At 68.3% G+C, this 113,736-nt stretch carries 104 protein-coding genes and 2 rRNA genes (1 of these 106 only partly in view); 48 read left to right on the top strand and 58 right to left on the bottom strand.

Annotated elements, in window-relative coordinates:
• A protein-coding gene (locus ACIA49_RS24760; RefSeq protein ID WP_396379691.1) for a papain-like cysteine protease family protein crosses the window boundary here: on the bottom strand, positions 1-198 show its 5' end (the start). It extends 384 nt beyond the left edge of the window; 198 of the gene's 582 nt are visible here — the first part of the coding sequence; the start codon lies at positions 196-198; its stop codon lies beyond the left edge, outside the window.
• A gap of 179 nt (positions 199-377) precedes the next feature.
• Here ACIA49_RS24760 and ACIA49_RS24755 point away from each other — a divergent pair, with 179 nt between their 5' ends.
• Positions 378-1,277 (top strand): hypothetical protein, encoded by a 900-nt coding sequence (locus ACIA49_RS24755; protein WP_396379690.1) that lies wholly within the window; start codon positions 378-380, stop codon positions 1,275-1,277.
• Here the strand turns inward: ACIA49_RS24755 and ACIA49_RS24750 are convergent.
• The 14 genes from ACIA49_RS24750 to ACIA49_RS24685 form a co-directional block, all read right to left on the bottom strand.
• Entirely contained in the window at positions 1,274-1,939 is a 666-nt protein-coding gene (locus ACIA49_RS24750; RefSeq protein WP_396379689.1) for a hypothetical protein, read from the bottom strand. The genes ACIA49_RS24755 and ACIA49_RS24750 overlap by 4 nt on opposite strands.
• Entirely contained in the window at positions 1,908-2,114 is a 207-nt protein-coding gene (locus tag ACIA49_RS24745) for a hypothetical protein (RefSeq protein WP_396379688.1), read from the bottom strand. The genes ACIA49_RS24750 and ACIA49_RS24745 overlap by 32 nt, the downstream gene beginning before the upstream one ends.
• 85 nt (positions 2,115-2,199) lie before the next feature.
• Entirely contained in the window at positions 2,200-2,658 is a 459-nt protein-coding gene (locus ACIA49_RS24740) for a hypothetical protein (RefSeq protein WP_396379687.1), read from the bottom strand.
• 3 nt (positions 2,659-2,661) lie between these two features.
• Positions 2,662-5,031, bottom strand: a complete 2,370-nt coding sequence (locus ACIA49_RS24735; protein WP_396379686.1) for a RelA/SpoT family protein — start codon at positions 5,029-5,031, stop codon at positions 2,662-2,664.
• A gap of 132 nt (positions 5,032-5,163) precedes the next feature.
• Positions 5,164-5,706, bottom strand: a complete 543-nt coding sequence (locus ACIA49_RS24730) for an adenine phosphoribosyltransferase (protein WP_396379685.1) — start codon at positions 5,704-5,706, stop codon at positions 5,164-5,166.
• Positions 5,706-6,875, bottom strand: a complete 1,170-nt coding sequence (gene secF / locus ACIA49_RS24725) for a protein translocase subunit SecF (RefSeq protein WP_396379684.1) — start codon at positions 6,873-6,875, stop codon at positions 5,706-5,708. Before secF ends, ACIA49_RS24730 begins: the two co-directional genes overlap by 1 nt.
• Positions 6,875-8,620, bottom strand: a complete 1,746-nt coding sequence (gene secD / locus ACIA49_RS24720; RefSeq protein WP_396379683.1) for a protein translocase subunit SecD — start codon at positions 8,618-8,620, stop codon at positions 6,875-6,877. The genes secF and secD overlap by 1 nt, the downstream gene beginning before the upstream one ends.
• Positions 8,621-8,700: 80 nt before the next feature.
• Complete coding sequence (yajC, locus tag ACIA49_RS24715) at positions 8,701-9,165, bottom strand: preprotein translocase subunit YajC (RefSeq protein ID WP_396379682.1); 465 nt, start codon at positions 9,163-9,165, stop codon at positions 8,701-8,703.
• A gap of 194 nt (positions 9,166-9,359) precedes the next feature.
• Complete coding sequence (locus ACIA49_RS24710) at positions 9,360-9,821, bottom strand: hypothetical protein (RefSeq protein WP_396379681.1); 462 nt, start codon at positions 9,819-9,821, stop codon at positions 9,360-9,362.
• A gap of 116 nt (positions 9,822-9,937) precedes the next feature.
• Positions 9,938-10,996 carry a Holliday junction branch migration DNA helicase RuvB gene (gene ruvB, locus ACIA49_RS24705; protein WP_396379680.1) on the bottom strand — a complete coding sequence of 353 codons (1,059 nt, stop codon included), beginning with the start codon at positions 10,994-10,996 and terminating at the stop codon, positions 9,938-9,940.
• A gap of 3 nt (positions 10,997-10,999) precedes the next feature.
• The gene (gene ruvA, locus ACIA49_RS24700; RefSeq protein ID WP_396379679.1) at positions 11,000-11,602 is read right to left on the bottom strand and encodes a Holliday junction branch migration protein RuvA; all 603 of its coding nucleotides are present in this window, start codon (positions 11,600-11,602) and stop codon (positions 11,000-11,002) included.
• A 13-nt stretch (positions 11,603-11,615) separates the two neighbouring features.
• A complete protein-coding gene (gene ruvC / locus ACIA49_RS24695; RefSeq protein ID WP_396379678.1) occupies positions 11,616-12,212 on the bottom strand; it encodes a crossover junction endodeoxyribonuclease RuvC in 597 nt (198 codons plus the stop codon).
• Between the two features lie 74 nt (positions 12,213-12,286).
• The gene (gene eis, locus ACIA49_RS24690; RefSeq protein ID WP_396379677.1) at positions 12,287-13,450 is read right to left on the bottom strand and encodes an enhanced intracellular survival protein Eis; all 1,164 of its coding nucleotides are present in this window, start codon (positions 13,448-13,450) and stop codon (positions 12,287-12,289) included.
• Between the two features lie 107 nt (positions 13,451-13,557).
• Entirely contained in the window at positions 13,558-14,019 is a 462-nt protein-coding gene (locus ACIA49_RS24685) for a hotdog fold domain-containing protein (RefSeq protein ID WP_396379676.1), read from the bottom strand.
• Between the two features lie 129 nt (positions 14,020-14,148).
• Here ACIA49_RS24685 and ACIA49_RS24680 point away from each other — a divergent pair, with 129 nt between their 5' ends.
• Positions 14,149-14,919 carry an RNA ligase family protein gene (locus tag ACIA49_RS24680; RefSeq protein WP_396380002.1) on the top strand — a complete coding sequence of 257 codons (771 nt, stop codon included), beginning with the start codon at positions 14,149-14,151 and terminating at the stop codon, positions 14,917-14,919.
• Between the two features lie 16 nt (positions 14,920-14,935).
• Here ACIA49_RS24680 and ACIA49_RS24675 read toward each other — a convergent pair whose 3' ends face one another.
• The 10 genes from ACIA49_RS24675 to ACIA49_RS24630 form a co-directional block, all read right to left on the bottom strand.
• Entirely contained in the window at positions 14,936-15,517 is a 582-nt protein-coding gene (locus ACIA49_RS24675; protein ID WP_396379675.1) for a macro domain-containing protein, read from the bottom strand.
• Positions 15,510-16,322, bottom strand: a complete 813-nt coding sequence (locus tag ACIA49_RS24670) for a LacI family DNA-binding transcriptional regulator (protein WP_396380001.1) — start codon at positions 16,320-16,322, stop codon at positions 15,510-15,512. The genes ACIA49_RS24675 and ACIA49_RS24670 overlap by 8 nt, the downstream gene beginning before the upstream one ends.
• Positions 16,322-16,591, bottom strand: coding sequence for a LacI family DNA-binding transcriptional regulator (locus tag ACIA49_RS24665; RefSeq protein WP_396379674.1), 270 nt, complete (start codon positions 16,589-16,591; stop codon positions 16,322-16,324). Before ACIA49_RS24665 ends, ACIA49_RS24670 begins: the two co-directional genes overlap by 1 nt.
• A complete protein-coding gene (locus ACIA49_RS24660) occupies positions 16,591-18,399 on the bottom strand; it encodes an arabinofuranosidase catalytic domain-containing protein (protein WP_396379673.1) in 1,809 nt (602 codons plus the stop codon). The genes ACIA49_RS24665 and ACIA49_RS24660 overlap by 1 nt, the downstream gene beginning before the upstream one ends.
• Before the next feature lie 104 nt (positions 18,400-18,503).
• A complete protein-coding gene (locus ACIA49_RS24655; protein ID WP_396380000.1) occupies positions 18,504-19,550 on the bottom strand; it encodes a chitinase in 1,047 nt (348 codons plus the stop codon).
• A gap of 133 nt (positions 19,551-19,683) precedes the next feature.
• The gene (locus tag ACIA49_RS24650; RefSeq protein ID WP_396379672.1) at positions 19,684-20,445 is read right to left on the bottom strand and encodes a YebC/PmpR family DNA-binding transcriptional regulator; all 762 of its coding nucleotides are present in this window, start codon (positions 20,443-20,445) and stop codon (positions 19,684-19,686) included.
• 34 nt (positions 20,446-20,479) lie between these two features.
• Positions 20,480-21,079, bottom strand: a complete 600-nt coding sequence (gene pdxT / locus ACIA49_RS24645) for a pyridoxal 5'-phosphate synthase glutaminase subunit PdxT (protein WP_396379671.1) — start codon at positions 21,077-21,079, stop codon at positions 20,480-20,482.
• Positions 21,076-21,648 (bottom strand): DUF6891 domain-containing protein, encoded by a 573-nt coding sequence (locus tag ACIA49_RS24640; RefSeq protein ID WP_396379670.1) that lies wholly within the window; start codon positions 21,646-21,648, stop codon positions 21,076-21,078. Before ACIA49_RS24640 ends, pdxT begins: the two co-directional genes overlap by 4 nt.
• Before the next feature lie 19 nt (positions 21,649-21,667).
• Positions 21,668-24,160, bottom strand: coding sequence for an ATP-dependent helicase HrpB (gene hrpB, locus ACIA49_RS24635; RefSeq protein ID WP_396379669.1), 2,493 nt, complete (start codon positions 24,158-24,160; stop codon positions 21,668-21,670).
• A complete protein-coding gene (locus ACIA49_RS24630) occupies positions 24,147-25,403 on the bottom strand; it encodes an MFS transporter (protein ID WP_396379668.1) in 1,257 nt (418 codons plus the stop codon). The genes hrpB and ACIA49_RS24630 overlap by 14 nt, the downstream gene beginning before the upstream one ends.
• A gap of 209 nt (positions 25,404-25,612) precedes the next feature.
• Here ACIA49_RS24630 and ACIA49_RS24625 point away from each other — a divergent pair, with 209 nt between their 5' ends.
• Genes ACIA49_RS24625 through ACIA49_RS24595 form a run of 7 tightly spaced genes read left to right on the top strand, consistent with a single transcriptional unit; the run spans position 25,613 to position 32,322 of the window.
• Entirely contained in the window at positions 25,613-26,404 is a 792-nt protein-coding gene (locus tag ACIA49_RS24625; protein WP_396379667.1) for a class II aldolase/adducin family protein, read from the top strand.
• On the top strand, positions 26,401-27,939 hold the full coding sequence (locus ACIA49_RS24620; RefSeq protein ID WP_396379666.1) for a condensation domain-containing protein: 1,539 nt from the start codon (positions 26,401-26,403) through the stop codon (positions 27,937-27,939). The genes ACIA49_RS24625 and ACIA49_RS24620 overlap by 4 nt, the downstream gene beginning before the upstream one ends.
• Entirely contained in the window at positions 27,936-29,018 is a 1,083-nt protein-coding gene (locus tag ACIA49_RS24615) for a GDSL-type esterase/lipase family protein (RefSeq protein WP_396379665.1), read from the top strand. Before ACIA49_RS24620 ends, ACIA49_RS24615 begins: the two co-directional genes overlap by 4 nt.
• On the top strand, positions 29,008-29,304 hold the full coding sequence (locus ACIA49_RS24610) for a lipoyl domain-containing protein (protein ID WP_396379664.1): 297 nt from the start codon (positions 29,008-29,010) through the stop codon (positions 29,302-29,304). The genes ACIA49_RS24615 and ACIA49_RS24610 overlap by 11 nt, the downstream gene beginning before the upstream one ends.
• On the top strand, positions 29,301-30,182 hold the full coding sequence (locus ACIA49_RS24605; protein WP_396379663.1) for an alpha/beta fold hydrolase: 882 nt from the start codon (positions 29,301-29,303) through the stop codon (positions 30,180-30,182). Before ACIA49_RS24610 ends, ACIA49_RS24605 begins: the two co-directional genes overlap by 4 nt.
• Complete coding sequence (locus ACIA49_RS24600) at positions 30,179-31,441, top strand: MFS transporter (protein ID WP_396379662.1); 1,263 nt, start codon at positions 30,179-30,181, stop codon at positions 31,439-31,441. The genes ACIA49_RS24605 and ACIA49_RS24600 overlap by 4 nt, the downstream gene beginning before the upstream one ends.
• A complete protein-coding gene (locus ACIA49_RS24595) occupies positions 31,438-32,322 on the top strand; it encodes an alpha/beta fold hydrolase (RefSeq protein WP_396379661.1) in 885 nt (294 codons plus the stop codon). Before ACIA49_RS24600 ends, ACIA49_RS24595 begins: the two co-directional genes overlap by 4 nt.
• Positions 32,323-32,329: 7 nt before the next feature.
• Here the strand turns inward: ACIA49_RS24595 and ACIA49_RS24590 are convergent, their stop codons facing one another.
• Positions 32,330-33,061, bottom strand: a complete 732-nt coding sequence (locus ACIA49_RS24590) for a hypothetical protein (protein ID WP_396379660.1) — start codon at positions 33,059-33,061, stop codon at positions 32,330-32,332.
• Between the two features lie 72 nt (positions 33,062-33,133).
• Here ACIA49_RS24590 and ACIA49_RS24585 point away from each other — a divergent pair, with 72 nt between their 5' ends.
• Genes ACIA49_RS24585 through ACIA49_RS24560 form a run of 6 tightly spaced genes read left to right on the top strand, consistent with a single transcriptional unit; the run spans position 33,134 to position 44,521 of the window.
• Entirely contained in the window at positions 33,134-34,444 is a 1,311-nt protein-coding gene (locus ACIA49_RS24585) for a phosphomethylpyrimidine synthase ThiC (protein WP_396379659.1), read from the top strand.
• Positions 34,441-35,253 carry a class I SAM-dependent methyltransferase gene (locus ACIA49_RS24580; RefSeq protein WP_396379658.1) on the top strand — a complete coding sequence of 271 codons (813 nt, stop codon included), beginning with the start codon at positions 34,441-34,443 and terminating at the stop codon, positions 35,251-35,253. Before ACIA49_RS24585 ends, ACIA49_RS24580 begins: the two co-directional genes overlap by 4 nt.
• Positions 35,237-36,322, top strand: a complete 1,086-nt coding sequence (locus ACIA49_RS24575; RefSeq protein ID WP_396379657.1) for a hypothetical protein — start codon at positions 35,237-35,239, stop codon at positions 36,320-36,322. Before ACIA49_RS24580 ends, ACIA49_RS24575 begins: the two co-directional genes overlap by 17 nt.
• Positions 36,319-39,657 carry an AMP-binding protein gene (locus ACIA49_RS24570; protein ID WP_396379656.1) on the top strand — a complete coding sequence of 1,113 codons (3,339 nt, stop codon included), beginning with the start codon at positions 36,319-36,321 and terminating at the stop codon, positions 39,655-39,657. The genes ACIA49_RS24575 and ACIA49_RS24570 overlap by 4 nt, the downstream gene beginning before the upstream one ends.
• Positions 39,654-42,542, top strand: coding sequence for a type I polyketide synthase (locus tag ACIA49_RS24565; RefSeq protein ID WP_396379655.1), 2,889 nt, complete (start codon positions 39,654-39,656; stop codon positions 42,540-42,542). Before ACIA49_RS24570 ends, ACIA49_RS24565 begins: the two co-directional genes overlap by 4 nt.
• Positions 42,542-44,521 (top strand): amino acid adenylation domain-containing protein, encoded by a 1,980-nt coding sequence (locus tag ACIA49_RS24560; RefSeq protein ID WP_396379654.1) that lies wholly within the window; start codon positions 42,542-42,544, stop codon positions 44,519-44,521. The genes ACIA49_RS24565 and ACIA49_RS24560 overlap by 1 nt, the downstream gene beginning before the upstream one ends.
• Before the next feature lie 3 nt (positions 44,522-44,524).
• Here the strand turns inward: ACIA49_RS24560 and pdxS are convergent, their stop codons facing one another.
• Complete coding sequence (gene pdxS / locus ACIA49_RS24555) at positions 44,525-45,415, bottom strand: pyridoxal 5'-phosphate synthase lyase subunit PdxS (RefSeq protein ID WP_391545340.1); 891 nt, start codon at positions 45,413-45,415, stop codon at positions 44,525-44,527.
• Between the two features lie 73 nt (positions 45,416-45,488).
• Positions 45,489-46,844: a PLP-dependent aminotransferase family protein gene (locus tag ACIA49_RS24550; RefSeq protein ID WP_396379653.1), complete on the bottom strand. Its 1,356-nt coding sequence runs from the start codon at positions 46,842-46,844 to the stop codon at positions 45,489-45,491.
• Positions 46,845-47,042: 198 nt separating this feature from the next.
• Here ACIA49_RS24550 and ACIA49_RS24545 point away from each other — a divergent pair, with 198 nt between their 5' ends.
• The gene (locus tag ACIA49_RS24545; protein ID WP_396379652.1) at positions 47,043-48,698 is read left to right on the top strand and encodes a bifunctional 3'-5' exonuclease/DNA polymerase; all 1,656 of its coding nucleotides are present in this window, start codon (positions 47,043-47,045) and stop codon (positions 48,696-48,698) included.
• Here the strand turns inward: ACIA49_RS24545 and ACIA49_RS24540 are convergent.
• Both ACIA49_RS24540 and ACIA49_RS24535 read right to left on the bottom strand, forming a co-directional pair.
• Positions 48,680-49,630 carry an RNA polymerase subunit sigma-70 gene (locus ACIA49_RS24540; RefSeq protein ID WP_396379651.1) on the bottom strand — a complete coding sequence of 317 codons (951 nt, stop codon included), beginning with the start codon at positions 49,628-49,630 and terminating at the stop codon, positions 48,680-48,682. The two genes, ACIA49_RS24545 and ACIA49_RS24540, sit on opposite strands and share 19 nt — an antisense overlap.
• Positions 49,627-50,112 carry a hypothetical protein gene (locus ACIA49_RS24535; protein WP_396379650.1) on the bottom strand — a complete coding sequence of 162 codons (486 nt, stop codon included), beginning with the start codon at positions 50,110-50,112 and terminating at the stop codon, positions 49,627-49,629. Before ACIA49_RS24535 ends, ACIA49_RS24540 begins: the two co-directional genes overlap by 4 nt.
• Before the next feature lie 86 nt (positions 50,113-50,198).
• Between ACIA49_RS24535 and ACIA49_RS24530 the strand changes: the two genes are divergently transcribed.
• On the top strand, positions 50,199-51,026 hold the full coding sequence (locus ACIA49_RS24530) for an S-methyl-5'-thioadenosine phosphorylase (RefSeq protein ID WP_396379649.1): 828 nt from the start codon (positions 50,199-50,201) through the stop codon (positions 51,024-51,026).
• Positions 51,023-52,054, top strand: coding sequence for an NAD-dependent epimerase/dehydratase family protein (locus tag ACIA49_RS24525; RefSeq protein WP_396379648.1), 1,032 nt, complete (start codon positions 51,023-51,025; stop codon positions 52,052-52,054). Before ACIA49_RS24530 ends, ACIA49_RS24525 begins: the two co-directional genes overlap by 4 nt.
• Before the next feature lie 127 nt (positions 52,055-52,181).
• Here the strand turns inward: ACIA49_RS24525 and dapA are convergent, their stop codons facing one another.
• Positions 52,182-53,084 carry a 4-hydroxy-tetrahydrodipicolinate synthase gene (gene dapA / locus ACIA49_RS24520; protein WP_396379647.1) on the bottom strand — a complete coding sequence of 301 codons (903 nt, stop codon included), beginning with the start codon at positions 53,082-53,084 and terminating at the stop codon, positions 52,182-52,184.
• Positions 53,085-53,155: 71 nt separating this feature from the next.
• Here dapA and ACIA49_RS24515 point away from each other — a divergent pair, with 71 nt between their 5' ends.
• Positions 53,156-54,022 carry a LysR family transcriptional regulator gene (locus ACIA49_RS24515; RefSeq protein ID WP_396379646.1) on the top strand — a complete coding sequence of 289 codons (867 nt, stop codon included), beginning with the start codon at positions 53,156-53,158 and terminating at the stop codon, positions 54,020-54,022.
• A gap of 165 nt (positions 54,023-54,187) precedes the next feature.
• On the opposite strand, the gene ACIA49_RS24510 is transcribed toward ACIA49_RS24515, so the two are convergent.
• Positions 54,188-55,363, bottom strand: coding sequence for a sensor histidine kinase (locus tag ACIA49_RS24510; protein WP_396379645.1), 1,176 nt, complete (start codon positions 55,361-55,363; stop codon positions 54,188-54,190).
• Complete coding sequence (locus ACIA49_RS24505; protein WP_396379644.1) at positions 55,360-56,058, bottom strand: response regulator transcription factor; 699 nt, start codon at positions 56,056-56,058, stop codon at positions 55,360-55,362. The genes ACIA49_RS24510 and ACIA49_RS24505 overlap by 4 nt, the downstream gene beginning before the upstream one ends.
• A 124-nt stretch (positions 56,059-56,182) precedes the next feature.
• Here ACIA49_RS24505 and ACIA49_RS24500 point away from each other — a divergent pair, with 124 nt between their 5' ends.
• From ACIA49_RS24500 to ACIA49_RS24485, 4 genes are read left to right on the top strand one after another with little or no spacing between them, the layout of a single operon-like run.
• Positions 56,183-56,833, top strand: a complete 651-nt coding sequence (locus ACIA49_RS24500) for a glycosyltransferase family 2 protein (RefSeq protein ID WP_396379643.1) — start codon at positions 56,183-56,185, stop codon at positions 56,831-56,833.
• Complete coding sequence (locus ACIA49_RS24495) at positions 56,830-58,101, top strand: DUF2064 domain-containing protein (protein WP_396379642.1); 1,272 nt, start codon at positions 56,830-56,832, stop codon at positions 58,099-58,101. Before ACIA49_RS24500 ends, ACIA49_RS24495 begins: the two co-directional genes overlap by 4 nt.
• The gene (locus ACIA49_RS24490; protein WP_396379641.1) at positions 58,098-59,459 is read left to right on the top strand and encodes a glycosyltransferase 87 family protein; all 1,362 of its coding nucleotides are present in this window, start codon (positions 58,098-58,100) and stop codon (positions 59,457-59,459) included. The genes ACIA49_RS24495 and ACIA49_RS24490 overlap by 4 nt, the downstream gene beginning before the upstream one ends.
• 5 nt (positions 59,460-59,464) lie before the next feature.
• A complete protein-coding gene (locus tag ACIA49_RS24485) occupies positions 59,465-60,313 on the top strand; it encodes a RimK family alpha-L-glutamate ligase (protein ID WP_396379640.1) in 849 nt (282 codons plus the stop codon).
• Between the two features lie 3 nt (positions 60,314-60,316).
• On the opposite strand, the gene ACIA49_RS24480 is transcribed toward ACIA49_RS24485, so the two are convergent.
• Positions 60,317-60,577, bottom strand: a complete 261-nt coding sequence (locus tag ACIA49_RS24480) for a WhiB family transcriptional regulator (RefSeq protein WP_396379639.1) — start codon at positions 60,575-60,577, stop codon at positions 60,317-60,319.
• Positions 60,578-60,694: 117 nt separating this feature from the next.
• On the opposite strand from ACIA49_RS24480, the gene ACIA49_RS24475 reads away from it, so the two are divergent.
• Entirely contained in the window at positions 60,695-61,624 is a 930-nt protein-coding gene (locus ACIA49_RS24475; RefSeq protein WP_396379638.1) for a threonine/serine dehydratase, read from the top strand.
• A 17-nt stretch (positions 61,625-61,641) separates the two neighbouring features.
• Here ACIA49_RS24475 and ACIA49_RS24470 read toward each other — a convergent pair whose 3' ends face one another.
• On the bottom strand, positions 61,642-63,087 hold the full coding sequence (locus ACIA49_RS24470) for a glycosyltransferase family 87 protein (RefSeq protein WP_396379637.1): 1,446 nt from the start codon (positions 63,085-63,087) through the stop codon (positions 61,642-61,644).
• Positions 63,088-63,202: 115 nt separating this feature from the next.
• Positions 63,203-65,704, bottom strand: coding sequence for a YfhO family protein (locus ACIA49_RS24465; RefSeq protein WP_396379636.1), 2,502 nt, complete (start codon positions 65,702-65,704; stop codon positions 63,203-63,205).
• A 151-nt stretch (positions 65,705-65,855) separates the two neighbouring features.
• Here ACIA49_RS24465 and ACIA49_RS24460 point away from each other — a divergent pair, with 151 nt between their 5' ends.
• Together ACIA49_RS24460 and ACIA49_RS24455 are read left to right on the top strand one after the other, a co-directional pair.
• Entirely contained in the window at positions 65,856-66,500 is a 645-nt protein-coding gene (locus ACIA49_RS24460) for a class I SAM-dependent methyltransferase (protein ID WP_396379635.1), read from the top strand.
• Positions 66,501-67,121 carry a hypothetical protein gene (locus ACIA49_RS24455; RefSeq protein WP_396379634.1) on the top strand — a complete coding sequence of 207 codons (621 nt, stop codon included), beginning with the start codon at positions 66,501-66,503 and terminating at the stop codon, positions 67,119-67,121.
• On the opposite strand, the gene ACIA49_RS24450 is transcribed toward ACIA49_RS24455, so the two are convergent.
• Positions 67,104-68,117 (bottom strand): glycosyltransferase, encoded by a 1,014-nt coding sequence (locus ACIA49_RS24450; protein WP_391545369.1) that lies wholly within the window; start codon positions 68,115-68,117, stop codon positions 67,104-67,106. The genes ACIA49_RS24455 and ACIA49_RS24450 overlap by 18 nt on opposite strands.
• A gap of 15 nt (positions 68,118-68,132) precedes the next feature.
• Positions 68,133-69,272, bottom strand: coding sequence for a hypothetical protein (locus ACIA49_RS24445; RefSeq protein ID WP_396379633.1), 1,140 nt, complete (start codon positions 69,270-69,272; stop codon positions 68,133-68,135).
• 456 nt (positions 69,273-69,728) lie between these two features.
• On the opposite strand from ACIA49_RS24445, the gene ACIA49_RS24440 reads away from it, so the two are divergent.
• Together ACIA49_RS24440 and ACIA49_RS24435 are read left to right on the top strand one after the other, a co-directional pair.
• The gene (locus tag ACIA49_RS24440) at positions 69,729-70,553 is read left to right on the top strand and encodes a hypothetical protein (protein WP_396379632.1); all 825 of its coding nucleotides are present in this window, start codon (positions 69,729-69,731) and stop codon (positions 70,551-70,553) included.
• Between the two features lie 104 nt (positions 70,554-70,657).
• Positions 70,658-70,903, top strand: coding sequence for a GlsB/YeaQ/YmgE family stress response membrane protein (locus ACIA49_RS24435; RefSeq protein ID WP_396379631.1), 246 nt, complete (start codon positions 70,658-70,660; stop codon positions 70,901-70,903).
• Between the two features lie 11 nt (positions 70,904-70,914).
• Here ACIA49_RS24435 and ACIA49_RS24430 read toward each other — a convergent pair whose 3' ends face one another.
• A complete protein-coding gene (locus ACIA49_RS24430; protein ID WP_396379630.1) occupies positions 70,915-73,281 on the bottom strand; it encodes a glycoside hydrolase family 65 protein in 2,367 nt (788 codons plus the stop codon).
• Positions 73,278-74,027 carry a beta-phosphoglucomutase family hydrolase gene (locus tag ACIA49_RS24425; RefSeq protein ID WP_396379629.1) on the bottom strand — a complete coding sequence of 250 codons (750 nt, stop codon included), beginning with the start codon at positions 74,025-74,027 and terminating at the stop codon, positions 73,278-73,280. Before ACIA49_RS24425 ends, ACIA49_RS24430 begins: the two co-directional genes overlap by 4 nt.
• A gap of 157 nt (positions 74,028-74,184) precedes the next feature.
• On the opposite strand from ACIA49_RS24425, the gene ACIA49_RS24420 reads away from it, so the two are divergent.
• Complete coding sequence (locus ACIA49_RS24420; protein WP_396379628.1) at positions 74,185-75,021, top strand: LuxR C-terminal-related transcriptional regulator; 837 nt, start codon at positions 74,185-74,187, stop codon at positions 75,019-75,021.
• A gap of 38 nt (positions 75,022-75,059) precedes the next feature.
• Here ACIA49_RS24420 and ACIA49_RS24415 read toward each other — a convergent pair whose 3' ends face one another.
• Positions 75,060-77,732, bottom strand: a complete 2,673-nt coding sequence (locus ACIA49_RS24415; RefSeq protein WP_396379627.1) for an AAA family ATPase — start codon at positions 77,730-77,732, stop codon at positions 75,060-75,062.
• A 146-nt stretch (positions 77,733-77,878) separates the two neighbouring features.
• Here ACIA49_RS24415 and ACIA49_RS24410 point away from each other — a divergent pair, with 146 nt between their 5' ends.
• From ACIA49_RS24410 to ACIA49_RS24395, 4 genes are read left to right on the top strand one after another with little or no spacing between them, the layout of a single operon-like run.
• Positions 77,879-78,580, top strand: coding sequence for an SDR family oxidoreductase (locus ACIA49_RS24410; protein ID WP_396379626.1), 702 nt, complete (start codon positions 77,879-77,881; stop codon positions 78,578-78,580).
• Between the two features lie 13 nt (positions 78,581-78,593).
• Positions 78,594-79,451 (top strand): DUF427 domain-containing protein, encoded by an 858-nt coding sequence (locus tag ACIA49_RS24405; RefSeq protein WP_396379625.1) that lies wholly within the window; start codon positions 78,594-78,596, stop codon positions 79,449-79,451.
• Entirely contained in the window at positions 79,448-81,112 is a 1,665-nt protein-coding gene (locus ACIA49_RS24400; RefSeq protein WP_396379624.1) for an MOSC domain-containing protein, read from the top strand. The genes ACIA49_RS24405 and ACIA49_RS24400 overlap by 4 nt, the downstream gene beginning before the upstream one ends.
• 20 nt (positions 81,113-81,132) lie before the next feature.
• On the top strand, positions 81,133-81,531 hold the full coding sequence (locus ACIA49_RS24395) for a VOC family protein (protein ID WP_396379623.1): 399 nt from the start codon (positions 81,133-81,135) through the stop codon (positions 81,529-81,531).
• Between the two features lie 46 nt (positions 81,532-81,577).
• Here ACIA49_RS24395 and ACIA49_RS24390 read toward each other — a convergent pair whose 3' ends face one another.
• The 3 genes from ACIA49_RS24390 to ACIA49_RS24380 all read right to left on the bottom strand — a co-directional run bounded on the left by ACIA49_RS24390 (position 81,578) and on the right by ACIA49_RS24380 (position 87,244).
• Positions 81,578-83,818: a discoidin domain-containing protein gene (locus tag ACIA49_RS24390; RefSeq protein WP_396379622.1), complete on the bottom strand. Its 2,241-nt coding sequence runs from the start codon at positions 83,816-83,818 to the stop codon at positions 81,578-81,580.
• A 146-nt stretch (positions 83,819-83,964) separates the two neighbouring features.
• A complete protein-coding gene (locus tag ACIA49_RS24385; RefSeq protein ID WP_396379621.1) occupies positions 83,965-84,981 on the bottom strand; it encodes a LacI family DNA-binding transcriptional regulator in 1,017 nt (338 codons plus the stop codon).
• Between the two features lie 100 nt (positions 84,982-85,081).
• Positions 85,082-87,244: a discoidin domain-containing protein gene (locus tag ACIA49_RS24380; protein WP_396379620.1), complete on the bottom strand. Its 2,163-nt coding sequence runs from the start codon at positions 87,242-87,244 to the stop codon at positions 85,082-85,084.
• A gap of 291 nt (positions 87,245-87,535) precedes the next feature.
• On the opposite strand from ACIA49_RS24380, the gene ACIA49_RS24375 reads away from it, so the two are divergent.
• Complete coding sequence (locus tag ACIA49_RS24375; protein ID WP_396379619.1) at positions 87,536-88,468, top strand: DUF1996 domain-containing protein; 933 nt, start codon at positions 87,536-87,538, stop codon at positions 88,466-88,468.
• 58 nt (positions 88,469-88,526) lie between these two features.
• On the opposite strand, the gene ACIA49_RS24370 is transcribed toward ACIA49_RS24375, so the two are convergent.
• The 5 genes from ACIA49_RS24370 to ACIA49_RS24350 form a co-directional block, all read right to left on the bottom strand.
• A complete protein-coding gene (locus tag ACIA49_RS24370) occupies positions 88,527-89,261 on the bottom strand; it encodes an SDR family NAD(P)-dependent oxidoreductase (protein ID WP_396379618.1) in 735 nt (244 codons plus the stop codon).
• Positions 89,262-89,263: 2 nt separating this feature from the next.
• Positions 89,264-90,520 (bottom strand): class I SAM-dependent methyltransferase, encoded by a 1,257-nt coding sequence (locus ACIA49_RS24365; protein WP_396379617.1) that lies wholly within the window; start codon positions 90,518-90,520, stop codon positions 89,264-89,266.
• Entirely contained in the window at positions 90,520-91,206 is a 687-nt protein-coding gene (locus tag ACIA49_RS24360; protein ID WP_396379616.1) for a DUF1365 domain-containing protein, read from the bottom strand. Before ACIA49_RS24360 ends, ACIA49_RS24365 begins: the two co-directional genes overlap by 1 nt.
• A 50-nt stretch (positions 91,207-91,256) precedes the next feature.
• On the bottom strand, positions 91,257-92,525 hold the full coding sequence (locus tag ACIA49_RS24355; protein WP_396379615.1) for an NAD(P)/FAD-dependent oxidoreductase: 1,269 nt from the start codon (positions 92,523-92,525) through the stop codon (positions 91,257-91,259).
• A gap of 69 nt (positions 92,526-92,594) precedes the next feature.
• Positions 92,595-93,029 carry an SRPBCC family protein gene (locus ACIA49_RS24350; protein ID WP_396379614.1) on the bottom strand — a complete coding sequence of 145 codons (435 nt, stop codon included), beginning with the start codon at positions 93,027-93,029 and terminating at the stop codon, positions 92,595-92,597.
• Between the two features lie 160 nt (positions 93,030-93,189).
• Between ACIA49_RS24350 and ACIA49_RS24345 the strand changes: the two genes are divergently transcribed.
• From ACIA49_RS24345 to ACIA49_RS24335, 3 genes are all read left to right on the top strand, one after another.
• Complete coding sequence (locus ACIA49_RS24345) at positions 93,190-93,333, top strand: hypothetical protein (RefSeq protein WP_396379613.1); 144 nt, start codon at positions 93,190-93,192, stop codon at positions 93,331-93,333.
• Between the two features lie 70 nt (positions 93,334-93,403).
• On the top strand, positions 93,404-94,429 hold the full coding sequence (locus ACIA49_RS24340) for a dipeptidase (RefSeq protein WP_396379612.1): 1,026 nt from the start codon (positions 93,404-93,406) through the stop codon (positions 94,427-94,429).
• 56 nt (positions 94,430-94,485) lie between these two features.
• The gene (locus tag ACIA49_RS24335) at positions 94,486-95,292 is read left to right on the top strand and encodes a class I SAM-dependent methyltransferase (RefSeq protein ID WP_396379611.1); all 807 of its coding nucleotides are present in this window, start codon (positions 94,486-94,488) and stop codon (positions 95,290-95,292) included.
• 349 nt (positions 95,293-95,641) lie between these two features.
• Here ACIA49_RS24335 and ACIA49_RS24330 read toward each other — a convergent pair whose 3' ends face one another.
• The 4 genes from ACIA49_RS24330 to ACIA49_RS24315 are packed head-to-tail and all read right to left on the bottom strand — an operon-like array spanning position 95,642 to position 99,354.
• Positions 95,642-96,331: an NADPH-dependent F420 reductase gene (locus ACIA49_RS24330; RefSeq protein WP_396379610.1), complete on the bottom strand. Its 690-nt coding sequence runs from the start codon at positions 96,329-96,331 to the stop codon at positions 95,642-95,644.
• A complete protein-coding gene (locus ACIA49_RS24325) occupies positions 96,328-97,383 on the bottom strand; it encodes an LLM class flavin-dependent oxidoreductase (RefSeq protein ID WP_396379609.1) in 1,056 nt (351 codons plus the stop codon). Before ACIA49_RS24325 ends, ACIA49_RS24330 begins: the two co-directional genes overlap by 4 nt.
• Positions 97,384-97,439: 56 nt before the next feature.
• On the bottom strand, positions 97,440-98,069 hold the full coding sequence (locus tag ACIA49_RS24320) for a nitroreductase family protein (RefSeq protein ID WP_396379608.1): 630 nt from the start codon (positions 98,067-98,069) through the stop codon (positions 97,440-97,442).
• Between the two features lie 43 nt (positions 98,070-98,112).
• A complete protein-coding gene (locus tag ACIA49_RS24315; protein WP_396379607.1) occupies positions 98,113-99,354 on the bottom strand; it encodes an MFS transporter in 1,242 nt (413 codons plus the stop codon).
• A gap of 152 nt (positions 99,355-99,506) precedes the next feature.
• Between ACIA49_RS24315 and ACIA49_RS24310 the strand changes: the two genes are divergently transcribed.
• Complete coding sequence (locus ACIA49_RS24310) at positions 99,507-99,890, top strand: cysteine/serine endopeptidase inhibitor (RefSeq protein WP_391545393.1); 384 nt, start codon at positions 99,507-99,509, stop codon at positions 99,888-99,890.
• A 39-nt stretch (positions 99,891-99,929) separates the two neighbouring features.
• Here ACIA49_RS24310 and ACIA49_RS24305 read toward each other — a convergent pair whose 3' ends face one another.
• On the bottom strand, positions 99,930-101,657 hold the full coding sequence (locus ACIA49_RS24305) for a cation:proton antiporter (protein ID WP_396379606.1): 1,728 nt from the start codon (positions 101,655-101,657) through the stop codon (positions 99,930-99,932).
• A 29-nt stretch (positions 101,658-101,686) separates the two neighbouring features.
• A complete protein-coding gene (locus tag ACIA49_RS24300; RefSeq protein WP_396379605.1) occupies positions 101,687-102,148 on the bottom strand; it encodes an Lrp/AsnC family transcriptional regulator in 462 nt (153 codons plus the stop codon).
• Positions 102,149-102,252: 104 nt separating this feature from the next.
• Between ACIA49_RS24300 and ACIA49_RS24295 the strand changes: the two genes are divergently transcribed.
• The 10 genes from ACIA49_RS24295 to ACIA49_RS24250 all read left to right on the top strand — a co-directional run bounded on the left by ACIA49_RS24295 (position 102,253) and on the right by ACIA49_RS24250 (position 111,488).
• The gene (locus ACIA49_RS24295; RefSeq protein ID WP_396379604.1) at positions 102,253-102,714 is read left to right on the top strand and encodes a DUF2000 domain-containing protein; all 462 of its coding nucleotides are present in this window, start codon (positions 102,253-102,255) and stop codon (positions 102,712-102,714) included.
• 237 nt (positions 102,715-102,951) lie between these two features.
• On the top strand, positions 102,952-103,989 hold the full coding sequence (locus ACIA49_RS24290; RefSeq protein ID WP_396379603.1) for a phytanoyl-CoA dioxygenase family protein: 1,038 nt from the start codon (positions 102,952-102,954) through the stop codon (positions 103,987-103,989).
• Positions 103,986-105,290 (top strand): DUF6271 family protein, encoded by a 1,305-nt coding sequence (locus tag ACIA49_RS24285; RefSeq protein ID WP_396379602.1) that lies wholly within the window; start codon positions 103,986-103,988, stop codon positions 105,288-105,290. Before ACIA49_RS24290 ends, ACIA49_RS24285 begins: the two co-directional genes overlap by 4 nt.
• Positions 105,287-106,486 carry an ornithine decarboxylase gene (locus ACIA49_RS24280; RefSeq protein WP_396379601.1) on the top strand — a complete coding sequence of 400 codons (1,200 nt, stop codon included), beginning with the start codon at positions 105,287-105,289 and terminating at the stop codon, positions 106,484-106,486. The genes ACIA49_RS24285 and ACIA49_RS24280 overlap by 4 nt, the downstream gene beginning before the upstream one ends.
• Positions 106,479-106,973, top strand: a complete 495-nt coding sequence (locus ACIA49_RS24275; protein WP_396379600.1) for a GNAT family N-acetyltransferase — start codon at positions 106,479-106,481, stop codon at positions 106,971-106,973. Before ACIA49_RS24280 ends, ACIA49_RS24275 begins: the two co-directional genes overlap by 8 nt.
• Complete coding sequence (locus tag ACIA49_RS24270; RefSeq protein ID WP_396379999.1) at positions 106,883-108,151, top strand: MFS transporter; 1,269 nt, start codon at positions 106,883-106,885, stop codon at positions 108,149-108,151. The genes ACIA49_RS24275 and ACIA49_RS24270 overlap by 91 nt, the downstream gene beginning before the upstream one ends.
• A 36-nt stretch (positions 108,152-108,187) precedes the next feature.
• On the top strand, positions 108,188-108,655 hold the full coding sequence (locus ACIA49_RS24265; RefSeq protein ID WP_396379599.1) for a hypothetical protein: 468 nt from the start codon (positions 108,188-108,190) through the stop codon (positions 108,653-108,655).
• 96 nt (positions 108,656-108,751) lie between these two features.
• A complete protein-coding gene (locus ACIA49_RS24260; protein ID WP_396379598.1) occupies positions 108,752-109,714 on the top strand; it encodes a hypothetical protein in 963 nt (320 codons plus the stop codon).
• 92 nt (positions 109,715-109,806) lie between these two features.
• The gene (locus ACIA49_RS24255) at positions 109,807-110,322 is read left to right on the top strand and encodes a SigE family RNA polymerase sigma factor (RefSeq protein ID WP_396379597.1); all 516 of its coding nucleotides are present in this window, start codon (positions 109,807-109,809) and stop codon (positions 110,320-110,322) included.
• Positions 110,319-111,488, top strand: coding sequence for a hypothetical protein (locus tag ACIA49_RS24250; RefSeq protein ID WP_396379596.1), 1,170 nt, complete (start codon positions 110,319-110,321; stop codon positions 111,486-111,488). Before ACIA49_RS24255 ends, ACIA49_RS24250 begins: the two co-directional genes overlap by 4 nt.
• Before the next feature lie 15 nt (positions 111,489-111,503).
• Here the strand turns inward: ACIA49_RS24250 and ACIA49_RS24245 are convergent, their stop codons facing one another.
• The 3 genes from ACIA49_RS24245 to ACIA49_RS24235 form a co-directional block, all read right to left on the bottom strand.
• Positions 111,504-113,258 carry a hypothetical protein gene (locus ACIA49_RS24245; protein ID WP_396379595.1) on the bottom strand — a complete coding sequence of 585 codons (1,755 nt, stop codon included), beginning with the start codon at positions 113,256-113,258 and terminating at the stop codon, positions 111,504-111,506.
• Positions 113,259-113,362: 104 nt separating this feature from the next.
• Positions 113,363-113,480 (bottom strand): 5S ribosomal RNA (rrf, locus tag ACIA49_RS24240).
• A gap of 162 nt (positions 113,481-113,642) precedes the next feature.
• Positions 113,643-113,736, bottom strand: a 23S ribosomal RNA gene (locus ACIA49_RS24235); the annotation flags it as partial.

Raw genomic sequence — 113,736 nt, 5'->3', positions numbered from 1 at the left:
CTTGCCGTAGTAGGCCGCGATGCTGTTACCGGTCGCGGCCCAGCACCAGTTCGTCTTCTGCTGGGACTGGCCGGTGACGTTCAAGTAGTAGCTACCGGGAGCGGCGGAAGCGACCGGTGCCAGCGGGGCCAAGGTGGCCAGGCCGAGCACGGTTGCCAGCAGCAATGACCAGGAGCGGCGTGGGCGGAGCCTGCTCATGAACCCTCCTTGAATGGGGTGTGGTGCCATCTGTCGACGACAGAGCAATAGTCAGGACGCGCCGCACCCCCGGCAAGAAGTAACTCCGACCCCGAAACCCGCTGTGAATAGCAGCGCGACGTGAACAGCGGGTGACTGAGCAATTTCGCCCGGTGCTGTGAACGTTTACACTGACGCGCATGACCGGATCGTCGGTACCCGACGTCACGCCGGACACGTCGTTCGCCGCGGCACTCCGGCAGGCGATCGCGCATCGCGGTCTGGCCCTCAACCGGATCCGCACTCATTTGGCCGACCGCGGCCTGCACGTCGGCATCGCCACCCTCAGCACCTGGCAGAGCGGCCGCCGCGTCCCCCGCGACGATTCACTTGCCGTGATCACCGCGCTCGAGGAGCTTCTGCACGTCCCGCCCGGCTGGCTGACCGTCCGCATCCCACCGGCGCGCTCGGACCTCGCCGCGACGCACCGCCCGTACGCCGTCGTCGAGTACGCCGAGGCTCTCGGCCGACTGCTCGACCGCCTCCGCCGCGACGCCCACGGCCGGCTCCGCAACGTCTCCGTGTTCGAAGAGGTTGTCCACGGCCCCGACCGCGCTCTCCACCATCGCTACGTCACGCAGTGCGTCGTCGCGGTCCAGCCAGTTGACCGGATCATCATCGCGCACCAGGGTGAGCCCGGCTGCGATGTCGCCCAACTGAACGTTCTCGGCCTCACGGGCTGCCGGACCGGCCGGATCGCCCGCGCCCCCGAGGCCGGCGCGCTGCTAGCTGAGCTCCTGCTCGACCGCGTCCTCGCGACCGGCGAGACCGCCGTTGTCCACTACGAGATCGAGGACCTCACCGGCCTACCCTCCAAGAACTACTACCGCTTCGACGAGTGGGGCGGGACGCATTACGTCCTCGAGGTCCAGTTCGACCGCGCCGCGCTGCCCGTCCGCGTCAACGAGTTCCGTCACCGCCACGCCGACGGCGCCGACGTACTGCGCCAGGACCTGATGCTCACCCCCGACGGCCGCGCCCATCTGATCGAGCCGTCGACCGAACCCGGTCTGATCGGCTTCTCCTGGGAGTGGGACTAGCTCCGGAAGCCCGCGTGCACGTGGTCGTGATGCGTCTGATCCGAGAAGAACGCTGCGCCCGACAGCACGACCGGACCGCCGACGTTGTACGAACCGGCCCGCTCCGCCGCCTTCATGTACGACGAGATCAGGCTGCGCGAGGTGGTCGGTGACACCACCGGATGCCCGTCGATCTCCCAGGTGTCGAAGGCCCGGCCGCGGGGATGATCACTCGGCCGATCGGTCCCGAACACGTTGATCGGATGCCCGGACCGGATCACGCTCACCCCGATCCGGTAGGTCTTCGCGAGCGTGAGCATCGCGGTCAGCACGCTGTCGTGCACCTGCCCGGACTCCACATCCGCGATCGATGCCGGGGGCAACATAATCTGCTTGTTCGCCAGCACCTGCCGGGCCACCGGTGAGAGCATCTTCGCCGCCGTCCCGGGCGTCGCGGGATGCGTCGACGTGACCCGCCATGTCTCTCCGGACCGACTCAGCCGTACGTCGACCGTGGTACCGCCGGTGACCATCCGCCCGCCGCTGATCCTGTACACGCGGCACGGCACCAGCACACTCGCCGTACTGCTCAGAATCCCGCCGTACTGGGCGTCAATCACCTCAACCACCCCACCGCCCCGCTGCAACTGCTCAACCACCGCAGCCACCGCCACCCGCTTCACCTGCGGCGCCACCTCCCCCGCACCCGGCACCCACGGCCGCACCGAAGGCAACACCGGCCCCGGCTGCGTAGTAGAAGGCAACGAACTCGACGGCGTCGGAGGAGTGGGCGTAGACGTGGCAGACGGCGTGCCCGATGGCGTCGGCGTACTGGAAGGAGTCTCCGAGGAGCTGCACCCAACCAGCAGCCCAGCCCCAGCAATCAGCAACCCCCGCCGCCCGATCTCACCCGAGAAACCCATACCAAGCAGTCTCCCCCGCCTCACAAGCAGAGGCGGCAGTCGGCGTAGTCGCCGAGGAAGAGGCCGTGTTTGTCGCAGCGCTCGTACGATGCTGCCGGCCAGGTGGCGCCCGGGGTGCCTGAGGGCTGGTAGTCGAAGACCAGCCGCTCGTACGCCGCCAGGTACTCCTCCGCATGCGGTGGCTCATAACCCAGCGCGTCCCACCGGAAACGGGCGGCCGCCAGCCGGATCGTGCGGATCAGGAACCAGCGCTCGACCGCTGCCTCGTCCGACCACGGCAAATCGTCGAGGTCGAAGTCGTCATTGCCGAGGCCGACTCGCGCGTTGCACAGCATCAGCGCGAAGCCGCGCTCCCAGTCCGACTCCGCGAGCTCGCAAGCCGCCAACGCCAGTACGTCGAGGAAGACCGCCGTACCGCCGTTGGACAAGCTGAGGACGTGGTCGTGGTCGTCACGCCCCCAGCCGAAGGTGCTGCCCATCAGCTACTGCGTCACGCGGTACACGTCGAAGACACCCTCGACCGACCGCACTGCCTTCAGCACGTGGCCCAGGTGGGTCGGGTCGCCCATCTCGAAGGTAAACCGGGACTTCGCGATCCGGTCCCGCGTCGTGGTGAGCGCCGCGGAGAGGATGTTGACGTGGTAGTCCGACAGCACCCGGGTGATGTCCGAGAGCAGCCGGGCCCGGTCGAGCGCCTCGACCTGGATGGCGACCAGGAACAGCGACTGTGCCGTCGGTGCCCACTCGACCTCGACGATGCGCTCCGGCTGGGTCGACAGGTTCTCGACGTTCGCGCAGTCGGAGCGATGCACCGAGACGCCCGCGCCGCGGGTGATCCAACCGATGATCTCGTCACCGGGTACCGGCGTGCAGCACCGGGCCAGCTTGGAGAGCACGTCGGTCGCGCCCTTGACGATGACACCGGCGTCGCCGCGCGCGGTCCGCTTGCGCCGCTCGCGAGACTGCGGCAGCCGCAGACCCTCGGCCAAGTCCTCGGCCGCGCCCTCCTCGCCGCCGTACGTCTCGATCAGACGCCGTACGACGGCCTGCGCACTCACGTGGCTCTCGCCGACCGCGGCGTACAGACCGGTGACGTCCGGGTACCGCAGTGAGTTGGCGACCGCAGTCAGCGTCTCGTGTGAGAGCAGGCGCTGCAGGGGCAGGCCCTCCTTGCGCAACTGCTTGGCGATCGCGTCCTTGCCGTGCTCGATCGCCTCGTCGCGGCGCTCCTTGGAGAACCAGTGCTTGATCTTGTTCCGCGCCCGCGGGCTCTTGACGAAGGCAAGCCAGTCCCTTGAGGGGCCGGCGCCCTGGGCCTTCGAGGTGAAGACCTCGACGACGTCACCGTTCTCCAGGGTGCTCTCCAGGGGCACCAGGCGACCGTTGACGCGAGCCCCGATACAGCGGTGCCCGACCTCGGTGTGAATCGCGTACGCGAAGTCGACCGGCGACGACCCCGTCGGCAGCGACATCACGTCGCCGCGCGGGGTGAAGACATAGACCTCGGAGTTGTTGATCTCGAACCGCAGCGAGTCCAGGAACTCCGACGGGTCGGAGGTCTCGCGCTGCCAGTCGACCAGCTGCCGGACCCACGGCATGTCGTTCGGCGCGCCGATCTCGGTGGTCGGCGGGCCGGCCACCTCCGGGGCGGGAGCGTTCGGGTCTTCCTTGTACTTCCAGTGCGCGGCGATGCCGTACTCCGCGCGGCGGTGCATCGAGAAGGACCGGATCTGCAGCTCCACCGGCTTGCCCTGCGGGCCGATCACCGTGGTGTGCAGCGACTGGTACATGTTGAACTTCGGCATCGCGATGTAGTCCTTGAACCGGCCGGGGACCGGGTTCCAGCGCGCGTGCAGGATGCCCAGCGCCGCGTAACAGTCGCGGACGGACTCGACCAGGACCCGGATACCGACCAGGTCGTAGATGTCGCCGAACTCGCGGCCGCGGACGATCATCTTCTGGTAGATCGAGTAGTAGTGCTTGGGGCGGCCGGTGACGGTCGCCTTCACCTTCGCGGCGCGCAGGTCCTCGTGCACCTGGTCGATCACCGAGGCCAGGTACTCGTCGCGGGACGGAGCTCGCTCGGCCACCAGCCGGACGATCTCGTCGTACACCTTCGGGTGCAGGGTCGAGAACGACAGGTCCTCGAGCTCCCACTTGATCGTGTTCATACCGAGCCGGTGCGCCAGCGGGGCGTAGATCTCCAGCGTCTCGCGGGCGATCCGCTCCTGCTTCTCCTGGCGCAGGAAGCCCAGGGTGCGCATGTTGTGCAGCCGGTCGGCGAGCTTGATCACCAGCACCCGGATGTCCTTGGCCATCGCGACGACCATCTTGCGGATCGTCTCGGCCTGCGCGGACTCGCCGTACTTGACCTTGTCCAGCTTGGTGACACCGTCGACCAGCATGGCGATCTCTTCGCCGAAGTCCTTGGTCAGCTCGGCCACCGTGTACGGCGTGTCCTCGACCGTGTCGTGCAGCAGCGCGGCACAGAGCGTGGGAGCCGTCATACCGAGCTCGGCCAGGATGGTGGCGACGGCGAGCGGGTGCGTGATGTAGGCGTCACCGCTCTTGCGCAGCTGGCCGGTGTGGTACTTCTCCGCGGTCCGGTAGGCGCGCTCGATCATCGCCAGGTCGGCCTTCGGGTGCGTCGCGCGCACCACGCGGAACAGCGGCTCGAGCATCGGCGCCCGGTTCGGGTGCCGGGTCCCACCGAGGCGGGCCAGCCGGGCTCGCACCCGGGCGGGCGCGATCCGCGGCGGCTGGGCGGCAGGCGGTGACACTGGAGCCGGGCGCACCGGTGCCGGGGCGCGCGGAGGCTCCTGCGGTACTACGTTCGGTACCGCTGACGTCATCGCCGGGTCTTCGCCCACGTTGTGTCCCTCCGCCGACAGACCACCAGTCTAGGGGTCACCGGCCAACGGCAGAGAAACACCCTGTGGACAACACGCCGGGTCATTGACCCGTCACAGAGAGTTTGTCCGAATTCAGACCGATAGCAGCGAAGTGACGCGCTCGGACGCCAGCCGCTCCCGCCAGGGCAGGAACGACAGCTCGAGCAGGACCGCCGTACCGACGACCTCTGCGCCACAGCGGCGGATCAGCCGCAGGCAGGCCTCGAGGGTTCCGCCAGTGGCCAGTACGTCGTCGATCACGAGCACGCGGTCACCCGGGCTGAAGGCGTCCTGGTGCACCTCGATGGTCGCCTCGCCGTACTCCAGCGAGTAAGACTCCTCGTACGTCGCCGCCGGCAGCTTGCCCTTCTTCCGGACCGGGACGAACCCGGCGCCGAGGGCGAGCGCGACCGGGGCGGCGAGGATGAACCCGCGCGCCTCGATCCCGACCACCTTGTCGACCACCGGGTTGCCGTCGTCGTCCTGCCCCGCGACCGCCAGCGCCTGAACCACCTGGCCGAAGCCGTCGTGGTCGGCCAGCAGCGGGGTGATGTCCTTGAACACCACCCCCGCTTGCGGGTAGTCCGGGATGTCGCGGATGCCGTCGGCCAGAACCTGCTCCAACGTCCGCGACATCACTTACCGCGCTTCGACCGGGGCTTGCGGCTCGGCTGCGGGCGTCCGGCCCCACCGGCGTTCATCGGCCGCGCGGCCGGGGCCGGCACCGAGCCGGTCGCCCGCGGGGTGTCCTGAACCACCGAGGCACCGGACGCGGCCGGGACCAGGTCGCCGTCGGCAGCCTTGGTCTTGACCGGTACGCCGCCCTGGGCCTTCTTCGCCTGCACACGCCGGTTCAGCGCCTGCATGCCCGGCTCGCGCTCCTTGAAGAGCGCCAGCAGGGCCGGGGCGATGAAGATCGACGAATACGCACCGACGGCGATACCGACGAACAGCGCCAGCGAGAGGTCCTTCAGCGGGCCACTGCCGAGCACCCAGGTACCGACCACGAGGATCGACCCGACCGGCAGCAGCGCGATCAATGTGGTGTTGATCGACCGCACGATGGTCTGGTTGACCGCCAGATTGGTGGCGTCGGAGTAGGTGAGCCGGTTCGACCCGGTGATGCCGCGGGTGTTCTCGCGAATCTTGTCGAAGACCACGACAGTGTCGTACAGCGAGTACCCGAGGATCGTCAGTACGCCGATCACCGTGGCCGGTGTGACGTCGAACCCGATCAGTGCGTAGAGCCCGACCGTGATCAGGACGTCGTGGCCCAGCGCGATGATCGCCGCCAGTGACGCCTTGGGTTCTCGGAAGTACGCCCAGATGACCAGGAAGACCAAGGCGATGAACACGGCGAGCGCGATGATCGCCTTGTTCGCGATCTGCTCACCCCAGGAGGCGCCGATCTGCTGCGAGGTGACCTGGTCGGTCGGGATCCCGGCCGTCTTGGCGACGGCCGCGCGAACGGTCGCGACCTGGTCCTGGGTCAGCGGCTTGGTCTGCACGCGGACCCGCGCGTTGTTGATCGTGGTGATGACCGGGTCGCCGATCTCGGCGATGTTGGTCGCCTTCACGGCGTCACCGAACTTCTGCACGGTGTCGCCGGTGATCTGCGTCTTGGCTTCGTACTCGACACCACCACGGAACTCGATACCGAGCTCCAGGCCGCGGGCGAACAGGCCACCCAGCGAGATCACCACCAGGGCGATCGAGACGGCGAACCAGATCTTGCGGTGCCCGATGAAGTTGTACGAGACATCACCGCGGTGCAGCTTGTTCCCGAGCTGTCCGAGCTTCGACATCAGACCTCCCCTCCGATCGGCTTGCGCGTGGACGGCGTCTTGCGGGCGGGCTTGGTCGCCGCGCCGGCACTGTGGCCGGGCAGCCGCTCCACGCCGAGGTGTTCAGGATCCAGGCCGGACAGCTTGTGCCCGTGCCCGAAGAAGTTCGTCCGGGCCAGCAGCGTGACCAGCGGCTTGGTGAAGATGAACACCACGACCAGGTCGATCAGGGTGGTCAGGCCGAGCGTGAACGCGAAGCCGCGGACGCTGCCGACAGCCAGGATGTAGAGCACCAGCGCGGCCAGCAGCGAGATCGAGTCCGCTGCGATGATCGTGTGCTTGGCCCGCGCCCAGCCGGTCTCCACCGACGACCGCAGACTGCGGCCCTCGCGCACTTCGTCGCGTAGTCGTTCGAAGTAGATGACGAACGAGTCCGCGGTGATACCGATGGCAACGATCAGACCCGCGATGCCGGACAGCGTCAGGGTGAACCCGATCGCCTTGCCGAGCAGGATGACGAGGGTGCCGGTGAGCACCGAGGCGATCGCCAGCGACGCGACCACGACCAGACCCAGGCCGCGGTAGTACAGGAACGAGAAGATCACGACCAGCGCGAGACCGGCCAGACCGGCGTAGATGCCGGCCGAGAGCTGGTTACCGCCGAGCTGCGCCGAGACCGTCTCGACCGACGAGGTGTCGAACGCGACCGGCAGGGCCCCGAACTTGAGGACGTTGGCCAGGTCGCGGGCCTCGGTCTCGGTGAAGGTACCGGTGATCTCCGCGGTGCCGCCTGGGATGGGCTTTTGTACCTGCGGAGTCGAGATGGCGACTCCGTCGAGCACGATCGCGAACAGGTTCGCACCCTCGCCACGCTGGGAGATGTTCGTCGTCGCCTTGAGGAACTTGGTGCCGCCCTCGCCGGTGAAGTTCAGGTTGACCTGCCACTGGAAGCCACCCTGCGGGATGACCGCCGAGGCGTCCGACAGGTCGGTGCCCTTCAGGATCGCCGGCCCGAGCAGGTACTTGTAGACCCGGCCCTTGTCACACGAGAACTGCGGCTTGAGCGGATCGGTCTCCTGCTTGTCGCCACACTTGTACTTCGCGAACGCCGCCTGGGTGGCCTCGTCCGGCTTGTAGGTCAGCGGGTCACCCGTGTTCGCCGGCGGCGCACTCGGCGTCCCGGTCGGGGTGGCCGACGGCGTACCGCTGGGCTTCGGGGTCGGCGTCGGTGTCGCGGCCTTGCCGAGCACACTGCTCCAGGCCCGGCCGTTCGGCTTCGACGGTGTACCGGTGGGCTTGATCGACGTCTTCGGGGTCGGCGTCGTGGACGGCTTGCCCGACGGCTTCCCGCTCGGGGTCGGCGTCGTCGACGGCTGCGGCGCCGGGTTGGCGGCCTGCGCGTCGTACACGATCCGGAAGTAGAGCAAGGCGGTCTGGCCGACCTGGGCCACCAGGCTGTCCTGCGTCGCGCCGGGCACGGCCACGGTGATGTGGTTGCCCGCGGTGACGATGTCGGCCTCAGCGACACCGGCGCCGTTCACACGCTGCGAGATGATGTTCTTCGCCTCGTTCATCTGGTCGGCGGTCACCTGACCGCTGCTCTCCAGATTCCTGGCGGTCAGCGTGATGGTGGTGCCACCGCGGAGGTCCAGACCGAGCTTGGGCTTCCAGGTCTTGGTGAGCGCCATGATCCCGAACAGCAGGACCACGATGACTCCCAGGGCAATCAGGAGCCGACCGGGGCGGGATGTCGTCGTCGTTGCCACGTCAGATTCAACCTTTGTGCTTCCGGGCGCGCCGCACGGTCTGGTGGACCATGGGCGCGCCGCAGGCCGTCAGTGGGAGGTCAGTTCTCGGTGTGCGTCGGCGGAAGCTTCGGCGCGTCCTGCGCCTTGCTGTCGGCCTTCTCACGGCCCGCGTCCGGTACGTCGACCGGGTCCTTCGCGGGCTCCTCGACGGCGTCGGCCGGGGCCTCGGCCGCGTCGGTCGCCACGACGGTCTCGTCGGCGGTCGCGTCCTCTTCCGGGATGACCCGGCCGATGGCGGCCTTGACCACCTGGATCAGGACCCCGTCGGAGATCTCCAGCGTCACGTACTCGTCGTCGGTCTCCTCGACGATGCCGACCATGCCGCTGGTGGTGATCACCTTCGTCCCCGGGGACAGCGCGGCGACGGTCTGTGCCTGCCGTTCGCGCTGCTTACGCTGCGTGCGGCTCATGAACCAGATCATTCCGACAATCAGGATCAGCGGGATCAGCAGCGTGATGCCGCCACCCCCGGAGCCGGCCATCGGTGCGGCAAGGAGTTGCATCGGGTCTCAGAATCCTTCTTCGATCGGAGGTTTGACCTCGGGTCAGGCCAACGGGGAGTCTAACCCTGAGCGTCAACAAGTGCCTCACGACACCGGGTCACGTTTGCGTTACTCACCTGTCGAACACAGCGCCGGGGCCACCGGGCGATGCTGCCCGGTGGCCCTGACGACCTCAGCTCAGTTCACCGCGGAACTCAGTGGAACCACTGAATCGACGCTCCGGTGGTGACCCCCTTGGCACGAACCTTCGGAAGAGCTGCGTAACTGCCCCAGAGAATTCCCTTGCCGCCGCCGCTCTTTCCGCAACCGAGGCTGTACCACGTGCCCTTTTTCGGATCCTTGCCCCACGGAACCCAGCCGTCCACACAGGCCGAGCTAATAGTGCCGGGCGCCACGGACCAACTGTAATAGACGTAGGTATCGTAATTGCCAAGAATTGCCGTGTTGGATTTCGACTCGGCACCATACTTGCCGCCGGGCGGGGCATAGGCCGCGAACGGCCCGGTCGATTGGATGGAGACGGTCCCGGTCACCACCGGCACTGCGGTAGCGCTCTCCACCGACGAAGGAGCCGCCAGCGCACCGGTCGGCGCGGCGGCGAGGCCCGTCAGAGCGATTCCGGTCGCGACAGCGACCGTCCCGGCGAGTTTTCTCATCAATTCTCCCAAGATTCGATCGTTTATTTGAAACAATGGTTCGAACCTAAGCAATCTCCCGGATGGCCACAACCCGTAGCCCGAGAATTGCAGGAAGTGACATCGGCTTACCGGTGTCACTCGTCCGGATCGTCGAAGAGGGGCGTCTCGGCGAAAGTTGCACCTTTTGGCACCTTCAGCCCGATATGCCGCCACGCCGCGGGAGTCGCGACCCGGCCGCGTGGCGTCCGGGCGAGATAACCGGAACGAACGAGGAAGGGCTCGGCCACCTCTTCGACCGTCTCGCGCTCCTCACCGACCGCGACGGCCAGCGTGGACAGCCCGACCGGACCGCCGCCGAAGCGGCGGCACAAGGCGTCCAGCACCGAGCGGTCCAGCCGGTCCAGGCCCATCTTGTCGACCTCGTAGAGCTCGAGGGCGGCCTTGGACAGCGCCAGCGTGATGATCCCGTCGGCCCGGACCTCGGCGAAGTCGCGCACCCGGCGCAACAGCCGGTTCGCGATCCGGGGTGTGCCCCGGGAGCGGGACGCGATCTCGGCCGCCCCCTCCGGGGTGATGTCGACCTCGAGCAGGTCGGCCGACCGGTTGACGATCTTCTCCAGCTCGGAGGCGTCGTAGAACTCCAGGTGCCCGGTGAAACCGAACCGGTCCCGCAGCGGCCCCGGCAGCAGCCCGGCCCGGGTGGTCGCCCCGACCAGCGTGAACGGCGGGATCTCCAACGGGATCGCGGTCGCGCCGGGCCCCTTGCCGACGATCACGTCGACCCGGAAGTCCTCCATCGCCATGTAGAGCAGCTCTTCGGCGGGCCGCGACATCCGGTGGATCTCGTCGAGGAACAGCACTTCGCCCTCGTTCAGCCCGGACAGGATCGCGGCCAGGTCGCCGGCGTGCTGGATCGCCGGGCCGCTGGTCACCCGCAACGGCGCCGACATCTCGCTGGCGATGATCATCGCCAGCGTCGTCTTGCCCAGTCCGGGCGGCCCGGACAGCAGCACGTGGTCAGGCGTCCGGTTCCGGCCGCGGGCCGCGTGCAGCACCAGCTCGAGCTGCTCGCTGACCCGGCGCTGACCGCCGAACTCGGCCAGCGTGCGCGGCCGCAGCGCCGACTCGATCTTGCGCTCCTCGAGATCCACCACGTCTGCGGAGACCAGCGGGCGGACGTTGTTCTCTTCCATCCGCTACGCCTTGGACAGCGCGCGCAGCGCGGCGCGGAGCAGGTCGGGGACCGACGGGTTCGGGCTGTCGGCGGCCAGCGGCGACACAGCGGTGACCGCGTCCTCGGCATCGCGCGGCGACCAGCCGAGACCGACCAGACCAGCATGCACCTGTGCCCGCCAGGCCTCCTGCGCCTGCAGGGGCCGCCCGGTCACCGCCCTGGTCGGCAGTCCGATCTTGTCCTTGAGCTCCAGCACGATCCGCTGCGCGCCCTTCTTCCCGATGCCCGGAACCTTCACCAGTACGGCGAGATCCTCGGTCGCGACGGCATGCCGCAACTGATCGGGTTCCAGTACGGCGAGCGCGGCCTGGGCCAGCTTCGGACCGACACCGGTGGCCGTCAGCAACAGCTCGAACAGGCTCTTCGCGTCGTCGTCGGCGAAGCCGTAGAGCGTGAGCGAGTCTTCCCGCACGATCATCGAGGTCGCGATCCGGGCCTCCTGGCCGGGCCGCAACCCGGCCAGCGTGCCGGGGTCGCACTGGATCTGCAGGCCCACTCCCCCGACCTCGATCACGGCATTGTCCACTCCGATGGCCGCCACCGGGCCACGCACGAACGCGATCACCGCGCACCTCCACTCATCGCTTGCCTTCTTGCGCCGCAACAGCGGCTCGCAGCCGGGCCACCTGCAGGCGGGACTGCGCCTGCGCCGCGGCCTCCAGGTTCGACCGCGAGGCGGCCGCCTGCTGCAGTTTGCTCGCCACACCACCACGCCAGATGTGACAGATCGCCAGCGCCAGCGCGTCCGCGGCGTCGGCGGGTGTCGGCCGCTCGGGCAGCTGCAGGATCCGGGTGACCATCGTGGTCACCTGCTCCTTGCCGGCCCGCCCGGACCCGGTGACCGCGGCCTTGACCTCACTCGGGGTGTGCAGCGCGACCGGCAGCCCGTTGCGCGCCGCGACCACCATCGCCACCCCGGAGGCCTGGGCCGTGCCCATCACCGTCCGCACGTTGTGCTGCGCGAAGACCCGCTCCACCGCGACCGCGTCCGGCCGGTGCTCGGTGATCCACTCGATCAGCTCGGCCTCGATCCGCACCAGGCGTTGCGAGACGTCGAGCTCCGGCGGCGTCCGGATCACGCCGACGGCGACCATCGTGGGCGGTCTGCCCGGTGTGCCCTCGACGACGCCGAGACCGCACCGGGTCAACCCAGGGTCGACGCCGAGCACCCGCATGGACTACCTCCGAACGTTTGTTCGACAACCCTAACGGCCGGTCCGGACAGCCGGGAAATCGACGCGCCGCCCGCTTAGAAGTCGTCGACCATGTACGACGCGGTGCCGCCGAAGGCGTGATCGAGCGCGCCGTCCGCAGCCACCGAGCCGCCGGTCGCCAAGCCGCTCGCGCGGAGCGTGGCCATCGGCGTACCGGCGTAGAGAGCGGCTAGTCCACGTGCGCCCAGGCACAGCGCTTGGTCGTCCGGTTCGGCGGCCGTCAGTTCGCCGGTGCCATCGGCAACCGAGAGACGCCAGTCCCCCGCGTTCGCGGGCAGGTCGGCGTCTTCGAGCCGCAGTGCGACATCCAGTACGGCGCCTGCCGGGTAACCGCGCTGAGCAATCGCTGCCGGCGCATCGATCAGCCGGAGCATCCAGCGGTTGACCTGCGCATCCAGGTCCGCGTGGTGCTCGGCCAGCAGGTGAATGGGGTCGGTCGGCGGGACGACGGCGTACACGGTCCTTGCGGTGGATGCACCCGAACCCACAGTCGCCCACAGCGCCCGAGTGGTCTCCTCGGATCCGGACACCAGTTCGCTGACCTCCAGTCCGCCGTCTGACCAGCTGTAGACGACGAAGCCGTCCTCGGCGACGTACGCGAAGTTGTCGTCGTCGCCGAGCCAGTCCTCGACCTCACTGAGCGGCCAGACCAGCGGGCCGTTGGTGCGCTGCGTCTCGTGCATCTTGGAGGCCAGGTCGATGAAGAGCTGCGCGTCCTCCTTGCCTGCGCTCCGCACTGCGACGCCCTTGCCGCCCAGCACGCGCAAATCTGCTGCGGGGAAGGAGAACCGGTACTTGGCGCCGGCGAACTCGTAGCCGAGGTGCCGATACAGCACAGTCGTCGCCGGGAACAGCGCCGACAGCGGATAGCCCTTCTCGGCACACCGCTGCAGCACACCGCGCATCAACAGGCTGCCGACCCCACGGCCGCGGTACTCCGGTGCGACGACTACGCCGGCCACACCGCCCAGCGGCATCCGGCGTCCGCTCCACCACTGCTGCAGCGGCCAGATCCGCGCGGCCGCGACCAGTTGGTCTCCGTCGACGACGCCCAGGTAGCGGCCGTCGCGCAGGAACTCCAGTGCGGTCTTCCGCCATTCGTCCTTGTCCCCACCAGGACCGAACGACCGCAGTCGCACCGACCAGACCGACTCCAACTGCTCCTCGACAACATCCACCACCCGCAGCGCATCCGTCACACGCCAGACCCTACGACGCCGTACCTCAGGCCAGCGACAGGAATACCGGTACCGCGTTGACTGCACCGTGCACGGTGATCAGCGGCCACATGCGGCGGCTCGGGGGTCTACTTGCGGTCGGTCACCCACAGGTGGATGGTGCCTTCGACGACGACCGTCCCGTCGTCCCGCGTCGCCTTCACCCGGACCGGTACGTCGGGTCCGGCCGTCCAGGCGTCCGGGTCGGTCTCAGCCGAGCACGTCAGGTCAGAGGTGGACTTGGCCAGGTAGGCGACCTCCATGCCCTTCGGCAGCCAGCGCTTCCCCGCGGGGATGGTGGCCTCAGCGAGCGCACCCATGGCCGCCTCCAGGCCGTTGCACACCGCGATCGCATGCACGGTGCCGATGTGGTTCTGCACGGCCCGCCGCTTGGGCAGCACCAGCGACGCGTAGTTCGGACCGACCTGCACGAACCGCGGCCGGATCGACCGGAAGTACGGCGCTTTCCACGTAAAGGCCCGTGAGAACACCCGGTCCCCGCCCGGAACCGCCTTCAGCCGGCTCCACATCTCCACCACCTGAGTCGCCATACCGCTGATGTTACCCACGGGTAAGCGATCTTGTCTGCCCCGAAACCTCGTTGCCGCCGTACAACCGCCTCCCCTAGGGTCACGTCGCCGGGACAGCCCTGGCGACGTACCCAGAAGGTGGTGACCGAGATGCTCGACCTGCGCGACTGCGACCTGGACAACCTGAACTCCGTGACGAAGTACCCCTCGATCCCCACCTACCACTCGCTGGACCCCCGCAACGGAGGACTGCTCGACGAGCGTGTCCCGTTCGCCGGTCCGGTGATCGGTACCGAGAAGGTCGACGGCACCAACGCCCGCATCATCACCCTGCCGGACGGCTCCTACCTGCTCGGCAGCCGCGAGGAGCTGCTCTACGCGAAGGGCGACCTGATCGGCAACCCGGCCCTGGGCATCGTCGCCGAGCTCCGCTCCGTCGCGGACGCCCTGCCGGTCCCGGCCGCGGACCGCATCGAGGTGCGCTTCCTGGAGGTGTACGGCGGCAAGGTCACCGGCGCCAGCAAGAACTACACCGGCGAGAAGCGCGTCGGCCACCGCCTCTTCGACGCAATCCACCTCACCGACTACGAGGCCCTGCTCGCCCAACCGCGCGCAGCCCTGTCGGACTGGCGCGAGTCCGGCCACCAGCCCTTCTTCACCGAGGAAGAGCTCCAGAAGCTGGCCACCACCGACGGCCTCACCCTCACGCCCCGCCTCTTCACCCTCGACGCGGCCGACCTTCCCAACACCCTCACCGAAACCCAAGCCTTCCTCACCACCCACCTCCCCCACACCCTCAGCGGCCTCGACGCCACCGCCACCGGCACCCCCGAAGGCATCGTCCTCCGCACCCCCACCCGCACCACCATCGCCAAAGCCCGCTTCGCCGACTACACCCGAACCCTCCGCCGCAAGCGCTGACAACTGCTCCGCCGGCTCACAACCGGCGGAGCAGCTCTTCGCGGTAGGAGATGCTCGTGGTGGGCGGCAGGCCCCACAGGTCGTAGGCGGCCGCCATCAGTTGAGCGGCGCGCTCAGGACGCACCCGCCCGTAGCCGGTGCCGAACCCAGGCGCGGCAATCCGGTCGACCGGCTCGCCGATCCGACGTACCGCTAGTAGTGCGGCCCAGAACGCGTCGTGCACCGCCATGTCGAGCCCACCATCTAGTGGCATTGGCACGCGCATGGTCGGCGCGTAGATCAGCCACCGGCACCGCTCGTCACCTGTCGGGATCACACTCGCCGAGCCCACAGGTAGATAGCCATGGTGCTCGTCTTCCACTGCTGCCCAGACTGTGCGCTGCAGACCAGGCCAGTGCTCAGCCAGAGCGCGGTCGACCCCACCGTCCATTTGCCCGTAGCTGTTGCCAGCAGTCAGTACGGCGTCCACCTCGCCGACCGCATCGAGCAGCGAGCCCTGCCGCACCTCGACCGTGCCCTCGTCGATCGCCTCGGCGAAGGCTTCACGCCAGGCCGCGACCAGTTCGGCGTCCAGGTCAACGAGCAGCAGGCTAGGCACGACGCGATGCTACGTCGCCGCAGCCGCAGGAGTGGCGGTGGGTGTAGGTGACTGGGAGGTGGGTTTGGGTTGGTGGGGTGTGCTGGCCGTTGATGAGGGTGAAGAGGGTTTCGGTGGCTAGGCGGGCCATCTCTTCGGCGGGGACTGTGACGGTGGTGATGGTCGGGGTGGTGAGGCGGGAGAGGCCGAAGTCGTCGAACCCGACGAGGCGGATCTGGTCGGGTACGGCGATGCCGCGCGCCTGCAGGACGCGGAGGGCGCCTACTGCCATGTCGTCGTTGGCGAAGACGATGCCGTCGACTGATGGTGGTAGGTGGTCGACGGCGGCGGCGCCGGAGGGTTCGCTCAGATCGCCTTCCACCACTGAGGATTCGATGCCGGCGGCGTGGACGGCTTGCAGGAAGCCATGCTGGCGGTCGATGCCGGCCTGGTGGTCGAGGGTGCCGGTGACATGCAGGAGGTGCTGACAGGCGTGTACGTCGATCAGGTGCCGGGTGATCGTCTCGCTCGCGGTGACGTCGTCGATGCCGACGCTGATCGCACCAGAGCTGTTGCCGATCAGTACGGCGGGTAGGCCGGAGGCGATCAGGGCGGCCATGTTCGGGTCGTCGACGGCTGCGCTGGTGACGATCACGCCGTCGGCGGACTGCGACTGCAGCACGCGTTCGTACGCCGTACCGGTGGGGCCGTCGCTGGTGGAGACGATCACCTGGGAGCCATAGCGGCCGGCGACCTTGGCGAGGCCGGTGAGGACGTGCATGAAGTACAGGTGGCCGAAGGTGTGGTCTGAGGTGTTGGGGACGATCAGAGCGACCGCACCGGCTTGCTGGCGGCGGAGGGCGCGGCCGGGGGGGGGGGGGGGGGGGGGCCGCCCCCCCCCCCCCGCGGGGGGGCGGGGGGGGGGGGGGGGGGGCGGCGGGGGGGGGCCCCCCCCCCCCCCCCCCCCGCCGCTTGCTCGACCTTGGCGCGGGTGGCGGCGCTGATTCTGGTGTTGCCGGAGAGGGCCATCGACACCGTGGCCGGCGTGACGCCGACCAGGTGTGCCACCGCGGCGATGGTGATCCGTTTGCTCATCAGTTCAGCTGGAACTTGTCTGTCGCGACCTGACCGCAGCTCAGCAACTGCAGTGCGGTGCCGTTGGCTGTTCCAGCGCCCACGGCACTCACGCACTTCCCGGACTGCGAGTTGCGTACCGTGCCGTCCGGCTGCGGGACCCACTGCTGGCCACCACTACCCGTGCAGTCGTTGAGCAAGAGCCGCGTCCCATCCGCCGTACCGTTTGCTGTCAGACAACGTCCTAGCGTGCGGATGGTGTGGTCCGCAACGTTGTAGCGCCAGTGCTGGTCCTTCGCGAGCGGTCCGGCACCCTTCAGCGTCTGACAGCTCCACAGCTGAACCACAGCGTTGTTGCCACCCTCATCACGCCCAGCCACATCCACACAGCTACCACGGTGGTGGATAAGCACCGGTACGACGAACTGTTGCAGCGCCCCCGCCGTACAGTCCGCCAGCTGCAGAGCCGAGCCATCACTCGTACCAGCGGCCGTCAGACAGCGACCCGACGCTGGGTTACGCACCGTCCCGTCAGCTTGCGGATACCACTGCTGGTTCCCAGCTGACGAGCAGTCGGCCAGCTTGATCGCCGTACCGTCAGCCGCCAGGCAGCGACCGAGTGTCCGCAGCGTTCCGCCGTAGTAGTCCGACGAAACCCAGTGCATGTCAGCTGCCATCGGCCGGCACTCCCACAGGTCCACAGGCGCGCCAGCAACTCCGATGTCGTTGCCATAGACATCAATGCACTTCCCACCAGGAGCGCTGATGAGCTCACCCGGCCCACCGCCGGTACTGGTGCCGTCATAGTGCTGAGCAACCACATTGGCCTGTACGGCGTTGTCGGTCGCGTTGGAGCTGTAACCCGACGTCATCGCACCCTCGAAGAAGGTCCCGGTCGCCCGGTTGCTGTTGTCACCGCCGACACCGAGGACGATCGAGCCCTCCTGCTTCATCGGCGTGTAGTTCCCAGCCGGCAACGCACCCTCGTACCACGTGTTCAACGCACCCGTCTGCGAGTTACCGCCCTTGAGCGAGTAGGTGTTCTGACCGTTGTTCCGCAGTACGGCGGTGACGAACTTGCTCGGATTGCCCCGGTTCGGCGCCCACATGCCCGTACCGCCCTGGAACACCCCGTCCTCGAGATCGGCCTCCACCCACGGCCCCGGGTCCGCAGAGTTGGTCGCATTCAGATACGAGATGTTCAAGGTGTCCATGTGACCCTGACCAGTGTCGCGAACCTCGGTCTCGACGTTGCCGAAGTCGGAGCAGCACTCGTCGCTCGCGTTGGTCCCGCTGGCCACCTCATACATGGACTCCGGTTGACCGCCACGCGCCGTACCGGTAGTGACCGTGCTGGCCCGCCGGTAGCCGACCACCGGCGGCATGTAGAGCCCGTACGCCTTGTGCCCAGCCACTGTGATCGGCAGCGCGGCCGCATCAGCCGGGTTGTTCTGTGGACCACCAGCACCGGGCCCTGCGAGTGTCAGGTCGTTATGGCGGCTGGTGTGGTCGTAGATCACCAGCACCTTGCAGGTGGTACCAGCACAGAACGCATCCTGTACGGCGGCATTCGCGTACCCACCAGCCGTGTCGAGCCCGATGTCCTGGGTGGCGTTGTCAGAGGTCCGCTGCACCTTGTAGAGCGGTCCGCTATACGACGCGAACAGGGCGCGCGTCGTACTGAACGCGGCAACGCACGGAGTGCCGCCGCGGGCGTAGATGTCGCACGGAGCCTCGGTCTGACCAGCTACCGCGGACTGTGGAGTGAGGACGGTCGCCACGAGGAGTCCAGCGGCGGCCACCTGCAGAAGTCTGGGGCGGAATGACATCACACAACCTCTCTGCGGGAGTGAATGCTTAATCGATTAAACATTCCTCCGAAGAGGTTGGGAACGCCTGGGGACAGTCCCGTCCCCAGGCGCCTCCACAGGTGTCAGCAGTACAGGTTGTCGCCCGGCGAGACCCCGAGCAGACCGGTGAACCGCTGGTAGGCGTCGACGCGGGCCTGGACCTGGCCCGGGTTGCCGCCGCCGCACTCGATCGACCCGTTGATGGTGCGGATCGTCTGGCCGAAGCCCTGGTAGTTGACCATCGCGTTGTGCGCGGTCATGGTGCCGGCGCCGGTCTGGGTGTTCCAGAACCAGAGCGAGGCCTTCCAGGAGACGGCCGGGTCCTGCTCGACCAACCACGGATTGGTGAGCAGCGGCAGGCCGAGTGCGTCTCCGGCTGCCTTGTAGTTGAAGTTGTGGCTCAGCTGGAGCGGCCCGCGCCCGTAGTACGCCGACTGACCGGCCGGGCATCCGTACGGCAGCTCCGGGTGGCAGTAGTTCGGGTAGTTCGCCTCGTTGATCTCCTTGATGTAGACCAATCCACCGGTCTCGTGATTGACGTTGGCCAGGAACGCGGCGGCTTCACGCTTCTTGGTCGTGTCGTCACCGGTGTTGGCGAAACCGGGATAGGCGCCGAGCGCGTTGATCAGACCGGCGTACGTGTAGAAGCCGTTCCGGCTCGGGAACATCTGGTTGAACAACGCCTCGCTGACCGGGAATCCACTGGTCGGCGGCGGCGTGCTGCCGCAGGTGTAGGGATCCCAGTACCAGGTGCTCTCGGTCGGCGAATAGCCCGGGTTGTCGTGCTCGGCGATGTAATACGCACCTTGGAATTTCACGATGCTGCCGGTGGTGTACCACTGGCCCTGCACCCAGTCGGGATAGCTGCAGCCGGCCGGCGGCGGGGTGTCACCGCAGTTGTACGGGTCCCAGTACCAGGTGCTCACCGTGGGCGAATAGCCCGGGTTGTCGTGCTCGGCGATGTAATACGCACCTTGGAATTTCACGATGCTGCCCGTGGTGTACCACTGGCCCTGCACCCAGTCGGAATAGGTACAGGCCAGTGGTGCATTCGTCGTGGCGGCGGCCGGTCCGGCGGCAGCAAGGGCCGGAATCACCAGCACGAACAGCGCTACCAATACTGCGAGCATTCTCTTCACGAGCGTCTCCGTTCGGAGGGGCGGTTACCTCGGAGCAAGCTCAGAGTAGGTACCGCCACCGACTAACGAAAAGTCTCAGCGAAAAGACTGTCGGAAACCCGCCACGCAGGGTGGCGGGTTTCCACTACCCGACTTCGGCCATGACCTCGTCGGAGACGTCGAAGTTCGCGTAGACGTTCTGGACGTCGTCGCTGTCCTCGAGGGCGTCGATCAGGCGGAAGATCTTGTTCGCGCCCTCGGCGTCGAGCTCGACCGTCATCGACGGGACGAAGGAGGCGTCGGCCGACTCGTAGTCGATGCCGGCCTCCTGCAGCGCGGTCCGGACCTTGACCAGGTCGCTCGCCTCGCTGATCACCTCGAAGGACTCGCCGAGATCGTTGACCTCGTCGGCGCCGGCCTCCAGGACGGCCTCCATCACGTCGTCCTCGGAGTAGGTCTTACCGTCCTGCTCCTTGCCGACCACGATGACGCCCTTGCGGTTGAACAGGTACGCGACGCTGTTCGGGTCGGCCAGCGAGCCGCCGTTGCGGGTCATCGCGGTCCGGACGTCGGCCGCGGCGCGGTTGCGGTTGTCGGTCAGGCACTCGATCAGCATCGCGACACCGTTCGGGCCGTAGCCCTCGTAGGTGATCGCCTGCCAGTCCGCGCCGCCGGCCTCGGCGCCGGAACCACGCTTGACCGCGCGGTCGATGTTGTCGTTCGGGACCGAGGACTTCTTCGCCTTCTGGACCGCGTCGTACAGGGTCGGGTTGCCCGCGAGGTCACCGCCGCCCGAGCGGGCGGCCACCTCGATGTTCTTGATCAGCTTCGCGAAGAGCTTGGCGCGCCTCGAGTCGATGACCGCTTTCTTGTGCTTCGTGGTGGCCCATTTGGAGTGGCCTGACATCGCGAACCCAACCCTTCTCTACCGCCGAACGAACCTATGCGCTCGCGACCAGCTCGGCGAAGTAGCCGTGCAGCCGGGCGTCCCCGGTCATCTCCGGATGGAAGGACGTGGCCAGCAACCGATCGTGGCGAACCGCCACGATCCTACCCAAGGCGGGGCCCGAGCTCACCGTCGACAGTACCTCCACGTCCGGACCCGCCCGTTCGACCCAGGGTGCCCGGATGAACACGGCGTGGTACGGCGTCGCGAACGCCGCGAACTCCAGGTCCGCCTCGAACGAGTCCACCTGCCGCCCGAACGCGTTCCGTCGCACCGTCACGTCGAGCCCGCCGAGCGTCTCCTGGTCGGCGATCCCGCCGGTGATCTCGTTCGCGAGCATGATCATCCCGGCGCACGTCCCGAACGCCGGCATCCCGTCCGCGATCCGCTTCTGCAGCGGCTCGAACAGCTCGAACGACCGCGCCAGCTTGTCCATGGTGGTCGACTCACCACCCGGCAGCACCATCGCGTCCACCTGCTCCAGCTCGGACGGACGCCGTACCGGCCGCGCCTCGACTCCGACCTGCCGCAGCATCTCCAGGTGCTCGCGCACGTTCCCCTGCAGCGCGAACACCCCGATCACTGGCTTACTCACAACGACACCCGCCGCTGCCAGTCCAGAGTGACCTCGATGCGCCCCTCGTCGAAGGTGGCCGGCAGGTCGCGCTCATTGAGCAGTGTGAGCACGTCCTCGAGCAACGGCTCCCCCGGCGCCACGTTGGCAGTGTCCGGGTGCCAGACCTTCAGCTCGAGCATGCCGAAGTCCACTGCGTGCCAGACGTCGGTGTCGGTGAAGAACACCAGCCCGAGCGGCCCATCCGCCGCTTCCAGTGCCTGCCGAGCCTCATGGTGGTCAGACGTGTAGCGGACGACCACGAGCCCCAGCGACTCCAGCTCAGCCAGTACGGCGTCCAGCCGGTCGGGATCGGTCTCCTCCGGCCAGCTCTTGGCGTCCTCGGTCACGTCGATGAGCGCTTCACCGATCAGCAACGGCACCAGCGCGGACGCGTCCATCGCCGGAGCGTCCTCCTGGACCGCCTCGGTCAGCGCGGCGGTGATCGCCGCATGATCGGCGTACCCGGACCGCACCAGCACACGGGCCAGTCCACGCAGCTCCCGCGCAGTCCGCTCGTCCAACGCCAGAAGCCCCTCAGAAGTGCTCACAAGCTCAGGCTATCTCGCCTCACTGGCGAGGCTTCACTCTCTTGGTCGGTACGGCGGTCAGCGGATCCTCCGGCCACGGGTGGCGGGGGTAGCCAGCTCTTAGGTCGGCCCGGACCTGTGGATAGCCCTGCTTCCAGAACGAAGCCAGGTCACTCGTGATCGCCACCGGGCGCCGGGCAGGCGAGAGCAGGTGCAGTACGACGGGGACACGGCCGTCCGCGACAGCTGGAGTGGCAGTCCAGCCAAACACCTCCTGCAACTTCACAGCGAGGACGGGCGGCTCAACACCGTCGTACGCGAGCCGCACCTCAGAGCCCGACGGGACCTTCAGCCGCTCGGGTGCAAGCTCACTGAACCGGGCGGCTGCGGGCCAGGGCAGTAGCCGCCGGAGCGCCGCAGCCACGTCGATGTGGGCAAGGTCGCGCGCACCGCGCACGGAGGCGAGCTCAGTACCCAGCCAATCGTCGAGACCGGCCAGCAGCGCGTCGTCGTCGACCGCCGGCCATGGGTCTCCCAGGTGCGCGTGGCAGAACGCGAGCCGCTCCCGCAACGCGACAGCAGCCTCCGACCAGCGCAGGACAGATAGACCGCTCCGCCGGATGCCGTCACGAACAGCGGCCTGGACGAGCAGCCGGTCGGGCTTGGCCAGCGGTACGTCGTTCAGCACGATCGCACCGAGCGCTTCGACGCGACGCGTCACCACCCGGCCGTCCTCCCACCGGATCTGGTCAGTGGTCGAGAGCATGTCGCCCGCGATGTCTCGCGCTGTCTGCTCATCGATCGGCGCCGCGGAACGGATCCTGGCGTCAGCGCGCCCGGGTGCCCGATCAGCAACCGCGATCGCCAGCCAGGGCGTGGTCCGCAACGGTGACTGCGGATCCAGCGCGGCGCCGGTACCGCCAGCCATCTGGTACGTCGTCGAGTCGGCCGCCCGGGCCCTCGCGATCCGATCCGGATAGGCCAGCCCCACGACGATCCCCGCCGCAAGATCATCCGGTACGACGCCCGCCGGGCCACCGGCCGTCGTACCGCGGCTGAGGCGTTTTGTCTCCTCTCGCCAACGACTTGTGGCGCCACGGTCGTCGCCACGGCGAAGCGATCGCCAGCGCGCCGGGAGGTCATCGCCGAAGTCGCGACCGGAGTCGTCCGAGAGCATCGCGACGATCTCGCGAGCACGGTCGGCGCCAACCCGCGGCGTCCCGTCCAGCAACGCACGAGCCAACCGGGGATGCGCCCCGATCGCAGCCATCCGCCGTCCCCGCTCAGTGATCCGGCCGGCGTCGTCAATGGCATCGAGGCGACGCAGCAACTCGGTGGCCGCGTTCATCGCCACCACCGGCGGCGCCTCGAGCAACGTCAGCCCGTCACCGGCCGGCGCACCCCACGCCGCGAGGTCGAGGGCGAAGGCGGCCAGATCGGCGATCGCGATCTCGGGCGCGGGATGGTCGTCCAGATGCGCGTGGTCGGTCGCAGACCAGCACCGATAGACCCGGCCCGGCGCCTCCCGCCCGGCCCGACCCGCCCGCTGGTCAGCCGACGACTTCGAAACCCTGCACGTCACCAACGCGCCAAGGCCGCGCGACTGATCGGTCCGCGGCTCGCGCGCCAACCCCGAGTCGACCACCACCCTGACCCCAGGCACCGTCAGCGAACTCTCGGCGACCGACGTCGTGACCACAATCCGCCGAGTCCCGCCCGCTGCCAGCGCACGCTCCTGTTCAGCCCGAGACTGGCGACCGAACAACGGCAGGACGTTCTCCCCGGCCAGCCGGCGAGTGACCCCGTTGATCTCGGCCTCCCCCGGCACGAACACGAGGATGTCGCCCTCGTCGTCAACCAGCGCCCGCCGTACGACGGAAGCGACGTGATCCAGCAGCCGCGGATCAACCCGCCCACCAGGCAGCAGCGGCACCGGAACCGGCGGTGGCGCCCACTCGATCGCCACGTCGAACAGCGCCGCCGACGCGGTGATCACGGGCGCCGCGCCCAACGCCCGACTCAATCTCACGGTGTCCGGCGTGGCCGAGGTCGCCACGATCGTCAGGTCCTCACGGAGGTTCGCCCGGATATCGACGCAGAACGCCAGCAGCAGATCGGCATCGAGGTGCCGCTCATGACACTCGTCGATCACGATCGCGGCGACCCCCGGCAACTCCGGGTTCTGTTGCAAACGCCGTACCAGCAGACCTGTCGTCACCACCTCGACCCGAAGCCCCGGGCCGCCGCTCCGCTCACCGCGCATCGCGTACCCGACCCGCTGCCCCAGCGGCTCGCCCACCAGCATCGCCAGCCGTGTCGCGGCCGCACGCGTCGCCATCCTGCGCGGCTCAGCGACGATGATCGTGCCCCCGAGCGCATCGCCCAACGCCAGCGGCAACAGCGACGTCTTCCCGGACCCCGGCGGCGCCACCAACACCGCCGTACCGTGCGAGCGCACCGCCTCAACGGTGGCAGGCAGCACCGCCCGCACGGGCAGGTCAGCACCCGGTACAGACACCTCAGGCAACAACACGCCCCGACGCTAGCCGATCCCGGTCAGTGGCGACTGAGGTCCGGCGTCCGGCCAGCAGCAGGAAGGGCAGAGCGAGCAACTGGATTGCAGCGCCGAGCAGGTACGACGGGCCGTAGCCCCAGACGTCGGCCGCCTTGCCGAGCGTGGGCTGGATGACCACGCCACCCGTCGAGGACAGCAGGTTGTCCGAGGACAACACGGTGGCTCGCTGCGCTGAGGGGATCAGGTCGTTGAGGTACGCCTGCCGCACCGGTCCGTTCGTGGCAGAGATGACGGCCCAGACAGTCAGCACGAGCAGGACCGACCAGAAGGTGTGGGCGATCCCCATGAGCACTAGGACGACCGTCATGCCGATCGAGGTGGCGACCAGCATCGAGGTACGACGTCCGAACGCCCGGCCAACCGTGGTCGCTGCCACGCCACCGATGATCTGTGCGCCGGCGACCAGGGCCGCTGCCAGGCCGGAGACCACGTAGGACCGGGCGTCGCCGTACAGCTGCAGGAGGTACGGCTGGGCCGCGTAGAAGCCGTAGCCGGTCACCCCTGCGGCGAAGGGCGCGGCCAGCATGACCCAGCGCACGGCCGGTTTGCGCAGTCCGTGATCCAGCGAGGCCCGCAGGATGCCTCCCATCTCCGCTGTGATCGACACTCGCGGCTTGGGCGTGAAGCGGACGTCACGCATCGCCCGCCACGCCACACCGAAGGCGACCACGAGGAGCGCTGCGCGAGCGACGTACGGGGCTCCGAGGTTGGTGCTCTGCGCCAGCACCCCACCGGCGATCGTTCCGCCCATCATCGCGACGCCGTTCGCAATCTGGCCCTTGGCGAACGCGGACTCCAGCGAGCCGGTGTAGCCGGTCGCCTTCAACCCGTCCACGAGCCAGGCCTCGGTAGCTCCGCTGAAGAACGTGAAGCCGAGTCCGAGCAGCATCGAGACCACAGCCCACGCCGCGAACGGTGCATGGTGCTCCCACAGCAGCAGGTAGAGCACTGTGGACGCGAAAAGCGTCACAGTCCCCAGCAGGTACGACGCCCGCCGGCCGACCGTGTCCGCCACCACACCGGTCGGTACCTCGAACAACACCATGCCCACCGTGAAGAACGCGTTCGCTGCGAAGGCCTTGCCGACACTCAGTCCGGCATCGAGCAGGAACAGCGTGTTGACGCCCCAGATCATCGACGACGCACCGGTCGACACCACCGTCAGTACGACGTACGTCCGCAACAACTGATCCGATCGCATCCCGGGCTCCTCCGCCAACCGTCTTTGGCAGTGACGTCGGAGCCCGAGCCGCTTTCTCGACCTCGAGGACCAACGGACCGACGGCGAAATGTCCGGACAACCCGTTGCAGGTTCCTGCAACGTTCGTGCGGTCGGCGGCGGGGCGCCTCTACGGTGGCGGCGCCCTTGCCGCTTCCATGACGCGGGGAGGGCCGTGAGGAGGAGGTTGCATGACTGCACGCCCAACAGGGAACGACGAGGAACTGGCGCGAGCTCGGGTCGAGTTGACGCTGGCACTGCGGATCGCCGCTCGCCACGACCTGCACGAAGGCATCGACAATCACTTCAGCATCGCTCTCGATGCGGAGCGATTCCTGGTCAACAGTTATGGCAAGCACTGGTCAGAGATCTGCCCAGGCGACATTCTCGAGGTCGACCCGGACGGGACAGTGCTGTCGGGCACCGGGCACTGGGACATCGCGGCTTTCACCATTCACCGGGCCGCCCATGCCGCGCGGCCCGATGCGCGCGCTGTGTTCCACACGCACATGACGCAGGCGACCGCGGTGGCCAACACCGCCGAGTCGCTGGACACCAGGCTGACGCAGTCCGCGATGTATTTTCACGGCCGGGTGTCCACCCTGGACTTCGACGGACTCGCGACGGCCGAGGAGGAAGGGCGCCGGCTCGAGCGGGCGTTCGCCGGTGGCACGAGTGCGGTCATGATGCGGAATCACGGCGTACTGGCGATCGGGGCCAACATTCCGGACGCCTGGCACAAGCTCTACATGCTGGAGCGTGCCTGCGCGGTGCAGGTGGCGACCTATGCCCAGGGACGTGAGGTCGTCAGGGTGTCCGAGCAGGTCGCCGCCAAGACCTCTGCCCAGTGGCTGCAGTTCGAGGAAGAGACGGCCGAGTTGCTCTTCGAGGCCGAAGTACGGGTGTTGGCGCGCGACTGTCCCGAGGTCGCCGAGTGGCGGCAGTCTGTCGCTGCCGAGCAGCGAATCGCCGTTCTGCGGTGACCCCGGATCACGAGGTTCCGGCCGTCATCGCCCAGGTCTGGAACGAGATCCTCGGGACGGACTCGACCAGGACCGACTCGTTCTTCGAGCAGGGTGGCACCTCGCTCAGCGCGGCATTGCTGATCAGCAGGCTCAGTCGGCGTCTCGGCCGGCAACTGTCGATGGTCACCTTCATCGCCCGCCCGTACCTGGCCGATCTGATCGAGTCGGCGGCCACGGAAGCCACAGGCTTCACGATCACGACCGCGCCGGCTGAGGGCGGCCGCCATCCCGTGACGGCCAACCAGGCCGCAAGGCTCGCCCGCGTACGACGCGCGCGGCGCAGCGGCGAGACCGACTGGAACAGCCTGTCGCACCTGATCGTGGTCGGTTACACGGTTCGCGGTGAACTCGACCCGGACCGGCTCAGCCGCGCCGTCGACTGGGTGGTCGACCGCCATCAGGGCCTGCGGACCGCCTTCGACTGGGAAACCGACCAGCAGTGGGTCGTGGCGGACAACCGCCCCACCCTCGAGGTCGTCAAGGACGCCCGGGAGCGCGCCTGGGAAGCGCTGCGACTCGATGACGGGCGCTTGGCCCGGTTCCTGTTGACGGCCGTCGAGCCGGGTCATTGGGAGCTGTGGATCTCCCTTGAGCACATCGTGGCCGACCGCCCGTCGGTGCGTGCTGTGCTGGCCGACCTTCGCACCGCCTACGACCAGGGCTGGGGAGTCGAGATGGCTGATCGTCAGCCGGCGCCGACCCAGAACCACACTGCGGCCTCCACCGAGGATGCCTTCTGCCGGTCGGCCGATGGGCTCCAGGCACGCGAGTACTGGACCCGAGCGCTCGACGGCCGGTCGCCTTGGGTGGGCTTGAGCCACCCAGCGGCCCGCGAGGTGCAGGACGCCGAAGGTCGCCGGGCTGTCCGGCACGTCGCCAAGCTCGACACCGATGCCGCGGCCGCCATCACGGCCACCGCGCTGAAGGACGGCACCACGTGGCTGTCGGTCGCTCTGGTGGCCTTGGCAACCGCGGTCGGCTCGGCAAACGAAGAGCCGGAGGTGGGAGTCCTCGTGCCGTTGAGCAACCGGGAGCTGCCCGGCTTCGACGATGTCGTGTCGTTCCTGACCAACATCGTGCCGGTGCTGGTCACGCCGGATCTCTCCGGTGATCCGGCGGACCGGCTGCGCGCGGGACGGAACAGCATCATCGACGCGCTCCGCAACGCGTCGTACCCGATGCACCGGCTGACCCGGGAGACCGTCCCGGACGAATGGGGTCAGTTCCAGCGGCGTCCCTTCCTCTATCTCGACGTCGATCTCGGCTCCGGGGACGAGTTCGGGCTCGACGGATGCCAACTCCTGGAAGTGGTCGACGAACCGGAGTCGGCCCTGTGGGGACTGGCCGCGTGGGTGGAGGTCCGCGACAGCGCGGTCGAGATTTCGATGACGCATCAGGAGGGCTTCCTGAGCCGCGAGGTTGGAGCCGGACTGTTCGAGGCATTCCATCGCCACCTCGTCGAGTACGCCGCGATCATCGGGCAGGCGCGATGACGACGCCGGTACAGATCGCCGCCGGCGACGAGCGACTCAGCTGGCCCGGCGCCGTCTCGTTGGAGACGACCGAGCACTGGACAGCGCCGTGGCGACTGCCCTACCAGGACACCGACCTCTACTTGCCCAACGGCGGGGTCGGCTGTGCAGCGATGCCGTCCGGTGTCCGGATCACCTTCCGCACCGACGCGACGAGCGTTCGCTGCGACTACGTGTCCCGGCCGCCGACGTACGACACGGTCCCGCCCGAGATTCCACGCGTCGATGTGCGGGTGGACGGCCGGCTCCACAGCACCGTAGTACTGGATCGGGAAACCGATACGGGCAGCTTCGAGCTCGACCTCGGATCGGCCGGCACCACCCGGTACGTCGAGTTGTGGTTGCCGCTGTATTCGCAGTTCAGGCTGCGTGGCCTGAGCATTCCGGCCGGCGCGACGCTCACGAGGGCCGAGTCCGAGCCAGCGGGCTGGACACACTACGGATGCTCGATCTCGCAAGGCCGGGGCGCGCCCTCACCCAGCCGCACCTGGCTTGCCCAGACGGCTCGGGACCAGGAGCTGAGCCTGACCTCATTGGCCATGGCCGGCACCTGCCATCTCCAACCCATGTTCGCCAGGCTGATGCGGGACCGGCCGGCCCGGTTGCTGTCGATCCATGCCGGAACGAACATCTACTGGTTCGGGTCCCTGAGCCGCGACACGTTGCAGGCGGCGGCGATCGGCTTCGTCAAGATCCTCCGGGAGAAGCATCCCGAGACACCGATCCTGTTCATCTCACCGACGTACGGCCCGAACTACGAGCGCAAGCCCGGACCGACGAAGCTCACCCACCGGCTGATCAGGGACGAACTGGCGACCGCTTGCGACTGGCTGACCGACCGGGGCGACCGCAATCTGCACTACGTCGACGGGCTCGACCTGTTCGGGCCGGACGACGCCGAGTACCTGCTGGAACCCAGCGACGCGGCGCAGCGGATCCACTTCTCCGCGGCCGGACATGACCTGGTCTCCGACCGGCTCAGCAAGGTGATCCAGTCCATCAGCATCGCTCGGGCACCAGGAGGATCCGATGACCAGTGACGCCGTCGGCACGAGTTCCTCGTGCGTCCCGTTGACCCTGCCTGTCCTGGTGGAGAACGAGGACAACTATCTGATCGCCCAGTGGCTGGTGGCCGAGGGTGAGGAGATCGAGCAGGGCGAGTTGGTCGTCTCGATCGAAACCGCCAAGGCACGTCAGGACCTCGAGGCGCCTGCGACCGGCGTACTGCACGCGCAGGTGCCGGCCGGCGCCGAGGTCGAAGCCGGTACGGCGGTCGCGATGGTGTCGCCGTCCGGCCGATGTGCCGTCTGCTCGGCGGTGCGATGAGCACGATCCACCACACGTCCTGGTTCACGGCGGACCAGGCCCACGTGCACAGCTGGCGACCCGAAGGCGACGACAAACCCGAGCAGATCCTGTATCTCCACGGGCTGGGTCCCTACACCGGCTTTCACGCCCAAGAACTTGCCGAACTCCTTGCGGAGCACGGTTCCTTCGACGTCTACGCACCTGATCTCCCCGGTTTCGGGCAGACCCCGGCGCCCGCCTTCGAGGACCATGCGCCGGACCGGGTCAGCGACTGGCTGGTCCGTCAGTTCGACGACATCATCGACGGGCCGGTCCATGTCGTCGGACACTCGTGGGGCGGTGAGGTCGCGGTTCACCTCGCCGAACGCCATCCAGGCTGGGTCCAGAGCGTCGCGCTCCTCGATGGTGGACATGTCGGCTGGGACCCGGTCAGCCGGGAAGAGGCGCTCGCGGACGCGCACAGCTTCGACCAGCTCCGGCGTTTCTCGCAGCTCGCGGATTATCTCGAGGCCGTTCGCGCCGATCGGCTTCGCTGGACGCCGCAGCTATCGGCGGCCTACGAACGCGGCGCCGTCCTCAAGGACGGCTACTACATCCAGCGGCAGCGGCCGGAAACCTTCGCCGCCATCCGCCACGCCGGTGCGCTCGATCCGGTCACTGATCACTACCCGGCGCTCCAGCATCTGCCGGTGCTGCTGGCGATGGCCGAGGACGCGGCGCAGGTCAAGCCGTTCCGGCCGGAGCAGTTGCTCAGCACGGTCGAGGACTTCACCTGGTTCACGCTTCCGGCCTGCACCCACTTCATGATCGACGACGCAGCACCGCGGCTCGCCCCGACCTTGGCGGCCTGGTGGCACAACGCACTGACCAGATCTCTCGTCCCGGAGACCAGATGACCATCCTGCAACGCGCCCGGGCACTGGTACCGCCTCCCGGCGGCTCCCGCCAACTGGTGATCGCGACCCTCTTCGTCAGCCTCGGCTTCGCGGTGTACTCCGCGGCGAGCGTGCTGTACTTCAACCGGGTCGTCGGTCTGTCGACCACTCAGGTCGGGGTCGCGCTGACCGCCGCCGGTCTGGTCGGTGTGCCGATGCGGATCTACTTCGGCACACTGGCGGACCGCTTCGGTCCTCGCGAGGTCACAGTCGTCTTCGAGCTGCTGCTCGGGTGCGCCTTGGTCGGTTTGTGTTTCGTGCACTCGTATCCGGCCGTGATCGTCGCCCTGTGCCTGATCTCGATCACCGAGAACGGCGCCAACGTCGTGTTCGGCGCGTTGACGGCCGGGGTGGCCGGGCCGGAGCGACGCGTCGAGGTTTCGGCGTACATGCGCAGCTACTTCAACGGCGGGTTCGCGGCCGGCGGCATCCTGGCCGGCGTCCTGCTCAGCCTCGATAGCCGGGCCGCGTACCTGGCCGCGATGGCCGGGTACGGCGTACTGCGGATCGTGATCGGGTTGGGCAGGCTCATGCTGCCCCGCCTGCCGCGGAACGCGAAGCCCCGGGCCGGCGGAACGCTGTCGGTGCTCAAGGACGTCCCGTACTTCGTCCTCGGCCAGGTCGTCAGCGTCTACACCCTGTGCGACAAGATCCTGCTGATCGGCCTGCCGCTGTGGATCGTGAACCAGACCGGCGCACCGACCGCGTTGATGGCGATCCTGCTGACCGGGTCGACGCTGATCATCACGCTCTTCCAAGTTCGATTCACCCGGAACGCGGACAGCATCGACGGCTCGGCGAAGCTGCAGCGCCTGGCCCTGGTCGCCCTCGCGGTCACCTGCGGACTGCTGGCAGTCTCCTGGCACCGCTCCCCCGTCCAGGCAACGATCCTCTTGTCGCTGGCGGTGGTCGCACTGTCGATCGGCGAGATGTGGGGCGCCGGCGCGGCCTGGGGCCTGCGCTTCGAACTGGCCGACCAAGAAGCACAGGGTGCGTACTCCGGCGTCTTCACGCTGGGGTCGGTGCTGCCGAACGTCCTCGGTCCGCTGCTGGTCACGGCCGGGATCGCCTACCTCGCATGGGGTGGCTGGATCGTGATGGCCGGACTGTTCCTGCTGTTCGCGGTGGTCGGTGGTCCGGTCGTGCGATGGACGGTTCGCACCAGGCTGGAACACACCGGCCGGGCCATCGAAACCACCGGACAGGGAGTCGAGGCATGACCGCACAGACGAGCCCGACCTTCATCAGCCGGCAGGTGACCGTCGGCGACACGACCTGGCACCTGAACGAGTGGGGACCGGCCGCTGCACAGGTCGGTGATCCGATCCTCTTCCTGCACGGCATGGGCGCTCACGTTGGATACCACGCGAACGATCTCGCGGTGGAGCTCGCACTGCGCGGACACCAGGTACTCGCGCCCGACCTGCCGGGCTTCGGCGCGACCCCGGGCGGCGGACAAACGCAGTACGAGACCGCGCAGTTGACCGCCGACCTGCTTGCGCTGGCGGACTCGCTGGGATTCGAGCGCATGGTGCTCGCGGGTCATTCCTGGGGTGGCTATCTGGCCGCTCATCTCGCGGCCGCGCACCCGGAGCGGGTCAGCGCGCTGGTCCTGCTGGACGGCGGCCTGGTCGACGTCCCACCGATCGAGTACGCCGAGGCGCTCGAGTTCGCGATCTCGATGGACGACAGCTACGTGTTCGAGACGATCGACGAGCTGTACGCCGAGGACCGGCCGTACTTTCAGCGCTGGTCGACGGCGTTGGAGACTGCCTACGAGCAGTCGATGGCGCCGATCGACGGAAAGCTCAGGATGCGGCAGCGGCCGGAGGACGCCGCGGCGATCAGAACCGCCTGCGGTCAGGCTCCGGTGTCGGCGACGCATCAGCCATTGGCCGAGGCGCAGATCCCCGTCCTGCTCTGTCTACCGGCGCCGGCCGCCTCGGACGTCGTACCGCTTGCTCTGGCTGCTTGGCAGGCCCTCGGGCCGCGGCTGTCGGTCGACTGGTACGACGGCTGCTCGCATTTCCTGCCGCAGGATGCCGGACCCCAGATCGGCGTTCGCTGTGCCGAGTGGCTCGCGCGTGGCGGTGCAGAGTGATCGGAACTCAGCAGGCCGCGATCGCGGTCTCGACCTGCTCGACGAAACCGCTGCAGCCGGTCGCGTCAGCGGGCATCGGCGGCGCCTCGATCGGCGCCCACGGACCTCGCCACCAAGCCGGCCGGTCCACGGGCTCATCGGACACGACGGTTGTCGCCTGCGCGGTCCGCTGCTCGTGCTCGGCCGACCACCGGAGGAAGTCCAGCCAGGCAAGCTGGCGCGGCAACAGCAGCGCGACAGTCTCCTCGGCCTCCTCGGGATCGGCACCGGCCGCTGCCAGCCCGGCCATCAGGTCTGCCGTGAGCAGCTCGGCCATCCGCTGCCTGTCAGGCAACGCCTTCGCGGACTCCGCACTGCCCGAACCCCCGGCCGCCTTTCGCAGGGTCGCGAACTCCTGCTGTACGACGTCCGCCGTCGTCCAGGTCGGATTCACCGCGACACAAGGAACTTCGGCACCCAACTGGAGTGCGATCTCGCCGGCCAGCGTGACGGCGTTGCAGAACCCCACGACGACCTGCGGACGCGCGGCCAGCGAACCGACGTACTGCGCTGCCAGCGTCGGCAGGTCGTGCACCGGCAGACCGCCGGCCAGGTCACTCACCGGATCCACGCTGTTCAGCTCGAACCGGTTCCCTCCGGCCAGCAACCGCGTGAGCGGCGGGCGGGAGTCGAACCGCAGGAAGTCGACGACAAGAACGAGCGGGCGCTCGGAGGCGGTACTGCGCGGCGCTTCGTTCACGGTCCTCTTTCGGTCGCAGGCCTGGCCGGACGACCAACTATATGTCCACCCCAATCAAGGAGAACTCTCATGATGCCGACGTTCAGAGGTGACGCGGACTTCGTCGCGACCTGCGCTGACGAACTGCTCGATCCGGCCGTCGCCGACCAGGCGATCGCGGACGGGACGCTGGTCTACCTGCGCAGCGCGACCAGCCGCCAGCAGGCGGGCTACCGCCCGCTGCTGGTCGGAGCGGGGACCCGACGCAAGATCACCGCGCTGATCGGCCTGGGACCGCGGGACAAGGACCGCGAAGCCATCGTCTCCACGATGAGCGTCATCCTGGCGGCCCGTCCGGACGCCGTGATGGACCTGACCACGAACCCCGAAGGCATCGCGCTGCGCAGCGAACTGAAGGACGTGGTCGGGGTGCCGCTGGGCGCCTGCCTGACCTACGACCTGTTCACCAACCCCCGCAAGCTGATGTCGCGCACCGAGTTCCTGGAGCGCTTCGAGGCCGGCCTGAGCTCGGGGGTCGACTTCACCCTGGTGCACATGGGTGTCTCGCCGCAGCTGATCGAGGCGATGAACAAGTCCAAGCGGATCATGCCGACCACCTCCCGCGGCGGCGGCCTGGTCTCGCGCTACATGCAGACCCACAACTGCGAGAACCCGCTGATCGAGTGGCTCGACGACATCGTGGCGATCTGCCGCCGGCAGGAGGTCGTCCTCGACCTCGGCGACATCTTCCGGCCCGGCTGTGCCGCCGACGCCGGCGACGAGCTGAAGTGGATGGAGGTCCAGCTCCTCGCCGAGCAGCGCTTGCGGATCATGGAAGGCGGCGTCCAGGTGCTCTGCGAGTCCGGCGGCCACATGCCGCTCGACAAGATCACCGAGCTGATCCCGAAGTACAAGGAGGCGCTGGGCGGCGCTCCGCTGTGGCTGGCGGGCCCGATGGTGGTCGACACCGCGGTCACGCTCGACAGCGTCGTGAACACGATCGGGGTCGCGGTCGCGGGTGCCAACGGTGGCGACATGTTCGCGTCGATCACCCAGAACGAGCACTACGCGATGCCGACCGCGCCGGAGACGGCCGAGGCGGTCCGCAACGTCCGGGTGGCGATCTCCGCCCTCGACCTGGCCCGCGGCTTCGAACCCGAGGTCCGCCGCAACACCGAGCTCAGCAAGGCCCGCCGGCTCAACGCCTGGGCCGACCAGGCCGATCTGTCCCTCTACCCGGATCTGTCCAGCCAGGTCTTCCTGCAGAACGACCTGCTGAAGAACGGCAAGCCCTGCACCATCTGCGGGATCTACTGCCCGCACATCGTCGTCAAGAAGGACGAGGAGACGCCCGCGAACGTCGCGGTCGGCCTGGGTCTGCCGTCCGTGCCGGCGAAGGCATGAAGTCAGTCGACGAGGAGTACCTCGACCTCGATCCGCTCCGCGTCCGGGTGCACGCCCACCAGAACTACTCGGAGCGCTCCGAGGATGTCGAGGCGGACGTCATCCGGGAGGCGGCGATCGCCGGAAACGACGACCTGCTGGATGTCGGCAGCGGTACCGGCTCGTTCCTCGGCCGGCTCCGGGCCGGCGGCCACACCGGACGGCTGACGGCTGTCGACACCTCGCCCGCGGCCGTCGAGGCGGCCCGGGCGGCGTGCGGTGAGGCGCACCTGGGCAGCGCGACCGAGCTCCCGTTCGAGGATCGGACGTTCGACGTGGTGGCGGCCCGCCACATGCTCTACCACGTCGACGATCCGGAGCTGGCGATCGCGCAGGCCAGGCGCGTGCTGAAGCCGGGCGCCCGATTCGTCGCGACGGTCAACCACCTCGCGAGTACGCCGTACATCTCCGAGATCGTCCGGGCGGCCGCCGTCAGCTCGGGCGTCGAGCTGCCGGTGCTGCCGAACTCCAGGGTGCACTCGGGCAACCTGCCGGACATGGTGCGGGCAGTGTTCGGTTCGGTCACCGAGTTCCGCCACGACAACGCTCTGGTGTTCACGGAGATCGATCCGCTGATCCGGTTCGGGCACTCCCTGTTCGGCTTCTACGGGGTGGCCGTCGACAGCCCCGAGCGGCCGGAGGTCTCGGCAGCCGTGACCGCCGCAGTCAAGGAACGGTTCAGCGGTCTCGACGGTCCTTGGCGCGAGCCGAAGGGCTACGTCGTCTGTACGGCGACCAGGGGGCAGGACGGCGATGCTGACGGCGAGTGAACTGGCCACCTACATGGTCCGTGAGGCGGGCTACCCGGCGGCGGTACAGCCCGCCTCGGTAGCCCTGGCCGAGCGTCTGCTCGGGCTGGCCGAGCTCGTACCGGCCGAGTCGAACCTGATTCTCGGCGGCTCGCTGGCCCGGGGCGAACCGTCGTTCGTCGAGCTGCCGGACGGGACCTACGAGCTGGACAGCGACATCGACCTGTTGCTGGTCTTCCCCACTCCCCTGGCCCCGTTCACGAACGCCGACTTCGTCGCCCGGGCGAAGCCGGTGCTGCCGACGGTGACGATCATGTTCGCCACCACGGCGGAGTACAGCGCGCTGAAGACCTCGCTGGGGACAGACTTCAAGCAGCCTTTCGGTGTCTCGCTCAATCAGGACAGCCTGCCGATCCACGAGCCGTTCGAGCTCGATGCGCGGGACGCCTACGAGGTGTTCCTGTTCTCCTTGCAGGCCTACCTCTGGCGGGAACTCCCGGAGCGGTGGGCGGCTGACCCGCACGACCGTTCGTTCCAGCTCGAGCTCAGCAGCCTGTGCGTCAAGCTGCTGCGCTCGACGGTCCTGCTCCAAGGCGGCACGCTGTCCCTGGATCGCGACCGCGCGCCGAGCGAGATCCTCGCGCTGATCGATCAGGAGATCGGCTGGCGTCGTACCGCCGGCCGACCCGCCCTGGATCCGGGGCGCTTCTGGGTGTACGTCGCCCGGGTGCTGCCGTACTTCGACGCGGCGTTCGGCGGTCGGCGTCCGGACAGCGTGATCGGCTCCGAGTACGAGGGGCGCTTCGGCGCGGATGCCGTGGCCTGGCAGCAACGCATCGGGCTGGTGCTGGCCACGGCAGTCGTCGAGCAGGTGCAGGCCACCGGAGGACGCGCGCCCGACGTCGCCGAAGTCGTCTCCGCCTTGCGTGCGAGCTGGACCCGGCTGGCTGTCGACGGGTTCGTCGAACCCACCTCCGCGCCGGGCGAGTACTTCGCCGGCCGGCTCGAGTGGTTCCGCGGGAACCTGTACGCGATGAAGGTGCGCCCCGGTCTTCCGGCGGGCCTCGAGGAGCTGGAGAAGTTGCTTTGAGCAATGAAACGACCTCGGTCGCCGGCTGGCTCGAACAGGCCGCCGCCGTCCTCGCGATCGGGTACGACGACCTGCGGGCGGCGGCCGGCGAGCGTACCTTCGTCGAGCTCGGCGGTACGTCGTTGGGCGCGCTCGAGCTGATCTCGCGCGGCGACACGGTCTTGCGGGAGACGGTGGATCTGGCCCTGTTGCTGGGCCAGGATCCGCTGAAACACGTGCTGGACAAGGCGGTGCCGAGCACCTTCAGCTCGGTCATCGCCGTCGAGCCGACGCAGTACCGCCCGTTGCTGCCAGGGCAAGCGAGCATGCTGGCGGCTGAAGACCTGCAGGGCAGTACGGCGTACCACCTGCTCTTCTCGGCCGAGATCAGCGGACCGCTGGACCGCGAGCGGCTGCGCGACGCGATCGGTCAACTGGTGGATCGGCACGAGTCGCTGCGGACCGTGTTCGTCGTCGACCAGGCCGGTCGCCGGTGCCGTCAGGTCCAGGCCGCTGCGGCGCCTCGCATCGTCGAGCAGTACTGGCCTGGCGCACCGACCATCGGGGCGATTCACGCCCCGCTGACGGCCAGTGGGACGCGGCTCATCGACGCTGGGTCGCAGGTTCCGCCGGTCTGCTTCGTGCTCACCACGACGGCGGAGCACGAGCGCTCGGTGTTGTCGCTGATCGTGCATCACGCCCTGGTCGATGGCTGGGCGATCGGCATCCTGTGGCGCGAACTGGCTCTGTTGTACGACGCCGCCGACCTTCCCGCAGCACCGCAGCCGGAAGCCATCCTTGCCCAGGCCGACCTGGCCGCTGCCGACGGACGCGTCGCTCGCCTGGCCGCGCAGCGGTCGGCGCAGCTCGCGCTGTGTTCCGACTCGGTTCGGCTACCGACCGAGCAACCTCGGGCGGACCTCTTCACCCCTGAGTCCGAACGCCTGGTCTTCGAGGTACCGGCCGCCGTCCGCGCCGCGTGTGACCAACTGGCCAAGGATGCCGGGGTCACCCACACCGCCGTACTGATGACCTGTTGGGCACTGTCGGTGGCGCGTCGGTGCGATCTGGACGAACTGCTGGTCGGGCTGCCGGTCGCCTGGCGGGCGACGCCATCGGTCGCGTCCGTGGTCGGCCTCTGCACCCGGATCGTGCCGGTGCATTGTGTCGTGTCCGCAGGTTCGGTCCGCTCGACCATCCGCGCTGTCGCGGCGGCGATCAACGAAGCCCTGACCTACGCCGACGTCCCCTTCGACGAACTCGTCACTGCCGCTGGGGCCGGCCGCGACCTGCACAGCGCGCCCTTGGTGCAGGTCACCTTCGCGTCCCACGAGCAATTCGTGCCGGAGCGCCTTGAGAGCGGACCGACGAGCTGGCAACTGCACGAGGGGCACTGCCGGGGAACGGCCTTCGACGCCACCCTCTTCGTCCAGCGCTGGGACGAGACCGGCCGGCTGGCCCTCGAATACAGCGTGGGCAGCATGACGGCGCAGGAAGCGGCCGCGCTGGCTGAGGGATTTGTCGGAACGTTGACCGAGCTGACCCGCGATCCCGAGTCCGACATTCTCGACGTACGGGGCATGAGCGAACGGCAGCAGGCTTTGCTGACCGACTGGCAACAAGGTCCGGAGCTGGACTCCGAGCAGTTGCCAGGCCTTTGGGAACTGCTGGCCAGGACAGCGGCCGGACAACCGAAGGACAGTGCGGTCCGGACGGCGGATGTGGAGCTGACCTTCGCCGAGCTCTACGCCGAGGCGGAGGACTGCGCGCGCCGGTTGTACACCGCGGGAGTGCGCGAGGGTTCCGCCGTACTGATCGCAGTGCCTCGGGGTGTGCAAGAGATCGTTGCCATCCTGGGAGTCCTCAGACTCGGCGCCTGCTATGTCGGTGTGAGCAGCGACGACCCGGCGCAACGGTTGCTGCAGATCGTCGAGACCGCGCGGCCGGCCGCTGTGATCGGCGAGTTGCCGGCCTCGGTCGCTCCCGGCCTCCCGGTCGTCGACGCCGTACGGCGGGACAGCGGCCCGGTCACCTTGCCGGAGCTGGCCAGAGACCTGGAACGGGTCAGCTGTCTGGCCTTCACCTCGGGCTCGACCGGCACACCGAAATGCACTCCGATCCCCGAGCGTGCCATCGTCCGGCTCATCGTCGGTGGCGACTACCTCCGGCTCGGCCGCGGCGATCGGCTGCTCCGGCTGGCCCCGCTTGCCTTCGATGCCTCGACTCTGGAGATCTTCAGCGCGCTCGGCCACGGAGCCGCGCTGGAGGTATTCCCTGGTACGTCACCACATCCCGGTGCGCTGGCGGATTTTCTCTCGCAGCGGGCTGTCACGCACGCCTGGCTGACCGCAGGCCTGTTCCGGCTGGTGGCCGATCATCGTCCGGCGGCCTTCGCGATGTTGAAGGTCCTCCTCACCGGCGGCGACGTCGTACCGGAGCACCAGGTCCGTCAGGTACTGACCGCGTGCCCGGAGCTGCGCCTGGTGAACGGCTACGGACCGACGGAGAACACGGTCTTCAGCACCGTGAAGGTGATCGACTCCGCGCTGCGGCCGGGACCGATTCCGATCGGCCGGCCGATCGCCGGGACCTCCGTGGTGTTGCTGGACAGCCGAGGCCGGCAGGTTCCTCCCGGCGGCCTCGGCGAGATCGTCTGTGCTGGCCTTGGGGTCGCTCGTGGCTATCTCGACGGCGGGACGGCCTTCAGCACCGACGATTCCGGTGTCACGCGGTACCACTCCGGCGACCTCGCCTTCTGGACCGGTGCGGGTGAGCTCGCGTTCGCCGGCCGCCGTGATCGGCAGCTCAAGCTCACGGGGCACCGGATCGAGCCGACCGGTATCGAGGCAGTACTGCGCGAACATCCCGAGGTCCGCGACATCGTGATCGTGGTGGAGGAGACTCTCACGTCCGGTCCTCGGCTGGTCGCCGCCGTCCTCGCCGACCAGCGGCCGGACCTGGCCGAAGAGCTGGCCGTCGCCGCACGGGCGAAGCTGCCGACGTACGCCGTACCGGCACGGTGGCTGCTGCTGGACGAGTTTCCCCTGACAGGCAACGGAAAGATCGACGTCGCTGCCCTCCTCCAGCCCGGTGAACCTCGGATCGCGGCGGGCCCCGACCTGGACCTGACCGCCGTCGTACTCGAGGTCTGGGCCGAGGTGCTCGGTCACGACGACTTCGACGCTGACGACAGATTCTTCGACGTCGGCGGCAGTTCACTGGCGCTGACCGAGGTCCGGAACCTGCTCCGTCACCGGCTCCCCGGTACGGCGATCTCGGCGCTCGCCCTGTTCCGGCATCCGACCCCGCGCGGGCTGGCCGCCCACCTGACCACGACGGAGGCTGATCACCGATGAGAGGCGACATCGCGGTGGTCGGCCTGACGATCCGTACACCCGGTGCGGGCGACCCGGCCGGATACTGGGCGAACCTGGCGGCCGGTGAGTGCACGGTGAGCACCTTCGATGCTGCGCAACTGCGTGCTGCCGGGGTCGCGGAGGCCGACCTCGCCGACCCGGCCTACGTGCCGGTCCGCGGCGTTCTCGACGGCATCGAGAACTTCGACGCCACCTTGTTCCGGCTCTCCCGGCGGGAGGCCGAGCTGACCGACCCGCAGCACCGGATCGCGCTGGAATGCGCCTGGACCGCCTTGGAGCACGCGACGATCCGCCCGGACACCACGGACCGGATCGGCGTCTTCGCCGGCTGCTCGCCGAACACCTACCTGCTCAACGCCCTCCTCGCCCGGCCCGATCTGACCGGTCCGGTCGGCGACCTCGCGCTGATGATCGCCAACGAGAAGGACCACCTGGCGACCCGGATCGCCTACCGCCTCGGTCTGCGTGGCCCGGCCGTCACCACCCAGACCGCGTGCTCGTCGTCGCTGGTCGCCGTCCATCTGGCCCGGACGAGCATCCTGGCAGGCGATTGCGACGTGGCACTGGCCGGCGGCGTGAGTATCCGGGTCCCGCAACGCGTCGGCTACCTGTACGACCCGGAGGGCATCACGTCGCCGGACGGCGTCTGCCGGGCGTTCGACGTCCGGGCCCAGGGCACCATCGCGGGCGAGGGCTGCGGATTCGTCGTCCTCAAGAAACTCGACCGGGCCCTGGCCGACGGCGATCCGATCCACGCGGTGCTGGCCGGTTCGGCGATCAACAACGACGGCAACCGCAAGGTCGGCTACACGGCGCCGAGCGTCGAGGGACAGACCGACGTACTGCGCGCCGCGCAACTGTCCGCGGGCATCGACCCGTCCATGGTCGACTACATCGAGACCCACGGCACCGGCACCCAACTCGGCGACGCAATTGAGGTCGAGGCGCTGGCCGAGGCGTTCCGGGGACAGCGTGCGCCGGACCGGCCCTGTTTCCTCGGATCGGTGAAGCCGAGCATCGGTCACCTCGACGCCGCCGCGGGTATCGCCGGCCTGATCAAGGCGATCCTTGCCGTCAGCAACGGTGTGTTGCCGGCCAGCCTGGGCTGCGAGACCCCGAATCCCGAGCTGCCGCTGGCCGCAGGCCCCTTCGAGGTGGTGACCGGTTCACGGCCCTGGCCGGAGACCGGACGGCCGCGCGTCGCCGGGGCCAGCTCGTTCGGCATGGGCGGTACCAACGCCCACGTGATCGTCCGGCAGGCGCCGGACGGCCAGCCTGCCATCCCTGGCCGAGGCGCGGCGGCGCTGCCGATCTCTGCCGCGAGCGAGACCTCGCTGCGGTTGCTCCGGGACCGGATGGAGACCTTCCTCACCGACCGCCCCGAGATCTCGCCGGCCACGGTCGCGACCACGCTGGTGGAGGGGCGGATGACGCACCCCTTCCGCCAGGTGCTGTTGGTCGACGAGCGTCGTACCGTCACTTCTTTGCCTGCGGGCCGGGCTCGCCGCCGGCCAGCAGCGGCCTTCCTGTTCTCCGGCCAAGGCAGTCAGTTCCCCGGCATGGCCGCGCACCTTGCCGCGACACAGCCGGTCTTCCGTACGACGCTCGACCGCTGCGCAATGTACTTGCGGGCCGAGCTCGGGTTCGACCTGGCCGAGGTGCTCTGCGATCCGGAGCACCCGGTCAACGGCCAACTCGACTCGACCTGGCTGACCCAGCCTGCGCTGCTGGCCGTGGAGCTGTCCCTCACAGACCTGCTCCGGGACCGGGGAATCGAGCCCAAACTCCTGCTGGGCCACAGCGTCGGGGAGTACGCCGCCCACGTCGCCGCCGGAGCCCTGACGATCAAGGACGCACTGACCCTGGTCACCCTGCGCGGCCGACTGATGCAGTCGACCCCCGCCGGGGCGATGACCAGCGTGCGGGCGACACCGGACGAGCTCCGGGCGATCGCCGACGTGAGCACGATCGACATCGCCGCCGTGAACACCAAGCAGTCGATCACGATCGCCGGTCCGGTCGCCGCGATCGCGGCGGCGGAAGCCCGGCTGACCGCGGCCGGTCATCGCTGCCACCGGTTACCCGGCGATCGCGCCTTCCACTCCCGCCTGATGGACGCGATCCTGACCGAGTTCGCCGCGGCAGCCTCGAAGATCGCCTACCGGCCGAGCAGAATCCCGGTGGTCTCCAACGTCACCGGCGAGATCCTCCCGGTCGGGACGATCGTCGACGCCGGCTACTGGGTGGATCACCTTCGTGGACAGGTGCGCTTCGCGTCCGGCCTGGATGCGGTCGCGGCGGCCAGGTGCGACCTGCTCCTCGAAGTCGGGCCGGGTCATGTCCTCACCTCTTTGGCCGCACAGCAAGGCGGTCTGCCACCCGGATGGCCGACCACACCCGCTCGCGGATCGGATGCCGACAGCGCCGGAGTCCTGCGGACGGCCTTCGGTGCGGCCTGGAGCGCGGGATTCCCGATTCGCTGGCCTGATCCTCCCGCCGGACGCTCGTCCGAGGTCCCGACCTATGCCTTCGACCCGGAGCGGTTCTGGATCGACCCCGTGTCCCAGCCCTCGGCGGACATCGTGATGCCGACGGTCCAGGAGGTCCCCGCGGATCCCGAAGCGGCCGTCGGTACGGCGGTCTCCCAGGCGTGGCAAGGACTCCTCGGCGGGAAGCCGCCCGTTGTCGACCGCAACTTCTTCGACGATGGCGGAGACTCCTTGCTGGCGGTCAGGTTGGTGGCCAGACTCCGGCGTGAACTCGGCATCGAGCTCTCGGTGCTCGATGTGCTGCAAGCACCGCGGTACGGCGAGATCGTCTCGAGGGCGAGTGAACTCGTCGCAACCGCCTCGAGGACCGCATGATGTGGCTACCGATGGACCTGGCTGCTGTCCGGCGAAGGCTCGGCCCGGACACCACATGGCAGGCGGTCGCGCTGGCTCTGACGGCTGTCGTGCTGTGCCATTCGCGAGGCTGTGCCGATCTCGTGCTCGACGTCGAGACCGTCGACGGCGCTTCTGAGCGCTTCGACCTCGACGACGTAGTGGAACGGAGTTTTCCCGGGCTGGTGAAGAGCTGCGAGCTGCCGCCCGGAGAGCACGAGTTCCTCGAGATCCGCTCCGGGGAAACCGTGGTCAGGTGGCGCAGCAACGACGGCGACTTCGCCCTCGCGGTGCCGGCCGGCGAGCAGTTCCTGGCCGAGCGGTTCGTCGTCGCGGCCGAGTGCGTGAGCGCCGGCGAGTTGGAGTGCGCGGCGATCGCCGTCATCGGAACCGCCGAGGCCGCCAGGATCCAGCAGTACGCCGATCAACCCGGTGAGGTCCCGGAGTGGCGGATCCACGAACGTTTCGCCGTACAGGCTGCTCTCACGCCTGATCGGGTGGCGGTCCAGTTCGGCGAGCAGGTCACGACGTACGCCGAACTCTTGGAGCAGGCCGTCGGTGTGGCCGACCGATTGCGGGCGCGCGGTGTCGTGGCCGGCGAGGTCGTCGGCGTGTGTGCCGAACGCGGACTGGCCTTGTTACCCGCCCTGCTGGGCATCTTGTTCGCCGACGCGGCCTACCTGCCGTTAGAACCGGAGCCGGCCCAGCGCTTGGAGTTCATGGCGGGTCAGGCCGGATGCCGGTTCGTACTCAGCGGCTACGACTCGCTGAGCATCCCCGGTGTGACCGTGCTCGATCTGGCAGGCGGTGATGGACCCCGTACGGCGCCCAGTGGGCAGAGTCGGCCGGTGGAGGCCGACGGCGGACCGGCGTACGTGATCTACACGTCCGGATCGACCGGGCGACCCAAGGGCGTGCTGGTTCCGCACCGGGCGATCGCGAACCGGCTCGCTTGGATGCAACGTCAGTTCGAGCTGACCGAAGACGACGTCGTCCTGCAGAAGACGCCGTACGGGTTCGACGTCTCCGTCTGGGAGCTGTTCTGGCCCCTCCTGTACGGCGCTCGCCTGGTCATGGCCGAGCCTGGTGCACATGTCGACCCCGAGCATCTCGCCGTGCTCGTGATTCGGCACGCGGTCACGACCATCCACTTCGTACCGTCGATGCTCGCCCTGTTCACCGCCGAGCCGGACTTCCGGAACTGTCGCAGCCTGCGCCGGATCATCTGCAGCGGCGAGGCGTTGTGGGCCCACCAGGTGGCGGCCGTTCACGACGTTCTCGAGACACCGGTCTACAACCTCTACGGCCCGACCGAGGCCGCAGTCGACGTGACCTGGTGGCACTGCCGAACGCCCGAGCCCAGCCCGGCCGTACCAATCGGCACACCGATCGACAACGCCGTCACCGTGATCCTGGACCGCTCGGGACGCCGCGCGCCGCTCGGCGCCGTGGGCGAACTTCATCTGGGCGGAATCGTCCTCGCCCGCGGGTACATCGGCGAACCGGAACTCACCGCCACGGCGTTCAGCACGGTGGACGGGCAACGCCTCTACCGGACAGGCGATCTGGCCCGGTTCGGACCACAGGGCGAGCTGCACTTCCTGGGCCGGGCCGATCGCCAACTCAAGCTCCGCGGAATCCGGATCGAACCAGGCGAGATCGAATTCGCACTACGCCAGATCGAGGGCATCACCGACGCCGTCGTCTCCCTCAGAACCGTCGCCGGCTCGGCCGCCCTGGTTGCCCACCTCGTGGTCGACTCCCCCGAGAACTTCGACCGCCCTCAGGTAGCAGAGATCCGCCGCCAAGCAGGCCTCCTGCTCCCGTCGCTCACCGTGCCGCAGTACTTCGTCCCGCTGTCCGCCTTCCCCGTCACCGCGAACGGCAAGCTCGACCACGCCGCCCTACCCGACCCAACCATCGGCCGGCCGGGCAGGCGGCACGCAGCGAGCCCGGGGTAACTGCTACCAGCCGCGCTCGGCGAGGCGGTGGGGCTGCGGGATCTCGTCGACGTTGATGCCGACCATGGCCTCGCCGAGGCCACGGGAGACCTTGGCGATCACGTCGGGGTCGTCGTAGAAGGTGGTGGCCTTGACGATCGCCTCGGCGCGCTGGGCCGGGTTGCCGGACTTGAAGATGCCGGAGCCGACGAAGACGCCTTCGGCGCCGAGCTGCATCATCATGGCGGCGTCGGCGGGGGTGGCGATGCCGCCGGCGGTGAACAGGACGACGGGGAGCTTGCCGAGGGCGGCGACCTCCTTGACCAGCTCGTACGGCGCCTGCAGTTCCTTGGCGGCGACGTACAGCTCGTCCTCGGGCAGGTTCTGCAGCTTGCGGAGCTCCTGGCGGATCTGGCGCATGTGGGTGGTGGCGTTGGAGACGTCACCGGTACCGGCCTCGCCCTTGGAGCGGATCATCGCCGCGCCCTCGGTGATCCGGCGCAGCGCCTCGCCCAGGTTGGTCGCGCCACAGACGAAGGGGACGGTGAAGTTCCACTTGTCGATGTGGTTGGCGTAGTCGGCCGGGGTGAGCACCTCGGACTCGTCGATGTAGTCGACGCCGAGGCTCTGCAGCACCTGGGCCTCGACGAAGTGACCGATCCGGGCCTTGGCCATCACCGGGATCGACACGGTGTTGACGATGCTCTCGATCATGTCCGGGTCGCTCATCCGGGAGACGCCGCCCTGGGCGCGGATGTCGGCCGGAACCCGCTCCAGCGCCATCACGGCGACCGCGCCGGCGTCCTCGGCGATCTTGGCCTGCTCGGCGGTGACGACGTCCATGATCACGCCACCCTTGAGCATCTCCGCCATTCCGCGCTTGACCTTCGCGGTACCGGTCACGTTCTCAGTCACTGCATCCTCCTGGTCGTGGGGCTCGCTCACCAGGTTAGGGCGGACCAAGCACCGATCTTCAGTCCACCTTGATTCAAGTGGACTGAGCGAGCGCGTCGCCGAGGCGAGCGACAACCAGCCGGAGCGTGGCCGGCGGCGCGGTGAACGGGATCCGGATGTGCCGCCGATCGGTGCCGTCCGGCGTGAACAGGTCGCCTGAGCCGAGCAGGAGACCGTGTTCCCGCGCTGCGTCCAGCACCCGCCGAGCCCGTACGTCGGTCAGTTCCAGCCAGAGCGTCATCCCACCTGTCGGCGTGGCCCAGGTCACGCCGTCCAGCGTCCGCAGTCCGGTCTCCAGGGCGTGCAGATTGGCGCGGAGGCGAGTACGACGCCTGCTGATCACCTTGTCGAGCTTCTGCACGATCGCCTGGGCCAGCAGGTCGTCCAGTGCACTCGGCGACGCCACACTGAGCTGGGCGGCCGTGTTGATCCGACGCCTGAGTTGTTTGCCGGTCCGGACCCAGCCGACACGCAGCCCGCCCCACACCGTCTTCGACAACGAGCCGACGCTCACCGTGCGTGGGTAGCGGCTCAGCGGGTCGGCCTGCGCCCCACTGGCCAGCCAGAGCGGTCGCATGGTCTCGTCGCTGATCAGAGCGGCGCCATAACGCCGGGCGATCTCGACAACCGTCGTACGGCGGTCTGCCGGGAGGCTGAGGCCAGTTGGGTTGTGGTTATCAGCCTGCAGGTAGATGACCTTCGGCCGGTGCCGTCTGCACAGGTGTGCGAGCTGGTCGGTGTCCCACACTCCAGCGGGCCACCCAGCAACGTCCAGCCGGTGCTTGCGCAGCAGGTCGAAGGCAGCCGGGTACGTCGGGGTCTCGGTGATCGCTACACCCGGTCCGAGGTCCAGTCCGGCTAGGGCGGCGTTCAGACCGGCCGCTGCGCCGACAGTCAGCGTGAGCTGGTCCGGGTCAGTCGGTACACCCTCAGACGTCAGCCGCGCGGCGAGCGCCGTACGGAGCTCAAGAGAACCACCAGACGGTGGACCGTCACCACCCATGGCCTGCGGCAGGCTGTCCTCAACCACCTGTGCCGCGGCCTCGACCACGTCATGTGGCGCCGCCGTCGTAGCGAACCGCAGGTCGAGCAGAGGCTGATCCCCCGCGCTCACAGTCGACGCCGGCGCGATCGGGTCGAGCAGACGGTCCGTCGGCCGCACGTGCGTCCCAGAACCACGCTTCGTCTCCAGTACGCCGTCCGCCCGCAGATGGTCGAGAGCCCGGACCACCGTCACCCGGCTCAGCCCGAGACGCTCCGCCAGCACCCGCTCCGACGGCAACCGCGAACCGATCGACAGGTCCCCCCGCTCGATCCGCCGCAACACCAGCGCCTCGACCTGTTCGGTCTTGGTCCCGTCCGCCGGTTCCAGATCTCCCGCCCGCCACATAAGTCCAGTCTCCCACCACTGGCCTCACCCCCCACTTCGACCACCGCTCAACCACCCACCCCGCCCGCAAACGACTGAACCGTGCCCAAAGCCCCCACCGCGCCCCCGCGCACCACCTTGAGCACGGCTCAGCCGCCGCACACGGTTGTCGGGTGCTCGAGGTCGGAAAGTGTCGGTGGAGGGTGTGAGGATCTAGGCATGGACGAGAGGTGGGCGATTGCGGCGGAGGAGGGTGGCGGGGCGGTGCTCGTCGCTCTGCATCCGGACGGGCAGCCTGCCGGGCCGATCCTGCATGAGCCCGACCTCGCCGCCGCGGTCGGGTCGCGGCCGGAGGTGACGCGGTGGGTCTGGCGGGCGTCGGCCGAGATCTACCCGCGGCTGCTGGCCAGTGGTGTGCGGGTCGAGCGTTGCTACGACATCGAGAACAGTGAGGGCCTGCTGCTCGGTCACGCGGGCCGGCTCGGCGAACCGCGGTCGGCGGCGGCCGCGTGGGCCCGGATGACGGGTGCGCCGGTTCCGCCCGATCCGCCGCTGCGCGCCGTCGTACCGGGTGAGCAGTCGTCGCTGTTCGAGATCCAGGAGGAGCCGATCGCGTTCGAGGCGCTGCTCCGCGTGTACGCCGATCAGCTCCGGCGGCATGGGGAGACCGAGCATCCGGAGCGGATGCGGTTGCTGACCGCGTCGGAGTCGTCCGGGATGCTGGTCGCCGCGGAGATGGACAGGGCCGGGCTGCCGTGGAGCGCTTCGGTGCATCGCGAGATGCTGGCTGAGTTGCTGGGTGAGCGGTTCGGCGGGACGGGTGAGCCGCGCCGGTTGACCGAGTTGGCCGAGCAGGTGTCCGCGGCGTTCGGTCGACGGGTCCGGCCCGACCTGCCGGTCGACGTACTGAAGGCGTTCAAGCAGGCCGGTTTCCAGCTGAAGAGCACACGCCGCTGGGAGCTGGAGACGATCGATCATCCGGCCGTCGAGCCCCTGATCGAGTACAAGAAGCTCTACCGGATCTACACGGCGAACGGGTGGTCCTGGCTCAACGACTGGGTGCACGACGGGCGGTTCCGGCCTGGGTTCGTGCCGGGGGGCACGGTGTCGGGGCGCTGGATCACCAACGGTGGTGGCGGTCTGCAGATCCCGAAGGTGATCCGGCGCGCGGTGGTCGCCGATCCCGGCTGGAGCCTGGTCGTGGCCGATGCGTCGCAGCTCGAGCCGCGGATCCTCGCCGCGATCTCCCGCGACCGGGCGCTGATGGAGGTCGCGAGTGATCCCGGCGACCTCTACAAGGCGGTATCGGACGCGGCCTTCTCCGGTGACCGCGCGACGGCCAAGATCGCCGTACTGGGCGCGATCTACGGGCAGACCTCCGGCGACGGGCTGAAGAACCTCGCCATGCTGCGCAAGCGATTCCCGCAAGCCGTCCAGTACGTCGACGATGCCGCCCGCGCGGGTGAAGAGGGCAAGCTCGTGCGCACGTGGCTCGGTCGCACCTGCCCGCCGAGTGGTGCGCCGCTCGATGCCGCGACGCTCGAAGGTCCGCCCGTCGACGAACCGCAGACCGACTCTCGGCATGCGAGAGCCCGCGGCCGCTTCACCCGGAACTTCGTCGTACAGGGCAGTGCGGCCGACTGGGCGTTGCTGATGCTCGCGGCGCTGCGGCAGGCGCTAGGTCCGTTGAAGGCCGAGCTCGTCTTCTTCCAGCATGACGAGGTCATCGTGCATTGCCCGACCGAGGAGGCCCCGGTCGTGGCTGACGCGATCCAGACCGCGAGTGATCTCGCCGGCACGCTGACCTTTGGCCCGACGCCCACGCGGTTCGCATTCAGCACGGCGACCGTGAAGACCTATGCGGAGGCCAAGTAGGGCGGCAGGTTGTGGGCGGCGAAGTCCGTGAGCTGGAACGCGGTCAGCTCGGCGATGAGCCCGTTCTCGATCCGGAAGACGTCCAGCCCGAACGGGCGGAACGCGGTGTCACCCGGTTCACGCAGGTAGGCGGCCAGGGTGGGCTGCCGGTTGACGGACGTGGGCAGGTAGCGCCACTGCCCCCGGTACGCCGGGTCCAGGTTCGCGACAATCGTGTGGCGCGCCGACTCGCGCCCTTCGAACCAGAACGGGTACGGCGGCATCGTGATCCGCACGTCCTCGTGCATGAGCGCGGTGAGCGCATCCGGGTCGCCCGCCTCCCAGGCGTCGACGTACTTGCGCAGCAACGCGTGCTCCTCGGCCGTGGACGGCGTAGCGGACCACTCGGCCCGGTGCGGTGGCAGTTGCGCCTTCATCACCGGTCTGGCTCGCTGGAGCGCCGAGTTCACCGCGGCGGCGGTCAGGTCCATCATGGCCGCCGTCTCCTTGGCGGACCAGCCGAGTACGTCACGGAAGATCAGTACGGCGCGCTGCCGCGGCGGTAGGTGCTGGATGGCGATCAGGAACGCGAGCTCGATCGTCTCCCGCCGTACCAGCTGGGCGTCCGGCTCCTCGGCTCGGTCCAGCAGCACGTCTGGGTAGGGCTGTACCCACGGGAGGTCGTCTCTGGCCGGCAGGGCCGCGGCCGGGAACGACGCGGGCTCGAGCTGGTAGGGCAGCACGCGACGCGGCCGGCGTACGTCGTCGATGCAGAGGTTGGTCGCGATCCGGTAGAGCCAGGTGCGGAAGCTGGACTGGCCTCTGAACGTGTCGCGGCCCCGCCAGGCGCGGAGGAAGGTCTCCTGGACCATGTCCTCGGCCTCGTCGTAGGAGCCGAGCAGGCGGTAGCAGTGCACGCGCAGCTCATGCCGGTACTGCTCGAAGTCGGTCACCGGCCGTCCTCCAGCTCAATGGTGGACGGCATCGGCGCGTGACCGGCCAGCCGGAACCACTGCACCAACCGCCGCTGGCGGAGGTCGCGGGTCGAGACGACGACGTCGTTGTGGAAGCGGCGGGCCAGCTGCACGCGACGCATCGCGAGCGCCAGTTCACTCGACCATGGCTCGACGGCGGTCCCCGTCGCGTTCACTGCTCGGGTCAGTGCGGACTCGCGCTGCTCGCGGTCCTCGGGCTCCGCCGTACGGGCGCGGTGTGCCGCGTCAAGCAGCAGGAGCGACGACGCTGGGTCGAGGACGCCGGCGCCGGCCAGCTCCGCGACCAGGGCGGCGCGGCGGGCGAGCTCGGTCTCCAGCGCGGCCCGGGCGAGCTCGACGCGGTGGTGGAGCCGGTCCAGGCGGCCCGCGGTCCAGCTCGCGTAGGCGCTGAACAACAGCGCCACGACGGCGAGCGCGAGCAGTGCCGTGGTGACCTTCACTGCAACATTGGACCACCCCTTACGGAGCGCTCACGGTCCGGCCGAATCGCGTCATCAGTGGCTCGGGCGCAATTAGCGTCGGAGTCATGGTTGATATCGGTGTGCTCGGTGGTTCCGGCTTCTACTCGTTCCTGGCGGACGCGCGCCGCGTCGACGTCAGTACGCCGTTCGGTCCGCCCAGCGAACCACCGGTCGTCGGCGAGGTCGCGGGGCGCGAGGTCGCCTTCATCCCGCGGCACGGCGCCGACCACCGCTTCCCGCCGCACCGGGTCAACTACCGCGCCAACCTCTGGGCCCTGCGCGAACTCGGCGTCCGCCAGGTCCTCGCGCCCTGCGCCGTCGGCTCCCTGCGCGCCGAACTGACGCCCGGCGCGTTCCTGGTCCCCGATCAGTACGTCGATCGCACTTGGGGCCGGCCACAGACCGTGTACGACGAGGCCGCCGTGCACACGTCTGCCGCTGACCCGTACTGCCCGGTCGGGCGGTCCACGATCATTGCCACCGGCAACGTCGTACCGGAGGGGACGATGGTGGTGATCAACGGTCCGCGGTTCTCGACCCGCGCCGAGTCGCTGTGGCACGCCGCGCAGGGCTGGTCCGTCGTCGGGATGACCGGCGCGCCTGAGGCCGCGATCGCTCGGGAACTCGCTCTCTGCTACACCTCCCTCGCCGTCGTCACCGACCACGACGCCGGTCTCCAGCAGGGTGACGGCGTGACGGAAGCTGAGGTCTACAAGGTCTTTGCCCACAGCATCGACCGCCTCAAGTCGCTCCTCACCGACGTGATCCCCCGCCTCCCCATCGCCGCGGACTGCACTTGCCACCACTCCCTCGACGGCACCGCCGCCGAGGCGAGAACGCCAGAGAGCGCTCCCTCGCGCTCCGACGTGTTGAGTGGGGTGGCGGAGCGATGAGGGTTCTCCTGACTGGTGGTGCCGGCTTCATCGGGCGGCACGTACACAACCAGCTGATCGCCGAAGGGCACGAGGTACTGGTGTTCGACTCGCTGCGGCCGGACGTTCATCGGACTCGCCCGGAGCCGAGCGACGACCTCATCGTCGGCGACATCCGGAACGCCGAAGATCTCCGGAGAGCGCTCCCCGGCATCGACACCGTGATCCACCTGGCCGCCAAGGTCGGGCTCGGCGTCGACCTGGACGACATCGACGACTACGTCTCCACCAACAGCCTCGGCACCGCCGTCCTGCTCCGCGAACTCGCGCACGCGAACCTGCGCCACCTCGTCTACGCCAGCTCGATGGTCGTCTACGGCGAAGGCCGCTACGACTGCGACCGCCATGGCCAGGTCGCTCCCGGACCGCGCCGACCGGAAGATCTCGACGCCGGCCAGTACGACCCGCCCTGCCCGCTCTGCGACGAGCCGCTTCGCCCCGGGCTGATCGCAGAGAGCGCTCCCCCGGATCCCCGCAACGCCTACGCCGCCAGCAAACTCAACGGCGAACACCTCGCCGCCTCCTGGGCCCGCGAAACCGGCAGCCGCGTCACGGCTCTGCGCTTCCACAACGTCTACGGACCCGGCATGCCTCGCAACACCCCGTACGCCGGCGTCGCCGCCCTCTTCCGCTCAGCCCTCGAACGCGGTGAACCACCGAAGGTCTACGAAGACGGCCAGCAGCGCCGCGACTTCATCCACGTCCACGACATCGCCACCGCCGTCACCACCGCAGCCGGAGCTCTCCCCCACCAACCACCTTTCACGGCGTACAACGTCGGCAGCGGCACCATCAACACCATCGGCGCCCTGGCCGCCGAGCTGGCCCACGCCTACCAAGGCCCAGCCCCCATCACCACCGGCCAGTACCGCCTCGGCGACGTCCGCCACATCACCGCCTCGTCGGCCAAGCTCCGCGACGAACTCGGCTGGAAGCCCACCCTCGACCTCCCCACCGGCCTCGCCGACCTCCTGGCTGCCGACAGCTAACCGCGCGGCAGAGGCAACCGGCGTACCGACGAACGGGTAGTGGTCCGCCCCGGCGCGGCAGCTGAGGCGACCGACTGCTCCCTGAGCACCGCGGCAACCGACCATCACCCGTTGGTCGGTACACCCTTTACTTGCCTGCAGCAACGAGCATGGGTGCAGTGGCAGTTGCGGCGTGGAGAGCGGTTGCGGCTGTCTTCGGGTCGGCAGGGAGCAGCGGGAGCCGGGCGTGACCTGTGGGAATCCGGCCTTGGGCAGCGAGCACCGCCTTGATCACGACCGGGTTCGGTTCGGCGAAGAGCGCTCTCGACAACGGGGTTACTTGGTGAACGAGCTTCCTGGCCCGGACCACATCGCCGGCCTGCCAGGCGGTGAGGAGGTCGGCGTAGGCCCGCGTTGCCACGTTCGCGCTGGCGAGGATTGCGCCGGCAGCACCCAGCGCGAGCATCGGCCCGGCGTACAGATCGTCCCCGGCCAAGACGCTCACGTCGTCGGGCACGCGACTCAGGAACGTCATCGTGTCCTCGTCGATCCCGCCGACCGCGTGCTTGAACCCGGCGACATTCGGCAGTTCCGCCAACCGCACCAGCGTCTCCGCGCTCAACGTCCGCCCGGTCCGATACGGGATGTTGTAGATCACCAGCGGTACCGGGCTCGCCGCGGCAAGCTGCCGGAAGTGCTCGACGACACCTTCCTCGGACGGCCGCGTGTAATACGGCACCACAACCAGCGCTGCACTCACTGGCGAGGTCAGCTCAGCGAGCGCGTCGACGGAAGCGGCCGTCGAGTTCGAACCGGCGCCGACAATCAGTGGCGCATCACGCTCGGCACAGACCGCCGTACAGATGTTGAGCACGCGGCGACGCTCCCCAGGAGTGAGAGTGGCCGGCTCACCGGTGGTGCCGAGCGCGACGATGCCGGTCGCGCCCTCGTCGAGAACGGCGTGAGCGAGCGCTTCCAGCGCATCTTCGGCCAGTACGTCGGTCGCGGTGAACGGGGTGATCAGCGGAACGAAGAGCCCAGTGAATGCCATGCCCTGACGATCACCCGCGTGAACCCATCAGGTCCAGTTCGCATCTCCACTCCAAAGCGTAAGCTCAGCTTATGCTCGACGTCCGCAAACTCCGCCTGCTCCGCGAACTCGCCCGCCGCGGCACGATCGCGGCCGTCGCCGAGGCACTCGCCTACACGCCGTCCGCGGTCTCCCAGCAGCTCACCGCGCTCGAACGCGAGACCGGCGTACCGCTGCTCGAACGCACCGGCCGCCGCGTCATCCTGACCCCAGCCGCCCACGGCCTCGTCGAGCACACCGAATCGATCCTCGCGTTGCTCGAGGAGGCGGCCACTGATCTTGAGAACGCGGCGAGAGCGCTCTCCGGCGTTCTCCGGATCGGGGCGTTCCCGACGGCGATCCCGACCGTCGTCACCCCGGCAATAGTTGCCTTAAGCACCGAAAACCCCGGCCTCGGCATCACGGTCGTCGAACTCGATCCTGCCTCGGTCCCCGACGCCCTGCGGACCGAGGCTGTCGACATCGCACTCGTGCAGGAGTACGACCACGTCCCGGCTGCACCCCACCCAGGCCTGCACACCGAGCCTCTACTGGAAGAAACCGTCTACCTGGCCACCCGCCGTACTCAATCTCTGAGCAGCCTCAATGACGCCCCCTGGATCGCCGGCACACCCGGCACGCTCTGCCACACGCTCACGATCAGAGCCTGCGAGGCTGCCGGGTTCACCCCGCGGATCCGCCATCACGCCGACGACTTCGGCGCCGTCCTAGCGCTGGTCGCCGCCGACCAAGGCGCCGCCTTCGTCCCCGACCTAGCCGTAGCCACCCCACCGCTCGGCGTCGTCCTCACACCACTCCCGATCCAGCGTCGTACCCGTCTCGCCTACCGTCGCGGCACCGCCAACCACCCCGCCCTAGCCGCCGCCCGGAGAGCGCTCCACCAAGCTCTCAGCCAGTAGGCAACTACCGGCCGCAGAACGATCACGAAGAGCACCCGCCGCCGCTGCAACGCGGAGAGCGCTCCACCACACTCACAGCTACTGGGCGGCCACGGCGGAAGCTCGATTTGGTAGGGCACCCGCTGCCGCTGAAACTCGGAGAGCGCTCCATGACGCTCTTAGCAGCTAGTGGGCGGCGACGGGTGGGAGCTCGATCTGGAAGGCGCAGCCGCCGTCGACGTTCGTCACGCCGATCTGGCCGTCGTGGGACTCGACCACGCCTCGGGCGATCGCCAGCCCGAGGCCGCCTCCGCCCGAATTCCCCGTCGCGGACGCCGAACCCGAGGCTGAGGCCGGTACGGGGGTCCGTTGTTCGTCACCACGCCAGCCGATGTCGAAGACCCGTTCCAGATCATCAGCCGGGATCCCGCCACACCCATCGGTCACCGCGAGCCGCACTCGTCCGTCCGGCTCCCGATCGACCATCAGCGTGACCGTCCCACCGGGCTCCGTGTGCCGGATCGCGTTGCCCACCAGGTTCGTCACCGCACGCGTCAACTCGTCCGGATCCCCTTGCACAGCAAGCCGATCGTCACCGGACGGTGTCGCCACCGCGAGCTCAACTCCCGATGCACGAGCGTGTTCGCCGTTCTCCCCCGCCACGTCTTCGGCCAACTCGCGCAGACTCACCGCCGACCGTTTCCGCGGCAGCGCCGCCGCCGACAACCGCGACAGCTCGAACAGATCGTCGACGAGCCCGGTCATCCGGTCGACCGTCGATCGCATCTGCCGCAGTGCACCCGGTACGTCGTCGATCACGCCGTCCTCGAGCCCTTCCGCCACCGCCCGCAACCCGGCCAACGGCGTCCGCAGATCGTGCGACATGAACGCGACCAGCTCCCGCCGGCTCGCCTCGAGAGCGCGCTCTCTCGCGTGTGACGCAGCCAGCTTCTGCCGGGTCATCTCTAGCTCGTCCGTCAACGCCGCCAGCTCGGCCGGTACGGCGCCACTGGACCGATCCGAAGGCTCGTACGTCGTACCCAACCGCCGCAGCCGCTGTCCGACATCCCGCGAACCCTTGCTGATCCAGTGACCCAACAACACCGACATCCCGAGCCCGAGCAGCGCCGCGAACGCGAGCGTCCAGAGCACGACCCACGAGTCGTGTTCGGAGATGAACATCGCCCGCACGCTCTGCAGTACCGCAGCGAGTGCCGCGGCCATCGGCGCCAGCGCGGCGACGATCATCGTGACCCGGAGCGAACGCCGGCGGAACTGCCACAGGATCGCGCCACCGAGGACCGCGACCACCAAGGTCCAGAGGGTGGTCAGCGCGAGGATCGTCATCGTGTCGCGGTTCATTCGGACTCCCCCGCGAACCGGTAGCCCGTGCGCGGCACGGTCAGCACCAGTCGCGGATCCGACGGATCCGCCTCGATCTTCTCCCGCAGCCGCCGGACGTGCACCGTCACCGTCGACGAGTCGCCGAAGTCCCAGCCCCAGACCCGGCGCAGCAGCTCGGCCTTCGTGTACGCCTTGCCCGGATGCGACACCAGATACGCGAGCAGATCGAACTCGCGATGCGTCAGCGAGAGCTCTCTCCCGTCCAGCAACGCGATCCTGGCCGCGGTGTCGATCGCGATCGGGCCGGCGCTCAGCTTCGTCGGTGTCAGGTCGAGCCCGGCCAGCCGCTCCTCGCGCCGCAGCATCGCCTGCACCCGCAGCGTCAGTTCCCGCGGGCTGAACGGCTTCACGACATAGTCGTCGGCGCCGAACTCCAGACCGACCAGCCGGTCCTCCTCCTCACCACGAGCGGAGAGCATGATCACCGCGGCTCCGTCATCGGCCGCGCGCATCCGGCGCAGGACCTCCAGACCGGACATCCCCGGCAGCATCACGTCCAGGACGACGACCGACGGTTTCCATTGCTGCCAGACCTCGACCGCCGCGATCCCGTCCGCCACCACGCGAGCGTCGTACCCGGCCTTGGTCAGGTACGCCGAGACGACGTTGGACACGGTCGGGTCGTCATCGACGACGAGCACACGAGTAGCCACGATCAGAGCCTAGGTCTTCCGGACCCCGCAGCGCTGGACCGAGACCCAGAGAGAGCGCTCACCGTAAGCGACCCGTAGCCGTCGGCGGCCACTCCGGAGGCCTGATCTTCCCTACGGTCGAAGGGTGGCTGTCGATCTCGTACTGCCGTGCCTCGATGAGGCGGCGGCACTCCCCTGGGTACTCACCCGGCTCCCGGCCGGCGTCCGGGCCGTTGTCGTGGACAACGGTTCGACCGATGGATCGGCGGAGCTCGCCGCTGAACTCGGGGCGACCGTCGTGCACTGCTCGATCCGCGGGTACGGCGCCGCGTGTCACGCCGGCCTGGAGGCGGCCGATGCCGAGGTGGTGGCGTTCATGGATGCCGACGCGTCCCTCGACCCGCGGCAGCTCGTCCGGGTGACCGCGCCGATCCTGGCCGGGAACGCGGACCTGATGGTGGGTCGCCGGAGAGCGGTCTCTCGCGACGTCTGGCCGTGGCATCTCCGGCTGGCGAACGCCGAACTGTCCCGCCGGATCAGGCGCCGTACCGGCGTAGTCCTGCACGACCTCGGCCCGATGCGAGCGGCGCGTCGGACGGCGTTGCTCGACCTCGCGCTGCTCGACAGGCGCTCGGGCTACCCACTCGAGACCGTCGTACGGGCCGCTGATGCCGGCTGGCGGATCTCCGAGGTGGATGTCGACTACCTGCCACGCTCAGGCCGATCGAAGGTCACCGGTACGCCGCTCGGCGCCGCGCGGGCCGTCCTGGACATGTCGAAGGTGCTGAAGGCATGACCGCAGACATTGCCACGCGCGGCACGCTGATCGTGATCGCGAAGGAACCGGTTCCCGGTCGGGTCAAGACCCGTTTGCAGACCGAGTTCACGCCGCAAGAGGCCGCGGCCCTCGCCCGCGCATCCCTGGTCGACACGCTGACGACCGTGCGATCGGCTCCGGCCGGACGCCGCGTACTGGTCCTCGAAGGCGAACCGGGCCCCTGGCTCCCGCCGGGTTTCGACGTGATCCCGCAACGCGGCGGCGGACTCGATGAGCGGCTCGCGGCCGCCTTTGAGGACTCCTTCGACGGATCGCCGATGCTCCTGGTCGGCATGGACACACCGCAGCTGCCGAGCGATCTGCTGAGCTTCAACTGGCCCGGGTACGACGCTGTGCTCGGACTGACCGAGGACGGCGGGTACTGGTGCCTCGGGCTCCGCGAACCGGACGACGCGGCACTGATCGGCGTACCGATGTCGACCGAGCACACCGGCCGGGATCAGCTGCGACGCCTGGAGAGACTGGGAAAGCGCGTTCTTCTGTTGCCGACGTTGCGGGACATGGACACGCCGCGGGATGCGGCCGCGATCGCCGCGGACTATCCGTCGCTACGGCTGTCGCGGTTGTTCCGGCGATTGCAGCACGCGGCGCATCCGGGGTTGCTGTTCGACCAGGCACTGGACGGTACGGCGCGAGTGGTTGCCACCGGCATCGATGGACGGACCGTACCGTCGCTGTGCGAGCTGGACCGGTGGCAGTCACCGGCCGACGACGTCGATCGGCTGGCGTTGAGCCGCTGCGAAGGACCGGTCCTGGACATCGGCTGCGGGCCGGGCCGGATCGTGATGGCCCTTGCTGAGCAGGGGATTCCCGCTCTTGGCGTCGATGTGTCGCCGCAGGCGGTGTCGCTGACGACCTCACGCGGTGCGGCGGCGCTGCGGCGGCCGGTGCAGGACCGGCTGCCGGCGGAGGGACGCTGGGGCAGCGTCGTCCTGATGGACGGCAACATCGGCATCGGCGGCGACCCCGCTGATCTGCTCCGGCGCTGCGCGGAACTCGTGCGTCCCAACGGGCTGGTCCTGGTCGAGGTCGATCCCGACGACGACCTCGACGACACTGATCCGATCGTGCTGCGCAGCTCGACCGGCCGCCGGTCAACCCCATTGCCCTGGGCAAGAATCGGCAGCCGGACCCTGCTTCGCCACGCCCGCAGCACAGCCCTCCACCCCACCGAAGACTGGCGCACCCCGCACCGAGCCTTCCTGACGCTCCGCCGCACCGCATGACCGCCCGCGCCACCACCCCGGCAAGCCTCTGGTTAGCGGGCGGGGTCGCCGTCGGCGTCGCCGTGCTGACGATCTGGGCGCACGCCGCCAGTTGGTGGCCGAACGTTCTCCTCGTGATCGGCTGTCTGATCGTCGGCGCCATGATCTGGCGGTTCGGGCGCGGACTCAGCATCGCCGGGGTCGTCGTGGTTGCTGCGTTGTGCCAGCTACCCGGGCTGACCCATGCGCCGATCACCAGCACCGACGCCTATCGCTACGTGTGGGACGGACGAGTCCAGCTGGCCGGACATTCGCCGTACGCGCATGTGCCGTTGGACGACGCCTTGGCGGAGCTGCGAGATCCACTCCTGTTCCCAGGGCTGTCGCCGACGCAGAGATCGGGAGAGAGCGCTCCCCCGAGTCTCTCCACCGATCCCGCGACAGTGGCCGCACTCGCCGCCGACGATCCGCGGACGCTCATCAACCGGCCTCGCGTACCGACCATCTATCCACCGATCGCACAGGTGTACTTCACGCTCGTCGCGGCGGTGACCCCGTGGTCGGCGGGAACGCTCGGGCTGCAGATCGCCGCCGGCCTGCTCGCGGTCGCACTCACCTGGTTACTCGCAGCAACAACACCACGGGATCGCCGCTGGGCAGCGCTGTGGGGTTGGTCACCGATCGTGGTCCTTGAGGCCGGAAGCGCTGCCCACGTTGACGTTCTGGGCGCCCTGCTCATCACCGCCGCCGTCATCACCTCGGCCCGGCGCCCCCGGCTCGCCGGGATCCTGCTCGGCGCCGCCGCGAGCGTGAAGCTGCTGCCGCTGCTATTGATCCCCGCGTTCCGGGTCCGCCAGTCGATTGTTGCCGTGGGCACCTTCGTTGCCACCTACATCCCGTACGTCGCCGCCTCCGGCGCCCTGGTCCTCGGTTTCCTGCCCGGCTACCTGACCCAGGAGGGGTTCTCCGACGGCAGCACCAGGTTCGCGATTCTCTCGCTCCTGCTGCCTCCTGAGGCTCGTCAGGTCGTCGCCGTTCTGCTCGCGGGAGCGCTCTCCGTGCTCGCGTTCCGGCGTCGCGGCCGCGAATCGCTGGCCGTCACGTGCTGCTGGCTGTACGGCGCTGCGCTGCTGATCGCCACTCCGACCTACCCCTGGTACGGCCTTCCCCTGATCGCGCTGGCAGCGCTCTCCCGGCGACCCGAGTGGATCGCCGTACCGCTGGCGTCGTACCTGGCCTATGCCACCGTCGGGCACGGCAGTCGCCAAGGGCTGATCTACCTGGCCGCCGCTGCCATCGTTGTCATCACTACTACGCTGCGTCATCGTCCGGTTGCCGCAAAGCAGTTTGACGAGAACCGGACCGCCAACCAACACTGAGCAGCGTGACCAAACGCATCGCGATCGCGACCTCGGCCGACTGGCCCGAGCTGCTGCCGGAAGAGCGCCCGCTCCTGGACGCGTTCCACGCCGCCGGCCTCGAAGCCGTCCCCGCTGTCTGGACGGATCCCTCGATCGACTGGTCCGCGTTCGACGCGGTCCTGCTGCGCTCGGTGTGGGACTACTACACGCGGCACCTCGAGTTCACCGAGTGGCTCGGCCAGCTCGACAAGGCCGGCGTACTGGTGCTGAACGAGACCGACCAGGTGCGCTGGAACAGCGACAAGCGCTACCTTCTCGAACTCCGCGAGCAGGGCGTCGCGATCGTGCCGTCCCAGGTCGCGGCGGGCGCCTGCCTGCGCGAGGTCGTCGCCGGGCTCGAAGGTCAGCAGATCGTCATCAAGCCGACCGTGAGTGGGGCGGCGTACAACACCGTCCGCGGGCTGGCCGGATCGGCCGAGCTCGACGCCGCGATGACCGAACTGCCCGACGATGTGTATCTCGTCCAGCCGTTCCTGCCCGAGATCCAGACCGACGGCGAGTGGTCGTTGCTGTTCTTCGGCGGCGAGTACAGCCACGCGGTGGTGAAGCGCCCGGCAGCTGGTGACTACCGGGTGCAGCAGATGTTCGGCGGCGAGTCGACGCTCGAGGAGCCGACGCCCGCCATCCTGGAGAGCGCCAAGATCGCGCTCTCCGCAGCACGCACCCAACCGACCTATGCCCGCGTCGACGGCGTCGTGGTCAACGGCCGCTTCCTGCTGATGGAGCTCGAACTCATCGAGCCCTACCTCTTCATCCCCGAGCACCCGCCGGCCGCCGACCACCTGGTCAGCGCCATCGCCGCGCAGCTCTGAACCTCAGCTGGCAGCAGACTCCGGATGGCCGCGCCGGCGGCCATCCAGGAACGTGATCCCGGCGGCGGTGCCGGTGTACTTGGTCCGGCGCGCCCAGTCGTAGCACTCGTTCAGCACCGGGCATGAGGTCAGGCACAGCTCGCGCGCCTTGCGCTGCTCGAAACGGGTTGCTGTCTCGTCGTACGCGCCCGCCTGCCCACGGCAGGCGGCGCGATCCATCCAACGGTCACTGGGATCGACGATCACGGTCAGCATCGGCCTCATGACCACGACGGTAGATCCCGGGGAGCGCTCTCCGGGGCGCGTCTCAGAATACGGTCTTTTGTCGATGGACTTACTTCACTTTCAACCCGGCTCCGGCGGCGGCATAGGGTCGGGGCCATGCCGACGCTCGACGAGATCCGCACCGCCGCCGACCAGCTGCACGGCCGCATCCACCGCACCCCGATGCTCAGTTCGTCGGCCCTGGACGCTCAGTTCGGCGCCGAGCTCACGCTGAAGGCCGAGCTGTTCCAGAAGACCGGAAGCTTCAAGGTCCGCGGCCTGCTCACCAAGCTCCTGCAACTGACGCCCGAGGAGCGAGCCCGCGGTGTGGTGACGGTCTCGGCGGGTAACGCGGCCGGCGCCCTGGCCTGGGCCGCGCGGGACGCGGGAATCCCGGCCACGGTGGTGATGGCGACAACCGCCGTACCGGCCAAGGTTGAGGCAGCACGCGGGTATGGGGCCACGATCGAGTTGGTGGACGGCGACCTCCTCGCCGCGTACGACGAGATCCGGAGAGAGCGCGATCTCACCGGTGTCCATCCGTTCGACGACGAGCAGGTGATCACCGGTCACGGCAGTCTCGGACTGGAGCTGCTCGAAGATCGCCCCGACCTCGACACCGTGCTGGTGCCGGTCGGTGGCGGCGGCCTGATCTCGGGAGTCGCACTGGCGGTCAAGCTGCTCAAGCCCGGCATCCGAGTCATCGGCATCGAGCCGGAGCAGGCCGACGTGGTGAGCCGCAGCCTCGCGGCCGGTGAGCCGCAACGGCTACCCACCGCCCGGTCCATCGCCGACGGGCTGGCCGCACCCATCTGCGGCACCCGCAACTTCCCGATCATCCAGCAGTACGTCGACGACGTCGTACGGGTTGGTGAGGACGCGCTGCTCGCCGCAACCCGACTCGCCATGTCGCGTACCAAGCTCGCCCTTGAACCGGCGGCCGCCGCACCGTTCGCTGCCCTGCTCGAAGGCAGCATCCAGCTCACCGGAGTGACCGGCGTCGTGATCAGCGGCGGCAACCTGGACGTCGCCAAGCTGAGCCTCTGATCACGAGCTGCGCAGGATCAGGCCGGTGCCAGCTGAGCGGGTGCCTTGGAGAGCACGCCGTCGCTTGGGTCGTCTACTACGTCGCCTTGGCGGACCGGGTCCTTCTCGGGCAGCAGGATGTCGCGGGCAACCACCAACATCAGCCAGAGGGTCCCGCCCATCCGCAGCAGGACGGACAGCCAGTAGATGCGGTCGGGGACGTCCGGGTTGCCCGGTTGCAGGAACTGGGCCAGATGCATCCAGACGAGCATCCAGTAGAACATCTCGCACGCCTGCCAGATGAGCCAGTCACGGAGCCGCGGGCGGGCCAGGGCGACCAGGGGCAGCAGCCAGAGCACGTACTGCGGTGAGTAGACCTTGTTGATCAGCAGGAACGCCGCGACCACCAGGAACGCGAGTTGGGCGAAGCGTGGTGGTCGGGGCGCCATCAGCCCGAGGATCGCGATCGAGAGGCACAGCCCCGCGAAGATCACGATGTTCAGCTGGTTGACGTCGGTGACCTCGTGCTTGGCCAGCTTGAGCACGTACCAGATCGAGCCGTAGTCGCTCTCCCGCTCGTCGTTGAACGTCCAGAACGACAACCACTCGTTCTTCGCGAGCAGGTAGATCGGTGCGTTCACCAGCGCCCAGGCGACCACCGCGCCCACCACTGCCTGGACGAACGGCCACATCTTGCGGCCGCGCAGGCAGACGATCAGCAACGGTCCGAGCAGCAGGAACGGGTAGAACTTCGCCGCCGTGCCCAGCCCGATCAGTACGCCGAACCAGATCGGTTTGCCGCGCGACCAGGCGAACATCGCGCCGGCGGTGAGTGCGACCGCGAACAGGTCCCAGTTGATCGTCGACGTCACCGCGAGCACTGGTGCGGCAGCGACGTACAGGGCGTCCATCGGCTGCCCACGGGCCGTGCCGGGGCCGCGGGACACCCCACGTGCGGTGGCCAGCGTCAGACCGACGGTGAGGAGCGCACAGAGGAACAGCAGCATGATGTTCACGACGAAGAACACACCGGCGGTACTGCGCTTCTGCGCGTCGGTGAGGTCCTTCTTTGGATCACCGGTGACCAGCCAGGTCAGCTGCGCCGCCACCTCCATGAACGCACCGGTGAGCACCGGGTACTCGAGCACCGGGTAGTCGCCGGTGTCCAGGAACGGGCGGTTGCCCTCGGCAAATCCGCGCTCCTGGTAGAGGAAACCGACGTCGGAGTAGCACAGCGCCTTGAACGGCCGCCAGCTCTGCCGGTCCCAGCCGGCGTCCATACACGGCGCCTTCTGCAGTACGCCGAGACCGAAGGTGATCGTGCACACGGCGAGCGCTATCCGCAGCGGCGTCCACCAGGACGAGCTGAGCCGGGCGAACCGGCCGGACCGGCCACCGAGCCCGACCGTCAGCCCAGCGACGGCCGGATCGGCCTCCGACGGCGACAGCCGGTCGTGCGTGGGCCGGCTTCCTGGTTCGCTCACGGTGGGCATCATCTCCTATCCGATCAGCCAACGACCAGGGCAGGTTACCCACCCAGCGTTCGGCGCAACACCACCCCCACGCCGAAGGACGCAGGCTGGACCGGAATAGGTTCGTTCACCGGACAGGCTGACGCCGTTCGCTGAGCATCAGGATTCCGGCCAGTGCGCACAGCACGGCCAGTGCGCCGACCGCCAGGACCAGTCCGGCCTCCAGACCGCGCGGTACGTAGCTGCACGACACCTTGTGCGCCTTCGGCCCTACCGGTACGGCGATCAGTCCGGACAGCGACTCTGGTGGCTTGGCGGCGTTGCCGTCGACGGAGCAGCTCCAGCCCGGCGTACTGACGACGCCGAGGACCATAGTGCGGGCCTGGCCTGCTTTGAACTGCGCTACGACGTCGTGGCCGCCGACCTCGACTTCGGCGGGCTTACTGTTCTGCAGGTCGGTGACCGCCGCTTTCAGCCGGTCCGGGTCCAGACAGCCGATCGCACCGATCGGCAGCCGGGTGGGCGCCGACACCCGGATCCGCACGTCGGCAACGCCGTTCGGGCGTGTCTGGCCGACCCACAGCATCGGAGCGCCGGTGTAGGTGCCGGGCCGTTTCGCCTCCGGCTTCAGCACCTGCCGCCAGCCGTCACCGCTGATCATCACGTCGCCAACGAACTCCGGTCCGCGCAGGTAGACGCCTGAGCCCGGTTGGCAGGAGGCGGTGAGTGTGAGCTCAACAGGGTCGTCGGAGCTTCGCAGCGGGCGCAACACGATCCCCGACTCACGCTGAGCCGCCGTAGCGCCCTTGGACGCCCGCACCCCCACCTTCGGGACTGTGTAGACGTCAGCGCCCAGTGCGGTCTCCTGGACGCCGAACGCTCCCGGATCCGTCGACACCCACGGCTTCGCCGGCCGTAGCGTCACCAGTGGACTCACCGGACGCTTGGCCAGCGTGAACGTCCCCCGCGGCCCCTCCTGCACCCGGGCGCCTACAGCGAACACAGAGTCGATCACTGGGTTCTTCGGATCGATCGGAGCCCGGCCGTACGAGCTGTACCCGAAGCCCAGGCTGACCAGTGAATCGGACAGGGACCGCTGGATCGTGCTGGTGTAGTACTCCGCGCCCTGACCACCGATCAGCATCGGATCGTTCACCGTCGTGTACTGACTCGCAGACACGCGCTGCTGCGGCCAGTCGTCAGCCGACTCCACCAGTGCGCGGATCGACTCCTGCTTCGCACCCCATGGTTGGTAGTCGTGCATGAACTTCGACCGGGCCTCGTCGATCGCCACTGACGACAACGTGGTCTCCACCAGCACCGCACCGATCAACAGGCCGACCGCGATCCGCCGTACCCAGAGCAGCATCCCTGGACGCCAGCGCGTGAGCAGAAACGCCAGTACAGCGACACCAGCAACCACCGGTACGACGTCCCGCGTGGTCGGCGTGATGGTCGGCAGGTCGGACACATTGGTGAACAGCGCGCCGACCAGAACCAGCGGCACGACCACCGACAGGAAGTTGCGGACACCGGACGCGACGGACATCCAGCCGAGCACCACCAGCATCCCGGCCACCACGAACGCCTGCCGGTACGGACTGCCGTTCGGAGCGTCGAAGCCGTGCCACACCTCATGGGGATACGGCAGTTGCAGAGACACCACCGTCAGCACCACGAACAGCGTCCAGACGAACCGCTCCCCCCGCGGCACCGCACGGTTGAACGGGAAGCTCAGCGCGAGCAGCAGCATGACCGTGCCGACAGCCAGCCCAGGCGACGTACCGACGCCTTCAGAGCCTGGCAGGAGCCGGGAGAGGAACTCTCGCCAGCCCAGTGGCGTGAAGACCTCATCAGGACTCGGTGTGGCCGTCTGCACCAACCAGTACGTCGGCAGTAGCAGCGGAGCGGCCAGCGCGATCCCCACCGCGACACCCACCAGGCAGCGGAACCCACCCTCGACCCGGCGGCCGAAGCTCCCTCCCTCGGTGTCGGACAACACCCGCGCCAGTACGACGATGGCCGCGCCCAGCGTCGCCATGTAGACCGTGTAGAAATGCGACATCCACAGCAGCGCGACGACGAACGGTGTGACCACCAGCCCGGTCAGAGTGCGCTTGCTCCAGATCCACTCACACAGCAGGCAGATCACCGGGAAGGCGATCAGACCGTTCAGCCACTCGGTCATGTACGCCGCATCGTCGATCGCCCAGCCACAGGTCGCGTAGGACACTCCGGCGAGCGCAGCCAGCCACATCGGCCCGGCTGGTCGCAGCAACCGCAGGTACGCCGTCATGGCGGCCGCAGCGGCTCCGATCGCGACTGTCGCGATCACGTACATGGCGAGGTCGATGCGGTCCCGCGGGAACAGCAGCACCATCCACGACAGGCTGGTCCCGAGGTAACCCATGAAGTCGCCGATGAACGGCACGCCGTACCCGCTCGACCAGTTCAGCATGAAGTCGCCCGGCGCCTGTCCGGTGAGCAGGTCGCGCAGATAGGCGTGCATCGGGACGAACTGCTGCCCGAGGTCGTTGGTGTTGCGTGGCAGCGCCCCGAACGGGTAGGTGCCGCGGATGATCCCCGACGCGACAAAGGTCGCTGCTGCCGCCAGAGCGGCCACCGGCACGGCCCGTATCTCACCGCGCCAGCGCCGGGCTCGCCACGTTCGCAAAGGCTCCCCCGTCATCGTCGTACTCATGGCTCGGGGCAGGCGGCCAGTAGCAGGAGCGTAACAGAGGGTCAGCGTGTTCTGGGGTTCCGTGGGTAGGGTGAAATGCGTGGATCAACTCGGAGCGGACGAGACGATCGAGCACTGGGATCGCCGGCACCGGCGGCTCGGCGCACTGCGCTCGGGCGGCGACGCCGGGTACGACGAGTACAGCAACGAGATCTTCTACGCGGTGCGGCTCGGCCGGCTGCTCGACATCATCGGCGACCGCACCGAGTACGCCGCTCCACTGCGCGTTCTCGACGCCGGCTGCGGCAAGGGCTGGTTCGCGCACGCGATGGCTCGGTTCGGGCACGCGATCGACGGGATCGACGTCAGCGAGCATGCGATCGAGCTGTGCCGTGCAGACGCGACCGGCCACAGCACCTTCAACCTGTCCGCGCTGGCCGACTGGCAACCGCCGTACCTGTACGACGTGGTCTACAGCATCGATGTGCTCTTCCACATCATGGATGACGCGCTGTGGGAGGCGTCACTGCTCAACCTGGCTTCACTGGTCCGGTTGGGCGGCCTGCTGCTCGTCGTGGACCACGAGTCCGACGTGGACCGCACCTGGTCGTTCTACCAGCGGACGCGCGCACTGCACCGGTACCAGAGCTTGCTGGAGCCAGCCGGGTTCCAGCTGGACCGCTTCGTCCCTTACGGCTTCCGTGGCGCCCCGACCGGTTTCCTCGTCCTGCAAAGGGTGTTCTGAATGAAGCTCAACGAACTCGTCCGCTCCCGGCTGCCCGAAGGCGGGACAGTCATCGACCGCACTGGCTCCGACCACGAGTGGCCGCCAGCGCTGAAGGTGGCGGACGTCGTCCCCACTCCGCCGGCTGACGACATGATCACCGCGGTGACTGTGCCCGGCTCCCCCGCTGCGACTGGTGACCTGTCCGCGGTACTGGCGGACGCCGTACCGGGTGAGGCCGTGCTGTTGCTGCTGCCATGGCGGCCGCGTGAGCTGCCACTCGGTCCGGTCATCCAGGCGCTGGTAGCGGCCGGGCTGCAGGCGACCGAGGCGCATCCGCTTGCCGACACCGAGTGGGGCGTAGCTGTCGTCTGCCGACGCGTGGACGACGCAGTCGGCGAGGTCCACGCCTACCTCGACCGCTCGCGCTCACTAGGGCCGCTGGAGGGACGGGCGCTGCTGAGGCTGGTGGACGAGCACGTCGTCGAGGGGCTGGTACGGCGTACGCAGGCGCTCGCGCTCGAGGCGGTCACGGCCGAGCGCGACGCTCTCCGCAAGCAGCTCGATGCACTCACCAAAACGCCCCCTGCCGCGAGTGCGGCAGAGGGCGAAGAGTTGGAGAGCTCAGACGACCTGGGGTGACTCCGCGGCCTCCGGAACCACCGGAACGGGCAGCTCGCCGGCAGCGGCCTCGATCGTCTGCGGAGCCGGCAACCGCAGGTAGGCCAGCCGGGCCGCCTCCTGCCGGCCGCGGGTGATGGCGTCCAGCACGTAGCCGACAGCCAGCACCAGGATCGCGACGATCCCCATCGTCGAGGCCAGGATCGCCGTCGGGAACCGCGGCACCAGACCGGTGTCGACGTACTCGACGATGACCGGTACGCCGAGGATCAGCGAGACGACGCCGAAGACCGAGGCCAGGATGCCGTGGAACAGCGTCGGCCGCTCCAGCCGGGTGACGCTGAGGATCCAGCGCAGGATCCGCATGCCGTCGCGGTAGGTGCGCAGCTTGCTCTCACCACCGGTCGGACGCTCCTTGTAGCCGATCGCGAGCTCGGCCACCGGCACCCGCAGGTGCAGCGAGTGGATGGTCAGCTCGGTCTCGATCTCGAACTCCTGCGCCAGCGCCGGGAACGACTTCACGTACCGCCGGGAGAAGACCCGGTAGCCACTGAGCATGTCGGTGATCTGGCGGCCGAACAGCGCGCCGACCGTGCCGGTCAGCACCCGGTTGCCCAGGGTGTGGCCCGGCCGGTACGCCTCCTCGTTCGTGTGCTTGCGGACGCCGACGACATGGTCGTACGGCCCCTGCAGCAGCACCCGGACCAGATCGCCCGCGCGCGCGGCGTCGTACGTGTCGTCGCCGTCGATCAGCACGTACACATCGGCGTCCACGTCGGAGAAGGCGCGGCGGACCACGTTGCCCTTGCCCTTGCGGGACTCGTGCCGCACGATCGCGCCGGCCGCGCGGGCCAGCTCCGCGGTGTCGTCGGTCGAGTTGTTGTCGTACACGTAGATGCTGGCCGTCGGCAGCGCGGCGCGCAGCTCGGTCACCACCTTGGTGACGGCGACGGCCTCGTTGTAGCACGGCACGATCACAGCGATGTCCACGCCGGCGAACTCCTGCAGGTCAGTCATGATGGCTTTCTGTGATCAGCTCGCGCCCGGCGTGAGCCAGGTCCCGAGCACCGCGCTGGACATGGTTCCGTCGTGCACCGCACGCACATACTCCGGGCCGCGGGCGGCGACCGCCCGCGCCGCCTCCCGGTCGGCCACGATCTGTTCGACGACCTCGCCGATGGTGGTCGGGTCGGCGTGCACGATCGGCAGGTCCCGCCCGGTCACCGAGCTGACGTGCTTGCGGACGTCCTCGTCGACGTTCACCACGACCACGCGGCCGGCGGCCATCGCCTCGCACGCAGTCACGCTGTACGGGCCGAGCACGAACTGCTCGAGCACGATGTCGGCACCGGCCATCGCGGCCGGCATCTCCTCGCTCGGGATGTCGGTCAGCCGGCGGTACTCGATCAGGCCCTTGTCGTGCAGCGGCTGCATGGCCGCCTCGACGTACTCGGTGCCCTTGAAGCGCGGGTTGGTCGGTGCGTGCAGGACGATCGGACGCTCCCGCTCCAGCACCGGCTCGTCGTTGGCCCAGCGGTCCGGCTCGATGACGACCGGCAGCCACTTCGCACCCGGTACGTCGACCAGCAGGTCCGGGGTGGACACGAAGGTCGGGCCGTCGAAGGTGTTGAACAGCAGGCCCTCACGCTTGGCCTGGGCCTCCAGCCGGACGAAGAAGTCGTCCCGCTCCAGGAACGGCGACCACTGGTGCGTCTCGGCGTGCCGGCTCGGCAGGCGGACGTCAGAACCGTGGGCGACCAGGCCGACGTTGACTCCGGCCTCCTTGAGCGTCTTCACGTCGCCGACGGCGTTGCGGGCGAAGCGGGTCCCGAAGACCGGGCGACCGGCCTCGATCAGCACGTGGGTGTAGTTGCCGCCGGTCAGGTACTCGACCTGACGGTCCTGCCAGACCCGGTCGTCGAGCAGCTCGCGCTCCACCTCGATGTCGGCCGGGAACCGGTACGCGCCACCGGCGTACTGCATGTTGGTCGCCTTGACCCCCGGCAGGTGCGCCTCGGCCGCCCGGGCCCAGGTGGTGCCCTGGCCGGCGAAGTTGGCCGGGCCGACGAACAACCGGACCTCCGACTTCGGTGGCTCGGGAATCGACGGCAGGGCTGCCTCCCGGCGCTTGCGGTCGACGTTCGCGGCCAGTGTCTTGCCACCTTCGGTCACGGCACGCTTCCCCCGCCCGAGGAACCTGCGTGCCGGGCCCGGAAGCATCGCGAGCACACGAGCGCGCATCGACCTGCGCCCGGGAGTAACAGTGGAACCCATGTGTGGTGCTGACCTTCCTGGTTTGCTGCGTGTGCGCCACCCAGGAGGTTACCGGGTGCCGAGGCCCTTACTGGACCGGAATGCCGTGACGCAATGTCATGCCACGGTCAAGATTTCAGGAGACCGCCGGCACGCCTATTGTGCCGTGTCCTCGATCCGGGCCAGCCACGCGGCCAGGATCTGCACCAACTGAGCACCACGGACCGGTGAGCGGCGTTGTCTCAGGCTGGAGCGCAGTGCGACACTGGGGTGTGAACCGGGCAGGTGGGGACCTAGTGAGTCCGGTTGCACGATTCAGGGGGAGACAGCGTGGAGGCGGGACGTAGTCGGGCAGTCGTGCCCACAGTGCTTGCAGTGACGGTTCTGGCACTCGGCGTCGCCGGGTGCTCCAGCGCGGTCGGTTCGGAGTACGTCGGCAGCGACGTACCGACCGCACCGGCGTCGAAGACCAGCAAGAAGCCGACGGCTTCCCCGAGGGCGGCAACCGACTGTACGAAGTCGACGCTGCGGCTGCCGGCCGCTACGGCTGTGGACGGTATCCGGCTGGAGGCGGCGACGGACAGCTCCCGGACCACGCTGCTGCTCAAGAACACCGGGAACCTCGCGGTGATCGTCGTACCGGATGCGAAGTGGAGCACGCGGGCGCTGCCCGCACCGTTCGCCAGCCCGACCGACACGGCCAGCAAGACCGCTCTGAACGCAGTCGCGAACAGCGGCATCCTGTCGCCCCTGAATGCGCTGCCGGGCAACGTTCCCGCCTCCCAGGCACTCATCGTCCCGCCGGGCTGGGCGGTCTGCGGTCTGACCGACAACGTCGGCGAGGTGGCCGGTCTGCGCTATCTGCGGGAGCAGACCGCCAGCGCGGAGTACTTCGTCCTGAAGGCGCTGGCCGATCAGGCCGTCGCTGTGAAGACGCCGGCACCGAAGACGTTCTACACAGGTCTGCTGCGCTGCGGGAAGGCCACCCGGCTGCTGCTCAAGGAGCGAGTGGACCTGCAGGACATCGAGTTCTACGCCGAACTGCTCAGGAACGGCAGTCCGTGTCAGCTGGCCTTCGAGACGCTGATGCCGAGCAAAGCCGCTGCCGAGCGAGCGATGGCACAGGCCCTGAGCCGGCTGGAGCGGGTGCCGCATCTGCAGGAGAACACCCTGCTGTTCGACGCTCAAGCCATTACCTGATCCCAGGGTGGTCTCCGGGGGCGATCAGGGTGATCTCCACCTGTGCGGCGGCTGCTGAGCCACCACACTGGTCTTAGACCAGTACACACTCGGAGGAAAAGCACATGATCGGCTTCATCGTCGCGGGACTCATCATCGGGGCGCTGGCGCGGCTCTTCACCCCGGGCAAGCAGCGCCTCGGCCTGTTCGCCACCTTGCTGCTCGGCCTGGCGGGTTCCGTCATCGGCGGCACGATCGCGAATCTCCTCGGCACCGGTGGCATCTTCGAGCTCAACGTCCTCGGCTTCATCGTCGCCGTGATCGCCTCGGTGATGCTGGTCGGCACCGCCGAGAAGCTCGCCGCGAAGTAGTGACCTGAAGCTCAGCGATCCTCGCCCGCGAACGCCGGGCGAGGCTCGCGGCCGACCGGCTGGGTCGGCCGGCCGAAGAGCGGTACCCGCTTGGTCAGATGCCGGGTGACCGGCGTACCGGCCGTCACCGTCAGCTCCTCCCCCGCGTGCTGGAACGTGATGCTGGCGTCCACTCCGTCGCGCACGGTGTAGGTGACCAACCCCGCGTCGATATCGACAGTCAGCCGCACACCACGCCAGCGGATCGAGAAGCACAGCTTCGTCAGTCCCTGTGGCAACGCCGGATCGAAGGCCAGGACCCCACCGGTGTCCCGCAGCCCACCGAACCCGGCCACCAGGGCAGTCCACGCACCTGCCAGAGACGCCATGTGCAGTCCGTCGCCGGTGTTGTTGTGCAGGTTCCGCATGTCGATCAGCGCGGCCTCGTAGGCGTAGTCGTAGGCCAAGTCCAGCTGTCCGACCTCAGCCGCCATCACTGCCTGCACACAGGCCGACAGCGACGAGTCCCGCACGGTGATCCGTTCGTAGTACTCGAAGTTGCGCGCCTTCTCCTCAGCCGTGAAGGCGTCACCACACCAGTACGTCGCCAGGATCAGGTCGGCCTGCTTGACCACCTGCATCCGGTAGAGCTGGAAGTACGGCGCATGCAGCAGCAGCGGGTACTTCGTCTTGTAGCCCTCGAAGTCCCAGACGGCGTACCCCGTGAATCCCTCGGACTGCGGGTGGACACCGAGCGCTTCGTCGTACGGGATGTAGACGGCCGCTGCGGCGTCGCGCCACGTGGCCTCTTCCTCGCTGTCGACGCCGAGCGTGCGAGCCACTCCTGGGAACTGTGCGGACAGCTCAGCCGCCGCTGTCAGGTTCCGCGCGGCCATCAGGTTGGTGAAGACGTTGTCGTCGGCGACCGCGCTGTACTCGTCCGGTCCGGTCACGCCGGGCAGATGCCATCGCCCAAAGCTGTCGTGGTGTCCCAGTGATGCCCAGAGCCGGGCAGTCTCGACCAGGAGCTCCAGACCGACCTCTTCGATGAACTGGTCGTCGCCAGTGGCCCGGTGGTACCGCATCACGGCTTCGGCGATGTCTGCGTTGATGTGGAAGGCCGCCGTACCGGCTGGCCAGTAGCCAGAGCATTCCTGACCACGGATGGTCCGCCAGGGGAACGCCGAGCCGCGCAGACCCAGTACGTCGGCGCGCTCCTTGGCCATACCCAATGTCGTGTGACGCCAGCGCAGGGCATCCGCGGCCGCGTCCGGCATCGTGTAGGTCAGCACCGGCAGCACAAAGCCTTCGGTGTCCCAGAAGGTATGGCCGTCGTACCCGGCACCGGTCAGTCCCTTGGAGGGGATCGCCCGCCGCTCTGCCCGAGCACCTGCTTGCAGGACGTGGAACAGCGCGAATCGCACGGCCTGCTGCAGCTCGGGGTCGCCCTGGACCTCGACGTCGGCACCGTCCCAGAAGTCGTCCAGGAACTCGGCCTGCTGCTTCACCAGACCGTCCCAGCCCGAGAAGCGTGCACTGGACAGTCCCGCCGCCACCTGGTCCCGGATCGCGGTTTCCGATCGCAGACTCGACCAGCCGTAGGACAGGTACTTCACCACGCGCAGCGTCTCGCCCGGCTGGAGCTGACAGATCACAGTGGTCCGCGCCCAGTCCTCCCGGACGTCCTGGTCCATCTCGAACCGGGTCGGCGCCTCCACCTCATGCGTCATCGCCGCAGCCATCAACTGCCGGCTGTGCGTCGTCCGGTGCAGGAGAACAGTGCCGTGGTCACCACCGTCGTGGCTGACCGGCTTGAGCGGGTTGTCCAACACCGCTGCGACCCGTGGGTCATCGGACAGCTTGGGCTGCGCCTCGTTCGCGACCAGCTCGGACTGGATCACGAACCGGGCCGGCTGATCAACCGCCTCCACCGTGTACTCGATCGCTGCGACCGCGCGCTGTGTCAGTGACACCATCCGCCGACTGCGCACGCGGATGCGCTTGCCGGCCGGTGACGTCCAGTCCACGTCCCGCTCCAGCAGACCGGTGCGGAAGTCCAGCGACCGCTCGTGCCGGGTCAGGTAGCCATAGCGGACGTCGAACGGTGAGTCGTCGACCAGCAGCCGGATCAGCTTGCCGTTGGTCACGTCGACCAGCGTCTGCCCCGACTCCGGGTAGCCGTAGCCCGCTTCGGCGTACGGAAGTGGGCGTGCCTCGTAGAACGAGTTCAGATAGGTGCCGGGGATCGCGTACGGCTCTCCCTCGTCCAGGTTGCCGCGCAGGCCGATGTGCCCGTTGGAGAGCGCGAACAGCGACTCCGACTGCGCAAGGTCGTCCAGCGCGAGCCGGGTCTCCCGCAACCGCCATGGCTCGACTGGGTGCTGCCCGCGGTCGATCATCGGTCTCCCTCGTCCAGCAACTCGGCCAGATCCTGTACGACGACATCCGCGCCGTGGGCGGCGAGCTCAGCGGCCTGGCCGACCCGGTCCACGCCCACCACTCGCCCGAAGCCACCGGCGTGCCCGGCCGCGACACCGGCGAGCGCGTCCTCGAACACAGCCGCCTCGGACGGGTCGACCCCGAACCGCTTGGCCGCAGCCAGGAACGTGTCCGGCGCCGGCTTGCCCTTCAGACCGTCGGTCCGGATCGTCACGCCGTCCACGATCTCCTCGACGTACTGGGCGAGGCCGGTGACGTCGAGAACCTCTCTGGTGTTCGCGCTCGACGAGACGACCGCACGCCGCAGTCCGGCCTGCTCAGCCGCTTGCAGGTACCGACGGGATCCCTCGAAGACATGAACGCCCTCGGTGCGGATGCGCTGCTGCACTGCCTCGTTCTTGCGATTTCCGAGCCCGTTGACCGTCTCGGCGGTCGGCGGGTCGTCCGGCGTCCCCTCCGGCAGTGTGATGCTCCGCGAGGTCAGGAAGTCGCGGACGCCGTCCATCCGCGGCTTGCCGTCGACATAGTCGTCGTACTCGGCTCGTGCGTCGAACGGCCGGTATTCGACACCCTGGCGTTCCGAGTAGTCCTTGAGGAACTGGTCGAACATCTCTTTCCAGGCAGCGGCGTGCACGGCCGCGGTATCGGTGAGCACTCCGTCCAGATCGAACAGACAGACCCGGATCCCCGTCGGCAGTCCCAGCATCTGCACCCTCTCGCGTCGTGGGCGTTCCTGCACAGTAGACAACTGCCAGACTAGTCAGACGATTGCTGCGGACACGCCATTCCCGTCATGACGGCCCGGTTACGTGAGAGCATGGCGGGCGGCTGGGGGGCCGTTAAGCAGTGACGGGGTGGTAGAGATGCACCAGATCAGCATGCACAAGGCGATGCACCGGCGAGGCACGACGACGTTCGGCAGGCAGGAGGTCCTGGACGCGTCCCTGCGGCTCCAGGTCGTCCGGGCGAGGTTCTGCGACGATCTGCTCGCCCGACGGCCCTGCGACGCCGAAGTGTTCGTCGTCTCGGACCGGGCCGCGCTACGCGACTGGCTCGAGGGGCACTGCGGACGGGCCGAGGAGCTGACCGCGGTCACCTGGACCCGGCACCAGACCGTGGAGTCCTTCGCTCCCAGCGATCGGTGCAACCGCGAGCTCGTTGAATCAGGCGTTCGCATGACGAGCTTCTTCGACATCAGCGAGGGCTCGCCGGTCGTCACCGACTTCATCGTCGCCGCCGACGACATGCCCTATCACGTGGCCTTCGGGCCGATCCAGCTCAAGCTGCTGGACTGTGAGCGGGTGATCGTCGAAGGCCCGGTCCTGGACGACCGGCGGAGCCTGATGATGATCCAGGGCACCGAAGTCGTCAACGCTGCCAAGCAGTACCTGCAGGCGGTGCGGCGCGGCGCGATGCGGGCGGCCGAGCTGCGGCAGCACTACACCACCGGTCTGACGCCTCGCCAGCACGTCATCGCCGCGCTGCTGGGCGACGGCTGCACCGACGAGGACATCGCGGAGCGGCTGACCCTGAGCGTCCGCACCGTGCGCTACGAGGTGGCCAAGCTGATGGACGTGCTCGAGGTGAAGACCCGCTTCGCCGCCGGCGTCCGGTACGCCGAGGCCGACACCCCGGACCGGCACCAGATTGCAGGAACCTGCAACGCAATCGACCACTGTGGCGGCATGCACGCACGCTGACGCCATGCGAACGATGAGTGGCGACGGATCTCCGGCCTTCAGGTCAACACCCGGTCCAGCTGACTGCGCGAGGTGATCTCCAGCTTCGTGAACACCTTGCGCAGGTGGTACTGCACCGTCCGGGCGCTGATGAACAACCGGGTGGCGATCTCCGGGTTCGACAGACCGTCCCGGGCCATCCGGGCGATCTGAGCCTCCTGGGCGGTCAGCTCACTCCGAGCAGGCACCACCCGCTGGCGGGCAGCTCCCCCGGCCGCCTGCAACTCCCGCCGTGCCCGCTCGGCGAACCCCGCCAAGCCCATGACCTCAAACATGCCGTGCGCGGTGCGCAATGCATCCCTGGCGTCGGTACGACGTCGCTCGCGCCGCAGCCACTCGCCGTACAGCAACTGGGTGCGCGCCACCTCCACCCGGAATCTCGTCTTGCCCAGCTGCGCGAGCGCCTCCCGATAGAACCGTTCGGCCTGCTCACCAGAGCTGACCAATGCTTGCGCGCGTGCATGCACCCCCAACGCCCACGGCGTGCCCGTCGCGCCAGCCATCTCGCCAAGCGCCGTACAGGCTCGCTCTGCAGTGTCCTGCGCACCGCTCCGCGCCGCGGCCTCCACTAGCTCCGACGGCGCTAAAACCATTGAGGAGTCCTCACACGCTCGCTCTGCGGCGTCTACGGCCTCCTGATACCGGCCAAGCCCGTTAGCGAGGACTGCTGCGGCCCACTCGGCAAAGGCGACACCGCTCCCCTCACCGCGAGCGGTCGCGTCGTGCTTGGTCGACTCAACCAGTCCGAGTGTCTCGGCCCGATCGCCTCGGAAGGCGGCCAATGCGAGCTGCCCGTACGGCGTCAGCTTCCCACCAGTCACCTCGTTGACCGCGTGTGCCTCAGCTGTCAGCTGCGCCGCGTCGGCCAGCTCGCCCGCGAACACTGCGATCTGCGCGGCTGACGTGAGCGCCAGCGCGAGATCACTCAGTACGCCGGTCTGTCGCGCCAACTGGAGGTATCGGCGGGAGAGCTGGTCCCAGCGATCCGCATCCCAGAGCCGGAACGCAGTCGTCGTAGCCATCCACAGCAATGGCAACTCAGCGTCGACCTTGCTGAGTGCTTGGTGCAGCTTCTCCGCACCGGCCGCGTACCCGTCCCGGTAGTACAGCGCGGTGCCGTCGAGCAGTAGATCTGCAGTGCTCGGCACCAGCGGTTGCGGAGCCGCAGCGGCTACCCGCGCGACTGCCACCACATCCGCGCCCTCAGTACCCAGGAGACCGGCGAAGATCGCCGCCGACAAGGCATCCAGGTACGTCGCCCGCGCCAAGCCGACGTCGATCGACTCGAAGCGCATCGCCGCAGCCAGCAGCGACGGCGGCGCGTCGTTACCGCGATTCGTGACAAAGGCCAATTGCGCGCGGAGCAGGTGTGCCTGAGCTCGTTGCCGGTCGGCGAGCTGCTCTCCTTCAGCTGCTGCGAGCAGGTCCGCCGCGACGTCATACGCTCCGGTGCGCAGTTGTGCCTGGGCCGCTGCGAGGGCACGCGTTGCCCGCCTCGCCGGATCGACGGTCAGGTCGGTGGACCGGCGCAAGAACGCTGCCTCCGCTGAGAAGCCACCACGCTCTCGGGCCCGGCCGGCTGACTGCTCAAGCTCCACGGCCACGTCCTCATCTGGACCGGCTGCGGCCTCGGCCCGATGCCAGGCGAGCCGGTCCGGGTCAGCCTTCGCATCAGTCAGTTCCGCGAGCACTCCGTGGATCTCACGTCGTTCTACTGCCGGTGCGGAGCGGTAGACCGCGGCGCGGACCAACGGGTGCCGGAACCGGATGCGGGTCGCGAATTCAGCGAGTCCGGCGTCCACCGCGGGCGCCGCTGCTTCAGGCCCGATCCGCAGTCGCTGCGCGGCCCGTCGTACCAGTGCGTCGTTGCCGGACGGCTCAGCCGCGGCGAGCAGCAGCAGCCGTCGAGTGTCGGCCGGCATGGCTTCGACGCGGCGGCGGAAGCTCTCCTCGACCGTGCCAGCGCCCGGTACACCGAAGCCACCCGCCAGGTCGGTCCGGGGCAGTTCCAGCAGCGCGAGTGGATTGCCGTGGGCCTCGGCCACCAACTGGTCGCGCACCTTGGTGTCGATCGGCCCAGTCAGTACGCCGGCGAGAAGTTGCTGGGCATCTCGTTCGGGCAGACCACCGACCGGATAGTCCGCGACTCCGGCCAGTAGCGCGTCGACCTGTGGCGCCGCGAACACCATTCCGACCGACTCGGCGCCCAGGCGGCGTGCCACGAAGGCCAGGATCTGTGCTGAGCACCCGTCGAGCCACTGCTCGTCGTCCACGATGCACAGCACCGGCTGGGTCTCCGCCGCCTCTGCCAGCAGCCCCAGTACCGCCAGGCCGATCAGGAAGCTAGGGGGCTGCGGTCCGCAGCTCAGACCGAACACCGTCCGCAGCGCATCGCTCTGGGGCGGCGGAAGCCGATCCACCAGGTCGAGGACCGGCGCACACAGCAGATGCAGGGCGGAGAACGACAGCACCATCTCGGACTCGACCCCGGACACCCTGGTCACGCGGCAACCGGAGTCCGCGGCCCGGCCGGACAGGTAGTCCAGGAGCGCGGTCTTACCGACACCGGCCTCACCGTGTACCACCAGCGCCCGGCTCTGCCCGGACCGGATCGCTGTCACGACCTGGTCGAGGACCTCGCGTTCAGCCTGGCGGCCGATCAGTTCAGGCACGCTCTCACGCTAGCTCGCGCCACTCTGGCCAGCCACTGGCGGATGCGCACCGCTATCCCCTTGCCGCACGCTCATCCAGTCGTCGGACGGCCAGTCCCGGCGGTAGGCAGCCGTTCGCGTCTCGTAAGCGACAAGAGGAGATTCTGGTGCTCAAGGACAAGACAGTGCTCGTCGTCGGCCGGGGCGGCGGACTCGCCCGAGCTGTCGTGCTCGCGGCCCAAGCGGCTGGTGCTGACGTCATCGCGGCCGGTCGCAACCAGGAGAGCCTCGCAGCGGCGTACCCGGAGCTCAGAACGGAGTACGTCGACCTCACGGACGAAGCGTCGATCGCAGCGCTCGGTGAACGCGTCGGCTCGGTGGACCACGTCGTCACGACCGCATCGGCGCGAGCGCGCGGGCGGCTGGCCGATCTGGACCGGGACGCGGTGCGGCTGTCCTTCGACACCAAGGTGATCGGTCCGCTGATGCTGGCCAAGCATCTGGCCGGACGGATCAACCAGGGCGGTTCGATCACGCTGTTCTCCGGTGTGGCGGCGGCCAAGATCGCCGTGGGGACGCTGGCCGTGGCGATCACCAACGGGTCTGTTGACGTACTGGCTCGCTCACTGGCGCTGGAGCTCGCTCCGATCCGAGTGAACGCGGTCTCCCCCGGCGTGATCGACACCGGCGCCTGGGACGGTCTTGGCGAGCAGGCGAAGGCGGACTACTTCCAAGACCTCACTGAGCGCAATCCGGCCCGCCGGATCGGTACCGAGACCGACATCGCCGAGGCAGTGTTGTTCGCGATGACCAACACGTTCCTGACCGGCCAGACGCTACGCATCGACGGCGGCGAACCGCTGATCTGAAAGGAGAGTTGCCATGGGTCTGTCCTGGCAGCAAGGCCCGCTCGGAACCGGCGCGGTCGGCCGCTTCCTGGTACCGGACGTTCTCCCCGAGCGCCTGCTGTTCGCCGAGCCTCTGCGGCGGCGGATGCGGGTCCGCTTCGGTGGCCGGTGGATCGCTGACAGCGAGGACGTCGTACTGCTGCACGAGCCGGCCCGCTACCCGGTCGCCTACTTCCCCCTGGACGCCCTCGAGGCCGGCGTACTGGCTCCGGCGGAGCGCACGACGCAACACCGAGACCTGGGTACGACGACCTGGTACACGGTGACCGTGGACGACACCAGTAAGGCCCGGGCGGCCTGGCAGCACACTGGCCTTCCGGACTACGCAGGTGACCTGAAAGGTCGCGTCGCGTTCGCCTGGCGAGCTATGGACGCGTTCTACGAGGAGGACGAACGCATCGTCGGTCACGCCGCCGATGCGTACCACCGGATCGACATCCGGCAGACCAGCCGGCACCTGGTGGTCCGCGACGGCGACCGGGTCGTTGCCGACAGCAAACGCCCGCTGGTGCTGTACGAGTCCGGCTTCGCACCACGCTGGTACGTCCCTCGTGACGACCTCGACGAAGCAGCCCTCGCGAAGGTCGCCGTACAGACCTTCTGTCCCTACAAAGGTGTTTGTAGCTATTACGACATCGGTACGACGTCCCAGGCCGCGTGGTCGTACGAGGACGCGTGGACCGAGGTACGCCGGGTCTCCGGCCTGGTGTCGTTCGAGCCGGACAAGGTGCACGTGGAACTGGACGGTACGCAGCTACGGTTGGAGCCAGGCCAAGGCGTCATCTCCCACGGCGTCGACCGCGACCTGACCGTGGAGGAACTGTCCGGATGACCCAGTCGACCCTGCTGTCCGTGAACGTCGGTATGCCCCAGAACGTCGAGTGGAACGGCAAAACCGTCTACACCGGGGTGTGGAAACGACCTGTCGACGGACCGGCGATGGTCCGGCGGCTGAACATCGACGGCGACGGTCAGGGCGACACCGCGGGGCACGGCGGCGAAATGCGGGCAGTGCTCGTCTACCAGATCCAGTCCTACCGGTACTGGGAGCAGCATTTCGGGCGCGACGACTTCGACTACGGCCAGTTCGGGGAGAACCTCACGGTCGACGGGCTGCCCGACGAGGAGGTCTGCATCGGTGACCGGTACCGGATCGGTGAGGCCGAGTTCGAGGTCACTCAGCCGCGGGTGACCTGCTACCGGGTCGGCCTGCGGATGGGCGAGCCGGAATTGCCCGCACTGCTGGTCGGCCACCATCGGCCCGGCTTCTACTGCCGGGTGATCACCGAAGGACGCATCCGGGCCGGTGACTCGATCGAGAAGACCAAGAGCGGTCCGGGCGCGCTGAGCGTCGCCGACACCGATGCACTGCTCTATCTGCCCAACCGCGATCTCGAGAAGCTCAAGGTCGCCGTCACCATCCCGGCGCTGAGTCCTGGCTGGCAGGGGTCGTTCCAGGACCTGCTACGCGGGTCGACGGCCGTGAAGCCCGCCTGGACTGGATTCCGGCAGCTACTCGTGACAGACGTGATTGCTGAGAGCCCTTCGGTGTCGTCTGTCGTGCTGGCCACCTCTGACGGGGTGGACCTGCCGACCGCATCCCCCGGGCAGTACCTGACCCTCAAGGTCGCTGGTGCCGTGCGGAGTTACTCGCTCTCGTCGGCACCAGGGGGTAGTAGCTACCGCATCAGCGTCAAACACGAGCCGCATGGGATCGCGAGCAGCTACCTGACGACCCAGCTGCGCGCGGGCGCCGTACTGGAGGTTGCTGCTCCGCGTGGGGACTTTGTCCTCAGTGACGACACCAGTCCGGTGGTTCTGCTGTCCGCAGGGATCGGTGTGACGCCGGTGCTGGCGATGCTGCATCAGCTGGCGGCTGAACGCAGTACGCGACCGGTCTGGTGGATCCACGGCGCCCGCACCGCAGACGAGCTCCCGCTGGCTGCAGAAGCCCATGCGCTGATCGACGCGCTGCCGAACGCGGTTGAGCAGATCTACTTCAGTACGACGGACGGTCGCATCACCAAGGACAAGCTGGCCGAGCTGGCGTTGCCGTCCGATGCGACGGCGTACATCTGCGGCCCGGCGGCGTTCATGACCCAAATGACCGAGGCACTGACGACGCTGGGCCTCGACCCGAGCCGGGTGCGGACCGAACTGTTCAGTGCGCTCCCAGCGACCAACCCGGGCATCACCGACCGGTCCACGCGCGCACCGCATCAGCCCGAGGGCCAACCAGGCACCGGACCGATGGTGACGTTCGCCCGGAGCGGGATCTCGACACCGTTCGCCGGGAACAGCGTGCTCGAGTTGGCGGAAGCCTGCGACGTACCGACGCGCTGGAGCTGCCGTACTGGCGTCTGCCAAACCTGCGTCACTCCCCTGCTCTCCGGCTCCGTCAGCTACGCCCCCGACCCACTAGAGCCCGCACCGGACGGCCAGACCCTCATCTGCTGCGCCCAGCCCACCTCAGACCTCGTACTGGATATGTGATGGATTACAGACTCGAAGTGGTGACTCTGCCGGTTACCGACGTCGATAAGGCACTGGCCTTCTACACTGCGCTGGGCTTCGGCCTAGACGTCGACTACCACCCACGCGACGGCTTCCGCGTCGTACAGGTGACACCGCCGGGCTCGACTTGCTCGATCCAGTTCGGCGAAGGCCTCACCGACGCCAGTCCAGGCTCGACCCGCGCCAACTACCTGGTCGTCGACGACCTGCAGCTCACCCACGACGACCTGACCGCCCGCGGGCTCCCGGTCGGTCCCATCCAGCACAAGACGCCGGCTGACACCTGGGCCGGCGACTTCGCTCCCGGTCTGGACCCGGAGCGCCGCAACTACGCCAGCATGGCCACCCTCATCGACCCGGACGGCAACACCTGGATGCTGCAGGAGATCCACCGGTGACAGGCGAGTACGGCGCCGGGACAACGCCGTACTCGCCTGTGTCACCTCAGGGGTAGCTAGGTAGGTAGCGCTGCTGGGTGGCGGCGTTGGCCGTGCCGCCGGTGTTGTTGATGACGTTGGAGATCGTGCCGACGCCGCCGAGCGACACCGAGACCAGGTCGTGGAAGCGCACTCCCGCTGTGTCCGGGACCTCGAACGAGCGCGACGCCACGATGGAGTTGTTCGGGCTGAAGAAGCAGTAGCTGCCCACTCCCCAGGCCTCGTGGGTTGTCACACTGTTCGCGACCTTGTACGCCGCCCAGCCCTGAGTACCGCCGCCACTCGACCACGACGCCTGGTCGGGAACGTCGTACGGCATCTCGTTCTGGTAGAAGTACGTGCGACCGCCGTTGCCGTTCCACAGCGTCTCGTACTGCTGGTAGTGCTCGACGAACAGCCCGTACATGGTCACGTTGTTGCCGTTGACAACGAGTCCGTTCGCGGCGGTGTTGACGTTCCAGCCGACCCCGTCGCCGTGGTCACCACGCCACAGCCAGAGGTGGTCGCCGATCACGTCACTGCTGTTCACCTGCAGGCTGACACTCGCCTTGCCGATGTGCGCACCGCCGACACGGAAGAACACATCGTGGAGCGAGGTCGGGTTCGCCGCGTGGCTCGCGGTCGAGCCGGCCGGACCGATCTCGACCAGGGACGGCGAGTTGTTCGGACCCGCGTCGATGAGCATCCCGGCCAGCTTGACGCCGTCCACGTCGGCGACGCTGATCGCCGCCTTACCCGTGTCCGGAATCAGCGTGGCCAGACCGAGCCCCAGTACGACGGTGTTGGGCCGGGTGACCCGGATCGTGTCGTTGAGGTGGTAGACGCCGGGAGTGATCAGCAGGTGCTTGCCCGCAGCAAGGGCCGCGTTGATCGTGTCGGCGGAGTCACCCGGCTTGACGATGGAGAAATCGGCCAGGCTGATCGACGATCCGGCGGCCGGTCCCTGCGACCAGCTGGTGCCGGCCGAGTTGTTGCGGATCGCCGGGACGAACACGTTGTAGTTGCCAGCGGCATCGAAGTAGAGGAACGGCTTCTCCCGGACCTTCGGGGTCTGACCGACCACCGTGTGCGCCGGGTCCGGGAAGTGCTGCGGCGGGGCGCCGTTCGTCCCGACGAAGACCATGTTCCAGACCGAACCGGCCCAGCTCCCGAACTCCGAGTTCCGCGAGAACCACTGCTGCTGCGAGCCCGAGACGACGCGACCGTCGATCTTGCTGTCCGCGAACAGCCCGCCGCTCGCCCAGCCGTCACCGCCGTTCCACAGCTGAACCTCCGGCGCACCCTTCAGGTGCATCCGCCGGTACGGCGCTGCCTGGGACACCGCCCAGCGCTCGATCTGACCGGCCGGTGTGGTGACCGAGAGGTTCTCGGCCGACCGCCAGAAGTTCTGGGTCGCGTTGCCCTTGTTGTTCGGGTTGTCACCCTGCTGCAGCCAGTCGGCCTCGACCCGGACATGCCCGTTGAGGTTGACGTCGTCAGGTGACATCCCGAGGCCGGCCACCTGGGTGTAGAAACCGAGGTTCACGTCGGCCGTGTAGGTGCCCGGCTTCCACAGCACGGCGTACCGCTGGGTGCCGAACTGGTTGGTGTGCATCTCGGTGGCGATCTGGTTCAGCTTGTTCTGCATGTCCGGCTGCGAACTGCCCGGTCCGTAGACGAAGACGTTCGGCCCGAAGTCGGGATTGCGCGGATCGGTCGGCGGGATCACCGGACCGGTGCCGTCACTCGTCCGCACTGCCACCTCCCACAGTGAGTAGCCGTAGCCGGTAGCGCGCTGAGTGCCGGTGATCCGTAGGTAGCGCCCGCTGCCAGTGACATCGAGCGTCTGCGCACCTCCGGTCCCGGTCGTGGTCGAGTAGATCTGGGACCAGGCAGTGGCGTTGTCGGAGACCTCGATCCGGAAGGCTTTCCCGTACGCCGTCTCCCAGGTCAGCGCGACCTGGCAGATGCTGAGCTTCGATCCGAGGTCGATCTGCAACCACTGCGGATCCGAGAAAGCGCTCCCCCAGCGCGTTCCCGGGTTCCCGTCGACCGCGGCCGAGGCCGGTACGCCGGCGTTCTCGGTCGATGACGCGGTCGCGGGCCGGTTCAGGGCGGCGTTCGCCGTACCGCAGGCGGCCAGCCGGTCTTGTTGCTGTGACCCGGCCACGGCGTCACCAGCGCCGAGACCGGCCGCCACCAGGGCGAGGGCAGTAAGGCTCTGAAGAACGATCAGACAACGCGCACGCAGGCGCGACGACACATCCATGGCGACACCAATCAGAAGGGCGGAAAAGGTCCGAGAGAGCGCTCTCTCAGAGAGTGGCCGCGCGCCGGTTCGCTGTCAAGGGAACGTTCCCCCAGCGTGGTTCCGGAACTTCCAGCGGCCACCGGGCGCGGCTGGAGGGGCTCGGGCTAGGCCGACTCGCGACGGATCAGCTCGGGCTGGAAGACGACCGAGGCGGGCGGCACGCCCGGGGCCGCGATCCGCTCGAGCAGCATGGCGGTCATGGTGGCGGCCATCTCCTCGACCGGCTGCGAGATCGTGGTCAGCCGCGGCCGCGACATCCGGCTCGGCTCGCTGTCGTCGAAGCCGATCAGCGCGACCTCACCCGGTACGTCGCGACCGCGGTCGCGCAACGCCCGCAGCGCACCGACCGCCATCAGATCGTTGGCGGCGAAGACCCCGTCGACCCCGGGCATCGCGGTCAGCAGCTCGATCATCGCCTGTTCACCGCTGTCGGCGGTGAAGTTGCCATGGGCAACCTGTACGTACGGGACGCCGTGCCGCTCCATCGCGCGCTGGAACCCGGCGAGCCGGCTGTTCGCGGCGGGCAGGTCGGCAGGACCAGCGATCGTGGCGACCTGCCGGCAGCCTCGCTCGGCCAGGTGGGCGGCCGCCAGGGCAGCGCCGGCCTCGTGATCCAGGTCGACAAAGCTGATCGGCACCGGGTCGGAAGGACGGGCAAAGAGGACGGCCGGAACTCCGGCATCGACGAACAGGCGCGGCAGGGGGTCACCCGGATGGGTCGAGACCAGGATGGCCCCCTCGGCGTTCCCGCGCCGGACGAAGTCGAGTGCCTCCTGCCGGGCCTCATCCGAGTCGGCCAGCAGCAGGGTCGGGTGCATCGCCCGCTCGCGCAGGTAGGTGACGACACCGCCCGTGATCCGCCCGAAGAACGGATCCCCGAAGGCCTCGGCGGCCGAACCGTCCGAGCCGGACATGACCAGCGCCACGATCCCGGTCCGCCGGTTGACGAGCGTCCTGGCCGCGGCATTCGGGACGTACCCGGTGGCGGCGATCGCGTCGAGCACGCGCCGTTGGATCTCCTTGTCCACCGTGGCTTTGCGGTTCACCACCCGCGACACGGTGGCACGCGAAACGTCTGCAGCCTTGGCTACGTCTTCCAAGGTCACGGTCCGTCGGCTCATGGCATCGGATGGTATCCGGGACACGCGATTTCCCCCTCAAAGTTATCCACAGGGTACGGCGGCCCCAGGTGGTAGGCCGCCGTACCGGGCTGTGGGGATATCAGCGTTTGTAGATCCCGAACTCGTAGAGCGAATACCCGTACGCCGATCCACGCGCGGTACCGGTCAGCCGGACATAGCGCCCGGTCCCACCGTTGGTGATGTCGTCGACGTCACCGTTGCCGGCGCTGGTGTTGTAGAGCGCTCTCCAGGCGTTCCCGTCGTCGGAGACCTCGATCCGGTACTCCCGGGCAAACGCTCCCTCCCAGATCAGCTGGATCCGGTCGAACGACTGCACCGAACCGAGATCGACCTGCACCCACTGCGGATCCGACCAGTCGCTGGCCCAGCGGGTCGCGTTGTTCCCGTCCGTCACGTTCGACGGCGGGTACGGCGCTCCGTTCCCGGTCTGCTGGTACGACGACGCTGTCGCCGGCTTGCCGCGGGCGACGTTCGTGCCGTCGACCGGCGGAGCCACCACCCGGAAGGATCGCGTCTCGATGCTGACGTTCCCCTTGCCGTCCCGGACGTAGTCGTACAGCTTCCAGACGCCGAGCCGCTGCGGCACCGTCACCGTGAATGGACCGTTCCCACTCGACGGCGTGGTGACCAGAGCCCCGCTGCCGTCGATGTACTTCCCGCCCACCTTGAACTCGTGAGAGAGCGCATCCCCGTTGGGATCAGTCACCGCGACGTTGACCGAGATCGTGCCGCCGGCCGGTACGTCGGTGGTCCGGCTCAGCGTCATGTTCGTGATCACCGGCGGTGTGTTGCCACCACCCGGACCGCCGAACGCCTGCCGGATCGCGTACCAGGCAAGGCTTTTCTCGTTGCCCGGCGTGATGTTGAACCAGACCGCGCCGAAGTCGTTCTCGCTGCCGTAGTGGAACAGCGTCGCCCCAAGCGCAACCCCGGTGTGGCCGATGATGCAGTTCCAGGCCTGGGTGTACCCGTCCCGCTTCTGCAGATCGGTCGGCTGGTTCGGTACGCCGTTCGCGTCGTTCGGCACCTCCCACTCACCGGCCGGTCCACCCTCGGTCAGGATGTACGGCTTGGTGTAGCCGCCGTTGATCCAGTCCTGCTTGACCTGGCAGACGTGGCCGTAGGAGTTCACCGCCATCAGATCGAGGTCCGGCGAGTACTGCTTGTAGTACGGCCAGGCGCCCGTCCAGGCATCGGTCGAGGTGACCGGGTGGTTCGGGTCGATCGCGTGGATCGCCTTGGCCGCGTCGTTGACGAAGGTCGCGTAGGCGATCCGCTGGTTCTCGAGCTCGGTGCCGGAGTAGCAGTTCTGCAGGCCGAGGACCGATTCGTTGCCGACGTTCCAGATCAGCACGCCCGCGTTGTCCTTGTACTCCGTCGTCCAGCGGCGGATCTCACCGAGCATCGTGGTCTTGTAGTTGGCGTCCGTCACGTAGTTCACGCAACCGCCGCTGCCGGGACCACCGCCAGGCTGAAGCCAGTAGCCGGCGACGACGCGCATGCCGTTCGCGGCTGCGGCGTCGAACAAGGCCTTCGAGGTTCCGTCGGTACCCCAGGTGCGGACCGTGTTGACGCCGATCGCCTTCAGTTCAGGCAGCCGTTGCGCGGCCTCGCTCGTCGGCGGGCCCCAGGTCAGACCCTTCACGACCCACGGGGTGTTGTTCACCAGCAGCTGCCAGTTGCCCTGGGTTCCGGCGATCCGGACGGTTCCGGATCCTTGCGGCGGCCCGCTGTCGCCCGGCGTACCGAAGATCTTGAACTCGAACAGGGAAACGCCGTACCCGTTGGCACGGGTCGTGGCGAAGATCCGGACGTAGCGGCCGCTGCCGCTCACGTTCAGCGTCTCGGTGCCGCCGTGGCCGGTGGTCGTGCTGTAGATCGGGTTCCACTGCTGGGCGTTGGCCGAGACCTCGATGCGGTAGCCGGTCGCGTACGCCGCCTCCCACTGGAGGACGACCTGCTCGACCGTCGCGGTCGCGCCGAGATCGACCTGCAGCCACTGGTTGTCGGCCCACGTGCTCGACCATCGGGTGTTGGCGTCCCCGTCGACGGCGGCGGACGGCGGCGTACCGGCTCCTTCGGAGGTCGACGCGGTCGCGGTCTTGCCTTGGGACAACAGGGTCGCGGCCTGCGCCGGGACTGTCGACACCACCAGGTTGCCGAGCGCCACCAGGGCCACCGCGACCAAGGCGGCGGTCGTACGGCGGCGTCGGCGGGCACGGAGAGCGGGCAAAAGATTCATCGGGCGGACTCCTTGTACGGGAGAGCTCCTTGACGGGAGAGAGGGTGAGAGAGCGCTCTCTCGCGGACCGATGGTTGCCCGCTCCCGGACGGCTTGTCAATGCCTCGGAACACCGGATTCACGCTCAGCGTGGTTCCGGAACTACGGAGGGTTGACAGCGTCGGAGGGCAGGACCATGGTGTTCCAGAGAGCGCTCTCCCGCGATCCGTCCGACCGCGGGCCACCCCGATCACCCTGCCGTCCCTGACCCGATCGCCGCCCCCGCGGAATCCCCCGAAACGGAGGAGCTCCGTGTTCTCTCGAAGGAAGAAAGTCGCCGCTGCCGGCGGCACCGCCCTAGGTGTCGTCGCGGCCGTCCTGACCGCCCTCGCCGGTTCGCCGGCCCAAGCCGACGACCTGGTCACGCACCACGAGTTCCAGGTCAACTGCACCGTCCACCACCGCGCGACCGACGACCCGATCGTGTTCCCGAACATGCCGGGCGCCTCCCACGAGCACAGCTTCGTGGGCAACACCACCACCAACGCCGCCACCACACTCAACAGCCTGAACGCGGCCGGGCCGTACTCGACCACCTGCCTGAACCCCGACGACCTGTCGGCGTACTGGTGGCCGACGATGTTCCGCGGCAACGACCCGATCATCCAGACCTGGGCCCAGACCATCTACTACAAGTCCGGCATCCTCGACTACACAAAGGTCCGGCCGTTCCCGCCGGGACTCCGGTACGTCGTCGGCAGCCCGACCGCGACCCTGGACGCGTTCCGCACGTCACCTGGTGCGGTCGAGGGCTGGGAGTGCGGTGACAGCTCGCACAACTGGGACTTCCCGGCCAACTGCCCGGCGGGCACCCAGCTGAACATCCGGTACCAGGCACCGAGCTGCTGGAACGGCCGCGACCTGGACAGTGCCGACCACAAGAGCCACATGGCCTACCCGGTCAACGGCGTCTGCCCGGCCTCGCACCCCAACCCGGTGCCGATGCTGGAGTTCAAGATCGCGTTCCCTGCCGACGGTGACGAGTCCGCCATCCGGCTGGCCAGTGGACGTGGCTACTCCTGGCACTACGACTTCTTCAACGCGTGGGACGTACCGACGCTGGCGGCCCTGGTGAGCCACTGCATCAACGGTGGCCTGCAGTGCAACTCGCGCGGCTTCGACCTCTACAAGCCCGACCGCGGTCAGGTCCTCGGCGACAACTACCGGTTGCCCGGACGCCCCTGACCTCCTGAACCTCCTGCGGTGCCGGGGACAGGGCAGGCCCCGGCGCCGCAGGACGGAACTACTTCTTCGGCCGGAACAACCGTGCCCACAGCCGATCGGGGACGAGCGGTGCCAGCTGCGCGAACACCTCCATCTGCCAGGGGAACACGATCCGCGCCTTCTGCTTTTCGATGCCGTCGGCAATCATTCTGGCGGCGACCGGTGCGGTCACCATGAACGGCATCGGGAACTGGTTGGTCTCGGTCATCTCGGTGTCGACGAACCCCGGGCAGACCGTCACCACGTCGATGCCCTTGGGCTGCAGGCCGACCCGCAGTGCCTCGAGCAGGTTGATCTGCGCCGCCTTGGTCGCGCCGTACGCCTCGGCTCCGGGCAGTCCCCGCAATCCCGCGACCGAGGAGATCCCCACGATGATCCCGGCGCCGGCTGCCTGCATCCGCGGGATGACCGCCTCCAGACAGTTCGCCATACCGGACAGGTTCACGTCCAGATGCTGCTGGAACGACTCGGCGTCGAACTCGGTCAGCTGCTTCCAATAGCCGGCACTCAGGACGACGATGTCCAGGCCGCCGAGCTCCTCCACCACCTGGTGGGCTGCCCGCCGTACCGCGGCAGCGTCGGTGATATCGACCGGTACGACGGCCATCCGATCGCCGGCGAGATCACGTAGAGCGCTCTCCCGGCGGGCCGACACGGCCACGTGCGCGCCGCGGGCATCCAGCACCCCGGCCAGCGCAGCACCGATCCCGGATGATGCACCGACGATCCAGACCCGGCGTCCGGTCAGCTCCATGGTCATCTCCTGGTGAGAGCGAATTGGGCAACGTTCAGGTACCCCGAGCGGAACCCTGCCTCGGAGTAGGCCAGGTAGAACTCCCACATCCGCCGGAACACCGCGTCGAAACCGAGCTCCGCGACGGCCGGGGTGTTCGCGGTGAAGCGCTCTCTCCAGAGTCGCAGCGTGCGCGCGTAGTCCGGTCCGAAGTCGCGCTGGCTGGTGATCTCGAGACCCGCCGAGCCGGCAACGGTACCGATCGCCTCGACCGACGGGATCAGGCCGCCCGGGAAGATGTATTCGTGGATCCAGCTCTGGCTGTGGCGGGTCGCGAGCAGGCGATCGTGCGCCATGGTGATCGACTGCAGCCCGAAGCGGCCGCCCGGTGCGAGCAACCGGTTGACGGTCTCGAAGTACGTCGGCCAGTACTCCTCACCCACGGCCTCGATCATCTCCACGCTGACGATCGCGTCGTACTGGCCCTGCACATCGCGGTAGTCGCACAGCTCTACCTCGGCGTGGACCCCGGCCTCGGAGATCCGCTTGCGGGCAAGGTCGCGCTGCTCGGCAGAGAGCGTTATCGAGTGCACCTCCGCACCACGCTGCGCGGCCTGGATCGCGAGCTGTCCCCAGCCGGTTCCGATCTCCAGCATTCGAGTGCCGGCCGTGACTCCCGCCAGGTCGAGGATGTTGTCGATCTTGCGGCGCTGCACCATCGCGAGCAGTTCGTGGTCGGACGGCGCTCGGTGGTGCTCGTCGACCGAGTCGAAGAGCCCCGCCGAGTAGGTCATCGTCGGATCGAGGAAGGTCGCGAACAGGTCGTTCGACAGGTCGTAGTGATGCGCGATGTTGGAGCGCGCACCGGCCCGGTCGTTGAGTCGGGCGATCGGCTGATCCACGAACCGCCGTAGCCGCTGCAACCCGCGCGGTACCAGCTCGGTGAGCTGGCGCGCGAAGACGGTCAGCAGGTCGGCCAGGTCGGTGCCGTCGCCGGCCCGCCACTCCCCCGCCATGTACGACTCGCCGAAGCCGAGCTTCAGATCTTTGCCGAGCCGGTCGAAGAACCGGTCCGAAACCACCTCGAACACCGGCTTCCCCGCAGTCACCGGGGAACCGCCCGGAAGCTGAACCGTGACCGGGAGCTGCCGGGTCGCGTGGTTGAAGACCTGGCGCGCCACGGCCGCGCGAAGGGGGTGGTGCGGTGTGCGAGCGATTCGAGGCCAGCGGGTGGAGTCGACGGTCGTAGCGACGCGGTCAGCGGCCTGTGAGGTGGACATCAGGCTCCTTGAGGTGGGAGATGCGGCGGACGGTGAATGACAGGGAGACGGCGTAGCCACAAGGCGATGCCGTGCAACCGGATCAGGAACGAGACCTGATACGTGACGAAGGGGGTGCGTGCGGCGACGGCCAGCACGGTACGGCGGGCCGCCGGGCGCGGGTTGCCGGTGAACGTGGCACTGAATGCCCGCGCGCTGTTCTGGCGCAGGTTGATCGCGACCGCGACCCGGTCGGGCGTCAGGTCGAGGACCACCTCGTACGTGCCGTCGACCGTGAAGAACGGCGACACGTAGAACGCTTTCTCAACCGTGAACCGGCCGTCCGCGGTCGGATGTGCCAGGTAGGGATGGCGTTCGCCGTACGTGTTGTGAACCTCGAGAACGACCCAACGCAGAGAGCCGTCCGGCGCGAAACACCAGTACACGCTGAGCGGATCGAAGACGTAGCCGAAGCAGCGCGCGTTGGCGAGCATCAGCACCTGGTCGCCGGGTTCCAGCACCTCGTCCTGCGCCGTGATGAACGCCGCGAGGTTCTCGCGCAGAGAGCGCTCTCCCCCGTTCAGGTGGTCAGCCGGCCGAAACGAGGCGAGCGGACGGAAGTCAGGCAGCTCGTCGATGTCGACCAACCACTGGTAGGTGCGGTACCGAAAGCGACGCCGTCGCGGCAACCGCCTCGTGTGCGCCACCCACCCGGGAACAATCGCGGGCAGTGCGATCTCAGAGCGCGAGAGAGCGCTCACCACGTGCCGCCGAACTTCTCTGCCGCCTCGACTCCGGAGCGACAACCGTCTTCGTGGAAACCCCACCCGAGGTGAGCACCGGCGAAGGACAGCCGCGACCCACCGGCCGACCGCAAGGCCTGCGCCGCGGCGACCGATTCGGGCGTGAAGATCGGATGGGCGTATGTCATCCGCGCGACCGTCGTCGCCGGGTCGACCCAGCCTTCCGGATTGAGCGTCACCAGGTACTGGTCGGCAGCATCGAGTCCCTGCAAACGGTTCATCCAGTAACTCACCAGCACCTGCGACTCGTCCGCGTGACAGTCGCGTAAGCGGTAGTTCCACGACGACCGGGCCCGCGCACTGTCCGGCAGCACCGAGGCATCGGTGTGCAACCAGGTCGGGTTCACCGAATAGTCGAAGGCATCGAGCAACGCCTTCTCGTCCGGCGTCGCATCGACGAGCAGGTCGTGCGCGGTGTCCGCGTGCGTCGCGAGCACCACGCGGTCGAACGAGAGAGCGCTATCTGGCATCACCACCTCGACCCCGTCGTCGTGCCGCAGCACCGCCCGCACCGGGGCCGACAGCCGGACGTCGCCGATCCGCTCGACGACACGATCGACGTACGTGCGCGAACCGCCGACGACCGTGCGCCACTGCGGGGAACCGCTGATGGCGAGCATCCCGTGGTGATCCAGGAACTGGAACAGGTACCGCGCCGGATACCGCTCGGCGTCAGCCGATCCACTCGACCAGACACACGACACCAGTGGGATCGCGAAATGCCGGACGAAGTACGCCGAGAACCGTTGCGCCGTGAGGAACTCACCCCACGTGATCCCGGTATCACCGGAACGCAGCACAGAGAGCGCTTCGGAGTGGAACCGTCGTACCTCACCCAGCATCCGCAGGAACCGCGGATCAGCGATCCGCCGCGGCTGGCTGAAGATCGACGCCGCGCCCCGCCCACCGGCGTACTCGAGTCCGCACCCGTCGCAGCGGATGCTCATCGACATCTCGGTCGGCCGCGTCTCGACCCCGAGCTCGTCGAAGAGCCGGAGCAACTGCGGATAGGTCCGCTCGTTGTGCACGATGAACCCGGAGTCCACCCGATGCTCCTGCCCCAGACTGTCGGTCAGGGCATGGGTGTGTGCATGACCGCCCGCACGGTCGTCGGCCTCGAAGACCGTCACGCGGTAGGTCTGTCGTAGTAGATAGGCAGCCGTCAGACCGGCAACCCCAGAACCGATCACAGCAACGGCAGGACGATCGTCTCTTGTGGACACCTAGCTCCTCGACGCAGACAGTGCTTGTCCTCTGTCTTCGGAGCCACCCGCCCCTGCGGATGCTTCGGATCAGAGATTTCCCAGAACCTCGCGCAGCCGGACCGCCGCATCGTCGCCGAGCTTCGCGAACTGCCGTCCCATGAACGGCACCACCAGCCGTGCCACCCCGTGGAACTCGAACTCGGCCACATATGTGAGCTCGGTCTCACCCGCCGTCACCGACCGCAGTGTGATCGTGTCGCGCGCAGTGACTGTCTTGTTCTCGCCACGGAAACGCAACCGCTCCGGCGCCGTCAGCTCGTCGACGGTATAGACCAGCGACGTCTCCCGGCCGCCGAACCGCGAGACATTGCGGTACGTCGTCCCCACGCCTCCGCCGCCCTCCAGGCGCGTCGTACGTACTGTGCCGGGGTCCCACTCGTTGGTGTTCTCGAAGTCCGAGAGATACCCGAACACGGCCTCCGCAGGCCGTTCGACCGTCATCACCCGCTGAATCGTCACCATGACCGCTCCTCACCGACCGGCCGCGTCGGCAGGTCTCACCGGGGCCCGGTACCCGGCCCCGAACCCTGCGCCCGGGGTCCCGGTTGCCGACCGCAACAAAACTGTGCGAAACGTTCGGGCCCTTCCCAACGATAGGGAGACTGGGAGGGGGTGATCCGGTATGTGCGAAGTGACGCGCCGGTTGTTGGCACTGCTACGTCTGTTGGAGACAGACCGCACGCGACCCACGGTCGCGGAGGACGACGTACTGCTGGACGCCACGTTCGGCCGGACCTCGGCCGAGTTCCCGATGGACCGCTACTAGCGGACCACGCGTCACGGTGGGTGACTGCACGACATCTGCCGGACCAGGGCCGGATTACTAGACTCGCGTCATGCCTCTGCACCAGGACGCCGTGGTCGTGGACTGCCACAACGACCTCATCCTGCTGGTCGACCACTTCGATCAGCGCAACCAGCCCGGCCACTTCAAGGACTTCTGGCTCCCCGAGCTGCGGGCCGGAGGTGTCGACGTACAGATCCTGCCGATCTGCCTCGAACCGGCCTTCCAGTCCGAGGGTGGTCTGCGGCGCACCCTGTTGCTCGTCGAGCGCATCCATCGCCTGGCCACCGAACACAGTGACGACGTGGCGGTCTGCCTGACCGGAGCCGAGATCGACACGGCCGTCGCCGCCGGCAAGATCGCGCTCGTCATCGCACTCGAGGGAGCGCACGGGATCGGCCAGGACGTCGCGCTCGTTCGCACGCTCCACCGGGTGGGCGTCCGGGTGATCTCGATGGCTCATTTCGGGCGCACGTTCCTCGCCGACGGCAGTGGTCTCGACACGACCTCACGAAGCCGGCTCACCCCGGAAGGCATCGAGGCACTACGGGAGATGGAGGAGCTGGGCATCGTCTTCGACATCAGCCACCTCGGTCTCGGTGGGGTCGACGACGTCCTCGAACTCGCCACCAGGCCGTTCCTCGCGACCCACTCGGCCTGCCTCGGCATCACCGACAGCCACCGCAACCTCGGCGACGACCACATCCGGCGGATCGCCCAGCTCGGCGGCGTCATCGGCGTGGCCGGGGCGATCCCGTTCTTCATCGACGCCCAGCACCCCACGGCCGACCGGGTCGTCGATCACATCGAGCGCATCGTCGAGGTCGCGGGCATCGACCACGTCGGCCTCGGTCCCGACTTCGTCGACGACTACTACCAGCAGGTGTACGGCGGCTGGATCCTGCCGCCCGGCTTCGCGGCCACCACCGCCCACGCCGAGATCGCCCGCCCATCGGACCTGCCGAAGATCACCGAGGCCCTGGTACGACGCGGATTCGCCGAACCCGACATCCGCAAGATCCTCGGCGAGAACGTGCTGCGCGTGCTCCGGGAAGTGATGGTGCCCGACCACGCCTGATGGCTGCGCAGCCGTCGACCCCAGACCGTTCTCCCCGTTCTCGCGAAGGGCTGATCGTGGACCGTCACCGCGTCGAGCTGGGCGCTGTCCAGGAGACCCTGCTGATCCCGCTCTACGGGCGGGCGGTCGAGAGCCGTAAGAAGCGACCGATCCTCAGCGATCCCAAGGCCGTCGAGATCGTCGACTCGGTCGACTACGACTTCGGCAAGTTCGGCGGCAGCCGGAGCCTCGGCGGCGCGGTGGTGCGCGGGATGATCTTCGACCACTGGGTCGCCGACTTCCTCAGCGACCATCCGCACGGCACCGTGGTCGAGCTCGGCGCCGGCCTCAACACCCGGTTCGACCGGCTCGACAACGGCCGCTGCCACTGGATCGACCTCGACCTGCCGGACTCGATGGAACTGCGCCGGCAGTTCTTCGAGCCGACGGCCCGCAATCAGATGGTCGCCGGCTCGGTTCTCGAGACCGACTGGTTCGAGGTCGTCCGGCAGCATCCCGCGCCGTACTTCTTCGTGGCGGAAGCGGTGCTGATGTACCTCGAAGAGAGCGCTGTCCGGGATGCTCTCGAGCAGCTCGGCGCCGAGTTCTCCGGAGCGCGGATCGCCTTCGACACCGCCGGCCAGTCGTTGCATGACGCCCAGACGGTCGCACTCAAGAACCTGCGAGCTCGCTTCGCCTGGATCGCCGACGACCCACGCAAACTCGAGCCTTGGGGTCTCCGCCTCCTCGACTCCCGCACCGTCGCCCACCCCCAGCGAGCAGTCCGGGCCAAACTCCCCGTCCCCCTCCGCCTCCTACTCCCCCTGGTCGCCCGCAACAACCGCGCCAAGTCCTACCGGATGAACCTCTTCAAACTCATCTAACAGTCAGTCCTGCATCGACCGATCACCCCGGCAACGCTGAGTCCGCAACCGCGCCGTGGGGGACAACCGGGCAGTCGACTGTGACCACCGGGTCGCCGTACATCGATTACCCACGACGCAGTCGCCACACTCGCGCGGCAGCCGCAGGCAGGGCACGTCGAGCGAAGCCAGTGTGGCGATGAGACAGGCAGCGGAGTGAAGCGGACCGCCATCACCCATCAACTCCTCTGAGCGGGACGGGTTCACGCTCAGCGCGAAGCTTTTGGCTGGCTGGTGAGGGGGTTGGTGGGTGGTGCAGGTCCGCTGCGGCTTCAGCGGGCACCTGCATCGGCAGGAGTCCGCCGGGACCTTAGCTGGCCGGTTGGGTGCGGGCTGAGCGGACCGCGAGACCGCGGGGCGACTCCGGGAAGCGGTCGAGCATCTCCTGGAGTTCGGTTGCGGTGACGTTGGCGCCGAAGGCTTCGGTGCCCGGTTCGAGCCGTACGCCGTCGGCCAGCGAACCGGCGATCACCGGGTCGAAGCCGAAGTCGTCGACGAGACCAGCCACCTCGGCCACCTCCAGCGGCGGACCGGCGACCGCGATCGCCTTCCGATCGGGCGAGCCAGCGGGCAGGGCGCCGTCCTCCAGGTCGTGATAGCCCATGTGATTAAAGGCTTTCACGACCCGCGACTCGGGCAGGAACTCCTGGACGAGCTCGGACGACGAGGTCCGCGGATCGGTGAGGTCGTCGCGGATGCCGTCGACCTCCCACCAGTAGTTCATCGCGTCGATCACGAGCTTGCCGCGCAACGCGTCGACCGGAATCGTCCGGTACTTGCCCAGCGGCAGCGCCAGGATCACCACGTCCGCCCGCGCCGCCGCATCGGCCGCGGTCGTCGCGACCGCGCCGGGCGTGACGACCTCCACGATCAGCGCGATCTTCGAGACCGCACCGGACCCGGCGATCAGGACCGGGTACCCGGCCGCGATCGCCCGCCGGGCCAGCACCGTCCCCACCTTGCCGGCACCCAGGATGGCAATGGTTGGACGATCGCTCATGACTGTTCCGCGAGGATCTCGCGCACCATCGGAATCACCTTGCTGCCATAGAGTTCCACCGCCCGCAGCCGATCGGCACCGGGCACCGAGCCGGACGAGTAGATCAGGTCGAACCGGCCGACGCCGAGCTTCTGGATCGCCCCCGCGATCCGGCGTGCGACGGTGTCCGGCGAACCGACGTACAGGGAACCGTGGGCGACCTCGGCGTCGAACTCGGACCGCTTCACCGGCGGCCAGCCGCGCAGCGCGCCGATCCGGTCCCGCATCACCTTGTAGCGCGGGTAGTAGATCTCCTTCGCCGCCTCGTCGGTGTCCGCGATGAAGCCCGGCGAGTGCATGCCGACCGGCTGCGCGACCGTGCCGAACTGCTCCGAGGCCCGCTTGTACAGATCCAGGTACGACGCGAAGCGCTCCGGCGAACCGCCGATGATCGCCAGCATCAACGGCAACCCGTAGAACGCCGTCCGGACGACGGACTGCGGTGAGCCTCCGACGCCGACCCAGGTCTTCAACCGGCCGGACTCGGTCTTGGGGTAGACGTCAGCGTTGTCCAGGGACGCGCGGACCGTGCCTTCCCAGGTCACCGGCTTCTCCTCGAGGAGCCGCGCGAACAGCTGCAGCTTCTCCTCGAACAGCACCTCATAGTCGGCCAGGTCGTACCCGAAGAGCGGGAAGGACTCGGTGAACGAGCCGCGCCCGAGGATGACCTCGGCGCGGCCGTTCGACAGCGCGTCGACGGTCGAGAACCGCTGGAAGACGCGGACCGGGTCGTCCGAGCTGAGTACGGTCACGCCCGAGCCCAGCTTGATCCGCGACGTCTGTCCGGCGATCCCGGCGAGCACCGTCTCCGGTGAGGAGATCGAGTACTCCGGCCGGTGGTGCTCGCCGAGCGCGATCGCGTCCACGCCCAGCTCGTCGGCCAGCACGGCCTCCTGCACCACCTGCCGGATCGCCGCCGCATCCGACACCAGCTCGCCGTTCGGACCCTCCGGCACATCCCCGAACGTGTCGAGGCCGAACTCCAACGCACTCATCTTCTCGCTCCTGTCCACGCCAACAAGTCTAGGTTGACATGTCAACACACAAGCGAGAGGGGTCTATTCCGAGGTCACCACTTGTCGTAGTGGACGATCGGATCCAGGTCCTTGCGGGAGCCGGGCTTGAAGTCGGTACCGATCGTGTGCGCGACCGGGATCAGCACGCCCTGCCGGATGTCAGCCGGTACGCCGAGCAGCTCCGCGACCTCCTGCTCGTACTTCAGGTGCAGCGTCGTCCACGTGGTCCCGAGCCCACGGGCCCGCGCGGCGAGCATGAAGTTCCAGGCGGCCGGCAGGATCGAGCCCCACAAGCCGGCCTGGTTCCCCTCCGGCAACGTCGGCGCGGTGATGCACGCGATCACGAAGACCGGCACCTTCCCGAGGTTGTCCCCCAGATACGCCGAGCTGTCGATGACCCGCTTGCGAACCGGGTCGGTCTCCGGCCCGCGCGCGGCCTCGTTGGCCGCGAAGTAGGCGTGCAGTGCGGTGCGGTAGTACTCGGCGATCTTGGCGCGCTTGTCCGGGTCGGTCACGACCAGCCAGTGCCAGCCCTGGCCGTTCCCGCCGGAGGGGGCCTGGGTCGCGATCTCGATGCACTCACGGATCAGTTCGGGCTCGACGGGCCGCTCCAGGTCCAGGCGCTTGCGAACAGCGCGGGTCGTGGTGAGCAGCTCGTCCGGGTTCAGGTCAAGGGTGTACACGCATGTCAGTGTTTCACCCACCAGGACCACCCCGCGACTCGTCTCATGTCGCAACTCCCACCCCCGGTACGGCGGCGGCCCGCGCCGCCGGATGTCGTCGTACGACGACCGGTACGAACGCGCCCGCGGTCCCGAAGATGGCCGCCGTGAGCAACCACCCAGGCCAGCCCCAGCTGACCGCGATCGTGGTCAGCACGAGCGGCGCCACCAGGTCGCCCAGTTGATGACCCATCGCGTACGCGCCTTGGTACTGCCCCTGCGCCCCAGGCGGCGCGAGCTCGAAACTGACGCCCCACCCACCGGCCGACTGCAGCATCTCCCCCAGCACATGGACGATCGCCACGACGATCAACAACGCAATCGTCACCGGCCCCGATGTCACGTCGGTGATCGCCAGCACCGCGCACGCGGCCGCGAGCAGTAGCCCAGCACGACGACCGGCTCGCGCAGCACCGGTCAGCTGTTCCGTCCCGCGCGCGGTGCGCAGCTGCAGCAGCACCACGGCGATCGCATTGATCACCAGCAACACCGAGATCATCCACCGCGGCGCATCGGTCGCCGTCACGATCCACAACGGGATCGCCAGCTGCGCCATCGAATGATGCAGGTTCAAAATCCCGTCCAGTACGACGAACACGAGGAACGGTCGATCCTTCAGCGCAGTCAGTCCCGACGGCCCGGCCGCCGCCGCTACCCCGGCGACCACCGGCAGGCCGAACTGGATCACCCCGGCCGTCAGGACGTAGGTGACCGCGTTGGCGAGCAGCGCGCCGACGTACAGGCTGGGTTTGTCGAGCGCGAGAACGATCCCGGCGAGCGCCAGGCCGACGCCCATCCCGATGTTCGTGGTCACTCGCATGACCGCTCGGGTCCGCACCCGCTGATCGGCCTCCGCCAGTCCGGCGATCAACGCACCCTTCGCGCCACGCTGTCCCGAGTCCGCGATCGCGGTCACTCCTGCGACGGCGACGTACGCGCCGAACGAGTGCACCTGGGTCAGGGCGCTCATCGTGATCGCCTGCAGGAGAAGGAATCCGACGTACGCGCGGTTAGGTCCGAGCCGGTCGGCGACCACGCCCAGCGGCGTACTGGCGACGAGCCCGACAACTCCCGCGATCGTCAGGCCGATCCCGACCTGGGCGACCGACAATCCCACGACCCGGGTCAGATACATCGCGCCGATCGCGGCGTACACACCGTTGCCCAGCGTGTTGACGAGGGTCGCGATGATCAACCGGCGCACGGCCGGCGAGAACGAGGTGGTCACCCCCTGACCCAACCTCATCGCCGCACCGATCGCCCGCCGACTGCGGGATCCCGGCAATCCAAACCTGCGGGGTGAACCACAGGGTTCGGGCATGACTCTTGCCGCGCCGCACCGGCTCCCGATCAACTGAACCCGCAACGTTCCCTCTACGCCCCGAGAGGTCATCACCCATGAAGAACAAGGTCGCGAAGCTCTTCGGTGCCGCAGTCGCAGTCGGCGCCCTCAGCCTGGGTACCAGCACCGCCTTCGCCGTCAACGGACAGGCAAGCTGGTACAACGATGCCGGGTACGGCGCCTGCGGTACCCAGATCAACGCCAACTCCGACTGGCTCGTCGCCGCCCCGGCCGCGCTGTGGACGACGGCCAACCCGAACAACGACCCGCTCTGCCAGCGGTCGATCCGGGTCAACTACAACGGCAACGTCATCACCGTGCCGATCCGCGACAAGTGCCCGTCCTGCCCGAGCAACAAGATCGACCTGAGCCGGCCCGCGTTCGCCAGCCTGGCCAACACCGACGTCGGCATCATCAACATCAGCTGGGAAATCGTCTAGGCCTCCCAGGCCGGTGGTGCGGCTGGGCCGCTCCACCGGTCAGGCTGGCTTGAAGCGCTGCTCGATCGAGTCGATCATCGCCTCGACCTGACGGAAGGTGTCCGAGCTGTAGGCACCGATACTGCGTTCGGTCCCCAGCGCATCGCGCATCGCATCAAGGTAGCGCCGCTGCACAACAGCCATCTGCTCGAAGCTGTCCGGCTTCGCCGCGGCAGCCGCCGGCAACTGCCTGCTGGCCGAAACGAGCCGCGGAATGATCCGCTCCTTCATCGTCTCGACCATCTCCGGATCGAGCGGCTCACCGCCGACCGTCTGCTCCTCGAGCGGACCCATCGCATCGATCGCCGACGCACCGATCCGCCGCAGCAACGCCTGCGTCGCATCCCGCTTGTCCTCCGGACTCTCGGACTCGAACTTCAGCCGCGCGATCACCCACGGCAGCGTCAGACCAAAGACCACCAACGTGAACAGGGCAACCAGAAACGCAGCCAGTACGACGGTCGCAACCTGCTTGGTGTCCGCCGGAATCGTCTGTACGGCGGCCACTGTCACGACCCCACGCATTCCCGCCCAGGCCAGCACGAGCATGCCGCGCGACGTCAGCGGTTCCCGCTCCTCGAACTCGACATCCGCCCGGCCGCGGGCCAGCCGATGCCGGGCCCACGCGAGCCGCGATTCCTCCCGCTCACCTTCCGGGTTCATCGCGTCGAGCTTCTCTTCGAACTGCGTCAGCCGCGTCCGCTGCTGCTCATTGCGCTCCACGCGACCGAACCGGCCGGACAACGCAGGCCACGCCAGCCCGATGAATCTCAGCACCACCAGCAGTCCGACGACGATCAGGACCAGCGCGGCCATCTCCCCGGCAGTGGTCTCCTCCCGAGCCGCGTCCACCAACTCGGGCAACTGGTAGCCCATGGCAAGGAAGACAGCGCTCTCCAGAACGAAGCTGACCGTGGTCCAGGTCGTTGCCTGCGTCTGCCGATCACGGGCACTGAATCGCTTGCTACCAAGGACTCCGGTCAACAGCCCGGCCACCACTACAGCCAGTACGCCGGACGCGTGCAGCTCCTCGGCCGGGAAGTAAGCCAGGAAAGGCACCGCGAACGAGATCGTTGTGTTCAGCACCGGATCATCGAGGCGCTGCCGCAACAACACCGTCAGTACGCCGACCGCACCGCCGATCAGGCCGCCGCCGAGCACCGCCCAACCGAAGTCGAGAGCCGTGTGACCGAGGCTGAATCCACCACCGGCAACGCCGATCGCAGCGATGGCCGTCCGCAGCACCACGAGCGCGGAGGCGTCGTTGACGAGACTCTCGCCCTCCAGCACGATCATCACCCGCGGCGGCAGGCCGACCCGGTGCCCGATCGCCGTCGCCGCGACCGCATCGGTCGGGCTGACCACCGCACCGAGCGCGACGCCCAGGGCGAAGGAGATGTCCGGGAACACGGCATGCACCACCGCGCCGATCGCGAGCGCCGAGACGATCACCATCACGACCGACAGCCAGCCGATCAGCGACAGGTTGCGCCGGATGTCGAGCACCGGCAACTGCACCGCCGAGGAGTACAGCAACAGCGGCAACACCCCGGCCAGCACGATCTCCGGTTCGAGATGGATCGTCGGCGTACTGGGCAGGTAGCTGGCTCCGATGCCCAGGGCAACCAGCAGCAGCGGCGCGGCGACTCCGGTACGGCGGGCGAACACCGAGGCCGCAATCATGATCGCGAGCCCGGCCCCGGCGATGAGCAAGAACTGATGGTCCACGCCACGGACTCTAGGCGGTCGGGCGCGGATTACAGGGGAAGGACCTCGACGGGGCGCAGGTGTTCGTACACGATCGAGGTCCGGACGTCGGCGACCTCGGGGCGCCCGGTCAGCCGGTCGATGACGAACGCGTAGAGATGGTCGTTGTCGGGGACCGCGACGTGGATCAGGAAGTCCTCGGAGCCGCTCGTCACGAACACCCCGAGCACCTCGGGCAACCGTGCCGCCCAGGTCCGGAAGCCCTCGATGAAGGCGCGCGTCGGCGGGCGGACCCGGACCGCGACCAGCGCCTGGACCGGCCGGCCGATCCGCCCGAGGTCGACGTCCAGCCGGGCGCCGGTGATCACGCCGCGGTCCCGCAGCGAGCGGGTCCGGTCGAGCGCGGTGGTCGGCGCGACCCCCACGGCCGCGGCGACATCGCGGTTGGTGCGCCGAGCATCGTGCTGCAGTTCCCGCAGGATCGCCGTATCAAGTTCGTCAAGTTCGGGCATAGGACCAGACTAGTCGTACGAAGTACGGATCGTCAGCAGTACTTCGGATTTCGAGCTAGCTTGGGGGCGAAAGAGCGTCACTAGTTCGGACCAAAGGAACACCTGTGAACATCGGATTCAGCGAAGACGAGGTCGACACCAGCGCATCCACCCGCAAGGCGCGGCTCAAGTGGGTCATCGTGGTCAATCGCGACCTACCGATCGGCAGGATCGTCAACGCGGCCACCTGCGTCGCCGCCGCGACCGCCCCGGCGGTGACCGGACTCCTCGGCCCGGACGGCAAGGACGCGGACGGCAGTGCGCACCCGGGCCTGCCCTGGGCCGGCTGCACGATTCTGGCCGCCGACGCAGAGACCCTGCGCAAGATTCGCGCCAGCGGCGTCGCCCGTGACGACATCTACGTGGCCGACATGCCGCTCACTGCCCAGGAGACCCGTGTGTACGACGGCTATCTCGAGCGGCTCGCAGAGTCGTCCGCCGACGAGATCGAGTACGGCGCGGTGAGCCTGGTCGGGCCGCGCAACCCCGTCGACCGCCTCGTCGGACGGCTCCCCCTGCTGACCTGACCGAGACGGAGTCAGCAATACCCGGTGCGGGCGGCCCCAGGCCGCCCGCACTGCCCTTTTCAGCGGTCTTAACAGGCAGTTGACCTCAGCATGAGAGCGCTCCCCTCGCCAGGTCCGGACTGACTTTGCTAAGGTTCCTGCGAATACTTAGGTAAGGTTCCTGCGAAATTCCCGTGAAGGACAGCTCCGGCCGAACTGAACCGGTTTGGCCGACCGACCGTACTGGGGACGGATTCCATGTCGAATGCTGAGACCGACCGTTATCGCGCCGCCTCGAAAGTGCCTTACGAGAGCACTGACGCGGACACCTACCTCGCCGCGACCCCGCTGCGTGACCTCCAGAAATCCCTGCCGCTGCGGGTGCTCTCCGGCGCCGACTACGAGCACTGGCAGACCTACGGCTACACCATCGTGAAACAGGCGATTCCGCACGCCGCGGAACTGCTCGAGTTCGCCTTCGAATTCCAGGGTCTGACAGCAGACCAGCCGGACACGTGGTATCCGGAGCGGGAATTCCGTTCCGACCTCGACCGCGATCTCTACATCTACGGATTCGTCGAGGCGTACCAGCACCAGCTCATCTGGGACAGCCGCCAGGCGCAGCGCGTGTACGACGCCTTCGCCGACGTCTGGGACGCCGAGGAACTGTGGGTGACGCTGGACCGGCTCAACCTCAATCCCCCGAACTTCGGCAACCGCGACCGGGCGCTGATCCCGGCCACCGAGACCGGCTTCGACATCGATCTGCACTGGGATGTCGACAGCACCCTCGACGTCCTGCCGCAGCGGGTCCAGGGCCTGATCGCCCTGACGGACACAACCGCCGACAGCGGTGGCTTCCAGTGCTGCCCCGAGCTGTTCCGGCAGTTCGAGAGCTGGCGTGCCGAGCAGCCGCTGGACCGCGATCCGATCCGGCCCGCCATCGATCGGAACGAGTTCCCGGTGATCCGCCCACGCCTCGAGGCCGGCGACCTGCTGATCTGGAACGGGATGCTCGCCCACGGCGTCGCCCCGAACCGGTCCGCGGACAAGGTCCGATCCGTCCAGTACCTGTCGATGATGCCCGCGCTGGAGTCCCATCAGGAGCTCGTCGACTCGCGCGTGAAGTCCTGGCGCACGCTCAGTACGCCGGAGTGGAACAAGACCCTGCTCGGTGACCCGATCAAGCACGAATCGCTGCGGTACCCGACCGCCGAGCTCACCGAACTGGGCCGCAAGCTGCTGGGCCTCGACTCCTGGCACAGCGCGGGCTCCATCGGAGAGGACACGAAGTGAGGCGGATCTGTCTGGCGCTGCCCACCGACCGGGCGTGCGCTCCGATGCTGCGTGAGCTGGCCGACGAGGCGGCGTACGCGGTCTCGAACTTCGACGTCGAGATCACCCTGCTGATCCTGGACTCGAGCTCGCCGGCCGACTTCGGCGAGCACGTCCGGGTTCTGGCCGAGTTGCCGCTGGCACCGGGTGTCGACGTCGTGCACCTCGACGAGGCCGCGCAGGGCGTGTTTCTCCAGCAGGTGATCAAGGATGCGGGCGTCGCCGAACCCGACCGGATCCTGCACCTGATGCTCCCCGGCAGCCGCTCGTACGGCGCCTGTACCAACCGTGCCTTCGTGATCGCGGCCGCGCTCGGCTGTGACTCCGTGCACCGGCGGGACTCCGACTGCACCTACCAGGAGCTGGACGGCACGAAGATCTTCCCGATCCATCACGAACTCACCATCGGTACGACGGCCGCGGCGGCGCGGGACCGGGTGTCGACGATCGAGCTCGGTCCCGACAGCGACGACCTGCCGGTGGTGATGGCAGGCGCGTCGTTCATCGGCGACATGTCGGTCGACATCGACGACATCCGGCAGCGCGACCCCGAGATCTATTACAACGTTGTGAGCCTCTGGGCGCCCGGCGATGCGACCGAGGCCGAGATGCGGGAACTGGTGGCCGACTCCTTCACCGGCGCGGGAACGGCACCGTTCGTCGCCGACCAGTCGGCACTGACGGTCGTCGACCCGTTCCGTGTCGACATGTCGAACATCGCCTTCCACCGGATCCAGGAGCAGGTGCCGTTGCCTCCGGCAACCGACACGATCGGCAGCGACTACTTCCTGCTGCACCTCGTGCAGGACGCGGGACTGCCCGGCGTACTGCACAACCGGCACATCGTGAATCTGCACACCGGCGAACGGAAGACCGATGCCGGCTTCGCGTCGTACCAGCTCGCACTGACGAAGTTCTTCCTGTCGATGCTCTACCTGTGGGACATCTATGCGGGACTGGGCAAGGCCGGCAGTTCGCTGCGCGATGACAAGGGCGATGTCGATGCCGCGGCTGTGGCCGAGATCGTCCGGCGGAGCATCGACCTGCCGATCGACGAGAACGTGGATCGGCTCGATCGGCTCGGCGCGGCCTACGAGCAGCTGGGTGGGCGGCACGCCGCCTTCGCTGAGACACTCGTCGGCCGTCGCGAGCAGTTGCTCGGCGAAGCGCGTCAGGACATGGACGACTTCGCGGTCCTGATCGACGTCTGGCAGTCGTTGATCACGGCAAGCAAGTCGGCGGGAGCTGGTCTCCGCCCATGACCACGATGGTGAGTGACCGGCTGCGGACCGCCTTGGAACTCGCAGCCGACGATCAGATCATCTTCGATCTGGGCGGGATCGAAGCGGCGTACGGTCTGCTGACCTCGGAGCTGCCCGAGCTCGCGATCCGGTTCGCGATCAAGGCCTGTCCGGTCGACGACGTCCTGGCGACGCTGGCACGGCGTGGTTCCGGATTCGATGCCGCGAGCCCCAATGAGATCGTGCAGGCGCTGGCGACCGGCGTCGCTCCGGACCAGATCCACTACGGGAACACGGTGAAGTCGGACCGGAACATCGCCGAGGCCTACCGGCTCGGGATCCGGGACTTCGCGACCGACAGCGTTCCCGACGTGGTCGGCATCGCCGCGAGCGCACCGGGATCGCGGGTGTTCTGCCGGTTGGGGACTACTGGCGAGGGTGCGTTGTGGGGCCTCAACCGCAAGGCCGGCTGTTCGGTGCGGGACGCGTTGATCGTGATGTCGATCGCCCGGGCTCAGGGCCTCGTTCCTTCGGGGCTGTCGGTTCATGTCGGGTCGCAGCAGATGACGAGTGCGGCCTGGCAGGACGCCTTCGACCAGTTGGCGTTCGCGATGACCGAGCTGGCCGATGTGGGGATCCAGATCAACCGGATCAACCTCGGCGGCGGGCTGCCCGCGCTCGGCTACCTCGACCGCTCCGGTACGTCGCTCGAGCCGTCGATGGCCGAGCTGTTCGACACGATCCGGACCGGGATGAAGCGGCTGCAGGAGCTCGCCGGGCGCACGGTCGAGTTCATCATGGAGCCGGGGCGGCATCTCGTCGCGGACCACGCTGCGATCCGGGCCCACGTCGTACGGCTGTCTTCGCGAGAGCAGCCGGACGGTGAGCGGGAGCAGTGGTTGTACCTCAGCTGCGGGAAGTTCAACGGGCTGTACGAGGTCGACCAGGTCCGGTACCGGATGGTGTTCCCGACGCATCCGGAGGGTCTTCGGGTCCCTGCGGTCGTTGCCGGACCGACCTGCGACAGCGACGACGTCTTCGGTCAGGAGCCGACGCCGGCCCGGGTTCCGGAGGCGATCGTCTCCGGTGATCCGGTCTGGATCCTGTCGTGTGGCGCGTACTCCACGAGCTACACGACCCAGCAGTTCAACGGGTTCGAGCCGCTGCCGGTGACCGTGCTGCCTGTCGAGATCCACGCCGTCGAGATCCATGCTTGAGACAGTCTTCGTGCGGCCGATCGGCGATGCCGATTGGCCGCACCTGGCCGCGCTGGAGCACATGTCGTACGGACCGCTGGGTCTGTCCGAAGGTCAGAACGCGCTGGAAACCTGGGGAGCGCTCTCTCCGCGGACCTGCTTCGTTCTCGGCGACCCCGGTGAGGTGCGTGCGTACGTTCTCTCGATGCCTTTCCGGTACGGCGGCTATCCCGAGCTCGGGACGTCGACCGGTGTCTGGACCGGCTCACCCAACCTGCATCTGCACGATCTTTCGGTCGCCCCGGCCTTCCGCCGTACCGGCTTGGGGCGACATCTCGTCGAGCATCTGACCTCGGTCGCGAGCTCGCTCGGCTACCACCGGATCTCGCTGATAGCGCTCTCCGGCACGTTCCCGTTCTGGTCGTCCAACGGCTTCCGCCCCGATCCGGCCGTCCCCGCCCCCACTGGTTACGGCGCCGACGCGCGCTACCTGACCAAGGTCCTCTAGAAAGGGCTCTCCGCATGCGCGACGAGTTCCGCCGCTCACAGCTGTCCATCGCAGCACTCTTCGGCTTCCTCGGTTTCCAGTACTCGACCTGGGCCGCCCGGATCCCGATGCTCAAGAGTTCCCTCGACCTGTCGGCCGCCGAGGTCGGATTCCTGTTGCTGGCCACGGGGATCGGGGCCGCGATCGCGTTCCCGATCATCACGTTCCTGATGACCCGGCTGGGTTCGCGGCGGCTCGCGCTGCTCGCCTGTCTGGGAATGACGCTCGTGCTGCTGTCCCTGGCCGTCGTACCGAATCAGCCGATCGCGCTGGCGGTGATGCTGATCGACGGCGTGCTGGTCGCGTGCCTGAACGTCGCGATGAACGCGCAGGGGACGGCGCTGGAGGTGAAGTACGAGCGGAACACGATGGCGAAGCTGCACGCCACCTTCAGCGGCGGCATCTTCGTCGCCGCCCTGCTCGCCTCTGGCGTTACCGCGGTCACGACCAACCTGCTGACCCACTTCATCATCGGCGCGGCCGTCCTGGTCGCACTCATCGTCTTCGCCTCCGGCGGTCTGCTCCCCACCGACCTGCCGGCCACCGAGAAGGCCAAGGGCAAGCTCACCATCCCGACAGGCACCATCGCCTGGCTCGCCGTCGCCATGGTCTTCGGCACCGTCGTCGAAGGCGCCATGAACGACTGGTCCGCCCTCTACCTCCGCGACATCATCGGCGCCCCGCCCGCAGTCCTCCCCCTGGGCATCGCCGTCGTCTCCGCGACCATGCTCATCACCCGCCTCTTCGCCGACGCCCGCCGAGCCGCCTGGGGCGACCGCCAGGTAGTCCTCGCCGGCTCTGCCATCGCCGGTACCGGCCTGGCCCTCGCCCTCCTCATCGGCGGCCTCGTCCCCACCCTCATCGGCTTCGCCTGCGTAGGCCTAGGCATGGCCGCCGTCACCCCCTGCCTCTACGCAGCCGCCGCCAAACAAGGCCCCAACGCCCTAACCCTCGTAGCCACCATGGGCACCCTCGGCCTCCTCGCCGGCCCACCCGCCATCGGCGCCCTCACCAACGCCACCACCCTCCTCTACGGCATGGCCGCCGTAGCCCTCTCCGCCTACCTGGTCACCGCCTGCACCACCCAACTCACCTGGACCAAATCCCCCACCCCCACCCCAGTCCCCACCCCCGACTAACCGCCGTACTGTGGCCCCAGGAGAAGGGGGACAGCGATGACCGATGAAGAGGACCTCTGGCGCCACATCCCCGCCCAGTGGACCTTCCCCGACGACACCCCCGCCCGGGTCGCAGCGCACCAACTAGCCGACCGGATCCTCGCCAGCAAGGATCCCAACGCCGGTGGCGTCCGAACCATCCGCGACGATCAGACCGTGATCGTCTGCTGGAAGGGACCGCCACCGGACGGGCTGCGGCGGCTCGCGGCTCAGCAGCCCGTTCCCGTCGCCTTCGAGACCGTCCCCTACGGCGTCGACGAACTGATGGCTATCGCCGAGCAACTAGTGACCGATCACCGTGCCGTCAGCTCGGCCGGCCCTGCCAAGAACTACTCCGGAGTGGGAGTAACGCTCTGGTCCAAGACGCCCATCGACCCCGAGACTGTCGTCGCCGCGCTCAGTGAAGAGGTTGGCGTGCCGGTGTACTTCGAGCGGTACGCCGACCCGGTGCCTCTCGGCGGGTAGCGCCATTGGCTGCCCGCACTATCTGCTGCACGTGCACCGGTCGAACCGACATGGACGCACGCCATGATGGGGTCACCACCATGGAAGGTAGGAAGCATGACAGAGGTTGAGCCGAGCACCGAGTGGCGCGAGGTCGTCGGGGCTGACGAGGAGGAGCGGCACCAGGAGCAGGCGGCTGGGTTCGTGGCCATGCAGCAGCGGAAGTCAGGCAAGTTCGGCGTCGGGCGCGCGCTGCACCGACGGCAACTGGCGGCTCTGCGGGCTCAGCTGGAGGTCGTCGACGGGTTGCCGGAGTACGCGCGGCAGGGTCTGTTCGCCGTACCGGCAACCTTCGAGGCGTGGCTGCGGATCTCGAACGGCGGCTTCAACGTGGCGGCTGACAAGGCGCCCGACGTCCGCGGGTTCTCGATCAAGGTGCTGGGCGTGACCGGGCAGGGGGCGCTGGGCGGGGCGGCCAAGAGCCAGGACTTCGCGCTGATCAACCATGAGCACTTCAGTTCCGCGACCAGCAAGGACTTCAGCGGCGTCGTCCTCGCAACGGGCAGTACGCCGGGTGGCGCGATCCGACGGCTCATCAGCGCGCCTTCACTGATTCCCAAGGTGCGCGAGGTTGTGGTCGGGATCCGTGAGCCGTTCAGCGGGTTCGCCACGCACGACTTCTTCAGTGCGGCACCTGTTGCCTTCGGCCCGTACGCCGTTCGCGTGCGGCTCGCGGCTGCGTCCGATCAGGTCGACAGCACCGCGTCGGAAGACTGGAGTGCCGATCTCTACCGCCGGCTGGCCGTGGCACCGCTCGTCCACGAGCTGCAGGTGCAGTTCTTCCAGGACGAGGCCACCACGCCGATCGAAGACGCCTCCGCGAGCTGGTCGACGCCGTACCTGACCGTGGCCCGGCTGACCATCCCGCAGCAGGAGCCCGACGAAGAGTTCGCCAAGACCGTCGAGGACTCCCGCTTCGACCCGTGGAACGCGCTGGTCGACCATCGCCCGCTCGGCGAGGTGATGCGCGCTCGCAAGGTGGCCTACTTCGCCAGCCAGCAGGCCAGAGGCGCGAAGTAACGGTCTCGCCGGAAATTCTGGCCGTCACACCCAACCCTTTGCGGCCGTCGTTCCATCAGGGAGGGTAGACAGACATCCGAGGGGGACGAGAGATGGCCGACTCGACTGCGTTCGCCGAGTTCGCGACCAGTAGGCATGGCGCGCTGTTCCGGTACGCCTACCTGCTGGCCGGGGACCGCGGTCTGGCCGAGGACCTCGTCCAGGAAGCATTGGTGACGACGTACGTCAGGTGGAACCGGCTCCGCGATCCGGACAACGCCGAGGCGTACACGCGCCGGGTCATCACCACCACAGCGATCGGCTGGTGGCGCCGCAAGTCGTGGCGCGCCGAGCGGCCGCACGACGACGTACCCGATCAGCCAGCCGACTCGACGGCCGCCGACGATTCGACCGCGCGGGTCTGGCTGTGGCACGAACTGCAGCAGCTGGCGCCCCGGCAACGGGCCGCGGTCGTCCTGCGGTACTACGAGGACCTCACCGAGCCGCAGACAGCCGAGATCCTCGATTGCAGCGTCGGGACCGTGAAGAGCCAGGTCTCCGACGCGCTCAAGAAGCTTCGCTCCCGGTTGGGGGCCGACGTCGTGCTGAAGGCAGGGATGAGCGAATGAACAACCTCCTCAAGGACACCCTGGCCGAACGCGCCGCCGGCGCCGAGCCGCCGCCGCTCGACCTCGACGCCATCGTTGCGGCCGGCAACCGCCAGATCTCCCGTCGGCGCACCCTCGGCGTCCTCGGCGGTGCGGTCGCGGCCGCCGCCGGCGTGATCGGCACCGCAACCGTCGTCCGCCCGCGCGAGTCCCAGCCCCAACCGGCCAAGCCGGTCTCGTTCGCCGAGCGCCACGTCACCTACGCCGTCGGCAGCACCATCCATTACGGCGACGAGCTCCTCTCCGTGGCTCCGCACACGGTCACCGCCTTCGTCCAGACCGACGCCGGCTTTGTCTTCCTCGACGACACCAACAACATCCACGTCGCCGACCGCTCAGGCACCCGGAAAGTGGGCGTGGCCAGTTGGGCGCTCACCGCGGACTTCCGCGGCAACCTGGTCGGCTGGACCGACCCCACAAAGCTCCCCAACGAGTCAGTGGTGTACGACGTCGCCGCGGGCCGGGAGCTCGTCCGGACCGCGATCGGCAACAAGATGCCGCCGACCGTCGACCTCGCCTACGGCCCCCGGATGATCGCGATCGACGGCGGCACAGCGTACTTCGACACGGCCCACGGCCCGTACCGCTGGGACATCCAGGCGAACCGGGGCGCGCCGCTCGCGGGCGTGGGGGCGAACGCCGTCCGCGCGGTAGCGGCCGGGCAGATCGTGTTCCAGCAGCCACTCGAGCAGCGCCCGCCCGCGGTGAACCTGACGATCGCGAAGACCGTGACCGAGAAGCCGTCGGTCCGCTTCGTCGGTCAACAGGCGTTCCTCTCCCCCACGGCGGCGTATCTGGTGACTCAGCCGGACGACGCGCGGCCGGACGTCGAGGCGGCGTGGGCCAAGCTCCACCTCGCGGACACCGCATCCGGTCGCCGCATCGCCCTGCCGGACCAGACCTACTCCAAGTTCTACTTCGGCCAGTGGACCAACGACGAGACCTGCACCATCGCGGCCGAACACCGCGAGACGGGCGTGCTGGATCTTCTCGTCGTCAACGCCCGCACCAGTGCCACGAAAGTCGCAGTGCCACACTTCGCCACGATCCGCTTCAGCACGACGCCGCCACGCGTGGCGTCCTTCGCCCTGCCGAGCGGACAGGAGGTCATCGACCTCTTCGCCTAGCCGCTCCTGGAGCGGCTAGCCGACTGAATCCGGCAGACCGACGCCATCGACGACCTGACCGTTGTCGAGCTCGCCCTGGACGACGGTGATCTTCTGACCCGCCCGGAGCTTGCGGGCGACCGGCGAAGTCGCGGTCTGCCGACCGTCGCTGGTCTGCAGGAAGAGTCGAGTCACGTGACGGCTGCCGGCCGCGAGCAGGTAGTTCTCGCGAGTCGGCGACCGCCAAACGGTCGCAGCCACCACGTTCTGAGCGAACCTGCCGCACGCACTCGTATCCGCGATCGCCGCGACCTGCTGCGCCGGTCCCTTCGGCAGCTCGAGCCGAATCGTCGCCCGCCCCTGCCCGTCCCAACCGTCGACGCGAACACACGCCCACCGCGCGACTCCGCCGGTCGGCAGCTCCTGCCGAGCGAACGACCAGCTGTTCACCAACCGCGTCGCCTGGTTGTGCCAGGCATCCAACCCACACGCGTGCAGCGCCCACGACCGGCGTGCGTCCGCGCTCAGCACCTCACGCGGTGAACGCGCCGCACCATGCGTCGGCAGCGGCATGTAGGTGAGATGCGCCGGAATCACGTCACCCAGATCCGCCAGGACGAAGGCATGCTTCTCGGCCACCGCCGGCGAACTCCGCAGCTCGAGCGCAACCCGGCTCCGGCACCCAGCCGGTCCGGCCGCTACCGCTGGAGTCACGCCGTCCTTGACGGACAGCGGGCGCGACGCAGCAGCCGGTACGGCGAGATCCCGTACGGCGGCCGCCGCGATCCACGGCGCGAGGAGATAGCGCGTTCCGGCGGTGGACCGGTGGACCACGATCGCGGCGGAGGTCATCAGGTCGGCGGAATCAACCCGGTCCACGCGCAGACTGCCAGCCCCGGCGGTCTCGGTATAGCGGCCGATCCGGCTTCCGTCGTACAGGATGACCACGAGCGCGTCGCCGACGTGGCCGGCGTACAGCATCGAAGGGTGTTGCGCGGGCGCGGCCGCGGTTGTTCCTACGGCTCCGGTCACGTTCTCACCGCGCTGCCAGAACGTCGACACCCGCTCGTGGAGGCTGTCGTCCTTCGCAAGCTCACCGCGTGCGGGCCACGCCCCGAAATCCAACTTCGACGTATGGCGCCACAGATCGGCTGGTGCTGCGGACAGTCCGGCGACGGTGCTGACGACCGGTTGCTTGCTGGCGGCCGGAGTGGCCGAGTCCGGCGCGAATCCCCACGCGGCAAGGAATCCGGCAACCAACGCGACCGGGAGAGCAAGCACCCACCAGCGCCGCCGCGGCCGCGTCTCCCACTCCGGCGCAAGCCTGACCGCGCACGGATCGAAGACCTGGTCCGCGTCGACCGGAACCGCGTCCGCAGCCTCCAGTACGGCGGCCGCCATCGTCAGACCCACATCCTGAAGGATCCGTAGCACCGTCACGCGGTCGAAGTCGCCTCGGTGGAGCAACGCCCAAGCGACCCGAACCTCGGGCGCGACGGAGCGCAACGCCTCGTCGTACTGGAGAGGCTCGAGCGCATCGGTGACCGGGAAGAACCGCAGGCCACGAATCCGCACCCAGCGCCGGCTCTCGTCAGCGCGCAGCGCTTCCTTGATCACTACACCGAAAACCTCAGGTGCAGCGACAGCATCGGCCGCAACCAACTGCGGAAGCCGCTGTACGACGCTGTGCGCGATCAGCACGCGTCGATGCCGGCCCAGCTGGGTCGAGGTGGCCTGGAACGCCACGAATACCAGCGAGTCGTACAGGTCCTCCACGTGCTCACGGCGCATGGCTTGCACAACGAGGCATCCGGCAGCATTGTTACGGCCGGACAAAGACGCCCGGACATATATTAAGGGCCACCCCTCACGGGGTGGCCCTTAACAGTGTGAAAGTCCGGCGGCGTCCTACTCTCCCACGACCTCCCGATCGCAGTACCATCGGCGCTGAAGGGCTTAACTTCCAGGTTCGGAATGGAGACTGGGTGTTTCCCCAACGCTATGACCACCGAAACACTATTCAGATATACCAACAAACCACTCCTGCACTACACACCCCAAACCATGAGGCCCGGGGTGGTGCTGGGGGTCCTGTTCATATTCTGTGAACCGTACAGTGAACGCGAACATCGTTACATAGCGCAGTCCAGGGTTGCCGCCCACCAATGGTGGGTGTGTGACAAGCCCTCGGCCTATTAGTACCAGTCAGCTACACACTTTACAGTGCTTCCACTTCTGGCCTATCAACCCAGTGGTCTACTGGGGGCCT

The sequence above is a fragment of the Kribbella sp. NPDC051587 genome, assembly GCF_044453945.1.
Lineage (GTDB): Bacteria > Actinomycetota > Actinomycetes > Propionibacteriales > Kribbellaceae > Kribbella.
Note: the sequence above shows the minus strand (reverse complement) of the source record. Positions and strands in the feature narration are given on the sequence as shown.

Excerpts from the sequence above, each read along its gene's own strand:
- ACIA49_RS24755 (WP_396379690.1), top strand. The coding sequence starts at position 378 with ATGACCGGATCGTCGGTACCCGACGTCACGCCGGACACGTCGTTCGCC.
- ACIA49_RS24740 (WP_396379687.1), bottom strand. The coding sequence starts at position 2,658 with ATGGGCAGCACCTTCGGCTGGGGGCGTGACGACCACGACCACGTCCTC.
- ACIA49_RS24735 (WP_396379686.1), bottom strand. The coding sequence starts at position 5,031 with ATGACGTCAGCGGTACCGAACGTAGTACCGCAGGAGCCTCCGCGCGCC.
- ACIA49_RS24730 (WP_396379685.1), bottom strand. The coding sequence starts at position 5,706 with ATGTCGCGGACGTTGGAGCAGGTTCTGGCCGACGGCATCCGCGACATC.
- secF (WP_396379684.1), bottom strand. The coding sequence starts at position 6,875 with ATGTCGAAGCTCGGACAGCTCGGGAACAAGCTGCACCGCGGTGATGTC.
- yajC (WP_396379682.1), bottom strand. The coding sequence starts at position 9,165 with ATGCAACTCCTTGCCGCACCGATGGCCGGCTCCGGGGGTGGCGGCATC.
- ACIA49_RS24710 (WP_396379681.1), bottom strand. The coding sequence starts at position 9,821 with ATGAGAAAACTCGCCGGGACGGTCGCTGTCGCGACCGGAATCGCTCTG.
- ruvB (WP_396379680.1), bottom strand. The coding sequence starts at position 10,996 with ATGGAAGAGAACAACGTCCGCCCGCTGGTCTCCGCAGACGTGGTGGAT.
- ruvC (WP_396379678.1), bottom strand. The coding sequence starts at position 12,212 with ATGCGGGTGCTCGGCGTCGACCCTGGGTTGACCCGGTGCGGTCTCGGC.
- ACIA49_RS24685 (WP_396379676.1), bottom strand. The coding sequence starts at position 14,019 with ATGGCGACTCAGGTGGTGGAGATGTGGAGCCGGCTGAAGGCGGTTCCG.
- ACIA49_RS24680 (WP_396380002.1), top strand. The coding sequence starts at position 14,149 with ATGCTCGACCTGCGCGACTGCGACCTGGACAACCTGAACTCCGTGACG.
- ACIA49_RS24665 (WP_396379674.1), bottom strand. The coding sequence starts at position 16,591 with ATGAGCAAACGGATCACCATCGCCGCGGTGGCACACCTGGTCGGCGTC.
- ACIA49_RS24660 (WP_396379673.1), bottom strand. The coding sequence starts at position 18,399 with ATGTCATTCCGCCCCAGACTTCTGCAGGTGGCCGCCGCTGGACTCCTC.
- ACIA49_RS24655 (WP_396380000.1), bottom strand. The coding sequence starts at position 19,550 with ATGCTCGCAGTATTGGTAGCGCTGTTCGTGCTGGTGATTCCGGCCCTT.
- ACIA49_RS24650 (WP_396379672.1), bottom strand. The coding sequence starts at position 20,445 with ATGTCAGGCCACTCCAAATGGGCCACCACGAAGCACAAGAAAGCGGTC.
- ACIA49_RS24630 (WP_396379668.1), bottom strand. The coding sequence starts at position 25,403 with ATGCGATCGGATCAGTTGTTGCGGACGTACGTCGTACTGACGGTGGTG.
- ACIA49_RS24625 (WP_396379667.1), top strand. The coding sequence starts at position 25,613 with ATGACTGCACGCCCAACAGGGAACGACGAGGAACTGGCGCGAGCTCGG.
- ACIA49_RS24615 (WP_396379665.1), top strand. The coding sequence starts at position 27,936 with ATGACGACGCCGGTACAGATCGCCGCCGGCGACGAGCGACTCAGCTGG.
- ACIA49_RS24610 (WP_396379664.1), top strand. The coding sequence starts at position 29,008 with ATGACCAGTGACGCCGTCGGCACGAGTTCCTCGTGCGTCCCGTTGACC.
- ACIA49_RS24605 (WP_396379663.1), top strand. The coding sequence starts at position 29,301 with ATGAGCACGATCCACCACACGTCCTGGTTCACGGCGGACCAGGCCCAC.
- ACIA49_RS24600 (WP_396379662.1), top strand. The coding sequence starts at position 30,179 with ATGACCATCCTGCAACGCGCCCGGGCACTGGTACCGCCTCCCGGCGGC.
- ACIA49_RS24595 (WP_396379661.1), top strand. The coding sequence starts at position 31,438 with ATGACCGCACAGACGAGCCCGACCTTCATCAGCCGGCAGGTGACCGTC.
- ACIA49_RS24585 (WP_396379659.1), top strand. The coding sequence starts at position 33,134 with ATGCCGACGTTCAGAGGTGACGCGGACTTCGTCGCGACCTGCGCTGAC.
- ACIA49_RS24580 (WP_396379658.1), top strand. The coding sequence starts at position 34,441 with ATGAAGTCAGTCGACGAGGAGTACCTCGACCTCGATCCGCTCCGCGTC.
- ACIA49_RS24575 (WP_396379657.1), top strand. The coding sequence starts at position 35,237 with ATGCTGACGGCGAGTGAACTGGCCACCTACATGGTCCGTGAGGCGGGC.
- ACIA49_RS24565 (WP_396379655.1), top strand. The coding sequence starts at position 39,654 with ATGAGAGGCGACATCGCGGTGGTCGGCCTGACGATCCGTACACCCGGT.
- ACIA49_RS24560 (WP_396379654.1), top strand. The coding sequence starts at position 42,542 with ATGTGGCTACCGATGGACCTGGCTGCTGTCCGGCGAAGGCTCGGCCCG.
- ACIA49_RS24550 (WP_396379653.1), bottom strand. The coding sequence starts at position 46,844 with ATGTGGCGGGCGGGAGATCTGGAACCGGCGGACGGGACCAAGACCGAA.
- ACIA49_RS24545 (WP_396379652.1), top strand. The coding sequence starts at position 47,043 with ATGGACGAGAGGTGGGCGATTGCGGCGGAGGAGGGTGGCGGGGCGGTG.
- ACIA49_RS24530 (WP_396379649.1), top strand. The coding sequence starts at position 50,199 with ATGGTTGATATCGGTGTGCTCGGTGGTTCCGGCTTCTACTCGTTCCTG.
- ACIA49_RS24525 (WP_396379648.1), top strand. The coding sequence starts at position 51,023 with ATGAGGGTTCTCCTGACTGGTGGTGCCGGCTTCATCGGGCGGCACGTA.
- dapA (WP_396379647.1), bottom strand. The coding sequence starts at position 53,084 with ATGGCATTCACTGGGCTCTTCGTTCCGCTGATCACCCCGTTCACCGCG.
- ACIA49_RS24515 (WP_396379646.1), top strand. The coding sequence starts at position 53,156 with ATGCTCGACGTCCGCAAACTCCGCCTGCTCCGCGAACTCGCCCGCCGC.
- ACIA49_RS24510 (WP_396379645.1), bottom strand. The coding sequence starts at position 55,363 with ATGAACCGCGACACGATGACGATCCTCGCGCTGACCACCCTCTGGACC.
- ACIA49_RS24495 (WP_396379642.1), top strand. The coding sequence starts at position 56,830 with ATGACCGCAGACATTGCCACGCGCGGCACGCTGATCGTGATCGCGAAG.
- ACIA49_RS24490 (WP_396379641.1), top strand. The coding sequence starts at position 58,098 with ATGACCGCCCGCGCCACCACCCCGGCAAGCCTCTGGTTAGCGGGCGGG.
- ACIA49_RS24480 (WP_396379639.1), bottom strand. The coding sequence starts at position 60,577 with ATGAGGCCGATGCTGACCGTGATCGTCGATCCCAGTGACCGTTGGATG.
- ACIA49_RS24475 (WP_396379638.1), top strand. The coding sequence starts at position 60,695 with ATGCCGACGCTCGACGAGATCCGCACCGCCGCCGACCAGCTGCACGGC.
- ACIA49_RS24455 (WP_396379634.1), top strand. The coding sequence starts at position 66,501 with ATGAAGCTCAACGAACTCGTCCGCTCCCGGCTGCCCGAAGGCGGGACA.
- ACIA49_RS24450 (WP_391545369.1), bottom strand. The coding sequence starts at position 68,117 with ATGACTGACCTGCAGGAGTTCGCCGGCGTGGACATCGCTGTGATCGTG.
- ACIA49_RS24435 (WP_396379631.1), top strand. The coding sequence starts at position 70,658 with ATGATCGGCTTCATCGTCGCGGGACTCATCATCGGGGCGCTGGCGCGG.
- ACIA49_RS24430 (WP_396379630.1), bottom strand. The coding sequence starts at position 73,281 with ATGATCGACCGCGGGCAGCACCCAGTCGAGCCATGGCGGTTGCGGGAG.
- ACIA49_RS24425 (WP_396379629.1), bottom strand. The coding sequence starts at position 74,027 with ATGCTGGGACTGCCGACGGGGATCCGGGTCTGTCTGTTCGATCTGGAC.
- ACIA49_RS24420 (WP_396379628.1), top strand. The coding sequence starts at position 74,185 with ATGCACCAGATCAGCATGCACAAGGCGATGCACCGGCGAGGCACGACG.
- ACIA49_RS24405 (WP_396379625.1), top strand. The coding sequence starts at position 78,594 with ATGGGTCTGTCCTGGCAGCAAGGCCCGCTCGGAACCGGCGCGGTCGGC.
- ACIA49_RS24400 (WP_396379624.1), top strand. The coding sequence starts at position 79,448 with ATGACCCAGTCGACCCTGCTGTCCGTGAACGTCGGTATGCCCCAGAAC.
- ACIA49_RS24390 (WP_396379622.1), bottom strand. The coding sequence starts at position 83,818 with ATGGATGTGTCGTCGCGCCTGCGTGCGCGTTGTCTGATCGTTCTTCAG.
- ACIA49_RS24385 (WP_396379621.1), bottom strand. The coding sequence starts at position 84,981 with ATGAGCCGACGGACCGTGACCTTGGAAGACGTAGCCAAGGCTGCAGAC.
- ACIA49_RS24380 (WP_396379620.1), bottom strand. The coding sequence starts at position 87,244 with ATGAATCTTTTGCCCGCTCTCCGTGCCCGCCGACGCCGCCGTACGACC.
- ACIA49_RS24370 (WP_396379618.1), bottom strand. The coding sequence starts at position 89,261 with ATGGAGCTGACCGGACGCCGGGTCTGGATCGTCGGTGCATCATCCGGG.
- ACIA49_RS24365 (WP_396379617.1), bottom strand. The coding sequence starts at position 90,520 with ATGTCCACCTCACAGGCCGCTGACCGCGTCGCTACGACCGTCGACTCC.
- ACIA49_RS24350 (WP_396379614.1), bottom strand. The coding sequence starts at position 93,029 with ATGGTGACGATTCAGCGGGTGATGACGGTCGAACGGCCTGCGGAGGCC.
- ACIA49_RS24345 (WP_396379613.1), top strand. The coding sequence starts at position 93,190 with ATGTGCGAAGTGACGCGCCGGTTGTTGGCACTGCTACGTCTGTTGGAG.
- ACIA49_RS24340 (WP_396379612.1), top strand. The coding sequence starts at position 93,404 with ATGCCTCTGCACCAGGACGCCGTGGTCGTGGACTGCCACAACGACCTC.
- ACIA49_RS24330 (WP_396379610.1), bottom strand. The coding sequence starts at position 96,331 with ATGAGCGATCGTCCAACCATTGCCATCCTGGGTGCCGGCAAGGTGGGG.
- ACIA49_RS24315 (WP_396379607.1), bottom strand. The coding sequence starts at position 99,354 with ATGAGGTTGGGTCAGGGGGTGACCACCTCGTTCTCGCCGGCCGTGCGC.
- ACIA49_RS24310 (WP_391545393.1), top strand. The coding sequence starts at position 99,507 with ATGAAGAACAAGGTCGCGAAGCTCTTCGGTGCCGCAGTCGCAGTCGGC.
- ACIA49_RS24300 (WP_396379605.1), bottom strand. The coding sequence starts at position 102,148 with ATGCCCGAACTTGACGAACTTGATACGGCGATCCTGCGGGAACTGCAG.
- ACIA49_RS24290 (WP_396379603.1), top strand. The coding sequence starts at position 102,952 with ATGTCGAATGCTGAGACCGACCGTTATCGCGCCGCCTCGAAAGTGCCT.
- ACIA49_RS24280 (WP_396379601.1), top strand. The coding sequence starts at position 105,287 with ATGACCACGATGGTGAGTGACCGGCTGCGGACCGCCTTGGAACTCGCA.
- ACIA49_RS24275 (WP_396379600.1), top strand. The coding sequence starts at position 106,479 with ATGCTTGAGACAGTCTTCGTGCGGCCGATCGGCGATGCCGATTGGCCG.
- ACIA49_RS24265 (WP_396379599.1), top strand. The coding sequence starts at position 108,188 with ATGACCGATGAAGAGGACCTCTGGCGCCACATCCCCGCCCAGTGGACC.
- ACIA49_RS24260 (WP_396379598.1), top strand. The coding sequence starts at position 108,752 with ATGACAGAGGTTGAGCCGAGCACCGAGTGGCGCGAGGTCGTCGGGGCT.
- ACIA49_RS24255 (WP_396379597.1), top strand. The coding sequence starts at position 109,807 with ATGGCCGACTCGACTGCGTTCGCCGAGTTCGCGACCAGTAGGCATGGC.
- ACIA49_RS24250 (WP_396379596.1), top strand. The coding sequence starts at position 110,319 with ATGAACAACCTCCTCAAGGACACCCTGGCCGAACGCGCCGCCGGCGCC.
- ACIA49_RS24245 (WP_396379595.1), bottom strand. The coding sequence starts at position 113,258 with ATGCGCCGTGAGCACGTGGAGGACCTGTACGACTCGCTGGTATTCGTG.